This window comes from Nocardia sp. NPDC059195, from assembly GCF_042754695.1.
Classification (GTDB): Bacteria; Actinomycetota; Actinomycetes; order Mycobacteriales; family Mycobacteriaceae; genus Nocardia.
This window is the reverse complement of record NZ_JBHZBG010000003.1, coordinates 1-112556: the sequence shown is the minus strand read 5'-3', so window position 1 is coordinate 112556 and position 112556 is coordinate 1. Positions and strand designations below refer to the sequence as shown.

Below are 112556 nucleotides of genomic sequence, written 5' to 3'. Positions count from 1 at the left end.
GTGTGATCAGCGAGATCGCCACGGCTGGAAAGCAAGTGGCCGCCGACGACGTCCTGGTCCGCATCCGTACCGAGGAGGGCGAGCAGTGACCGATCCCTTCGAGACCCCGGAGCGGCGAGCACTGCGCGACTCGGCTCGCGGCTTCGCCGAACGGGAGATCGCGCCCTGCTTGGAGCAGTGGGAACGGGACGGATTCGTGCCCGGCGAGGTGGCCGAGAAGGCCGCTGCGGCGGGGCTGCTCGGCGTCGGCTACGCCGAAGAACTCGGGGGCGAAGGCGGTGATCTGGTCGATGCGATGGTGCTCGCCGAGGGCTTGGTGGCCGGTGGCGCCTCGACCGGCGCACTGGCGGCCCTGCTCACACACAACGTGTCACTGCCGCACCTGGTGAAGGTCGGTACACCCGATCAGGTGACGCGATTCGTGAAACCCGCGCTGGCCGGCGAGAAGTGCGGCTCGCTCGGGGTCACCGAGGCGGACGTGGGTTCGGACCTGGCGGCGACCCGCACGACGGCGCGTCGCGACGGTGCGGACTACCTCGTCAACGGCGCGAAGATGTTCATCACCTCGGGTGCCCGCGCCGACTTCGTCACCACGCTGGTGCGCACCGGCGGACCGGGTCCGAAGGGCCTGTCGATCCTGGTGATCGAATCCGGGACACCGGGCTTCACCGTGTCGCGCACGCTGGACAAGATGGGCTGGCTGTGTTCGGACACCGCCGAGCTCGTCTTCGCCGATTGCCGGGTGCCCGTGGCGAACTTGGTCGGCCGCGAGGGCGACGGTTTCGCTCTGCTGATGCACCAACTCGGCTCCGAGCGGCTGATGCTCGCGATCCAAGCGTGCGCGATCGCGCAGCGCAGCCTGGATCTGACTGTGACGCAGGTACGCAACAGGTCGACCTTCGGCAGGACCCTGATCAGCAGGCAGGTCGTCCAGCACCAGCTGGTCGAGATGCACCAGCGCATCGAGGTGGCCAGAACCTATGCGCGCGCGATCGCCGCCCGGTACGCCGAGGGCGAGCAACTGGTCGCGCAGACCTGTATGGCGAAGATCGCCGCGGCGGAAACGTGCTCGTTCGTCGTCGATCAGGCCGCGCAACTGCACGGAAGCACGGGGTTCATGCGGGAGACCGAGATCGAACGTCATTACCGGGATGCCCGGGTGTTCCGCATCGGTGGTGGCGCGAGCGAGCCACTGACGGATTGGGCAGCGAAGATTTTGGGGTACACCGAATGAAGACTGTGACCATCGGCGGCGCCGCGGGTATGTGGGGCGATTCGTATCTCGCGACGCCACAGCTGCTCGCGGACGGACGCTGCGAATATCTCATCTACGAGTCCCTCGCCGAGATCACGATGGCGGTGCTGACGAAGGCGCGCATGAAGGCCCCCGACCAGGGTTACGCGCGCGACGTCATCCGGATCATCGGCGAGAACGTGACCGCCTTCCTCGACGGCGGAGTCAAGGTGATCACCAACGCGGGCGGCATCAACCCGCACGCCGCCGCCGCGGCGTTGCGCAAGGCGGCCGCTGCTGCCGGACGGACCGTGTCGATCGCGACCGTCACCGGTGACGACGTGTTGCCGCTGCTCGACTCGCTGCGCGAGTCGGGATTGCGCGAGACCACGCGCGGCACCGAGTTGCCTGCGCGGCCGATCAGTATGAACGCCTACCTCGGCGCCCGGCCGATCGCCGCGGCGCTGGCCGCGGGCGCCGACATCGTCGTGACCGGCCGGTGCGCGGACAGTGCGCTGGTCCTCGGTCCGCTGATGCACGAGTTCGGCTGGGCTGCAGACGATTTCGACCAGCTGTCGCAAGGAAGTCTGGCCGGTCATCTGCTGGAATGCGGTCCGCAGTCCACCGGTGGTCTGCTCACCGACTGGCAGGCCACCGACAGTTGGGCACACAGCGGCTACCCGATCGCCGAGGTGCGCGCGGACGGGTCCTTCGTCGTCACCACCGCATCCGGCACCGACGCGCTGGTCGACCGGCGCACCGTCGGCGAGCAACTCGTCTACGAGATCGGTGACCCCGCGGCCTATCTGCTGCCCGACGTCGTCTGCGACTGGACCCAGGTTCGACTGGCCGAGCTCGGCCCGAACCGGGTGGAGGTGAGCGGCGCTCGCGGCATCGCGCCGACGCCGACGCTGAAGGCCTGCGCGCAGGTGCTCGACGGCGCCCGCGCGCAGATCATGTTCTTCCTCGGCGGGCACGACGCGGTGGCCAAAGGCAGACGAGCCGCCGCCGACATGGTGGCGCGCTTCGGAACCCTGTTGACGTACAAGGGATTCCCGGAACTACATGAGGTCCAGGTCGATATCCTCGGCGCCGAGGACACCTACGGTCCGCATGCGCGGGGTGGCGCGGCCCGCGAAGTCTGGGTGCGCATCGCGTTGCGGCACGACGACCCGGCGGCACTGTCGGCCGTGATCCGCGAATTCCCCTCGATGGGACTGTCGGGACCGCCGGGAATCGGCGGTGGTGGTGCGTTGCCGACACCGTCGCCGGTGCTGCGGCTCGACAGCTTCCTCGTGCCGCGCGAGCTCCTGCCCGCCCGGGTGGAGGTCGACGGTCGCGCCGTCGAGTTCTCGGATGTGCCACCGGAACTCTGTGAAACCGTCGACAGCCCACGCGGAGTCGACCCCGTCGTGGATTCGGTACCCGACTCCGAGACCGTAGTGGTGCCGCTGCGTGCGATCGCGCACGGCAGATCCGGTGACAAGGGTGCCGACGTGAACATCGGTGTCATCGCACGCCGTCCCGAGTTCGAGCCGATCCTGCACGCGCAGGTGACGGCGAAGGCGATCGGAGAGTACCTGGCCCACCTCGGCTCGACCTCCGTCCAGCGCTACGGCCTGCCGGGGCTGCACGCGGTGAACTTCCTGCTGCGCGATGGACTCGGCGCGGGCGGCACCGCGTCCCTACGCGTCGACCCGCAAGGCAAAGCCGTCGCCCAACAGCTACTCGAGATGCCCGTCCGGGTCCCCGCAGCACTGCGATCCCTGATTTCCGACGAGGAGTTCCCTTCATGACCGTGTTTTCACCGGAGCACGAGCAGTTCCGCGATTCGGTGCGCCGATTCGTCGACGAGCGCATCAACCCGAATATCGACAAGTGGGAAGCCGCGGGCATGATCCCGCTGCACGACATCGTCACGCAGATGGCCGAACTCGGCTTCGTCGGCCTCGACTACGACCCGGCCTACGGCGGCCAGGGTGCCGACCATCTGTTCACGCTCGTGCTGGCCGAGGAGATGGGCCGGGTCGATCACGGCTCGTTCCCGATGGCGTTCGGCGTGCACAACTCGATGGCGACACCGTCGTTGCACAAGTACGGCACACATGAACTGAAAGAACAGTTCCTCGCGCCCGCCATGCGCGGCGAGATGATCGCCGCGGTCGCGGTCGCGATCACCGAACCGGACGCCGGCTCGGACGTGGCGGGGCTGAAGACCCGGGCTCGCCGTGACGGCGACGACTGGATCATCAACGGCTCGAAGATGTTCATCACCAACGCGCTGCAGGCCGACTGGCTCTGCGTGCTCGCCCGCACCTCCGACGAGGGCGGCTTCAAGGGGATGAGCCAGATCATCGTGCCCACCGACACCCCCGGATTCTCGGTGGCGAAGAAGCTCGACAAACTCGGTATGCGCGCGTCCGACACCGGCATGCTGTCCTTCGACGACGTCCGTGTGCCTGTGTCGAACACGATCGGCACCATCGGCCGCGGTTTCCAGCAGCAGATGGAACAGTTCGTAATGGAACGCATGTGGGGCTGCTATTCGGTGCCGTCCGGGATGGAGGTCGCCCTCGGTCGCACCCGCGATTACGCCAAGCAGCGCAAGGTATTCGGACAGCCGTTGTCGTCGCAGCAGTACCTGGCCTACACCTACGCGGAACTGGCCGCCGAAGTCGACCTGCTGAAGGTCTACAACCGCGATATCGCGCAGGCGTATATGCGCGGGGAAAACGTCACCCGCAGTGCCACCATCGCGAAACTGACGGCGGGCCGGCTGGTTCGCCACGTCGCCGACTGGTGTCTGCAGGTGCACGGCGGTGTCGGATACATGGAGGAGACGTGGACCGCGCGCTTCTTCCGCGACAACCGGTTGCTGGCGATCGGTGGTGGCGCCGATGAGGTGATGATGCGGGTCCTGTCCTCGATGGACGGCTTCGTGTGATGGCCTCGGCAGAGAATTCCCGGGTGTTGGCACCCGATGTGCTGAAGGGCCGGATCTGTGTGGTCTCCGGCGCGGGGACCGGTCTGGGTCGCGCGGCCGCGGTGGAACTCGCGCGCGGCGGCGCGACCGTCATCGGGTGTGCGCGCCGCGCCGAGCCGCTGGCCGAGACCGTGGCGCTGATCGAATCCCTCGGCGGCACAGCCGAATCGCACACCCTCGACATCCGTGACGAGCACGCGGTCGACGAGTTCATCGCGCACGTCGTGGACCGGCACGGCCGGATCGACACTCTGGTCAACAACGCGGGCGGACAGTTCGCCCTGCCCGCGGAGATGATCACACCCAATGGTTTTCGCAAGGTGGTCGAGCTGAACATCCTCGGCACCTGGCTGATGACCCACGCGGCCGCGACGAAGGCGATGATCCCGCAGGGCGACGGCAAGATCCTCAACGTCACGCTCTCCCCGCACGACGGTTTCCCCGGTTTGGTGCATTCCTCGGCCGCCCGCGCCGCGGTGGAGAACATGACGAAGACCCTGTCGATCGAGTGGGCCAGGTTCGGCATCCGGCTCAACGCGTTGGCGGCAGGCCATTTCGACACCGACGCCTTGAACACGCGGTATGTCCCCGGGGTGAAGGAGGACGCGCTCACTCGCGTACCGGCGGGCCGATTCGGCACCGACGAGGAATGGGGTTGGCTCGTCGCGTTCCTCGCCTCGCCGGCGGGGGATTACTTCTCGGGTTCGGTGCTGACCTTGGACGGTGCCCGTGATGTCGTCGGCGCGGGAAGCTATCCGCCGCCGGGGTTTCTGGAAGCCATTGCCGTGGCACGAGCCGCCGCCGCTGGAAAGGACAGCAAATGACGTCTGATGCCATCGCCGCACCTGTTCTTCGGCTCATGCCGAGTGAAGAGGAGTTGGCCATTCGCGACTCCGTCCGCCGAATCTGCGCCAAGTATCCCGAAGACCACATGCGGCAGGCGGCGGAGCGCGGCGAGTCCCTGCATGATGTGTGGTCCGACCTCGCCGCGGGCGGCTTCGTGGGACTCAATATTCCCGAGGAGTGGGGCGGCGGTGGGATGGGGATGAGCGGCCTGATCGCGGTGGCTGAAGAGACCTCCCGCTGCGCCAAGGGCACTGTGATGCTGGTGGTTTCGTCGGCGATCGCGGGTTCGGTCCTGGCTCGCCACGGCACGACCGAGCAGAAGGAGCGCTGGCTGCGCGGCATCGCCGCCGGCACGACCAAGCTGGCGTTCGCCATCACCGAGCCGGACGCGGGCAGCAACGCGCACAACCTGCGCTCCGAACTGCGCCGCGACGGCGACGGCTATGTGTTGAACGGGCAGAAGACGTTCATCTCCGGCGCCGAGTCCGCGGATGCGATCCTCGTAGTCGCGCGGCTGCGCGACGCGAACGGGCAACTGGCGCAGCCGGTTCTGGCCGTCGTCGACGCGACCGCGCCCGGGGTGACCCGGCAGCGCATCGAGATGCCGTTCATCGGTGCCGACGAGCAGTCGCAGCTGTTCTTCGACAAGGTGGCGGTCGACGCCGACCGGCTGATCGGTGGCGAAACCGGCGGAATGACAGCGGTATTCGACGGGCTCAACCCGGAGCGCGTCATCATCGCGGCCCTGATGACCGGAAACGGTCTGCGGGCACTGGACAAGGCATCGGCCTACGCGCGAGAGCGCACGGTGTGGAAGACCCCGATCGGCGCGCATCAAGGTGTCGCGCACCCGCTCGCGGAGGCGAAGATCGAACTCGAACTGGCCCGGTTGATGACCCAGAAGGCGGCCGCGCTGGTCGACGCCGGTCTCGCCGAGGCGGGTGAGGCCGCGAACATGGCGAAGTTCGCCGCGGCCGAAGCCGCGATCAAGTGTGTCGACCGGTCCATCCAGGCGCACGGCGGCAACGGTTTCACCATCGAGTACGGCATCTCGGATCTGTGGTGGTTCGCCCGGCTCATGCGCACTGCCCCGGTGAGCCGGGAAATGATCCTCAACTACGTGGCACAACATTCGCTGAATCTCCCCCGGTCGTATTGAGCAGTAGGCGCGGAAGGCAATTCACCATGGCAACAAAGACATTCGGCACACTTGTCGAGGCTTTTCAGCACTCGGCGTCGATCTCGCCGGACGCGGTCGCGGTGCGAACACCCGGGCACAGCGCGGTCTTGACCTGGCGTGAATACGCCACACAGGTGCGGCAGGTGGCCGCGGGCTTGGCCGCCCTCGGCGTCGGACACGGCGACACTGTCGCGTTGATGATGTCGAACCGGATCGATTTCTACCCGCTCGAGGTAGGAGCCCAGCATCTGGGTGCCACATCGTTCTCGGTGTACAACACACTCTCTCCCGAGCAGATCGCGTACGTCCTGGGCAATGCGGGTGCCCGGGTGATCATCTGCGAATCCCAGCACGTGGAGCGCATCAGAGCCAGCGCGGTGGAACTCGACCACATCGTGTGTGTCGACGACGGCCCGGCGGGCACCCGCTCGGTGCGGGAGTTGATCACGGGCGGCGCGGCGGATTTCGACTTCGACGCGGCGTGGCGGGCGGTGCGGCCCGAAGACGTGGCGACGCTGATCTACACCTCCGGCACGACCGGAAATCCGAAAGGCGTGGAAACCACCCACGCGAACTTGATGTTTCAGGTCTACGGGGTCCGTGAAGTCCTCGGCGTGGAGTTCGGCGACCGGATCACGTCGTATCTTCCGTCAGCTCACATCGCGGACCGGCTCACCTCGCTCTACCTGCAGGAGGCGTTCGGAACCGAGATCATTGTCGTCGGAGATCCCCGGAAGATCGCCGCGGCGCTGCCCGATGCGCGTCCGACGATCTGGGGTGGAGTGCCCCGGGTGTGGGAGAAGCTCAAGGCGGGCATCGAAATGGCGGTCGAGGCCGAGGCGGACGAGGCGCGCAGTCAAGCTCTGCGGTGGGCGCTTTCGGTGGGAGCCGAGCGGGGTTCGTATCAGATCGCCGGGGAACCGGTGCCGGATCGCGTCGCGGCGGAATGGGCCCGAGCGGACGAACTCGTGCTTGCCCCGCTGCGCGCGAAGATCGGATTCGACGAGCTGAAGTGGGCGATCGCCGGTGGGTCTCCGGTGCCCCCGGAAAGACGCTGCGAAAAAGCGCATGTCGCCGCAGCGACTCGAGGAACTGATCGCCTTACTCGGACAGTGGGACCTGATCTGAGCGAGGCAGGGGAACGGTGGGGTCGCCGAGACAGCCGTGAGAGGCGGCGCCCCACCGTGACCACTACCAGCCGTACACCGACATGGTCTCCCCGGAAGCGATGCGATCCAACGCTTCTCGGCAGTAAGGGATCATCTCGGTCGGCAACGAGTCGACGGCGAACCACTCCAACGCGTCGCACTTGTCCGGCCCACGGTTGTTCGGCGCTCCCTGCCAGCGAGCCACGCGGAAGAAGAACGCCACCCGCCCGCCGGACGAGGAGTTGTGCATGACGTGCACGAACTCCACATCGCCCGGTGCGATCTCGATGCCGATCTCCTCGGCCGCTTCACGCACGAGTGCATCAACCACAGACTCATCGGCTTCGAGATGTCCCGAAGGCGGGTGGTAGGCGCCATCGGCGTACCCCGTGTTCGCGCGCCGACCGAATAGGACCCGTCCCTGGTCGTCAGTGAGTAGTAAGTGCACGTCACCGATCAGTTTGTGCCGCTCAACGCTGGCCACAGCCATCACCAACCCCGCCTCTCTCGATACGCCCGACCTGAGCGCCAGCCGACCGTAGGCCAACCGCCCCTCAATGACTATGCGTCCGACGTATATCGCATCCCGGAGGTCTCATGACGACCCAACCCAAGGTCCACCGCCGCGGCAACCAGCTGGACATTTCTCGCCGCTGTTCCCAGGAGAGTCTCCTGGCGGTGATCTCATTCGGTCACGCAGCCAGACTCGGCCGCCTCGCAGCACGTCGACCTCCGCGAACAGTGTGTTCTCCGGACAGGTCTGCGGTGTCGCGGCGCAATGCCTGCGGTCCGGTACCGACGTCGAGCGATACACCGCGAAGGCGCGTGACTATCTGCGCCGCCAGCCCGACAACCTGGCGCTGCAGAAGCTGCGTTCGGGCAAGTCGTTGACACCGGTCGATCTGAAATCACTCGAGGAACTGCTGGCCCGCAGTGGGGCAGGCGAACCCGAGGCTATGGAACGCGCCGTTGCCAATGCCCACGGACTGTTCATCCGCTCCCTCGTCGGCCTCGATCAGCAGGCCGTGCAGGAAGCGTTCGCGGAGTTCCTCGGCGAACGCACCGCCACCGCCAGCCAGATCGACTTCGTCAACCTCGTCATCGGCCACCTCACCCGGCACGGCGAGATGGACCCGAAGCTGCTGTTCGAAGCGCCGTTCACCGACGCGGCGCCGCAGGGCCCGACGCAACTGTTCGACCCCGAGCAGTCGAAACGGCTCGTCGGTGTCATCCGGTCGATCAGCGATTCGGTGGTCGCGACCGCCTGGCCCTGGCCAGTGCCTCAACGCGGTATGGGCCGGGTGGCGAGCACACCAGTTCCAGGAGGCTTGGACGGCAAAGGTCGATGTCAAAGCCGGCATCGGCTTGGCACTCGTTGGAATCGTGCGGGTCGCGATCGTTGCTGGCCAACAAGGACGGAGTGCTCACTACCCTCACCGGGTGGCGCGATGTCGCCGTCGGGCTCCCGCGGGAACGATCGCGGTGTTGGTACAGGCCGCTTGGGCTATTTCGTTTTCGGTCCTCGCCGTAGCGGTGTCCATCTACTTCTATCGGTAACCGACCGGAGCGTGGCGGCCCTCGTGACCTGCGGTGTGTCGAGTATCCCGTGGCGCGCCAGGTACCGTTGGGCGGTGAACCCAGCTGATGCGCGACTCCTGAAAGACGGCGATCTCGAGACCCGCGAAGACAATCTCCGGGTGCTCATCGCGCGGGCTGAGGACGGCGACACGGCCGCGAAGGAAACACTGCGCGCGCTGGTGCGCGACTATCCCGATTACCACCGGTCGCTCTACAGTCGGGCGTTGAACCGGGCCGCGGTCTTCGGTGATGACAGCCTGCGGGAGCCACTGCTCGCGGCACTGGCCGACACCCACTACAACTGCGAGGCGTGGGCTGCGATGGGCTGTGCGGACCTCGGCTTTCGCGATGCGGTCCCCGGCCTGGTCGAGATGCTTGATCACCCACAGGACATCGCCCGAGACCAAGCGGTGGTTGCCTTGGGCATTCTCGGTGACGAATCGGTCGTCCCGGCCCTGGCGCCCTTGCTCCAGGACTCGATCAGCGGCATGCGCGAACGCGCCGCCGAAGCACTGGGCATGATCGGCGGCGACGCGGCCCTGGCCGCACTCTGGGACGAATTCGAGAATCGCCGCTTTTACCGCATCGGCTACATCGCCAGCGCGTTGTCCCAGTTCGTCCCGGACATCATCCCGAGACTGTGCGAGGCGGCGACTGGCGACGACCCGGACCAGCGGTACTGGGCCGCAGTCGCGCTAGGCTCGACCGGCGACGACCGTGCCGTGCCGACCCTGGAACTGTTGATGGCCACCGACCGCGGTTCGACCGTCTTCGACGGCATGGTGAGTGTCGCCGCGAAGAAGGGTCTGCGCACACTACGCCGTATCCAAGCCGCGATTGCCGCCCGCGAATCCTGAAGCGCGGCAGAGACTGTCGGCACCGGCATTGATCAGCTCTGCTTGCGACGATGTCGATCATCGAAAACCTCTGCGCAGGTAGGGCTTCCGGGTAGCGTCGGAGTTCGTGATCGGTTCGACAGCGGTTGAGATCGCGGCGGCGGTCGGGGCGGGCGACGTTTCGCCGGTCGAAGTGGTGGAGGCGGCGCTGGCACGCATCGACGCCGATACGTCGGTCAACGCGTCTGTGCGGTGCGCCGAGTGGAGGTGCGCGCGGAAGCAGCGGCGTTGGCCCGACGAACCGACCTGGCGCTGCTGCCGTTGGCGGGGGTCCCGGTGGGGATCAAGGACCACGTCGATGTCGCAGGGTGCCCGACCCGACACGGGACTGCCGCAACATCCGACGCATCGGCCGGTACGGATGACGAACTCGTCCGCAGGCTGCGCGCGGCAGGTGCGCTGGTGGTCGGCAAGACCACCGTGCCGGAGCTGTGTCAGGGTCCGTTCACCGAGAGCGCGGCGTTCGGGATCACTCGCAATCCGTGGCATCCGGGGTACACGTCCGGCGGGTCGAGCGGCGGTTCCGCGGCCGCCGTTGCGGCCGGGATGGTGCCACTGGCGCTGGCGTCCGGCGGCGGGTCGATCCGTATTCCGGCCTCGTGCTGCGGCGTAGTCGGTCTGAAGCCAGGGCCCGGACTGGTACCGCACAGGGGGCAGGGCTGGCGGGGGATGTCGGAGCTGGGCCCGATCGCGACTACGGTCGCTGACGCAGCTCTGATGCTCGACGTGCTCGCCGCCACCGACTGTTACCGGAATTCTGTGCCCGATCGGGATCGGGCGCTTCGCATCGGTGTGACCGCCGTCCCGCCGATACCCGGAGTGCGAGTCGATCCGCAGGTTCGCGCGGCACTCGACGCCGCGGTGAAGGCTCTGCGGGATGCCGGTCACGTCGTGGACACCGTAGCCCCGCCCTGGCGAGTTCGGGACCACCCGCGATACATCGCTCGCTATTTCGCCGGATCCGCCGACGACGCAGACGGGTTCTCCCTTCGGGCATTGGAGCGGCGCACCGGTGCGATAGTGCGAACCGGACGACTGCTGCGGCGGTTTCCCCTCGGCCGCGACGAGATCCCGGCCGAGACCGCGACACGTTTCGCAGCGTGGTTCGCCGACTACGACGTGCTCATGACGCCGACATTGGCTGCGCTGCCACCGCGTGCGGGTGGCTGGGCGAACGCCGGAATGATTCGTACCCATCTCGCCGCGAGCAGGCTCATTCCATTCCTGCTGCCGTTCAACCTCGCCCGGCTTCCGGTGGTGACGGTGCCCGCTGGGCGGTCCATCGAAGGCCTGCCGATCGGTGTACAGATTGCGGCCGCGTCCGGCGGTGAAGGATCGCTGCTTTCCGCCGCGGCTCAACTCGAGCAGCTGCGTCCGTGGCCGTGGCGAACCTCGGACGCGGATTGGTCAGTGTGAACATGACATTCGCACGCCTTGTCGGACTCGGACCGTCCTTGGGTCGTGAACTAGCGGTAGTGTCGCGTTGTGCAGCTTCGCTACAACTTCCGGGTGTATCCCACTGTGGGGCAGCAGCGGTCGTTGGCGCAGGCGTTCGGGTGCGCGCGTGTGGTTTACAACGACGCGCTGGCAGCGAGGCGGGAAGCGTTCGAGGCCGGGCGCAAGATCAGCGACAGTGAACTATCGAAACGGCTCACCGAGGCCAAACAGTCCCCGGAACGGGCGTGGCTGGCAGAGGTGTCGGCGGTGGTGTTGCAGCAGGCACTCGCCGACCTGAGCACCGCCTACCGCAACTTCTTTGCCTCTATCACTGGCAAACGCAAGGGCGGCAAAGTCGGACCACCGCGTTTCCGGTCCCGCAAGGACAATCGGCAGTCGATCCGGTTCACGAAAAACGCCCGATTCACGGTCACGGCCGGGCGAAAGTTGCGGTTGCCGAAGATCGGTGACGTCGCGGTCCGCTGGTCGCGGGAGCTGCCGTCGGATCCGTCGAGTGTGACCCTCGTGAAGGACGCCGCGGGCCGGTATTTCGCGTCGTTCGTGGTGCAGTCCGACGACGAGTCGTTGCCTGTGTCGGATTCCGAGGTCGGTATCGACCTGGGTTTGACGACGTTCGCGGTGCTATCCAACGGTAAGACGATCGACAATCCGAGGTTTCTGCGCCGCGCGGAGCGCAAGCTCCGTAAGGCGCAACAAATGTTGTCCCGCAAGGTCAAAGGTGGCAAGAACCGGGCCAAAGCGCGTGTCAAGGTCGCCAGGGCGCACGCCACGGTGGCTGATACGCGCCGGGATTGGGCGCATAAACAGTCCACGATGATCATCCGTGACAACCAAGCGGTGTTCGTCGAGGATTTGTGCGTGAAAGGTCTCGCTCGCACTAGGTTGGCGAAGTCGGTCCATGATGCCGGGTGGGGCATGTTCACGCGCATGTTGGAGGAGAAAGCGGCCCGGTACGGGCGAGCTTTCTTGAAGGTGGACCGGTTTTTCCCGTCGTCTCAGTTGTGTTCGGTGTGTGGGTTGGTGGACGGCAAGAAGGCGTTGGGTGTGCGTGAGTGGACGTGCGTGTGTGGCACTGTCCATGACCGGGATCTCAACGCCGCGATGAATATTCACGCCGCAGGACGTGCGGAGTGGTTAAACGCTTGCGGAGGGACGGTAAGTCCTGCCGCGTAGCGGGAGGAAGTCCCTGTGAAACAGGAACCCACCGAGAGTGCCCGTCAGAGCGCTGGTAGGAATCCTCGGACTTCAGCCGGGGAGGAAGTTAAAACTGTCAGGCGTGGGCTGCGTGTGCGGCCCTCGGCTTGGTCGCGATGCTGGACCACCCGCAGGACATCGCCAGGGACCAAGCGGTGATCGCCCTGGGCATACTCGGCGATGAATCGGTCGTTGCGGCCCTGACGCCCCTGCTGGGGGACTCGAGCAGTGGAATACGCGCACGCGCCGCCGAAGCGCTTGGCATGATCGGTGGCGGCGCGGCGCTGGCCGCACTCTGGGACGAATTCGGAACCGTCGCTACTACCGGATCGGCTGTATCGCCAGCGCTCTGGCCGAATTCGCCCCGGACATCATCCCGAGGCTGTGCGAAGCGGCGGCCGGCGACGATCCGGACAAGCGGTACTGGGCCGCCGTCGCACTGGGTTCGACCGGCGAGGACCGTGCCGTCCCGACACTGGAACGGTTGATGGCCAATGACCGGGGACAGACAAGTCTTCGATGGCATGGTGAGCGTCGCCGCGAAGAAGGGCCTGCGCACTCTCCGCCGAATCCAAGCCGCGATCGCCGCCCGCGAATCCTGACGGTCCAGGCCGAGAGCAGTTGTCGGTGGGTACGGAATCGCAACGATGCGTGCGATTTCCGGCCAACAGATGCACGAAACGACGAGCTTTTACGGTCAGCCCGCGGTGGCCACGACGGTGTCGGTTACTGCTTCGGCTCGGTCGCACACATCCATCGGTAGCGCAGGCCACGCACCGATCGAGCGTATGATCGGGCGCGCCATTACTGTTGTGCTGATCAGTTCGGCGGTCGTTGACCCCGTGGGCTCAGCGGGCAGATAGACCAAGACGTGGCCGCACGAGTTCGGGCTGGACAGTGCCGCATCGGATGTCGTGGTGGCCTCGATTCCAGGCAATCCGGCGTGCCGGATGGCCCGGTCACCGGGCCCAGGTTTGGGTTCGGCGTTGTATCGGAACGATGCTTCCACTGTGATCCCGTAGCGATCGCCCGGTTTTGTCAATGGGATCGTGCATGAATGGGCCGATTTCCAGCCGATTTTTCCGGGGGTCCATCCGGAGAACAATCCACCTAGCGAGGGAGCGCTCTCGCAGGCGTTCTTGCCGAGCAAGGTCTGACGCTCCGAGGTCCCGGTGCGTGGCGGCATCTCGATCAATGTCGCCGCCAATGCGCCCAAATATGCTTTGGTGTCTTCACATCGGGTCGGCCACTCGGTGGGTTGGCCGGGAGAATGTGCGCGTCGGCCGCGCACGCTGTGGGCGAACCCTGTCACCCCGATCGGTAGATAGTAGGTGCAATCGAAGGTGCCGTAACTGTTACGCGACCGGTAGACCTGATGGTCACCGATCTGCTCGGCTTTGTCTTGGGTGGTGTCGAAGGTGAAATAGTGCTCGGCCAGCGATAATTCGAATATGTAGCTGGCACCGGGCTCGACCTCAGAATTGACCATGATGCCGCACTTGGTATAGCCGTTGATCAGCCAACCTCGTGCCGGTGTGCCATGCCGGGTCGCGAACTCTCGATTGTGGAGAGCGCACACTTGCGCTGCCCGGATCCGTGCCATCAACTCGGAGGTTCCTGGGGCGACTGCCGCCTCGTCCACATTCGCTGGGATGGTCGCTGGAGGCTGGGTGGTCGACGGGGCTGCGCCGAAATCCGTTGGCGTCGCTGATCCTGACACCACCTGCCCGCATCCGACGGCTATCAGAGCCACCAAGGCCAGGCACGCTGCTTTGGCCGCGCGCTGTCTTCCCCCAACCACAACAAACCTCCGCACAACCCGTTACGAATACTGCAGCACGGCAGCCTATCGCGTGGACATCCGGCACCTGACAGACGTACGTGCCCGAGCCATCTCGTGGCAGGCCGCCGCCGGGCCGCAATCGCTGTTTCGTAGTTCGCGCACTTCGCCCTCGGTGCCGTGGGAACGGCAGCGGTCGCGGGCGAGCCCTGTCTCGTACGGTGGTGTCATGAGCGCACGGATGGTGGTTGTCGGAGCGGATGCGACGGGGATGGCGGCGGCGTCGCAGGCGCGGAGGTTGCGGGGTGTCGGTGAGCTCGAGATCGTGGTGTTCGAGAAGGGGCAGCATTCCTCGTATTCGGCGTGCGGGATTCCGTACTGGGTGGCGGGGGATGTCGCCGATGCCGACGATCTGATCGCGCGGTCGGTGGCCGAACATCGTGCTCGTGATATCGATCTGCGGATGCGGACCGAGGTGACCGAGATCGATCCCGTGGGGCGGCGGGTGCGTTCTCGCGATCTCGATACCGGTGCGCAGGGGTGGACGGGTTACGACAAGCTCGTGTTGGCCACGGGTGCGACGCCGGTTCGGCCGCCGCTGCCCGGTATCGACGCCGAGGGCGTCTACGGCGTGCAGACCCTCGATGACGGGCAGGAGCTCATCGACGGGCTGGAGTCGGCGACCGGGCGGGAAGCCGTCGTGGTGGGCGCGGGGTATATCGGTGTCGAGATGGCTGAGGCGTTGGTACGTCGGGGATTCGAGGTCACCATGATCACCCGAGGTGCTGAACCCATGTCCACGCTGGACCCGGACATGGGTGCGCTCGTGCGGAAAGCCATGGAAGGTATGGGAATACGGCTCGTCCGCGATACCGAGGTGACCGGAATGCGGACGTCCGCGGATGGCAAGGTCTGTGCCGTGACGACCGTCGGCGCCGAGTATCCGGCAGATGTGGTCGTGCTGGGGATCGGCGTGAGCCCGGCAACCGATCTCGCTCGCGACGCCGGGCTACCACTGGGCGAGAGCGGTGGTCTGCTCACCGATCTCGCTCAACGCGTGCGCGGATATGACGACATCTGGGCCGGTGGTGATTGTGTGGAGGTGCTGGATCTGGTGTCGGGCACCTTCCGTCACATTCCGCTCGGCACCCACGCCAACAAGCACGGACAAGTGATCGGGTCGGGAGTCGGCGGCGGATACGTCACTTTCCCCGGTGTGGTCGGCACCGCGATGAGCAAGGTCTGCGATCTCGAGGTGGCGCGTACCGGCTTGGGGGAGAAGGACGCTCGCCGTGCCGGGCTGCAGTTCCACTCCGTCACCATCGAATCCACCGGCCGCGCCGGGTATTTCCCCGGCGCTGAACCGATGACGGTGAAGATGCTCGCCGAACGTCGCACCGGTCGGCTGCTCGGTGTGCAGATCGTCGGACGTGATGGTGCCGCCAAGCGAATCGATATCGCGGCGGTGGCGCTCACCGCGAGGATGACGGTGGAGCAGGTGACCGCGCTCGACCTCGGTTACGCACCACCGTTCTCGCCGGTGTGGGATCCCGTCCTGGTCGCCGCCAGGAGGGCCGTCCGTGCGGTGGCCGACGATCGCTGATCGCCGTCGGGCTCACCAGAAGCTGGGTGTGAGACCCCACGACTCGAACTCTGCCGACAACAACTCGCGCAGGGCAGCACGGGTGGGAAAGCGGTCGGGGTCGGCGCCGGTGACGGCCAAGGTGACCGTGTGGCCGTCGGTGGAGAAGGCGAGATTCACGCCCACTTCTACTCGGCGGAACATGGCGGTGTCGTTGGTGCAGACGACAGGGCGCATGAGCACGGCAGAGGCATGGTGGCCTGCGAAATCGGCTACGCCACTGGCGGTTTCGCCGAGGTTGGTGCACAGGCATTCCGGGGCTTTGGCGGTGCGGGCGAAATGGCGCAGTACGAAGCGGGGCAGGATCATCTGCAACGGCTGTAGGTGTTGCAGGGCGGGCGTGGTGGCTGGGTCACGGTAGGCGGTGGCGGCGCGTTTCACGGCTGAGCGGATGGCGGCGAGGTCGATGCGTTCGCCGGTGCGGTAGGTGACCGAGATCGGCAGGCCGGTGGTGGCGTTGGCGCGGGGGTCGCCGGGCGTGCGCATCGAATGGGGGATGTCCACGCGGATGTCGGCGGTGTCGCCGACGCGCCCGCTGCGACCGAGGATGCCGGCGCCCAGCGCGATCAGAAGGCCGTTCGTTGTCCCGGAATGCCGCGAGGCGGCGGCGTTCCACTCGGCGAGGTCGAGCTGGACCACCAGGTCGGCCGGTGACCACTGGGCAGGCAGGGGGAGCTCGGGGAGCGCGGTACGAAGGTTGCGGTCCGGCTCGGTGACACCGCGGGTGGCGATCGCCGCGCGAATACCTTTCGCGACCGCGCGTAGCTGTCGCCCCGCATCGATGACGTTCGCGCTCACCGAGTTCTGCGGTGCTTTTCCGACCAGCTGGCCCGAACCCGTTGCAGAATCCGGACTCTCATCGAGCCGGGCAAGTGCGTCGCCGACGGCGAACAACACCGCGCCGCCGTCGGATGCCACATGCGAGGTCACCAGTGATACCAGCGTCCCACCCGCCATGGTCGGGGCGGCGGACAGCCGCCACACCTGACCGGTCTCTGGATCGAAGTCGACCTTGCTCTGCGCGAAGTACCAGTCGAGGATCTCGTCATCGGCGACGGGCACCGAATCCCAGCCCAGCGGGAGCGATTCCGTCGCGGGCAGCCAGTAGGGACGGGCGAACGGAACCCGGGTCGGTCGCACGCGGCGGGCCAGGAATCCCTGGGCCAACTGGGCGTGTAAGCGGGCGAGCAGCTCAGGGTCGAGCGGCTCGTCGAAGCGCCAGGCGAGCTGATTGACCAGTGCATTGCCGTAGAGGCTGTGCAGCTTGAGGAACAGGTCGTCGTCGGCGGTGAGCCGGTTGACGGCGACCGGCGCGGTGACGATGGCCGGGGCAGTGAGCGTCATCAGAACTCCTCAGCGAGCACGCAGGGTGCGGACGGTCAGGGGCGCGAAGACGGCGGCGATCACGAGCGAGGCCACCACCGACCACAACGCGTCGGCGCCGACAACGCCGTTCTCGGCGAGCCCACGCACCGCGGACACGAGGTAGGACACCGGGTTGTAGTCGGAGACGTGCCGGAGCCAGGTCGGCATCGCCGACTCGGGCACCAGCGCGTTGGACGCGAAACTCAGGAAGGTGAGCACCAGCATCGACATACCTTGCACCGCAGCGGGTCTCGACACCGTGACGCCGATGAACGCGAACAGCCAGCTGATCGCGGTGGTGGCCAGGACGACGAGCACCGCACCGGCGACGAACCCGACCGGATGATCCGGACGGTAACCCATCGCGAACCCGACGATCACCACCGTGGTCGCGGCGATGACATACCGGGTCGCCCCGGCCAGCAGCGCCCCGGCGACAGGTGCCGACCGGGCGATGGGCATGGCGACGAACCGATCGAAGACCCCGGACCGAATATCTTCGGACAGTTGCACTCCGGTCGCGACCGACGACGTCAGCACGATCTGCACCAGCACGCCGGGAATCAGAATCGGCAGGTACGCCGCCATGCTGCCCGCGATGGCGGTGCCGAAAATGCTGCCGAACAGCAGCGGCCCGACAATGGGCAGCAGCAGCGCGTCGTAGAGCAACTGCGGGCTGTGCCGGAAGGTGAGCAGACCTCGCCACGCCATCATCAGCGACTGGAACAGCGAGGCGCGCAGGCTGACGTGGGTGATCCGGGGGCGGCGGTCGATCGTCGGCGGCGTGGTGTGCTCGGCGGCGATCTCGGTGATGGTGGCAGTCATGGTGGCCTCGGTCTTTCGGATCAGGCGGCGACGCGGTCGGTGCCGGTCAGCGCGAGGAAGACCTCATTGAGATCGGGGCGGTCGACGGCGAAACCCCGTAGCGCGATGCCCGCGGCACGGCAGGCGGCGACGATATCGGCGGCGGTGCCCGCATCGGTCAGTGCGATCGTGAGCATGCCCGCCGACGATCCTTCGGGTACCTCCCCGGTGAGGTCGACGACGATGGCCTCCGCCTGCGCGGACTGGGCGGCATCGGCGAGTTCCAGGCGCAGCACCTGGTCGCCGATGGAGGACTTCAGTTCCGCCGCGGTGCCCTCGGCGACAATCGTCCCGCGGTCGATGACGGCGATCCGGTCGGCCAAGGCGTCGGCTTCTTCGAGATATTGCGTGGTGAGCAGGACGGTCGCGCCACGGGCGACGAGCCGCCGGATCACGCCCCACATCTTGTCGCGGGTGTGCGGGTCGAGGCCGGTGGTCGGCTCGTCGAGGAAGATCAGCGGCGGATCGGTGATCAGCGTCGCCGCCAGATCGAGCCGCCGCCGCATACCGCCGGAGAACTGGTTCACCGGCCGATCGGTGACCTTCGACAGCTCGAACTCATCCAGGAGTTCGACACTGCGGCGCGCGGCAGCACGGCGGGAGAGTCCGAGCAACCGGCCGAACAATCGCAAATTCTCACCGGCGGTGAGGGTTTCGTCGACCGAGGCGTACTGGCCGGTGAGCCCGATCATCGAGCGCACGGCGGTCGCGTCGCGCGCGATGTCGTAGCCGAAGATCTCGGCGGTGCCGCGATCGGGGCGAACCAGCGTCGCGAGCATCCGGACGGTGGTGGTTTTGCCCGCGCCATTGGGACCGAGCAGGGCGAAGACGGTGCCGGCCGCGATGGTGAGGTCGACGTTGCCGACGGCGGTGAAATCTCCGTAGGACTTGCCGAGACCGGATGTGCGGATGGCGATATCGGTACTCACAGTTGCCTCCCGGCGGAATGGAGCAGTTCAGGGGCGTCCGGCGAACCCGCCAGCGCCTCGACGGCATCGGCGGCTCGCTCGACACCGTCGGTGGCGAAACCGGCGGCATAAGACGCCGTTCGCAGGATCACGTCGGGACGCGAGACCTGATCGAGTAGTGCGTCGAGGCGTTCGGCGGTCAGCTTCTTCGCGGGAATCGTGGCCGCGAGGCCGAGTCGCCGCAACGCATGACCCCAGTAGGGCTGGTCGGCTTGGACCGAGCAGATCACTTGCGGCACACCCGCTCTCAGCGCGGCTGCCGTCGTCCCGGCGCCACCGTGGTGCACGGCAGCGACACAACGAGGCAGTACCCGAGCGTGATCGACCTGACCGACGATCGCGACGGCATCCTCGAATCCCGGACCGATCGTCGCCCAGCCCGACGCGAGCAGCAGCCGACGACCTCGCCGGGCACACACCTCGCGCAGGGTCGCGACGAACGAGGTCGGATTGCCGACATCCATGGAGCCGAATCCGACGTAGATCGGTGCAGATCCCTCATCCAGCCACGAATCCAGAGTCGATGACGGCATCCGGGGATCGGAAATGGCTGTGCCATTGGATGATTCGTCCGAGAATTCATCGACGGCCTCGCCGAACGGAGGCATGCGCTGATCGTGGGTTCCGATAGTGCAGGGCTCTGAAACCTCTGCACTGGTGAAGAATCCGTTCGAATCGACCGGGAATCCGACGAACGGCCCTGGCAACTGCTCGTCTGCCCCAGGGAACAGCCGCGGGTCGTAGGCCTGAATTCGCACGCTCGCCGCACTCGGCCCAGTGGTGACGGGCAGGACCGCGGCAAGGGCCGCGGCTCGTGCGCGGGCCAGCACCGACCAACCCGCTCGGTGCACGAATCCGGGGAGGTGGCCGGCCCAGCGCACCGGTGCGACTGGGACCGCGCTGTTCGGCTGGATCGGGAAGAAGTGCACGGCCGCGAACGGCAGTCCGACCGCGCGCGCCACCGACTCGGCGGCTTCCTCACCCGCCATTCCCGCGACCACCACATCGTGTCCAGGTGCCAGGGCACGCAGGTCCTCGATCTGCTCGGGCACTCCGCGCCGCTGCAGGTCGTACAGCGCCCGCAGCCTGGCGCGTGGATCGCGGCTGATGAAGCGTCGGTCGGTGCGCTGCGCGTGTAGGAGATCGGCGGTATCGCGGCCGAACGGCACTGCGGGAACCCCGTGGTCACGGGCGAAGGCGACGAGGTTCGGCGCGAGCGCCAATGTCACGTCGTGACCGCGCTCGCGCAGCGCATGAGCCAGCAGAATGCCGGGTTGGGCGTCTCCCCGGCTGCCGGTGAAAGCCAACAGTGACCGCATCCGCTCATCCCGCCTGCACGGCGACGCGGAGCGCGTTCTCACCCAGGGCTCGGGCATCGGCAGGTCCCGGTGTCTTCCTCGGCGCCGGCGCGGCGGACAGCTGCATCTCGGAACGCCCGGCGACAGCTGGATCCGCATGCACCGCGGCAGCGATCGACGACAGTGCCTGCCCGAACGCGGTGAGGAACTCGTCCATCACCTCGGCGGGCAACCCCGCCGGGTACCGGGCCGACACATACAGACCGTCGGCTGCCCGCACGACCCATAGGAACACCTCGTCGGGCGAGTACGACTCCGCGCGCAAGGTCCGTCCGCGCAGGTCGGCGACCAACTCGTAGCCGGGCAGGACTCGGATATCGAGGAAGGAAATGCCGAACCGCGGTGTCTCGGCGACGTCGAGCAGGTCGAGCACGCGCGACCAGGAGGCGTCGTTGGCGGTGCGCGAACGACGTAACGCGGCTCGCGCCTGATCCATGGCTTCGGCGATGCCGGAGTCGGCCGTCAGGGCGATATCGACCGGGACCACGTTGACGAACCAGCCCATCGACTCCATCCAGCGCAGGTCAGGCCGGGTCGCGATCGGCATCGCGGTACGCATCCGGTCCGCGCCGAACCGCTGCTGATTGGCCACGGCCAACGCGGCGAACACCGCGACCGACATCCGGTGCCGCACCAGGTCGAGGACCGCTTCGACCTGCTCGAGTTCGGTGAGATCGAGCAGCCGCCGCGACACGCTGGGCTGTGGCCGGTCCGCGGGAGCAGGCCGCTGAGCATGCGGGGCGAAACGCGGCATCGCACCGTCGGCGAGGAATTCACGCCAGGTGGCGACCGCGGGGGAGTCCGGATCCAGTTCGGCCGCGCTCGCCCGTTCCAGTACGGCGAAATCCGCCACGCTGCCGAAGGTGACGGACTCGCGCGACTGCTCGCCCGCCGAGACCTCGCGGTAGAGGGTGCGCAGTTCGAGAATCAGAATGGCCTGCGAATAGGCGTCCATCACCGAGTGGTCGGCGGCAACGAGCACCGTGAAATCACCGGTGTCGGCGTGCTCGACCGTGGCCGCGAGGCAATGCGGCCACACCAGCGCAGACAGACGCTCTTCGAGTGTGCCGCTGAGGAATTCGTTGATCCGGGTGCCGTCGGTGAGTCCGGCTACCGGCTGTTCGGCGATGTCGACGGCGGCGGGAGCGGCGACGAGCCTGCGCGCTTCGCCACGGGACGCGGTGGTCACCGTGGTGCGCAGGCCCTCATGTCTGGCGTGCCAGCGCCGCAGCGTCTCGCGCCAGGCGGGGCCGTCGAGCGGGGCATCCATCTCGAAGACGGTGCCGATCCAGCGGCCGCGACCGGGCAGCGGATCGGCGGGATCGACGCTCGCGCAGTATCCGGCGTGCACGCTGGTCAGCGGACGATCATCGGGTCGCCACGCGTCGGCGGCGAGTTCGGGCGTCCACATCGACAAAGCGCCTGAGCGGATTTCGAATTCGGACAGGTGGGTGTATTCCATGACCGGTTCACCTCGTGACGAATGCATGCCGAAGCGGCGGAAGGGCGGGAGTGAAGGAGAACACCGCACTGTGTCACCTGATGCGTTGAACTTCGGCGGCAATACATTTCCGTCAAGCCTCGGCGCGATTGATCGTATATGTGATTCTGCTGAGAGCATCATCGTGACGGGGGTCACGGTTTAGCTGAACAAAACTCTTCCGCCTGCGGGTTTTCGCGATCGCATCATGGGTTCGCTTGTCCTGCATCGGGGTTCGAGAAGGTGAAATCGGGTACGTGATTGTCTGTCGATATTTTGTTCATTCCGGATGGGATGATCCTTGTAGGCACCATCACACTGGCGGTAGCCGGTCGTCCAAGTGCGTTTCCCTCGTGTTCACCTGAGACAATTCATCTATGCCGTTCGTTTTATGGCGACCGGTGTGTCAGGGATTGTCGGCGAACATGTCCGGCAAGCGCGATCCGGAGTCGTTACCGGAGACCAGCGCGGTCCCCGTCATCTGGCCGTTATCACAACGTTGCGCACTCGATGCCGGTTGCTATGGTGAAGGCGCGAAGTGTTCGTTCGGATGTGAAGGAAGACAATGGGAAGCACTGCCCTCGACATCATGGCGCTGGTCCTCAACCGCGTCACCGAGTTCTGGAACTGGATGGCGACCGGATCGTCGGGATTCCCGCCGCTGTGATCGGCTGACATCACGATCTGTCTGTGAAACCCCTGGAGGCTGTTGGCCTTCGGGGGTTTCGCCGTCCATCAGGGTGCGAGTCGACCGTAGGGTGGGCTGATGACGACGGTGGGGACGCGCACGACGGATCTGGTGCCACGGCGGTGGTCGATGGCGATGCGGATCACCACCGGGGCGGCGATGGTGGCCATAGTGGTGGTGCTCGTGGTCGACGCGACGCATATCGACCTTCTCGGCTGGGTTGTCGCGGTACTGACGCTGTTGGCCAGCGGACTGTCCTGGATGATTCTGGCGCCGATCGGGTGCGCACGGTATCGGGAGTATCGGGCCGTCATCGCGGCGCCGGTGGTGGTGATCATCGGGGTGGGGCTGGTGTGGTTCGGGGTGCCGGAGAAAATAGGGTGGTGGATGTCGGCCTCAGCGATGACCGAGGCGGCGCACAGTTGCCGGGAATCCGAGGGGGAATGGTTCGGCGTCATTCGCACCACTGGGGTCAGGCCCGACGATGGCGGCTGCCAGTTCACTATCGATGACATGGCGATACTCGGCGGTTTGGCCTATTTCCCGCCGGGAACTCAGCCGCCGGATCATGGCGGTCGGGGATATCAGCCCGTCTACACGCCCTACGACGGGAATTGGTACCGGTTCGCGGTGACAATGCACGACCATCCCTGATCCCGGGTCGCGCGCCCGATTCGTGTCGTACCCCGGCGTTACCGTTGTCGCACAACCCGAGTCGAGGGAGGGTGTCGATGGCCGAGAACGTGCGAGAACGTGCGCAGCGCCCGGAAGATCTGAGTCGGCTGGTGGTCGAGCGATTGAATGCCGGTGATGTGGACGGCCTCGTCGAGTTGTACGAGTCCGATGCGGTGCTCGCGCTGCCGGACGGGGTCGTCGCGACGGGGGTCGACGAGATCCGGGCGGCGTACGCGCGACTGGTCGCCGATCGACCGGTATTCCAACCCGGCCACCAGGCGCCCGCCTTACTGGCGGGCGATCTGGCGCTGACGTCGTCGCGTCTGCCCGGTGGCACCGGTGCGACCGTGGAGGTGGCGCGCAGGCAGCCGGACGGCAGCTGGCGCTGGATCCTCGATCAACCGAACGCGCCCTGGGTGGTCAGCGAACCGGCGCGCCGGTCGAACGTGCCCGGATGATCAGTTCGGGTTCAGGCCGGTCGCGAAGACGACGACGACCTTGTCGTCGGTCACCTCGCTGACCCGCACATTCGTGCCGTTGCTGGCCTGGGACTGACCGACCGGGACCGTGATCTGCTGGCCACCGATGCTCAGGGTGACCATGTCACCGTTCACGGCGACGAGTTCCGCGTCGATGCCGAGGACCGAGGCCTTCGCGCTCACCCCACGGTCGAAGGTGACGGTGCAGCCGCTCACGGTGCATTCGGAGGTGGTGCCGGGTCCGTTCATGGTGCACGCGGAAACGGCGAAGGGAAGCAGGAGGGCGAACGCGGAAAGCGTGATCAGCCGTCGAACAGGCATGGCAGTCAGTGTAGTGCGTCGAAGGCGCAACGGATCGGTCTCGCCAGGTTGCCCGCCGGATCCACCGGGAATACCGTCGCTGTGAGGTAACTGGCATCGCAAGCATCGGTGCCGATCGTGTCGGGCGGACGACCGGCCAGCCGGGAGTTCACCAGCTGGTCGGCCGAGATCGGGAGGTGGCACACCATGATCGCGAGCGAAATGACCGTTGCCAGCCGCTGGTGGTGGCGTCCGGGGTGGACACCGGGTCGTTCGTTCTACAACTGGCAGATCGTGCCGAGCCAGCCCGTGGCCGACAAACTGATCGAGATCTTCGCACCCACCCTGTCGCGCCTGCCAGGACTCGAGCAGGTCGACGCCGCACGGCTGCGGATCGGAGTGCAGGGTATCGGCTTCGTCGACGGGGTCAAAGGGGTGCACCTGGCGGCGCTGGTGGCCGGCGCGCAGGAAATGCTCGCCGAGCTCGCGCCGTTCCAGCTCGCGTTCGGGCCGCCGGAGGTCACCGCCGAGTCGATCCGGTTGCCGATCACCGTCTCGGCGGAACTGCTGCGGGTGCGCGCGGATCTGACCGACGCGCTGACCGACGTGTGGATCCGGGAACGGATCCCCGACTTCGGTGAGCCGCTGCGCCCCTACCTGGCGCTGGCCCACGCGACCCACCCGACCCCCGTGCACGATATTCGCACCGCGCTCGACGAGGACGGGTTCGCCGACTTCGCCCTCGACGACACGGTCTCCGCGGTCTCGATGGTCGAATTGCAGTGCGAGGACGGACGATACGACTGGTCCGACGTCAGCACCGCAGGCCTGCTGCGGGTCCCGGACCCGGTCGTCGAACAGAGCGTGTTCGACGACCCGCTGTTCGGTCCGTTGCGGAACCCGACACCGTCGTTGCTCAGGAGCTGAGCCGCGGCGGCGGTGCGCCGTGCGGCAGCCGCGGCCCCACCGCGACCTGTGCGCCCGCGGTGCACCCGTGCCCCCAGCCGAGTTTTTCGCGATATCGGCCGATGTGCTCGATGGGTACCGCCGTATCCGGCGGCAGCGGCGTGACCTCCGGCGCGACGTAGAGGGCATCGGTCGGGCAGCACGCCTCGCACATGGAACAGGTCTGGCAATCGGATTGCCGGGCGATAACCGGGAGTCCGCCGTCGACGCGGTCGAACACGTACAGGCCGGGAACCGTTGTCGCACAGTCATCGTCGACCACATCGATGCCGCCGTTGCCGCGCACCGTGCCCTCGGCGAGCAGATCGATCTCGAATCGATCGGTGAACGGATCGATCCCGCGCCGGTCGAACTGCAAGAAGAAGTTCGGCTGACCCACCCGCATCTGCGCCTGCACGGTCTCATCCGCGCGATCCAGCTGAGCGACCACCGTCTCCTGCAACAGGGTTCGGGCGATCACCGAGCGGCCCTTTAGTGGTCGGCGAGATGACCGCCGAGCGCCTCCCTGCGCGCAGGGTCGTGGCCACCGAGGGCCGTTGGCGCGGTGCCCGACACGAATGTGCGGGCACCGCAACGGGTCTCAGGCGCCGGTGAACTTCGCGCCGGCGATCGGGGTGGAAGACCGGCCGTCGACACCGACGGGGATATCGCCCTCGAGGGTGGTGCGGTAGAGGACTCGGGTCACGTCGAGATGGTCGAGGTCGCCGGGGGCGAGGTGCGCGGTGGCGCGGTTGTCCCAGAAGGCGATGCTGCCCTGGGCCCAGCGGAAGCGGACAGTGTAGGCGGGGTGGGAGATCTCGTCGAACAGCAACTGCAACAGGGCATCGCTCTGAGGTGGGGTCAGGCCGAGAATCCTGGTGGTGAAGCCGGGGTTGACGAACAGCACCCGTTCACCGGTGACCGGGTGGACGCGCACCACCGGGTGTTCGGTCACCAGCGGTGCGTCGGCGATCTTGCGGGCATACTCGCTGCCTGCCTCCCACGGCGGGATCCGGCCACCGAAACGGTGTTCGGCGCGCAGTCCGTCGAGGAAGGTGCGCAGCGATTCCGGCAGACCGGCGTAGGCCGCGGCGAGGTTGGTCCACCGGGTGTCGCCGCCGGTCTCCGGTGCGATCTCGGCGCGCAGGATCGAGGCCGCGGGCGGGTTGATCAGCGGCGAGACATCGGTGTGCCAGTGGTTGGTGTAGCTGAACTTCTTGCGGCCGAACTTCTTCTCGTAGAGGCGACTGTCGACAGCCAGGATCTCCGGGTGCTCGGTGGGCGCGTCGTCATCGTAGGGGTGCGACGGGGTGACGGCGCCGAAGCGGCGGGAGAACGCGATCTGATCGGTGTGCCCGATCCGCTGGTCGCGGAAGAACAGCACCTTGTGCCGGTGCAACGCCGCGGTGAGCTCGGCGACCTGGGTGTCGGTGAGTTCCTCGCGCAGGTCGATGCCGCTCACCTCGGCGCCGATGTGGCCTGCGACCGGGGCGATCTCGACAGCGGTGACGACGCTGGGGTTTTCGATGGTGGTCATGTCGGTGGTCCTTCGTGTGAAGTCTGTTGCCGGGGTGCGGGAGTCCTCATCCCGGACAGGAACTGCTCACCACCCGCATGAACTCGATATCGAGTCGCCGGGCGCGCATCAGGCGCTCACCCGTGAATCCTGCTCGGAGAACTGGTTGTCCACCGGAGCGAGGCCGTAATGACCGCGCAGCGTGGTGGATTCGTAGTCGGTGCGGAACAGGCCGCGCTCCTGCAGGATCGGCACCACGCGGTCCACGAAATCCGCCAGGCCGCCGGGCAGATAGGGCGCCATGATGTTGAATCCGTCGGCGGCACCCGCGTCGAACCAGCGCTGCAGTTCATCGGCCACCTGTTCGGGTGTGCCCGCGAAGGTGCGGTGACCGCGGCCGCCACCCAGCTTGCCGATGAGCTGGCGCACCGTGAGGTCCTCGGTCTCGGCCAGCTCCTTGACCAGCGTGAACCGGCTCTTGCCGCCCTCGATCTCGCTTTCGGCGGGCAGCGGCGGCAGCGGTGCGTCGAGCGCGTGGGTGGTGAGGTCGACGCCGAGGATCGACGAGAGCTGACGCAGTGCGTAGTCGGGCGAGATGAGGTCGGTGAACTCCTGCTCGAGCGCCCTTGCCTCCTCGACGGTATCGGCGATGAACGGCACCAGACCCGGCAGCACTTTCAAGTCGTCCTGTGCGCGACCGTATTTCGCCAATCGCGACTTGAGATCGCGGTAGAACCGCACGCCCTCTTCGAGGGTGCGCTGTGCGGTGAACACGGCTTCGGCGCGATGGGCGGCGAACTCCTTGCCCGATTCCGAGGACCCGGCCTGTACCAGTAGCGGCCTGCCCTGCGGCCCGCGCGGGGAGTTCAGCGGGCCGCGCACCCGGAAGCGTTCGCCCGCGTAGTCGAGGGTGTGCACCCGGCTCGGGTCGGCGAAGACGCCGGTCTCGGTGTCGAGCACGATCGCCTCGGCCTCCCAGCTGTCCCACAGTGCCAGGGCCACGTCGACGAACTCCTCGGCGCGTTCATAACGGCGGGCGTGCTCGGGAATCGCGTCGAGCCCGAAGTTGTAGGCCTCGTCGACATTGCCGGAGGTGACGATGTTCCACCCGGCCCGGCCCGCGCTGATGTGGTCGAGCGAGGCGAACTTGCGTGCGAGATTGAACGGTTCGTTGTAGCTGGTCGACGCGGTGGCGATCAGGCCGATCCGCTCGGTGACCGCGGCGATCGCCGACAGCAGCGTGATCGGTTCGAACACGGTGAGGGTGTTGCGTTCGATCCGCGGGCCAACGGCGAGGGTGTCGGCGAAGAAGACCGAGTCGAGCTTGCCGCGCTCGGCGATACGCGCCAGTTCCTGGAAGTGCCGCACATCGAGCACGCGCAGTTCGTCGGTGCGGGGATGACGCCACGCGGCCTCGTGGTGGCCCACGCCCATCAGGAAGGCGTTCAGATGGAAAGTCTTGCCGGACATGGTGATCTCCTGATCAGGCGTTGGTCGGTGCGGTGCGCCAGCGGGAGAGCCGGCGTTCCAGGGCGACGAGGGCGAAATTGAAACCGAGACCGATCAGCGAGATCGCCACGATCCCCGCGTACATCTGCGGAATCTGGAAGTTCTGCTGCGCGGCAGTGATGAGATAGCCCAAACCGGCTCGCGCGCCGATCATCTCGGCGGCGATGAGCACCAGGATCGAGCCCGCCGCGGCCATCCGGATGCCGGTGAAGATGGACGGGACCGCCGCGGGCAGGATCACCTTCTGGAACAACCGCAGTGGTGAGAAGCCCAGTGACACCGCTGATTTCACGAGCAGTGGGTCCACGGTGCGGACACCGGTGATGGTGTTGAGCAGGATCGGGAAGAAGGTGGCGTAGCCGATCAGCGCGATCTTCGAGGTCTCACCTATACCGAGGATGAGGACGAACACCGGCAGCAGGGCCAGCGCGGCGGTATTGCGGAACAGCTCGAGCACCGGATTCAGAAAGTCCGAGATCGGCTTGTACCAGGCGATGGCGATGCCGACCGGGACGGCGATCACCAGGGCGAACGAGAAGCCGGTGACCGACCGGGTGAGGCTGGCCGAGGTGTGTTCGGCCAGCTGGCCGTTGCCCGCCAGCTCGACGAAGGCCTGTACCACCGTGGAGAACGGTGGGAGGAACACCTCGTCGACCAGGCCGAACCGTGGCGCCAACTCCCACGCGCCGAGCAGCAGCGCGAAGGCGAGCAGTGGTTTGGCGATGCGGAGCACGGTGCTGCTCGCCGAGCCTGCCGCCCGGGTGAGCGTGGAGCGAACAGCGGGCACCGCGGTGGGTGTCCGCGGGGGTGCGTCGGCGGCGGCCTCGACGGGGCGGACGAGCAGGGGGACGGCGCTAGACATGGGCGGGACTCCTGTCGGTGGACGCGACCGCCGCGGCGGACGTGCTGTCGTCGGCGGCGAGTTCGAGGCGCTGGGCCCGGCTCACCTCGCTTTGCAGTTCCGTCCAGATCCGGTGGCGGTACTCGCGGAACTGTTCACTGGAGCGGACGTCGATATCGCCGCCGCGGTCGATGTCGATATCGATCACGGCCTTGACCCGGCCGGGACGCGAGGTGAGCACCGCGACCCGCTGGCCCAGATACACCGCTTCGTCGATGCCGTGGGTGATGAACAGGATGGTCTTGCCGGTCGTGCGCCAGATCCGCAGCAGTTCGTCTTGCAGCGATTCCCTGGTCTGCGCGTCGAGCGCCGCGAACGGTTCGTCCATCAGCAGCACCTCGGGATCGAAGGCCAGGCTGCGGGCGATCGCCACGCGCTGCTTCATCCCGCCGGACAGTTCGTGCGGGTACCGGTCGCCGAAGCCCGCGAGGCCGACCAGTTCCAGGTAGTGCTCGGCGATCGCCTTGCGTTCCTTGCGGGCGATGCCCTTGGCCTCGAGCCCGAACTGGATATTGGTGCGGGCGGTGCGCCACGGCAGCAGTGCGTACTGCTGGAACACCACGCCGCGGTCGAGGCCGGGACCGGTGATCGGGGCGCCATCCAGGAGGATCTGCCCGGAGCTGGGCTTGCTCAGGCCGCCGAGCAGATCGAGCAGGGTGGACTTGCCCGAGCCGCTCGGCCCGACGAGGACGAGGAATTCGCCCGCGCCGACCTCGATCGAGATGTCGTCGATCGCGGTGAACTTCTCGGCGGCGCCGCGCACGGCGAACTGCTTGCCCACCGATCGCAAGGCGAGTTTCGCTGGGGTGCCGGTCATTTCGCGGCCACCACCTCTCCGGTCGGGCCGCTCGCGGGCTGATAGGTGCCGTTGGCGTAGGGATTGAACTCGTTGGTGAACAGTTCCCCGGCGGCGACCTTGCCCTTGGGCACTTCACCGTTGCGTTCGAGCCAGTCGATCCAGATCTGGATTTCCTTGTCCGCGATCACGGCACCGGCCACCGGGATGCCGAGGCTGCGCCAGTAGTCGAGCAGCTTCAGGTTCTCGTTGCGGCCGCGCTTGTTGATGATCTCGGTGAACTTCGCCACGACCTCATCGCGTGGTGTGAGCTGCAGCCATCGGGTCGCCCGCGCGGTGCCCTGCACGAAATCCTTGACGGCCTCGGAATTCTGGGCGATGTAGTCCTTGCGGAAAACATAAGTGCCGTAATCGAATTCCCCGAAAATGTCCTTGTCGGTGAACAGCGGGTGCAGGCCACCGCGCGGCACCGCGGTCTCGCGGTACACGCCACCGAGCGCACCGACGTCGATCTGCCCGCTGCGCAGCGCTTCCTCGGTATTGACCGGTGGCACCACGATCAGCTGGACCTGCTTGATCTCGGCCTCGCTCAAACCTTGCTGGTGCAGCCATTCACGAGTGACGAATTCATGATGTGCGCCAAGGGTATTGACGCCGACCTTCTTACCGATCAGGTCACGTGCGCCGGTGATACCCGCCTCGTCGCGGACGAAATAGCCGGTGAACGATTTCGCGTCGGAGCCATAGGAACTCAGCACCGATCGCACGGGCGCACCGCCTGCGGCGAGCTTGACCACCGCGCCGTTGAACGCGCTGCCGAATTCGATCTGCTTGGTGGCCGCCGCCTGGATATTGGCGGGGCCGCTGGTGGTATCGCCTTCCCACTGGAGGCTGATCTTGCTGAAGTAGCCGAGGTGATCGGCGAGTTCGTAGGGGGTGACCTGTCCGGTCTGTCCCTGATAGCGCAGCACGGTCTTGCCGTCGGCGGTCGTCGCCGCATCGGAACCGCCGCACGCGGTGACGACCGCGAGGACGGCGGGTGCGACGAGCGCGGCGGCGAGCGCACGCAGCGGGCGTCGCCGGAGATTATGGGAGAACATGTTTCGCGAATTCTTTCGACGGCGCGCGGGACCGCGCGGCGGGCTGTGTGCGCACGCCGCGACGATCCGCACGCAGGGGCGGATCAGCGGGTATCAGAAAGAGGAGTTCGGCGACGGAAGGAATGTCGCCGCTACATCAGCTGCGACAGGATCCGGGGGACAGGCGCATCAAGTCCACCGTTCGACGGCGGACGAGCGCGGGGGATTCGATCATGTCGGGACTTTCGGTGCCGGGTGCGACATCTTTTCGACGTCGCATCGGATTACATAGTGCGCTTGGTGATATCGGCTCGGCAATACTGTTTCCACATCGTGAAAATCATGCTGCGCCGAATCCGTCACCAGCGGCCGCGGTGTGGAAATACGGGCCGATGCGCACCGCTATCCGGTGCATGGCGGGAATGACCGCGCGCACGAGATCGTGATCGAGGCGCACCGCGCGTGCCTGCACACCGAGCGCGCCCCACACCTGCTTGTCCGGTCCGAGCACGGGGACCGCGATCGCGCGGATCGGCTCCTCGCTGTCGATCTCCTCGACGGCGAACCCGCGCCGGCGGACCGTGTCGAACAGCGCGCCGTAGGCGGCGGTGGTGTGGGCGAGCAGTGCGTGACCGACGGCACTGGCCCGCAACGGCCGGCGCTCCTGCGGAATCTGGTTGTGGCAGAAGTGGATCGGTGGCCGCGCCTGGAAGAGCGTGAGTGCCTCGTCCGCGTCGGGAACGCTGAGACTGACGGTGATCTTGATGCCCGCCGCCAGCGCGTACAGGTGGGGCGCCGCGGCATCCAACCCGAGCCGCGACAGCGTGGGTCGCGCCAGGCAGGCCAGACCGTGCCCGATCCGGTAGCGATCCGTCGCCGGATCCTGTTCGAGCAACCGGCCACGCACCAGTGCCTGCGCCAGCCGGAACGTGGTACTCACCGGAAACCCCGCCCGCTGCGCGAGCTCGCTGAGCGACAGTTCCGGATCCCCACCCTGGAAGCAGTTCAACACGAAGACGGCTCGGTCGACGGCCTGCGCGCCGGAACGTGGTGGTTCGGTGGCGGTCATGGTGGCCTCCTGCTCGACGACGTGCCGAGAACTATCGCGACCAGAGCCCGCGGGCACAATGATTGCGCGCAGGGGTGAGCGAAAAGGGGCCCGATTCGGGTCAGTCGAGTTCGGTCGGCCCGACGGGACCGGAGACCCGGATTACACCGGCGTCGAGGTCGACGTCGAGGCGGGGTTCGTGGGATTGGCCGTCGCTGTCGCCGCTGCCCTCGTTCTGCAGCTTCTTGCCCGGAAACAGCTCGCCCATGATGCCCACGGCTCCACGATAGTCGCGGTAGCCGTCAATGCGCTGGTACCGGGGTTACCCGGCTAGCTCGAGCATGGCGACGATGCGGTCGAGAAGGGCTTCGAGGCGGGCTTCGATACCGGCGCCGTTGCGTGCCGACACGGTCAGGTCGGTGTGACCGTCGAATTCGGTCAGCCCGAACAGCAGGGGCATGGCGACGCTGTGCTGCGGGAGGACGAACAGCCCGGTCGGACGGAAGCCGGGGACCGCGAGGTCCTCGGCGGTGAAGCGACCCATGTGGGACACGGTGGCGGAGGCCAGGTTTCGGCCGAGGCGGGCACCGAGCCAGTTCGTGGTGCGCAGCACGCCGCGGTTGACCGGGTCGGGCACCAGCGTGATGCGGGTGCTGGCCAGTTGATTCAGCTCGCGCCGTTCGCGCAGTCCCGTCTTGATCTGGTCCTTGATCGCGGTCCAGTCGCGTCCGGGTTCGATATCGAGGAACAGTGGGAGCGCGAGGTTGGCGGTGGAGCGCAGCGTGGGGTCGTGGCGACGCAGGTCGACGGGCATCATGATGCGCGAGGTGCCCGGGGTTTCGGCGGCCAGCAAGGCACAGACCCGGGCCAGCGCGCCGGGACCGGCGGCCTCGATGCGGCGGTGGCGGAGTAGATGCGGTGCGAGGTCGCGGTGCTGTCGACCTCGGCCGACGGCGCTGCGGTAGCGCGGAATCATCGGGGTCGGCCTGCCGGGAGCGCCCACCTTCGCCACGAGTTCCTGGTCGGCGACCGGATCGGGCTGGGGAACGGGATCCTCGCCACGTAGTGCGCGCAGCACGTTCGTCACCCATGCCACCATGCCGATGCCGTCCATCACGCCGTGGAAGACACGGAAGATCAGCGTCGTCGGCGCGCCGGTGAGCAGGAGCACCTCGACGGTGGCATCGGGTGTCGGCCCGATCCCACTGGTGAGGACGGGATCGGCCTCGAGGGCGGGGTAGCTCAGTCGATGGCCGTCCACCACGCGCACGGCCGGGGCGATCCCGCTGTCGATCCACTCGGCGCCGTGCCGTCGCAGCCGCGCGCCGGGAGTCGCGTCCGCGGCCATGATTACCGCCTGGCGCAATGCCTCCGGGGCGATGTTGCCCGAACCGGGAACCACCAGTTGCATGAGAAAGGGCGGTGCCAGCTCCCGCATGGGGAAGTACATCCGCTCGGTTGTCGACACAGGGCGACGAAATGCCTTGCTGCCGTTCATCTTGAAGCTCCTAGGGGTGTCGGTCGCGAAGGAGGTGGCGCAGCCCTCGACGCAGGTTCGCGGTCCACCGGTATTCCTCGATGGCGAGCGCGACGGTGATCGCGAGTGCGCGAACTACCGGAGGTTCTCGGCGAGGACCTCGATGCCGCCCTGGTCGTCGAGCCACGACAGGAATCCGTTCAACCCGGCATCGCGGTCGATCACCGGCGCGTAGCCGAGATCGCGGCGGGCCGCGCTGGTGTCATAGGTGGCGGTGCGCGTCATCAAAGCGACGGCGTAGCGCGACAATGGCGGTGACCAGCGATTCGCCACAGCCGGTATGCGCCACACGGTTTCGATCGTCGCGACCACGGCGGCGAGTGCACGGGGATTCGGCCGGCGGGTGGGTGCCTGCAGTCCCAGCCGGGTGGCAACCGCACCGAGGAATCCCCAGACATCGGTCTTTTCGGCATCGGCGATGAAGTAGGCCTTGCCGCCCACCGCGTCCGAGGTCACCGCCAGCAGACAGGCGTGAACGATGTTGTCCACGTGACACAGTGAGGCCTCGACGGTGCGGCCGTAGGACAGGTCGGGCAGCGAGCCCGCGGCGGTCCGGTCGAGCAGCCGCACGATCGGCCCCGATCGGTCACCCGCGCCCCAGATCGCCCTCGGCCGCAGCGCCACCGTCGTGAATTCCGGTGTGTCAGCGGCGAGTACGGCACGTTCGGCGGCGGCCTTGGTTTCGGAGTAGTGATTGAGGTAGCGGCTCGGATACGGCAGCGACTCGTCCACGTCGACCTGATCGCCGCCGTCACGTTCCATCAGGGCGCTCGGACTCGAGATGAAGACGAAGCGGCCCGCGCCGGCTCGTCGTGCCGCGTCGAGGAGCAGTTCGGTGGCGCGGACGTTCTCGGTCCAGAAACGGTCCCTGGTGCCGCGTTCGTCGACCCGCGCGGCGCTGTGGATCACCACGTCGATGCCGCTGGCGGCTCTGCTCAGCGAGGCCGCGTCGGCGAGATCGCCGTAGACGAGCGTGACGAGCTCCGCGGCGGGGCCGAGATCGTCGAGAACGCTGGTGCGCCGCACCAGGATCGAGACGTCGTGGGTGCCCTCGGCGATCAGCGCGCGCACGATGGCGCCGCCGAGGAATCCGGACGCACCGGTGACCAGGATCTTCATCGTCGCGAGTCCAGTTTCTTCGTGGCCCAGCGGGCGAGTTGTTCGCGGCCGATCTTGGCGTTGTGCCGGATATCGACGGGGAAGCGCGGATGCACGAGGAACTCCGCGATCGGGGCGATGGTGTCGAATTCAGCTGCACGCGTGCGCAATCGGGTGAGTGCGGCCACGCCATCGGCGCCGGTCTCGAGCTCCACGCACAGAACCGGTCGCTGGGTGCCGGGGGCGCCGACGCCGACCAGTGCCGTGCGCGAGACTCCGGTCACCGCGTTGAAGACCTGTTCGACCTGCACGGTGAACATCGGGCCCTGCGCGGTGGTGATCCGTTGACTCTTGCGCCCGCAGAACCAGATTCGACCCTGCTCGTCGAGCCATCCCAGATCGCCGGTGCGATGCCAGATCTGCTCACCGTCGGTGATCTTGCCCGCGGTATTGGCGTGCGCGGGCCAGTAGTAGCGCGTACTCACATTCGGGCCCGCGACCACGATCTCGCCGACCTCCCCTGCGCCGAGTGGTTCGGTGTCGTCCCAGGTCGCGACCGGGTCATCGGTGATGGCCAGCAGTCGAACCCGCACTCGATCGGTGGGTCGTCCGATACAGGTGCCCTCGCCGCTCTTGGCTCGTTCGACCAGGCCGGCGAGCAACTCCCGCGATTCGATGGTCGACATGGGCAAGGCCTCGGTCGAGCCGTATCCGGCGTAGATCTCCACGTCGGGTCGTAAGACTTCGCGCAATCCGGCGATACACCAGAGCGGAACGGGAGCACCGCCGGAGAAGATGCTGGCCAGCGACTTCACCTCGACCGGATGCGCGCGCAACCGTGCCAGCAGTGGAATGAGGACCGCGGGCGAGGCGAACATGGTGCGCACGCCGAACCGCTGGATCGCATCGACCACGTGTGCCGGATCAGTGGAGCCGACTTTGCTCGGAATCAGCGGTGGCAACACACAGCGCGACCCGAGGAGCAGGTCGAGGACGCCGACCAGTGGCAGTGTCACGAGGGAGGTGTCGGGTGGGGTGTGCCCGCGGGCTGTGTGCACCTGTTCCACCATGGCGGCGAGATTGCCGTGGGTCAGTTCGACGGCTTTGGCGGGACCGGTACTGCCCGTGGTGAAGCCGATGATCAGCAACTCGTCCGGATCGGCGGGCACTCGCTCGGGCAGCGCCTCGGTGGGGGTGCGGCGCCACGAATCCAGCGTCGGTCCACCCCAGAACCAGCGGCGCCCCACGGTGAGCGTGGTGCGGACCCGCCGGAAGCTGCGCGGAAACAGCACCCGCAGGGCGTGCGCCTGCGGGATGCCGATGAACGCCTCCGCTTCGACGGCGCGCAGGCAGTGCACCATCCGGCGCACGCCCATGCCCGGATCGATCACCACCGGCACGGCGCCGATCTTCAACAGCGCGAACAGGATCGCGTACAGCTGTGCGCTGGGCAGCACGAGCACGATGGTGCGGGTGCCGCTACCTACCCCGGAGCCGGTGAGATGTTCGGCGATGGCGTCGGACCAGCGATCGAGATCGCGGTAGGAGATGCTGCGGTAGCCGGGTAGCCCGTCGGCAGTATTGCCGTCGGGATGGATGACCGCCTCGCGGTCGGGCTCCTCGCGCGCGAGTTCCCGGAATCGGTCGATGGTCTGCCAGTAGGTCGCCGTCGTCACGCGGTGGTCTCCGCGGGTAGTCGGTACAGCGTCGCGGCGGCGGACGGGCCCGCCCCCGCCGCGACGAACAGCACGTGGGTGTAGCCGGCGAGAGTGCCCTCAGCGTTCGCGCGGGCATAGGCCAGCGGCAGCGCGGCAGTGTGGGGGTCGCCGTCGGACAGGTCGGGCACCCGCACCGCGTCCTGGTCGATGCCGAGCGCGTCGGCGAGCCGCTTGGGGAAGTGCGGGCTCGGGGTGGAGGCGATCAACGCGACGGAGGCGCCGTCGAGGTCGGCGAGCGCGGACTGCGCGACTTCGGTGGCGACCGTGAGGATTCGGTCCTCGAAGTCGGCGTCGCGTTCGATCGTCATCAGTGTGCGGCCGACGGTGCCCATGGTGGCGGTGTCGACGTAGGCCTGCGCCGCGGGGGTGCCGGGCGCGGTCGCGGTGTGCACCGGGCCGAAGCCTTCGGGGCCGTCTACCTGCTCGAGCAGCAGCGCGGAACCTGCGGTGGCGTAAGGGAATTCGGCGTCAGCGCTGGAGCGGGTCAACGAGGGATGGGTGTCGCCCGCGACGATCAGGACGTGCTCGGTACTGCCGGTAGCCAACACCGAGCTGGCCACCTGGACGGCATTGACGACGCCGACCGCGCCGTTCATCAGGTCGAACGAGAATGTCCGCGAATCGGTCCTGGTGTAGTCGAGCCCGATGCCCGCTGCCTTCTGGATCAGTGCCGACACCGCCGGTTCGACGGTGTTCGAGTCACGGAAGACCCCGGTGTTGATCAGCACGCCGACCTGGTCGGGGCGGACGCCGGCCTGTTCTAGGCACTGCCGGGCGGCGCGCCCGCTGTGCTCGACGACGCTGTTGGTATCGGTTGACCTGCTGGTTCCGGTGGATCGGATACGGATGCCCATGGCGAACCTCAGAACTTCGGGTAGGAGATGGCGGCGGATCGGAGACGGATGCCCATAGCGAAAACCTCAGACCTTCAGGGAGGAGATGGTGGTGGACAGAAAGCCCGCTACTACGCCGGACGCGGCCGGAACCATGAGCAGTTTCGATCCCGCCGCGATGTTGTCGTCGGCGAGCTGATCGTGCAGCACGATGAAATGTGAAGTGGTCGAAGTGTTTCCGTACTTCTCGATCACATTCAGGTCCGGGGGCATCGCGGCACCGAACTCACGGGCACCCACTGCGTTCATATACGGCACAGCGGCCGCGCCGAACTGATGATGGATGATGTAGTCGAACTGCTCACCGGCGAAGTCGCGGCCCTGCTGTTCGAGGAAGTCTCGCTGGGCATCGGGCCAGAGCAGGAACCGTGCTTCGTTGTGCATCTTGCGGTTGTCGGTGTAGAGCGCGACGCCCGAGGACTTGTCGCTCGGCATGCCGAGGCACAGGTGCGAATGCTCTGCGGCGGTGAGCAATTCGATGTAGTGGATCTTGTCGGCGTCGTCGACTGCGCGGTCGAGCACGACCGCGCACCCGGAGTCGCCCACCGACAGCGAGGCGAACTGCAGGTCGTACTTCTCCGTGATCTCGTTCACCGCGGTTTCGGCGATGGGGGTGATCGCCTCACCGCTGACCACCATGCCGTTGCGCACCACACCGGAGCGGATCATCCGGTCGAGAATGTAGGCGCCGGTGAGCATTCCGGCGCACGCGTTGGAGACGTCGAAGGTGATGGCCTGCTCGGCGCCGAGCTCCTTGGCGATCGTCGACGCGAACGAGGGCTCCATGAACATGCGGGTGCCGTCGTTGCTGCGGGTGATCGAACAGGAGATGATCACCTCCAGCTCGCCCGGCGCGTAGCGCGATCGCGCGAGGCAGTCCTGCGCGGCGTTGAGGGCAAGGGTGAACGAATCCTCGAGCGATTCCGGTCGGGTATCGCGCACACGACGTTCTTTGATGCCGGTGATGGCCTCCAGATCGAATGCCGGTGGCGTTTTCAGCCGAGAGATCAATTCGGTGGTGGACAAGATGTTCGACGGAAGATATGCCCCGATGGATTCGAAACGCGAATGCGACACGTGAGCTCCCGGATGCGGTCGAAGAATGGTGGCCCGGACGATTTCTCATCGCCGGTGAAATCGAACCCTACCGGCCTCGTGCACACACGCTGTGCGCAGTGATCTAGCGCACTCGAGTCGATTTCATTTGTGTGACAAAGGGTTACGGTAACGGTGGCAATCCGGGTAGATCACGCATACTGCCAGGAAAAGCGGCCTTCGTGAGCGCGCTGGAAAGGTCAGGCTATCGGTCGCACGGCCGTCGACGCGGCGGTGCTGTGCTGCGTGATGATGCTCGCGTAGTGAGTGACCTCACGATCATTTACGCCGTCGAATGAATTGGCGGACGAGCGGGTTTGTTTTCGGAGCAGAAGTGCTCGCGCGAAATCTGTCGACGGGGCTAACTGTCCAGGCCGATGATGCGGGCCAGCCGCCGGTGCGAATCCATCCGCGCCGCACGATCGAATGTGCTGGTGTGGACGAGGATTTCGTCGGCGTCGGTGCGGCTCACCAGGTTCTCCAATGCTTCTGCCACCTGGTCCTCGGTGCCGTGGATCTGGTTGCCGAGCGCCTGTTCGAAGAGGTGGCGCTGCCGGTCGGTCATCGTCGCCGGGTCGATCTCCGAGGGTGGGATCAGCGCGGGAAACTCGCCGTGTGTGCGGGAGTAGGCACTCGCCCACGCCTCGGGGAGGAGGAGTCGATGTGCCTGCTGGGTCGAGTCCGCGATCACCACCGTCGCGGCGACGACGACATAAGGTCGTTGGGCTTGCCCTGAGGGCTGGAACAGGGCGCGGTACCGCTCGATCGCCGCCACCATGGCCTTGCTGCCCGCGATCGGGGCGATCACCAGGGGTAGCCCGAATCGTGCGGCGCGCTCGGCGCCGGAACCGGTGGCGAGCAGAAACGCGGGGACGTCGGCGCCTTCCGCGGAGCCGGCGTGCACGCCGGCTCTGCCTGTCTCGAAGTAGTCGAGGACCTCGTCGAGGCGCGCGTCGACATCGTCGGCATCGTCGAGACCGTGGCCGAGCGCGCGGCGGACGCCGTCGGTGAATCCGACCGAACGGCCGAGGCCCATGTCGACGCGTCCGGGGAACAGCGAGGCGAGCACGCCGAACTGCTCGGCGACGACGAGTGGCTGATGATTGGGCAGCATCACCCCACCGGTGCCGACGCGGATTCGTGAGGTGGCCGCCGCTACCGCCGCCGCGAGCACGGTCGGCGCGGTTCCGGCGACACCGGGAACGCTGTGATGCTCGGCGACCCAGAACCGGTGGTAGCCCCACTGTTCGGCGAGCACCGCGAAGGCTACGGTCTCGCGCAGGGCGTCGGCGTGGTCCTGCCCGCGCCGTACGCGCGAGCGGTCCAGGATCGAGAAGCGAACCGATTCGAGTGCCATATCAGTAGTCAACGCCGGGGACGCGATCCGATTCCGCGGCCGGGAGTGATCTTCGCAAGGTTGGCTCGATACCAACCCTGGACCAACCTTTCGCAACCATAGTGTGCTCCGAGCATGATCACCGTCGAGAAAACTGCGAGGAGCGCACTATGGTTCGACATCCCCACGGCCGCAAGGAAGGGCATCGTCACCGTGCGGTCGAAGCCAGCGATGATGCCCTGCGCGTGCTGCGGCTGCTGCTCGAGATGCACGGCCCCGTGGTGCTGTATCTGGCGCCCGATACCGATGGGCACACGCCGATCTGTGTGCGGCGCGGCGAGTTCCGTCCCGGCGCGGGTGACCTCCTCGCCGGGCAGACGGCATGGCACACCGAACTGTGGATGGCGGATCGGTTCCACGTCGGCTTCGACGACATCGATGTCAGGATCGAGGTGCGCAACCGTCCGCAGCGAGGTTCGGCCTCACTGGAGGCGTCGTGCGGATTCCGGTTCGCCCTGCGCATCGAAAAGGTCGAGGACGCAGCCGAATTCGTCGAGGAAGCCTCCTAGTCGCTTACCAGAACCGCGGCGTCAGCCCCCAGTCGGCGAACTCGGCGGCCAGTAGCTCGCGCAGCGCGGCCCGGGTCGGGAAACGGTCGGGGTCACCGCCGGTGACCACGAGTGTCACGGTGTCGTCGTCGCAGGAGAAGGCGAGATTGACGCCGACCTCTACCTGACGGAACAACTCGACCGGGCCGGGATTGACCACCGGGCGCATGATGACGTCGCGCGCGCGGTGCGAGCCGAGGACCGCGATGTTCTGTGCTGTGCGACCCATGTTGGTGCACAAGCATTCCGGCGCCTTGGCGGTCCGGGCGAACTTGTGCAGCACCACCTTCGGCAACAGCATCTGCACCGGTTGCAGGTGCTGGATCGGTGGGATGGTCTCGGGATTGCCGTAGGCCAGGCCCGCCGCTTTGAGCGCGGCGCGGACCGCGGGCAGATCGGCGCGTTCACCCGCGCGGTAGCCGACGCTGATCGGCAGCCCGGTGGTGGCGTTGGCGCGCGGATCGTCGGCCTCGCGCATCGAATGCGGTATGTCGACGCGCACCTCGGCACCGTCGGTGACGCGGCCACTACGACCGAGCAGCCCGACAGCGACGCCGATCAGCAGGCCGTTGGTGGTTCCACCGTGCGCGGCGGCGACGGCATCCCACTCGGCGAGATCGAGCTGGACGATGGACTCGGCGGCCTGCCAGGTGTCGGCATGCGGCAACCGCGGCGCGGCCGGGCGTGGATTGCGAGCCGGTTCGCTGACCCCGCGGGACCGGCGTGCCGCACGCACGCCACGGGCGACGGCGCCGAGCTGGCCGCGGGCATCGGCGAGGTCGGCGGCGAAGCGTCCCGTGCCGGCCACCGGGCCGACGAGCCTGCCCGCGCTGGCGAGGCGGTCGGGTGTCTCACCGCGGTTGAGCCGGTCGAGGGAATCGACGATCGCGTGCATCATGGCGCCGCCGTCGCACGCCACGTGCGAGGCGACCAGGGTGACCACGGTGCCACCGGACTCGGCAGGCGCGCCCGCGAGTTGCCACACCAGTCCGCGCTCGGGGTCGAATTCGACGGCGGCCTGCTCGAGGAACCAGTCGAGAATCCGGTCCTCGGGAATCGGCGTGTCCGACCAGCGCAGCGGCAGCGATTCGGTGGCGGGCTCCCAGTGCGCGCGGGCGATCGGGAAACGGGTGGTGCGGACCCGCCGCGCGATGAACCCGGTCGCCAGATGCGCGTGCCAGTCCGCGAGCAGTTCTCGGCTCAGCACCGTGTCGAAGCGGTAGGCCAGCTGGTTGACCAGGGCGTTCGGGTAGAGAGTGTGCAGTTTGAAGAACAGGTCGTCGTCGGCGGTGATCCGGTTGAGCTCGGTGGTTACCGCGACTGCGGGGGAGATGACAGTCATCTGAGGACTCCTAGCGGGAACGGAGAGTGCGCACCGTCAGCGGCGCGAAGACGGCGACAACGACGACCGAAGCGACCAGTGACCACCAGGCATCGGCGCCGACGGTGCCGTCCGCGGCGAGGGTGCGCACCGCGGAGACCAGGTAGGACACCGGGTTCAGGTCGGAGACGTGCTGCATCCAGGTCGGCATGGATTCCTCGGGTACCAGGGCATTGGAGGCGAAGCCGAGGAAGGTGAGCACCAGCATGGACATGCCCTGCACGGCGGCGGGGCGGGCGATGGTGGCACCGATGAACGCGAACAGCCAACTGATCGCGGTGGTCGCGAACACGACCAACACCGCACCGGCCAGGAATCCGGCGGTGTGCTCGGGCCGGTAGCCCATACAGAACCCGACGATCACGACGGTGGTCGCCGCGATCAGGTAGCGCACCGCCCCGGCCAGCAATGCTCCGGCTACCGGGGCGGATCGGGCGATCGGCATGGCGACGAAACGGTCGAAGACCCCCGAGTGGATGTCCTCGGACAGCTGCACGCCGGTGGCGACCGAGGACGTGAGCACGATCTGGACGAGCACGCCGGGGATCATGATCGGCAGGTACGCCGTCATGCTGCCCGCGATGGCGGTGCCGAAGATACTGCCGAACAGCACCGGGCCGACGATCGGCAGCAGAAGGGCGTCGTAGAGCAGTTGCGGGCTGTGCCGGAAGGTGAGCAGGCCGCGCCACGCCATCATCAGCGAATGACGCAGCGCCGCAAGCGGGCTGACCCGGGTCACGCGTGGCTTGCGCACCACTTGCTTCGGCTTCTCGGTGGTGAGAGTCATGGTGGTACTCGAACTTTCGCGAAGGGTCGTCATGCCGCGTCCACGGTGCGCGCGTGTCCGGTCAGCGACAGGAACACCTCGTTGAGATCGGGCCGGTCCACCGCGAAACCGCGCAGGGTGATGCCCTCGTCGCGGCAGGCGGCGACGATGTCGGCGCCGCGCGCGACGTCGTGCAACGTGACCGTCAACGTCCCCGTCGACGAACCTTCCGGCACTTCGCCGGTGATCTCCTGGATCAGCGCCTCGGCTCGGCGCAGGTCGGCGGTGTCGGGGATGTCCAGGCGCAGCACCTGCTCGCCGATGGAGGACTTGAGTTCGGCGGGTGTGCCGTCGGCGACGAGCGTGCCACGGTCGATGACCGCGATCCGGTCGGCGAGTGCGTCGGCTTCCTCGAGGTACTGGGTGGTGAGCAGTACGGTGGCACCGCGGGCGACCAGTCCGCGCACGATGCCCCACATGCGGTCGCGGGTATGCGGATCGAGGCCGGTGGTCGGCTCGTCGAGGAAGATCAGCGGGGGCACCGTGATCAGCGTCGCGGCCAGATCGAGGCGACGTCGCATGCCGCCGGAGAACGCGCTGACGCTGCGGCGCGCGACGGCTGAGAGCTCGAACTCCTCTAGGAGTTCGTCGGCCCGGCCGGCGGCAGCACGCCGCGACAGACCGAGCAGCCGGCCGAACAGGCGCAAATTCTCACCGGCGGTGAGGGTTTCGTCGACGGAGGCGTACTGACCGGTGAGGCCGATCATCGAGCGCACCGCGGTCGCCTCGCGCACGATGTCGTAACCGAACACCTCGGCGCTGCCCCGATCCGGTCGCATCAGCGTCGCGAGCATGCGGACGGTGGTGGTCTTGCCCGCACCGTTGGGGCCGAGCATCGCGAACACCGATCCGGCCGCGATACTGAGGTCGACGCTGCCGACGGCGGTGAAATCGCCGTAGGACTTACCGAGTCCGCTGGTGCGGACGGCGATTTCGGTGCTCACTGCGGCCTCCCGGCATGGATGGAAACAGGAGTCGGGAACGACAGGGGGACAAGGGATTCCACCTCGTCGGCGGCACGTGCCACCCCGGTTTCCGCGAACCGGCCCGCATAGTCGGCTGCCCGCGACACCACGTTCGGGTCGGCGACTCGGTCGAGCAGGGTGGTGAGCTCGGTCTCGGTGAGATCGGCGGCGCGCACGGTGCCTGCCAGGCCGAGCCGTGCCAGCGCCCTGCCCCAGTACGGCTGGTCGGCCTGGATCGCGCAGATCACCTGTGGGACACCGGCTCTCAGTGCGGCGGCGGTGGTGCCCGCGCCGCCGTGGTGTACCGCGGCCAGACAACGCGGGAAGACCGACGCATGGTCGACTTGCTCGACGACAGCCATCTCGGGGGACAGGACGGGTTCGATGCCCGCCCACCCCGCGGCCAGCAGCAGCCTGCGCCCGCGGCGTGCGCAGACCGTACGCAACATCGCCACCAGCGCGGCCGGATCGTCGACCGCCATCGAACCGAAGCCGACATAGATCGGTGCCGAACCGGCGCCGAGCCACGCGGCCAGCGCGGGATCGGGTGGAGCGCTGAGGAATCCGTCGGCATCGACGGCGAATCCGGTCACCGGGTGTCGATCCGGTAGCTCGGCGGCCAGTCCGGGAAACAGGTCGACGTCGTAGGCCTGGATCGAAACCCGGTCGGGCAGCCGATGTTCGACGATCCCGAACTCCGAGAGCGGCTGTTCCAGCGCGGCATCACGTGCCCAGCGCAGGCCCGACCAGATCCGCCGGTTGAGTGCCCCGGGAATCCGGCCGCCCCACGCGGTGGGCACGACCGGCACCGACCGGTTCGGATGGATCGGAAAGAAGTGCACTGCTGCTAGGGGCAATCCGACGCGCCGCGCGGCCTTCTCGGCCGCTTCCTCGCCTGCCATCCCCGTCACGAGCACATCGTGACCAGGTGCGAGAACCAGCAGGTCACGCACCGCCTCGACGACCCCGCGCCGCTGCAGATCCAGCACCGCACGCACCCGCTGACGCGGATTCGGACTACGGAAACGGTGATCGTCGTGCTGGGTGCGCAGCAGCTCGGCGCTGTCGCGGCCGAAACCGACGGCGGCGATGCCGTGCGCGGTGGCGAAGTCGACGAGATTGGGGGACAGCGCGAGCGTCACCGAGTGCCCGCGAGCCAGCAGCTCGCGGGCCAGGAGAATGCCGGGCTGGGCGTCGCCCCGGCTCCCGGTGAAGGCCAGCAGTGCACGCATTCTCAGCCCGCGCTCAGTGCTGCCGCGGTGTCGGTGACCGGTGTGGTCTCGCCGGGGACCAGGGTCACCGCGTACATGGCCCTGGCGAACTCGGTGAGGAAGCGTTCCATCACCTCACCGGGCAGGCCTGCGGGGTGCCGGGTGGAGACGTAGAGGCCGTCGGGGCCGCGCACCACCCAGAAGTACACCTCTTCGGTGGAGTACGACACCGCGCGCAAGGTACGTCCACGCAGGTCGGCGACCAATTCGTAGTCGGGCAGCATGCGGATGTCGAGGAAGGAGGCACCGTAGGTCGGGCCCTCCACCGCGCCGACCATCGCCAGGGACCGGCCCCAGGATGCGTCGTTGCACAGGTGAGCACGCTTGAGCGAGGCGCGGGTCTCGTGCAGCGCGACGGTCATGTCCGCGCCGGGGGGCAGGGTGACGTCGACCGGGACGACATTGACGAACCAGCCCATCGACTCGAGCCAGGTGAGGTCGGGCCGGGTCGCGATCGGCATGACCGTGCGGAACCGGTCATCGCCGAAGGTCTCCCGGGAGGCCATCGCCAGCGCGGCGAACACGGTCACCGAAAGCCGGTGCTTGAGCCGATCGAGCGCCGCCTCGATTTCCTCGAGCTGTTCGATGCCGATGAGCGTGCGCGAGACGCTGGGCTGGGCGTGCTCACCGTCGAGGACGGCGACCTGGTCGGCACCGAAGCGGGGCATGGGCGAGCCCGGTGCGCCGAGGAATTCGCGCCAGACCGCGACGGCGGGGGAGTCGAGGTCGAGTTCCTCGGCGGCCGCGCGCTCGATCACGGCGTAGTCGGCCGGGCTGCCGAAGGTGGCCGAGTCGCGGATCTCCCCGCCGGTGGTGACCGCGGTGTAGAGGGTGCGGAGCTCGAGGATGAGCACGGCTTGGGAGTAGGCATCGAGCACCGAGTGGTCGGCGCCGACCAGGACGGTGAAATCGTCGGTGTCGTGGGCTACCGTGGCCACCAGCAGGTGCGGCCACGTCAACCCCGACAGACGCAATTCCAGTGCGTCGCAGAGGTATTCGTTGATGTCGTCGCCGTCGGAGAGATCGGTGACCGCGGCGCCGGTGATACCGACGGTACCGGGGGCGGTGGTCACGCGGTGGTAGCCGCCGTCACCGGTGGGGGCGACGGTGGTGCGGAAACCCTCGTGGCGGTCGTGCCACAGCCGCAGGGTGGTGGCCCAGGCGTCGGCGTCGAGGGGGGCATCCATCTCGAAGATGGTGCCGATCCAGCGGCCGCGGCCCGGCCGGGCGTCCTCGGGATCGAGGAAGCCGAGGTACTGCTCGTGGACGCTCGCGAGGGGACGTTCGTCGTCGCGCCAGGCGCCGGCGGAGGTGAGTTCGGGGGTCCAGATCACCAGGTCGCCGCAGCGGATCCGGAATTCGGAGAGATGGGTGTATTCCATGGCGGGTCACCTCATGGGAGTGCAAGCCGAGAACGGCGCGAAGGGGATTCGGTGATCGCGGGCGCGTCACCGGGTGTTGCTCTGGATCCCGCACCGGATGTAGCTGGCGAACCCTGGGCTATCCCGAGTCTATAACTCTGAGAGTTTTCTGAAATATTACTTCTTCACAACTGGGAGGTGTGAAGAAGCTCACTTTCAAATTTGTTCCGGATCACAACCTAAACCAGGTGCCCCTGGAGTAATGGGGTTTTAGTTCAGATCAGCGAGCTGAACTCGGTCAGGACCGTGCCGTGCCGGACGACGCCCGACAGACCAGGCAGTTCGGTCCGCGGTGACCACGTGCGGAACCCGTCGTAGCTGTCGCTGAAGTAGTAGCGGCCCTCGGTATAGGCGTCGAGGTAGATGCGATGCCCGCCGTCGGGGAGGCGGACGACCGACTGGCCCTCCCGTGGGCCACCCCAGCCTGCCCAGTCGCCTGTCGCGATGACGCGGTACGGCCCGACGGGCCGGTCGGCGACGGCGAGTTCGATCAGCTTGGTGTCCTCGTTCTTCACGAAGGCGAACAGTCGGCCGTCCAGGCGGACGAGTGTGGTGTCGATATGGCCGAGCGAGCCGGGCCGGGCGGGACCGAGTCCGAGCATGGGCACCGGCGGCGCCCAGGTGGTGAGCCCGGCATCGAGCGGGATGAGGAGATGCGGGGTGAAACCGTGCCCCCAGGTCAGCGACACGATGATGGCGACCCGCCCCGCCGCGTCGGCGTACCACTCCGGCGCCCACGCGCCTTCGAGCCCGCCCGCCACCAGCATCGGCACATTGCCGAGGAACGTCCAGGTGATCCGATCGCGGCTGCGGGCCAGGCCGATCGCGGTGGCGTCACCGGCGATCGTGTAGGTGAGGTAGTAGTGACCGTCGGTGTGCAGCAGCACGCTCGGATCGCGGACCAGGCCGACCGGCGGCGAGTAGGCGTGCTCGCTGACCGGGGTGAAGTCGGTGCCGTCGGTGGATTCATAGACCGCGAGGGTGGAATCGCTGTCGGTGCGGAAGGCGGTCATCGTGTAGCGGACCGGGGTGCGGTTCGGGTCGACGCCGACTCCCGGACCGAGCGAGGGCTGCGCGCGGGCCGTGCCCGCCGCCAGCGGGAGTCCGGCCAGGAGTGTGAGTGCTGATCGGCGGCTCACCGTGATCGCCATGAGCTGGGATTATCCGGGCGTATCCGCACTGCTCGGAGTAGGCGCGCCGTCGGTCAGGGGGTGGCGGGCTCCGGCTCGGGAACCGCCGCGTCGACCGGGAGCCGAAGGTCGACGATCAGCCCGATCAGCCCGATCGACAGGCAGATGGCCGACACGGTGATCGCGATCGGGTGGCTGTCGCCTGCCAGTGAACCGGCCAACACCACTGTCGAGATCGTGCCGGGGGCCGAACCGGCCAGTGTCGCAACGAGATACGGGGCAACCCGGACCGACGACAGCCCGCAGCAGTAGTTGACGATCGAGAAGGGGGCAAAGGCGATCAACCGCAGCGCGGCCACCGCGAGCCAACCGCGCCGGGCCAGCCGATCATCGATCGCCCGCACCGCCGGGTGGGTCAGGTGTTCGGCGACCCGGTCGCGGCCCAGTGCGCGGACCCCGAGCAGAGCCACGGTCGCGCTCACCGCCGTGGCGGCCATGGCGATGATCGAACCGAGGATCGGACCGAACAGCACGCCGCTGGTCACGGTGAGCACGGTGCGCGGAACGGGTGCGACGGCGACCACCGCATAGAAGAGGAAGAACAACAACGGCAACAGCGGCCCCGCGCCACCGGCCCAGTCGCGGATCTGCTGCGGGCCCGGCAACGGAACCATCATCGCCAGCACGAACAGTGCGGCGAGCCCGGCCAGTGCGATGAGCAGGCGCGGGGAACGGATCAGTCGGGACACTCGGGTAAGCGTACCGGCCGGTAGGGGATGGCCCGAGTGAGCGGACGTGGTGTCACAGATAGCATCAGGAGGGAACCGGATACATCCTGGTTCGCTGTGTGCCCGTTTGTGGGATTTCACGGACCGGCAGCACACCGGGGTGCGGTCGTCGAACGGAAGAGAGAACAGCAGCTATGCCGATTGGTTCAGAGTCCGGGGCGGGGCTCGCACCGGATCCGGTGCCCGAGTACGCCGCGTGGCGCAAGGGCGTGGCCGGTGTGCTGGCGAAAGCGCGACGGGTCGAGGCTTCCGAGCTCCCCGCCGAACCGGAACATCTGCTCGACGAGACCACCTATGACGGGCTGACGATCGCCCCGCTCTACACCCGTCGCGACGAGCTGCCCGAGCAGCCGCTGCCCGGCGCCTTCCCGTATGTGCGCGGTGGCGACGCCGAGCGTGATCCGCAACGCGGCTGGTTCGTCGGTGCGTTCGCGGGTGCGGACGACGCCGAGGCCACCAACCAGGTGATCCTGACCGGTCTGGAGAACGGTGTCAGCGCGATCGCGCTCGGAGCGGGCACCTACGGTGTCGCCGTCGACGACATCCCTGTCGCCCTGCGTGGCGTGCTGTTCGAGCTGGCCCCGCTGACCCTGGTGGCCGGTGCGGCCACCAGCGCTGCCGCCGAGCGGGTGTTCGAGCTGCTCGACGGGTACTCGATCGCTGATCGCGCCCAGATCCGGGTCGGCCTCGGCGCCGCCCCGCTGACCAGCGCCTTCACCGGCGCCGAAGACCTCGACCAGGCCGAGGCCGTCGCGCTGGCCGTGCGCGCGATCGCCCGGCCCGAGACGGTCCGCGCGATCACGGTGGACGGCATCGCCTTCCATAACGCCGGTGCCGCCGACGCGCAGGAAGTGGGCGCCGCCGTCGCGGCTGGTCTGGCCTACCTGCGCCTGCTCACCGGCGCCGGGGTCGACATCGCCGACGCGTTCGGTCAGCTCGAGTTCCGCTTCGCGGCCACCGACGACCAGTTCGCGACCATCGTGAAGTTCCGCGCCGCCCGGCGTCTGTGGGCGCGAGTCGCCCAGGTCTCCGGTGCTCCCGCCTTCGGCGCCGCGCCGCAGCATGCTGTCACCTCGGCCGCCATGATGACCCAGCGTGACCCCTGGGTGAACCTGTTGCGCACCACGCTCGCCGCGTTCGGCGCCGGCGTCGGCGGCGCCGATTCGGTGACCGTGCTGCCCTTCGACGCGGCCCTGCCCGCGGGCGAACTCGGCGTGTCGACGACGTTCTCCCAGCGCCTGGCTCGCAATACCCAGCTGCTGCTGCTCGAGGAATCCCGCCTCGGGCACGTGCAGGACCCGGCCGCCGGTTCCTGGTATGTCGACACATTGACCGACGAACTCGCGGCCAAGGCATGGGAATTCATGCAGGAGCTCGAGTCGGCGGGCGGCTACCTCGCCGCTCTCGACGCCGGTGTGCTCGCGGCCCGGATCGCCGAGACGGCCGCCACCCGCGCCGCCGACGTGGCCCATCGCCGGACCGCTGTCACCGGCGTCAACGAGTTCCCCAACCTCGCCGAGACCCCGCTGTCGGAGCAGGCCCGTGAACCCGGCCCGAACGCGCGCTACGGTGCAGCCTTCGAGGCGCTGCGCAACCGTTCCGATGCCTACCTGGCCGCCAACGGCGCGCGCCCGAAGGCGCTGATCGTCCCGCTCGGCCCGGTCGCCGAACACAACGCGCGCACCATCTTCACCGCGAACGTGCTGGCGTCGGGTGGCATCGAGTCGGTCAACCCCGGTCCGCTCGCGGTCGACGAAATCGGCGCCGCCGCCACAGAGTCCGGTGCGCGCATCGCGGTCCTGTGCGGTTCGGACAAGCGCTACGGCGAACAGGCGGGGGCCGCGACCGACGCCCTGCGCGCCGCCGGAATCGAGACCGTGCTGCTGGCCGGACCGGAGAAGTCGGTGGCGGACTACAGCGGTACGCAGCGTCCCGACGGGTACCTGGCCCTGCGCATCGACGCGGTCGCGGTCCTGTCGCAGCTGCTGGAGAAGGTGGGAGCCTGATGACCACATCCAATGTCGAGCACCTCATCGGCAGCTTCGCCGAGGTGCCGCTGACCGACCGCGCGCCCGCGCCGGCCGCCGTCGACGCCGAGCAGGTGCGCGCCTTCGTGGCCGATGCCGCGACGGCGAACCACACCACTGCCGAGCAGCTGGTCTGGTCGACCCCGGAGGGCATCGACGTTCCGCCGGTGTTCACCAAGGCCGATCGCGATGCTGTTGTCGCGCAGGGCTATCCACTCGACACCGTGCCCGGCGTCGCACCGTTCCTCCGCGGCCCGTACCCGACCATGTACGTGAACCAGCCGTGGACGATCCGCCAGTACGCGGGCTTCTCCACCGCCGCGGACTCCAACGCCTTCTACCGCCGCAATCTGCAAGCGGGCCAGAAGGGGCTTTCGGTCGCCTTCGACCTCGCCACCCACCGTGGCTACGACTCCGACCACCCCCGCGTCCAAGGCGACGTCGGCATGGCCGGTGTCGCGATCGACTCGATCCTGGACATGCGCCAGCTCTTCGACCAGATCCCCCTCGACCAGGTGTCGGTGTCGATGACCATGAACGGTGCGGTGCTGCCGATCCTGGCGCTCTACGTCGTCGCCGCCGAAGAGCAGGGCGTGACGCCCGAGCAGCTGGCCGGAACCATTCAGAACGACATTCTGAAAGAGTTCATGGTCCGCAACACCTACATCTACCCGCCCAAGCCCTCGATGCGGATCATCTCCGACATCTTCGCCTTCGCCAGCGCGAAGATGCCGAAGTTCAACTCGATCTCCATCTCGGGGTACCACATCCAAGAGGCCGGTGCGACAGCCGATCTGGAGCTGGCCTACACCCTCGCCGACGGTGTGGAGTACATCCGCGCCGGTATCGCCGCGGGCATGGACGTCGACAAGTTCGCGCCGCGCCTGTCGTTCTTCTGGGCCATCGGCATGAACTTCTTCATGGAGGTCGCCAAGCTGCGCGCGGGGCGTCTGCTGTGGAGCGAGCTGGTGTCGAAATTCGAACCCAAGAGCGCGAAATCGCTGTCGCTGCGGACACATTCGCAGACCTCGGGGTGGTCGCTGACCGCGCAGGACGCCTACAACAATGTGGCGCGCACCTGCATCGAGGCGATGGCCGCGACCCAGGGGCACACCCAGTCGCTGCACACCAACGCGCTCGACGAAGCCCTGGCCCTGCCGACGGACTTCTCCGCCCGCATCGCCCGCAACACCCAGCTGCTCATCCAGCAGGAATCCAACACCACCCGCCCGATCGACCCGTGGGGCGGCTCGTACTACGTCGAGTGGCTCACCCACCAGCTCGCCGAGCGGGCCCGCGCCCACATCGCCGAGGTCGAGGCGCACGGCGGGATGGCACAGGCGATTTCGGAAGGCATTCCGAAGCTGCGCATCGAAGAGGCCGCCGCGCGGACCCAGGCCCGCATCGACACCGGGCAGCAGCCGGTGATCGGTGTCAACAAATACCAGGTCGAAGAGGACCACGCGGTCGAGGTCCTCAAGGTCGAGAACTCGCGGGTGCGTGCCGAGCAGATCGAGAAGCTGGAACGGCTTCGCGCCGAACGTGATTCGGTCGCCGTCGAGCAAGCGCTTGCCGCATTGACCCGTGCGGCAGCGTCTTCCGAAGGTGGTATGGCGAACAACCTGCTCGCGCTCGCCATCGACGCGGCGCGCGCCAAGGCGACCGTCGGCGAGATCTCCGATGCGCTGGAGAAGGTATACGGCCGTCATCAGGCCGAAATCCGTACCCTGTCCGGTGTGTACCGTGACGAAGCAGGCAAGGCCACCAACATCGGCGCCGCCATCGCGCTGGTGGAGGAATTCGGCGAGGCCGAGGGTCGGCGTCCCCGCATCCTGGTCGCCAAGATGGGCCAGGACGGACACGACCGCGGCCAGAAGGTGATCGCGACGGCGTTCGCCGACCTCGGCATGGACGTCGACGTGGGCCCGCTGTTCCAGACGCCCGAAGAGGTGGCGCGCCAGGCGGCCGACAACGACGTGCACATCGTCGGTGTGTCCTCACTGGCGGCCGGTCACCTCACGCTGGTGCCCGCGCTGCGGCAGGCACTGGCCGAGGTGGGTCGCCCCGACATCATGGTCATCGTCGGCGGCGTGATCCCGCCCGGTGACTTCGACGAGCTCTACGAGGCCGGTGCGGCGGCGATCTTCCCGCCCGGCACCGTGATCGCCGACGCGGCCATCGACTTGCTGAAGAAGCTGGGTGCGGCGCTCGGGCACGAGATCGGCGGCGGCGCACAGGCATGAGCGGTCAGCGCCCGGAGGCGGCAGCCGGCGTAACCACGGAGGGCGCGGCGAGCATGCCGCAGCGGAACAGTATGAGCGACGCCGCACAGGTCGCCGGGGGTGCCGACGCGCACCCTCGGCTCGGGACCACGGCGGGCGTCGGCTCGCCACGTAACGAGGGCCGCACCGCCGCGGGTGTCCGCCGCACGATCGATGTCGACGCGCTCGCCGAGGAGGTCAAGGCCGGGCAGCGGTCGGCGTTGGCTCGCGCGATCACGCTCGTCGAATCCACTCGCTCCGATCATCGCGAACTGGCGCAGCAGTTGCTGCTGCGGGTGGCGGCGGAGCCGGGCAGTGTCGTCTCGAATCGGGTCGGCATCACCGGCGTTCCCGGCGTCGGCAAGTCCACGTTCATCGACGCGCTCGGTATGTACTTGTTGGCCAAGGGTCATCGGGTCGCGGTACTCGCGGTCGATCCGTCGTCCACCCGGACCGGCGGCTCGATCCTCGGTGACAAGACGCGCATGGCGCGGTTGTCCCTCGAAGCCGACGCGTTCATCCGGCCGTCCCCGACCGCGGGCACCCTCGGCGGCGTGGCCAAGGCGACCCGCGAGACGATCGTGCTCCTGGAGGCCGCCGGATACGACGTGATCCTCGTGGAGACCGTCGGCGTCGGCCAGTCCGAGGTGACCGTCGCCAATATGGTCGACGTGTTCTGCTTCCTCACCCTGGCCCGCACCGGAGATCAGTTGCAGGGCATCAAGAAGGGCGTGCTGGAACTCGCCGAACTCGTCGCGGTGAACAAGGCCGACGGCAAACACGAGATCGAAGCCAAAGGCGCCGCCCGCGAACTGGCCGGGGCGCTGCGCCTGATCCACCCGCACGACGCGCTGTGGAAACCGCCGGTGCTCACCATGAGCGGCCTGGAAGGCGTTGGCCTGGAGAAGTTCTGGGGCACCGTCCTGGACCACCGCCGGGTGCTCACCGAGGCGGGCGAATTCGCCGAGAAGCGCCGCCGCCAGCAGGTCGACTGGACCTGGACCATGGTCCACGACCAGATCCTGCGTCGGCTCGCCGACAACCCGAACGTGAAAGATGTTCGCGCGCAGGTGGAATCGGCTGTCCGCGCTGGAACGCTCACCCCGGCCCTCGCCGCCGAACAGATCCTTACGGCCTTCGACCGGAGTTGAGGCACCGGCAACGGTGCCCACCGGTAGCTGTCGGCGGCGTTATCGAGTCGTACCTCTGATGATCGCCCGGAATTTTGGCCATCACGTGGGGGTTTGCGGATGATATTCCGATTCCGGCTACTTTGCCAGCTGTTGTCTGCGCCGATTTACGAGGATCCTCGGAAATGGACGTCGAGAGCTGACGGCCGAGGAGGTAGTGATGACGATTTTCCGGACGAATCGGACCATGAGCAGCGACAAAACGCCCGAGCGGGCGATTCTCGGGGGTGACGGTCGTTGGCGGCTCACCTGGCTGCCGGAATTCGGCCTGACGTCTGATCAGGCGATATCTGGACTGAGGCTGGACGAGATCCTCAGTGACCCAGCCCTGGTCTATGACCGGATGGCGCTGGCGGAGGCCACCACCTGCGCCGACCGCATCGGAATCATCCTCGAGCTCGCGATGGTGCGGCTCTGGAAGCGGATGACCACCGCCATCGCGCTCTGCGGGTTCGCGGCGACCCGATGGGGTCGACTCGTCTGACCGGGTCGGACTGTCACAACCAGCGGATACGGCGGAAGGCCACGGCCAGGGCGGTGCAGATCGTCAGCATGACGATCAGGGTGGCGGGGTACCCCCAGGGCTGCCGGAGTTCGGGCATATGGTCGAAGTTCATGCCGTAGATGCCGGCGATCATGGTGGGGACGGCCAGAATGGCGATGTAGGCGGAGATCTTGCGCATGTCGGTGCTCTGCTGGACGGCGATCTTGGCCACGGCGGCGCCGACGAGTGTGGTGAGAGTTTCGTCGAGGTCGTTGATGCGTTCGGCGACACCGCTGTGGTGGTCGGCGACATTGCGCAGGTAGCGGCGCACTTCCTTGGGCAGGGGAGTGCCCGGCGCGGTGAGGGATTGCAGCGGGCCGGCGAGGGGGCGCACGGCCCGACGCAGCTCGACGATCTCGCGTTTGAGCTGGTAGATCGCCTCGATCGGGATCTTGCTCCGCGGGCTGAAGAGCTCTTCCTCCATCGACTCGACATCGAACTCGACCGCCAGGGCGACCTCGACGTAGGAGTCGACGACGTGGTCGGTGATCGCGTGCAGCACAACGCTGGAGCCGAGCGCGAGGCGATCGGGGTCGGACTCGAGCCGATGCCGGACCGCGGTGAGTTCATTGTGTTCGCCGTGGCGGACCGCGACGACGAAATCGGCGCCGAGGAAGACCATGATCTCGCCGGTCTGCACGATCTCGCTGACGGTGTGCATATCGTGCTCGACATAGGCGACGGTCCGCATCACGGTGACCATGGTGTCGTCGTAGCGTTCGAACTTCGGGCGCTGCCTGCCGTTGACGGCGTCCTCGGCGGCGAGTTCGTGTAGTCCGAATGTCTCGGCGATCTCGCCCATCTGCTGCGGATCCGGTTCGAACAGGCCGATCCACACGAAACCTGTACCGCGCCTCCGGATTTCGGCCAGCGCGGTCTCGGGGGTGAATCGTCCCGGCAGGCGCTTGCCGTCGACGTAGGCGGCGCAGTCGATGATGGCGCGCGCGGTCGGGACCGAGGGTTTGGGGACGACTTCCACCCGGCGTCTGCTGCGGGACAGCAACGGGGAACCCGCCACCACGGCCTCGATGCCGCGCCGGGACGCGATCGCGGTCGGTGCGATACGAGGCCTGTCGACCATCGTTCACCTCGCTCTCTTCGATCGTGCCGCAGCATCCCACGCCGGCCGATATCGGCGCAAACCGGGCGAGGGGGTTGCGCAGACGGCGGTAGATGTGAATACTTAGGTATGTGCCTAAGTATTCGAGCGACGAACCGGACGGCGGACTCGACAGTGTCTTCCGGGCATTGGCCGATCCGACTCGTCGCGCGATCGTCGAACGGCTGGCGGGTGGGCCCGCATCGGTGTCGGATCTCGCCGCGCCGTTCGAGGTCGCGCTTCCGACGATCGTGGGGCACCTGAAAGCGCTGGAGGCCGGTCGGCTCGTCAGCTCGGCGAAGATCGGTCGCGTGCGCACCTACCAGCTGGTGCCGGATGCCTTCGGGGCCGCGATCGACTGGCTGCATCGCCAACGTCCACCGGCGCAGCGGCAGGTGGACCGGCTCACGGCATTACTCGTGGAATCAACCAAAACCCCAGAGGGAGAAGAACAATGACCGACACGGTGACCCGCTCCATCAACCATGCCCAGTTCACCATCGAACGCGAGGTGCCCGTCGCGCCCGCCGTCGTCTTCCAGGCCTTCGCCGACCCCACCACCAAGGCGAAGTGGTTCGGCGGCGAGGAAGGCTGGGAGCAGGGCGAGGTCTCGGTCGACTTCGAGGTCGGCGGCCGCGAGATCAACGAAGGCACCTTCGAGAAGAAGATGACCTCCCGCTACGTCGCGACCTACACCGACATCGTCGACAACGAACGCCTCGTCTATACCTACGACATGTGGCTGAACGGCTCCCATATCTCCACGTCGGTAGCCACCTGGGAATTCGAACCGACCACCACCGGCACCAAGCTCACTCTCGTCGAATTCGGCGCCCACCTCGACGGATTCGACACCGGTGCCGACCGTGAGGAAGGCACCCGCGGCCTCGTCGACTCCCTCGTGAACTATCTCGTCGCCCAGGCCTGAGCGGCCTGTTGCTCGTCGAGGCGCGCAGTGGCGGCGCGCTAGCTGCCGACACAGTCGATGATCGGCGGGGGATACTCCGCCGGATCGACGTTCTCGCGCCACGGACGATGAATGTTCGCGCCGGGCAGGTGTGCCAGCTCGGGTAGCCATCGCCGCACGTAGACGCCGTCGGGGTCGTAGCGGTCGGCTTGGCGCAGGGGATTGAGGATCCGATTGGGCCGGGTGTCGGTGCCGGTGCCTGCGACCCACTGCCAGTTGAGCTGGTTGTTCGCGAGATCGGCGTCGACGAGCCAGTACAGGAAATGCGCCGCGCCGACCCGCCAGTCCTGGCGTAGCGACTTGGCGAGGAAGCTGGCCGAGATCAAGCGCGCTCGCCCCGGCATCCAGCCCTCGGCGCGGAGTTGGCGCATGCCCGCATCGACGATCGGGTAGCCGGTGCGCCCGTCTCGCCACGCGGCGACGGCCTTTTCGTCGTCGGGGCCCGCGGTCATCCGTGTGCGGTAGTCCGACCAGGCGGCATCGGGGCGAGCGGCGAGCACCTGGTGGTGGAAGTCGCGCCAGGCCAGCTGCCGGACGAAGGCGAGTCCGCCTTCGGTCGCCGTATCGACCCGGCCCACCACCTCGGTGGGGGACACGCACCCGAAGTGGAGGTATGGCGACAGCCGGGAGGTGGCGTCGGCGGCGAGATCATCGTTGTCACGGGCGTAGTCGGCGATGGGGCCGTCGAGCCAGTCACGCAGCAGCGCCCGGCCGGTGGACTCCCCGCCGACCCGCAACTGTGGCGATGGCTGCCCGGAAGCGAGATCCGCGGGCCGGGGTAGCGCCTCGCCCCGGATCGGGGGCACCGACAGCGACCGGGGCGCCGGTAGCGGGGTCTCATCGGGCGCAGCTCGCGGTTCGTCCGAGCAGATGCCGCAGCGTCTCCTCCAAAACCTCGGTTCGGAAGGTGTGCCCGGCCTTCGCCAGCCGGGTCGGCGTCACTCGCTGGCCGGCCTCGGCGAGTTCGCGCGCGCCCTGCCTGCCCAGCAGCACCGCCGGACCGAAGCTCGGGACCGGCAGCAGCGCGGGGCGATGTAGCACTCGTGCCAGTACTCGGGTGTACTCGCTGTTGCGAACCGGCTGTGGTGCAACGGCATTGACCGGACCTACCAGGGTGTCGTCCCACAGTGCGCGGTGGTAGACATCGACGAGATCGTCGATTCCGATCCACGACAGCCACTGTCGGCCGTCCCCGATGCGCCCACCGAGACCGGCGGTGAACAACGGTCGCAGCAACCGCAGGGTGCCCCCGCGCGGGGACTGCACGATGCCGGTGCGCACCCGCACGACGCGGACTCCGCCCACCGCCGCGGGCTCGCACGCGTCCTCCCACTGTTCGACCACATCGGCCAGGAAGCCGTCACCGCGCTCGGACTTCTCGGTCAGCGCCTGCTCGCCGCGGTCATAGCCGTAGTAGCCGATGGCGGACGCGCTGACGAAGGTGTCGACGTCCGAGGCGGCGGCGAGTTCGGCGAGCCGCCGGGTCGGCTCGATGCGACTGTCGGCCACCGCACGCCGGTGCGCGGCGGTGAATCGGCCCGCGATGGAGGCCCCTGCCAGATGGACCACGGCATCGACGTCGGCGAGCAGGTCGGCGGCAGGCGCGGCGGGGTCCCACTGCCGTTCGTCGGGATGACGGGTGGGATGGCGGACCAGCCGCACCACGCGGTGCCCGCCGGTGCTGAGGAAGGCGCTCAGCGCGGAGCCGACCAGGCCCGACGCGCCGGTCATCGCGATCGTCGTCGGTGGTAGGCCGGACTCGGCCGCGCGGCGGTGGGCGGCCAGATCATTGGTGAGCTGGCGGTAGCGGTAGTGGAACATCGGCCGCAACACGGACTCCGGAATCGGCGTCTGCACCCGATCGATGACACGGGTGTGGGCGTCGTCGATCTCGGCGAACTCGTGTACATGCCGCCACGGCAGCAGCCGGGCGACCGGCAACGAGGCCGGTCCTTCCGCCGCGACGGCGTCGGCGAACCGCTCGGGCGGTCGATACTGCTCGGGGTCGTGCTGAGCGATCCAGCGCAGCCCGCCGGGAAGGCCGAGCACCGCTCGCCCGGTGGCCAGCGAATCGGCTTCGGCGAGCAAGGTGACCGGCTGCCATGGTGGAGCCAAGCGCGTGAACGCACCGCGACGGGCGAACCAGGCGAAGACGTCGGCCCGGGGTGTCGCAACGATGTCAGAACACTCGATGCCCATCACTCGACTGTAGTCACGATCCGCCGTGACCCATGGCGCCCATATCCATCTGCATGGGTGTGGGTTGCTGACCCGGGGCGAGGACCAGGAACTGGCCCATCATGCCCTGGTCTTCGTGGTGGAGGAGGTGGCAGTGGTACATGTACGGGTAGGTGGGGTCGGTGTGGTCGGCGAAGTGCATGGCGAGGGTGTAGGTGGTGTCGGGGGCGGTGTAGACGGTGTCCTTCCAGCCGGAAAGGGTCGCGGGAGGCGGTGTTCCGTCGATGGCGATGATCTGGAATTGGACGTCGTGGACGTGGAAGTTGTGCGGCCAGTTGTCCTTGTTGCGGACCGTCCATACTTCGGTGGTGTCGACGGGGATGGTCATGTCGATGCGGTTCATGTCCATGCGGCGGTTGTTGATCATGAACCATTGGAGGTCGAACGAGCGGGTCGGCGCGGTGGTCGCGGAGGCGAGCGCCCGCATCGGGATCAGGGTCGCGGGCAGCGCGCCGGAAGGGCGCAGAGTGTCGGCGGCACGCAGCGTCAGGATGTCGAAGGTGTCGTCGAAGCCGAACTCGGCGGCGCGGTCGATGCCCGCGCGCTCGGTGATCGGCAGGGACCGCAAGGTGACGTTCTCGCCCGCACCGAGGGTGACCACCAGCTCGGCACGTTCACCGGGGCTGAGTGGAATCCGGTTCAGGGCAACGGGTTCCGGCAGTAGACCGCCGTCGGTGGCGATGAGCTGGAACGTTCTGCCGTCGCTGAAGGCGAGGTTGTAGAGGCGACCCGACGAGCCGTTGAGGATTCGCAACCGGACCCGGTCGGTGGTGACCGGCAGGTGGGCGTTGGCGATGCCGTTGGTGACGATCGTGTCGCCGAGCAGGCCGACATCGGTGGCGTCGGATTCGTCGAGCGTGCCGTCGGCGGTGAAGCGGCGATCTTGAATCACCAACGGAATATCGTCGACACCATAGTTTTTCGGCAGATCGAGCGCGTCCGCCGGATCGTCGTCGATCAGGAAGAAGCCGGAAAGGCCACGGTGGACGTGCTTTTCGGTCGCGCCGTGCGGATGTGGGTGGTACCAGAGCGTGGCGGCCTGCTGTTGCACCGTCCAATTCGGCGCCCATACCGCGCCGGGCCCGATCATCTGGTGGGGGCCACCGTCGAACTTCGCGGGCAGGTGCATGCCGTGCCAGTGCACCGAGGTGGGCTCGGGCAGATCATTGGTGATGGTGAAGGCGAGCTTCTCGCCGCGTCGAGCGCGCACGGTCGGTCCGAGGATCGACCCGCTGTAGCCCCACGTCGGGGTCTGCTTGCCCCGGATCATCTCGGTGGTGCCCGCCTGCGCTCGCAGCGTGAACCGGCGGACGCCGTCCGCGCCGACGGCCGATGCGGCCAGCGGTGGGATGGGCAATGGGCGGGTCGAGTCGGCTGCCGAACCGGGTGTCGACGGGCGGATCGAACACCCGGCCGCGTACACCACCGGTGTGAGGGCGAGCCCGGTGAGAAATCCTCGTCGCGAGACCACGTGTGCTCCTTCTGTACGGGAACCTCCAGCCTCGTTCGGCCACGGCGGCGGCGACTCCGCCGAACAGTCGGATCCGGCCCGACGGATTCCGCCCGCGCGGCCCTTGCGGACGGGCCAGTCGCGTGGTATTTCGTGTTCGGTCCGATCCCGGACGGGTCGGCCGCGTGGCCCGCGCCTCTCTCGCGGACGCGCCGACCCGCCTGCTCGCGCGGTCCGAACCGCTCGGTCACTTACCGTGGGGACGTGATCGACATCCGTGCACACCGCGACTGGCGAAGGCTGGTGCGGTGGCTGCCGCTGCTGCTGATTCCGGTGGTACTGCTGGCCAGCACCTACCCGGACCAGTACCGTGTGCCGCCGCACTACTGGTTGCTGGCGATGACCGCGGGCGTGGTGTTCCTGGCCGGCTCGCGGTGGCCGCTCGTGGTGTCGATCGTGCTGTCGGCGCTGGCGGTGCCGATGCTGCGGACGGATGCCTGGGGTGTGTCCGGTCTGGTGCCCTACCTCGGCGCGGTGGCTCTGGTCGATGTGGTGGCGCGCACACATCGGTGGTCGACCGTCGCGGTGGCGACGGCCGGATGGGCCGCGGCGGTGGCGCTCGGGCGGGTCGGTCTGCACGACAACTCGATCGGTCGGGCGTCCACTCTCGTCGAGGCCGCGGCGTATGTGGGACTGCCGTTGCTGCTCGGGTTGTATCTGCGTGGGCAGCGTGACCTCGCGGAGAATGTGCGAATACGCGCCGAAGAGGCGCAAGCCCGTACCCGCCTCGACGAACGCGCCGCACTGGCCAGGGAACTCCACGATGTGGTCGCCCACCACATGGCGTCGATCATTCTGCGGATCTCGGTGGCCGGACATGTTGTGCGCGAAGCCGATCCGCGTATGGTCGCCGTGCTCGACGATGTGCGTGGCACCGCGGCCGATGCGCTCGCCGATATTCGCAGGCTGCTCGCCGCCCTGCGTGACCCGGCCCTCGGCACTGTCGCCCTGGTCGATACCGATGCGGTCGTGACCGAGGTCGAGGCCGCGCTCACCCGGGCCCGTGCCGCCGGGTTCGCTGTCGCGGCCGAGGTCGATGCCGACCTCGGCGGGCTCGACGCGATCAGCAGGCTCACCCTGTTGCGCCTGGTTCAGGAATCGCTGACCAATGTGATGAAACACGCGGATCGTGGTGTGCCGGTGCGGTTTCGGATCATCAGGGACGCGGACGGGATCGCGCTCGAGGTAGTCAACGGCGCTCGCGAGTTGTCGGCGCCGGCGGGACACGGAATCGTCGGAATGCGGGAGCGCGCCGAACTCGCCGGGGGCACTCTCGTCGTCGGCACGGGCGCCGACGACGAGAATTGGACGGTGCGCGCCTGGCTGCCGGACACCGCGAGCGAAGTGGAGCTGTCGTGATCACGGTCTTGTTGGTGGACGATCAGCGTCTGGTACGGGCGGGCTTGCGGATGCTCATCGAGGACACCGCCGACCTCGCCGTCGTCGGGGAGGCGGCCGACGGCGTCGAAGCGGTGCGGCTGCACGCCGAGCTCGCCCCCGACCTGGTCGTCATGGATCTGCGGATGCCCGGCCTCGATGGTGTCGCGGCGACCCGGCAGATCCTTGCCTCGTCGCCGCGCGCGAAGGTGCTCGTGCTGACCACCTTCGACGACGACGAACACCTGTTTCCCGCGCTGTCCGCCGGGGCCGCGGGCTATTTCGTCAAGGACACCGAGCCCGCCGTACTGCTCGACGCGATCCGGCGCACGGTGGACGGCGATCTGCTGTTCTCGCCCGCGCTGCTGCGCCGCCTGGTCGACCGGGCACTCGCGGCACCGTCGGCGCCGGTCCCCACGCCCGATCTGACGCCACGGGAGCTCGACGTCCTTCGTCTCGTCGCGCAGGGGTACGGCAACCAGGAGATCGCTGATCGGCTCCACCTGGGCGTCAGCACCGTCAAGTCCCACATCGCCAACCTGCTCGGGAAGACCGGCACCGACAACCGTGTTCGCCTCGCCGTCTACGCGGCCGAGGTCATCGACCGCTGACATCCCGAGGTGAGATAGGTCGTCCGGAGTCGGATTGTCGTGCCGGTCGGGTTGGCCGACCAGATCGTCGTCGGCGGCGTCATCGAGGCTACGACCCGCTGGTGCACCAAGAACCTGCAGAAGCGCCTGGACGACTCGACATCCCCGCGACCTTCGACCTGTCGAACCAGGGCACCCACTCGTGGGGCTACTGGCAGAAGGCCTTCAAGAACTCGTGGCCGCTCCTGGCCGAAGGGATGGAGATCCCGCCTGATCAGCCGAGCTCGAACAACCGTGCCGCATTGTCATGACAGACCTTGCGCAGCCATTCCGGACCGAGGTCGAGACGTTCCAGTGCGGCGACGGCCTCGGCATAGGGATAGGGGATGTTCGGGAAGTCGCTGCCGAACAGAATGCGATCGGCGAAGCGGCGCAAGCGATCTCGTTCGGCGGGTGGGAAGGGCGCACCGCCTTCGCTGAAGTCGGTCCACACCATGGTGGTATCGAGATAGAGCAGCGGGTACTGCTCGGCCAGATCGAGGAACTCGCTGTATTCGGGGGTTCCCATGTGCGCGATGATCAAGCATAGGGTCGGGAAGCGTCGCAGGAGTTCGGCGATGGGGGCGGGCCCGGTGAATTCGCCCGGGGCGGGACCGGATCCGCAGTGGATGACAACGGGTGTGCCGGTCTCGGCGAGGATTGCCCACACCGGGTCGAGCAGGGGGTCCAAGGGCGAGAACGCGCCGACCTGGATGTGCACCTTGAACACTCGCGCACCATTGTCGATGGCCTCGCGGACGTAGCGTGGCGCGTCCGGCTCGGGGTAGAAGGTGGCCGTGTGCAGGCAGTCGGGGGTGCGGGCGGCGAACTCGGCGGTCCAGCCGTTGAGCCAGGCCGCCATCTCCGGCTTGTGCGGGTACACCAGCGAGGTGAACGCTCGGATGCCGAAGTCGCGCAAGGTCTTCAGACGCACCTGCTCGTCGTCGCGATAGGTGATCGGCCACGGTCGGCCGATCAGCGGCCCGACGGCGTCGAAATACGCCCAGACCTTGTGCATCACCTGATCGGGCATGAAATGGGTGTGGACGTCGACGATCGCGGGCAGGTTGTAGCGTTCGCGGAAGTCGGCGAGATAGGCGACGGTGTCTTGGGTCATGACGGCTCCGGGTAGAGGTGGCGGGCCAGGGCACCGACGCGGGTGACGAGGCGTTCGAAGAAAACGGCGGGGTCGGTGCCGATCACGATGTCGGCGTTGGGTTCTCGGCCCCACATGCCGGACCAGTCGGCGACGGTGGTGGCGCGGGTGATGGTGCCGGTCAGCTCCACGTCGACGGTGGCCGGGCGGGTGGTCGCCAGAGTCGGATCGAGTGCGACCGCGGCGGCGAACGGGTCGTGCATGTGCGCCAGGTAGCCCAGGTCGTACTGGTGGTGGAAGTCGAAATAGAACCGCACCGCGTCGGTGAGATAGCGGATGATCGGATTGCTTGCCGCCGACCGGAATTCGGTGGGATCGCCCGCGCTGACCTGCTCGATCGGTGCGCTGTGTGCCGACTGCGCCAGTAGCTCGAGATGTTCGGGGCCCATCTCGATGGACTCGGTGATGTCGAGTGCGCAGACCAGCGGCCTGCGCTCCGGCGCCGCCGCGGAGAAGGCGTCGAACACCTCTTTGGCCGCTTCGGGGTCGACGTGGATGTTCCACTCGTTGGTCGGGGTCGTGTTGCCGGGGTGGTTGAACGCGCCACCCATGATGACCAGACGGTGCAGCAGGCGCGGCAGTTCGGGTTCGATACGCAGGGCCAGCGCGAGATTGGTCAACGGACCGGTGCACAGGCCGGTCACCTCGCCGGGGTTCGCGCGAACCAGGTCCACCCAGAGCTGGGCCGCCGACCGTGACGACAGCGCACGCGGTGAGACGGGCAGTTCGGCGTACCCGAGGCCCTGCGGACCGTGGGTGTCCTCGGTGGTGCGCAAGGGGATGGCGATCGGTTCGGCCGCGCCGAGCGCCACCTCGATCTCGGGTGCCCGGCCCAGGTCGAGCATCGCCAGGGTATTTGCCGCGACCTGTGCCCCGTCCACGTTGCCCGCGGTGGCGGCGATGCCGATGATCTCGGCGTCGTCGGAGGCCAGCAGGTAGAGGATGGCCAGGGAGTCGTCGATCCCGGTATCGACGTCGAGGATGATCTTCTGCGGCACGTCATCGAGAGTAGCCGCGGACCATGCGGGGTCCGCGGCCAGTCGGTAGGTGGGGTCAGTAGGTCGGGAGGGCGAACTCCTCGGTGTGGCCGAAGAAGATCTTCTTGGTCAGCGGACGCATCGGGCGCGACATCATGAGTCGCACGTTCGCCTTCGCGAGCCGCGTCAACAGCGGGGATTTGGGGATCATCATCGCCATACCGCCGCCGGGGATCTCCTTGGCCTTGTCGAGGAACGGCGAGATCTTGTCCTGGTAGCGCTGCTGCGCGCCTGCCAGATCGTTCGGGGTGGCGGCGATCTCGGAGGCCAGCACGTAGGCGCCGACGATGGCCATCGCGGTGCCCATGCCGCTCAGCGGGGATCCGCAGTAGCCCGCGTCACCGATCAGCGTCACCCGGCCGATGGACAACTCGGGGACGTCGACGCGGGCGACTTCATCGAAGTAGAAGTCGGCGGTGGAGTCCATCGCGTCGAGGACCGCCGGGGCGTGCCAGCCCGCGTCGCCGATCGTCTTCCTGATGAGAGCGCGCTGGGCGTCGACGTCGCGGCGCAGTGCCGGGTCGACCTCGGTGCGCATGGTGATGATCGCCTTGGCGGTGCTCGGGTCGCCGTCGGGGCGGATGCCGAGCATGGCACCGGGCACGAGCCGCATGCTGAACCAGCCCGGCTCCACATCGGCCGGCTTCGGCATGGTGAAGAAGGCGCCGTACCCGCCGAGGTTGGTGCTGAACTTCTCCTCGGGCCCGAAGACGAGTCGACGGGTCGCCGAGTGCACACCGTCGGCGCCGATCACCAGGTCGAACCGCTCGGTGACCCCGGATGCGAACGTGACGTCCACGCCGGTGTCGTCCTGGACGACGTTGTCGATCCACTCGCCGTAGCGATAGTCCAGCTGACCGTTGTCGGCGATGGCCACCGCGTCGAGTAGCACTTGATTGAGATCGCCGCGGGTGATCTCGATTTCGGCGACGGCGCCCTGACCATCGAAGTCCGCCATCGCCATCCTGGCGTAGATCTTGCCGTCGCCGTCGATATAGGACATCCCGCGCTCGTCGAGCTGGTACTCGGCGATGCCGGCCATCAAACCCATCCGCTCGGCGGCTTCCTTGCTCGGGCCACGCAGATCGACGGCCTGGCCGCCGGGACGGGGGACCGCGGCGCGCTCGACGACGGTGGTGCGAATGCCGTTGCGCAGCAACTGGAGCGCGACCGCGTTGCCCGCGATACCGCCGCCGGAGACGAGAACGTGGAGGGGGCTGGTGATGCTCATGATGGTGTTTCCCGTCTGATGTACGAATGTCTTAGACATATGTCTAACAGAGGCTGGCACGGATGTCTAGAACAAATGTCTAAGACGTCGGGTAGGCTGCTGAGCATGGGTAACAGAGAAGATCTACTGGCGGGGGCGCGCAAAGTGATTCTGGAGCGCGGCGTCGCGAAGGCGACCGCGCGCGATATCGCCGCCGCGGCGGGGGTGAGCCTGGCCGCGATCGGCTACCACTTCGGGTCGAAGGATCGCCTGGTCACCGAGGCGTTGAGCGAGGCGCTCGGCAACTCCATCGGTGACGCGATGGACGAGTTGATCACCGCGGGAGCCGGGAAGTCGCCACTGGAGGGGCTCGCGCTGTTGTGGAACGGGATGCCCGCGGTGTTCGCGGGCAATCACGAGGCGATGCTGGCCAGCCTGGAGAACATCGTGCGGATCGTGCGCTCCGACGAGGCGCGGGCACAGCTGGGCGACCAGCTGTCCGGGGCGTTCGTCGACCTCGGGGCCCATGTGCAGGCTGCGCATCCCGAACTCGATCCGGCACAGGCCGCGGCGATCGGGCGGTTGTACTTCGCGCTCGCCCAGGGACTCGGGATGCTGTGGTTGCTTGATCCCGGCGAGGTCGGCATCGATGGTGATCAGCTCAGCGTGGCGGTCCAGGCGCTCGCGGGAAAGTGATCGAGTCCGGTCACGGGCGGTGGTAGTGGTCGGGCGCTTCGACCCAGAACGGCTGTGCCGATCCGTACGGCGGCGCGGGCCAGCGGTAATCGTCGTAATCGGCGAATGCCGGTGCGGCCGTGACAAGTTCGTGGTGGGTGACCGTCGATGCCGGATCGGGTGGTGTCGCGGCAGGATGTTCGGGGGAGCGGCCGTCCGCGGCCAGGAGCCAGGATGCGGTGCGGGCCAGCGAGACTGCGATGTTTCGACCGAACCCGTCGTGGGCGCGGGCCAGGAGTGCGTCCATGACGGCGGCGGCCAAGAGGTAGCCCGACCCGTGGTCGAGTGCCTGGGCGGGCAGTGCGCCGGGACGATCCGGTGTTCCCTCGATGAACGAGATGCCGGATGCCGCCTGGACGATGCTATCGAAACCTCGTCGGTCGCCCCACGGTCCGCTCGTGCCCCATGCGGAGACCGAGGCCTCGATCGAACCGGGACGCCGGGCCGCGCCGACACCGGCCGCGGCGAGCGCGCCCGGGCGGTAGCCGGTGACGAGCACGTCCGCCTCGGCGAGGAGAGCCTCGAAGGTCGCGAGGTCGGTGCGTAGGTCGAGCAAGGTCGAGCGCTTGCCCTGGCAGTTGTCGGCGAACTGCCAGTCGATCTCGGGGAGGTGCGGTGGGTCGATGCGGAGCACATCGGCGCCGAGCAGGGCCAGCGTTCGGGTGGCGACCGGCCCGGCGAGGACGCGAGTCAGGTCGAGCACGCGAATGCCGGTCAGCGGTCGGTCGGTCGTGGGACCGGCCCCGGTGGCGCCGAGTGGAGTGCGCGGCCGGTGATCGTTCTCGCGCGGGCGAGGATCGTGCCCGCCCGCCGACAGCCTCGCATCGGTGGTGGGCATACGGTCCGCGCGCACGTCCGAGGCGACCAACGGGCCGGTCGCGGCGGCACGGCCCATCGGGCTGGTCGACCATTCGTCTTCGGTGCGGACGCGGACCGCGATCGCACCTGCCACGGTCGCGGCGTCTTCGATCTCGGCGCCCTTCATCGTGGACAATCGGTCGGTGAGCCGGTCGGCGTCACCGTCGGCGGGCAGGTCGAGTGCCCGCAGGAGCCGGTCACGGTGATGTGGGTAGTTCGCGTGGGTGCGGACCCAGCCGTCGGCGGTGGGGAAGAAGCCTGACAGCTCGGTGAAGATCGAGGGGGCGCTCGCGCCTCGACGGAACAGACGTTCACTGCTGAATGCCGCGCTCACCCGGTCGGCATCGAGGCGAACAGGGCGGGTGGGCAGTCCCCGCGCGACTCTGACCCGGTTGGCGGCCGCGCTCGCCGCCGCGACCGAACCCGCGGCGAGCGCCCACACCGGTAGGGTGGCCGCCAACCGCGCACCCGCGTCCGGCACGTCGACATCGCTCGACAGTGGGAGTCCCAGTCCTGTCTCGTAGGCGTGGACGAGCTGCTGCGCGGTGGTCACATCGACCAGCCTAGTTGCGGTGATGATGGTGAGGAGTGTGATGTGGGCGTGAATACGGCTGCGACGGAGTGGGTTCGAATACTGCGACCGGACACAGCGGCGCGCGGGCGATTGACGTGCTTTCCGCCAGGCGGGGGATCGGCGACCTTCTATCGGGAGTTGGCGCGACACATCGGTGCGGGCGTCGAGGTGGCCGCGGTGCAGTATCCGGGGCGGCAGGACCGCCTCGCAGACCCGACGATCACCGACCTGCATCTGCTCGCCGACCGGATCGCCGCGGACATCGCGCGTCAGCCGGGACCGGCCCGTTCACTGTTCGGGCACAGCATGGGCGCGACCGTTGCCTACGAGACCGCGCTGCGACTCGCCGCGGCCGGACAACCGGTTCGCGCACTCATCGTATCCGGCCGTCCCGCACCGGAATTCGTCGAAACGGCACGGCTGCACCAGGCCTCGGACAGCGCGCTCATCGACGATCTGGAGCGTCTGGCGAACGATCCGGCACCGGTGCGACTGCTGCGTACCGAACCAGGACTCGCCGATCTCGTACTGCCCGCCGTCCGCGCCGACTACCAGGCGGTCGAGACCTATCGGCAGCGACCGGGACCGTCGCTGCGCTGCCCGGTAGTCGCGCTCGTCAGCACCGAGGACCCGACGACCACCGTGGCGCAGGCCGAACAGTGGCGTGCGGTCACCGACGGGCCGTTCAGCATCCGCACGTTCGGTGGCGGGCACTTCTATCTCGACGAACAGCACGCCGCGGTGGCGCAGGAGATCACACGGCACGTGAACTGAGTCGGCGCTGGTGCAGGCGCGCGTAGCCCAGCCACGACACCAGCACGGCCACCGCCGCGAGCGCGCGCACCAAGCCGAGTGCGCTGTCGGGGTAGATCACGCCGGTCAGGTAGTGGTCGATGAATCCCGCGGCGGGCAACTCGCCCACCTCGGCCTGCCTGCGCGCCCAGTTCTCGGCGTAGGTCAGCGGGCAGTGGAAGCCGATCAGGACGGTGCCGAAACCCCACGCCACGGCCAGCACGTGCAGGCCGATCGTGCGCGGCCATCGCCACGCGAGGAAGCCACCGGCGACCACGTACGCGATGAACGCGACGTGGGTGACGGCGAAAACGTCGGCCAGCACCCGGAACAGCACCTATTCAGAATATGTAACCGTTCGCCGGTCGGAATCATGATCATCATTCCGGTTCGGCATCGCTTGGATCACCAGGGCGAAGGCCGGTAGTCCTTCAGGAAGCAGCCGTACAGGTCGACGCCGTCCTCGCCCTGCACGATCGGGTCGTAGACGCGGGCGGCGCCGTCGACGAGATCGAGGGGCGCGTGGAAGCCCTCTTCGGCGAGGCGGACCTTCGTGAAGTGCGGGCGTTCATCGGTGATCCAGCCGGTGTCGACGGCGGTCATCAGGATCGAGTCGGCCTCGAACATCTCGAGCGCGCTGGTACGGGTGAGCATGTTCAGCGCGGCCTTGGCCATATTCGTGTGCGGGTGCCCCGGGCCCTTGTAGCCGCGGCCGAACTGGCCTTCCATCGCCGAGACATTGACCACGTACTTGCGCCTGCCCGCCGCGGCGGCCAGCGCCGGACGCAACCGCGACACCAGGATGAACGGCGCGACCGAGTTGCACAGCTGCACCTCGAGCAGTTCGGTGGCCTCCACCTCGCCGACCGTCTGCACCCAGCTGTTGGTGTGCGCGAGATCGGGGACGAGGCCGCCTGCGTCGATGGCAACGCCCGCCGCGATCCGTTCCGGGGTGGCCGAGCCCGCGACCAGCGCGAGTTCGGCGACATCGGTGGCCGACAGCGACGGCGTGAGCGAGGCGGTGAGCGCGGTCGGGTGCGCCTGCATGGTCTTGCCGAAGGTGACCATTTCCGGCAGGACGCCCGCGGGGAGCGGGGCAGTCTCGGCGTCGACCAGAGCGCTGTAGGCGCCGGCCGAGCGGCGCACGGTCTGGGCGGCGTTGTTGATCAGGATGTCGAGGGGGCCCTGTGCGGCGACGTCGTCGGCCAGTGCCACGACCTGCGCGGGGTCACGCAGGTCGATGCCGACGACGCGCAGCCGGTGCAGCCAGTCGGCGCTGTCCTCCATGGCGGCGAAGCGGCGGATCGCGTCGTTGGGGAAGCGGGTGGTGATGGTGGTGTGCGCGCCGTCGCGCAGCAGGCGCAACGCGATGTACATGCCGATCTTGGCGCGGCCACCGGTGAGCAGGGCGCGCTTGCCGGTCAGGTCGGTGCGGGCGTCGCGCCTGGTATGGCTCGCGGCCGCGCAGTCGGGGCACAGCTGGTGGTAGAACGCGTCGACCTGGGTGTATTTCTGCTTGCAGATGTAGCAGGGTCGCGCCTTGAGCAGGGTGCCCGCGCTCGCACCGGAGGTGGTCGAGCTGATCGGGATGCCCGCGGTCTCGTCATCGATCCGCTGTGGGGAGCCGGTCGCGGTCGCGGCGATGACCGCGCGGTCGTTCGAGGAGATCTGCTCCCTGGCCTCGATGCGACGGCGGTGCTTGAGTTTCTTGAACATGTGCCCGACGGCGCGCTGCACGGCGATGGAATCGGGGTGTTCCTTCTCCAACTGCCCGGCGCGTTCCAGTACCCGCAAACAGGTCGCCAACTCATCCGGATCGATCATGTTCTCGGTCATCGGGGAGTGCGACATTCCTTCGTGCGGGAGCGGTGGACGACATCTATTGTCGCATTGGCCGCGCGAGCGACCCGCTGGGTATCGTGATGGGCCGTTGCCGCAACCGCGCGACGACGATTCGAACCCGACGGAGCAGCCCGATTTCCCCGCTGGAGACCGACACCGCAGACGCGCCGCGCAGGCGCAGGCTCGAACCCGACGAGCGACGCGCGCAGATCCTGGCCTGTGCCATCGACATGTTCGGTGAGCGGCCCTACGCGGCGGTGTCGACTGCGGAACTAGCCCAGCGAGCGGGGGTGGCGCGTGGCCTGATCAACCACTACTTCGGCAACAAGCGCGACCTGTATCTGGCGGTGGTGCGTCGCATGGTGACCCTGCCGCGTCAGGACAAGGTCTCCATTCCCGACGGCACGCCGGGCGAGCGGGTCGACGCGATCGTGAGTTGGCTGCTCGACACCATCGCCGAGCACGGCACCACCTGGGTGAAGGTCACCAGCCACGAGGGCGTCGGTGACGACCCCGAGGTGCAGCAGATCCTCGACCAGGCCGACGATGCCGCCGCCGAACGCATGCTGGTGATGATCGGACGCCCCGATCTGGCAGACAATGCACCCTTGCGCGCACTGGTACTGGCCTACGCGGGCCTGGTGAAAGTCGCCGGGCGCGAATGGATCACCCGCGGCACGCTCAACCGGGCACAGATCCATCAACTGCTGGCCGACACCTTGCTCACGATCATCACCCAGACGATCCCCCACGTTGTCGGCACCGAGCCGACAACGCGACATCGCTAGGAATCGAGCGCGCGCCGCGGGCGTGGCATCGCGACCGCGGCGCTGTATCGCTGTGGTCCGGCATGGCCGGGTGCGTGGCCGGTGCGGCCCAGCGCCTGTTCGATCTTCTGCTCGCGGTGATGTTCGAACATCAGCGCCGCGACGCCGCCGCCGAGGAAGAACACCGTCGCTATCCCGGCCAGCACGGCCCACCCGGTGTGCTCGGTGCCCGCTGCGACGAGAGTGCAGGCGAGCCCGACCACCCCGATCGCGCACATGATGATGCCGGGAACGTTGTAATCGTCGGCCAGCAGATCGCCGGCTTGGGCATGCCAGGTTCGGTCTGCCGAAGGCGTGCTGTCGGACATGAGTCCTCCTCGCGAGCTCAGGAGTGCGCGCAGTGGTGCACTTGATGACCAGCATGAACCTGTTCCTTCTGAGGAGGCAAAGGTGTTAGCCGGTTCGTTACCAGGCGGGTTACCGCGGAATCACACGTTATGTCACTGTGACCCTATTTTGCGTTTGAGCTGTCCTACCGGGCTCTGAGTCCTTATTCTCGTCGCGTAACCCGGCGTCGCACCGGTTTCGTTGTGCGCCCGGGGAGATCGGAGAGGGAACCCGGGGTTGATGGCACGGTACGAGGAATGGGACGACGACCCCGAGCAGGAGTCCGACGATCGGCGTTGGAACGGCCAGCGCTGGCCGCAGGTGTCATCGGACGGTTCGGGCGGTGGTGGCCGCGGTGACCAGCCGCGCGTGAATCCGTACGCGATGGTGGCGCTCGCCGCCGCGTTGGTGGTGCTGTTCCCGATCGCGATCGTGTTCGGGCTGCTGTCGTTCGGGCATCCGCGTGGGCGGGGGATCGCGATGTTGGCGTTACTGCTCGGCATCTCCGAAGCGGCGATCGCGATCGCGATCGGGCTCGCGGTGTTCGGCGGGCTGGATGTGTCCGTTCCGACGCTGGCCCAGTCGGCAGCGACGACACCCTCGCCGGTGTCGGTGACTTCCCACGGCGTGCCGACGGTGACCGAAGCCGCGCCGACGACTGAGGCCGCCCCAGTGACGAGTCCCGCGGAGAAGGGCAGCGTCGTCGAGAAGGGCACGCAGTGTGCCGCGGAGAAGGCCGGTCTGCTCGGTGTGGCCGCAGACGGTGCAACGTTGCTGTGTCTGCGCGGACCGGGTGGTCACACCTGGTCAGGGCCGTTCCGGGTGTCGGGGTCGTACTACAGCGCGGGGGCGAAATGCGATCCCTCGGTGGATAAGTCGGGGCGCACCTCCGACAACCACGCGCTCGTGTGCGAGGGCAAGGGCAGCGCCGCGGTCTGGTCGCCCTGGACCACCGAGTAGATCTGGAGTTCAGTCCTTCTTGGCCCGGCTCGGTTGCACGCGCGGTGGCTCGTTCGGCATCTTCGGATACTGCGGTGGCCACGGTGCGTCCATCAGCCCCGCCGCCATGTCGCGCTCCGACATTTCCAGCAGTGGTTCGATCGACTGCGGTGCCCGGTTCGCCCACGGATCACCCGACTCGGCGAGGCGCGCGGGCACGGTCGCGAGGGTGAGTTCGTCGGGGACGACGGTGTCGAGTTCGGCCCAGGTGATCGGTGTCGACACCTGGCCGCCGACCTTCGGCCGCACCGACCAGGCACCGAACACGGTCTTGTGCGGCGCGTTCTGATTGAAATCGATGAACACCCGCGAGCCGCGCTCCTCTTTCCACCACTGCGCGGTGATCTCCTCGGGGTGCCTGCGTTCCAGTTCCCTGGCCAGCGCCACCGCGGCCGCCCGCACCTCGTAGCCGTCCCACCGGGGCTCCAGTGCCGCGTAGATGTGCAGGCCACGCGAACCCGAGGTCTTGATGGACGAGTCGATGCCGAGTTCAGCCAGCAGCTCGCGGGTACGCACCGCAGCGCGGCGCAGATCGTCGAATCCGATGCCGGGCGAGGGATCGAGGTCGATCCGCAGTTCGTCGGCGATCCGCAGATCGGGAACGTGATTGGGCCACACGTGGAAGCCGAGGCAGCCCTGATTCACCGCCCACAGAATATGCGCGAGATCGTGGGCGACCAGCGCGTCGCTGGTGGTGCCGTTCGGGGTGGACACCTCGACGGTCTGCAACCAGTCCGGCGCCGACTTCGGTACCCGCTTCTGGAACCACGATTTGCCCGACGCACCGTCGGGATAGCGTTCCAGCAGCAGTGGACGCCCACCGATCACGCCGAGCAGCGGGTCGGCGACGGCCCGGTAGTAGTTGACCAGGTCGAGCTTCGTCTCGCCGCGTTTGGTGAAGTAGATCTTGTCGGGATTGCTGATCGTCAGCGCACGGCCGTCGACGTCGAGTTCCACCGCGGTGCTCATCGGCCGCCTCCGAAGATCGCGTCGAGCTCGGCGGGTGCCACTTCGTCGAGTTGGGCGTAGGTGCACGAATCCGGGGTGCGGTCGGCCCGGAACCGGGCCAGCCGCCCGCCGTGGCGGAACCGCCCCGACTGCACGTGCTCGTAGCGCACTTCGGCGACCAACTCGGGCCGCAACGGCTCCCACGACAGGTCCTTGCCGCCGCTCCATCGACTCACCCCGCCCGGCATCTTGCCGTCGGCGTTCGCCTGCGCGGCGGCGTCGGCCCAGTTGCGCCACGGATGGTCGTCGAGCGCGTTCTCGCGTAACGGCGCCAGCTCGCCGAGCAGTTCGCGGCGCCGGGCGGCGGTGAAACTCGACGCCACCCCGACATGATTCAGATTGCCCTCGTCGTCGAACAGCCCGAGCAGCAGCGAACCGACACCCTCGCCGTCCTTGTGCATCCGGTATCCGGCGACCACGCAGTCGGCGGTGCGTTCGTGCTTGATCTTGAGCATCACGCGCTTGTCCTGCAGGTAGGCCAGCTCGTCGGACTTGGCCATCACACCGTCGAAGCCCGCTCCTTCGAACCGGGTGAACCAGTCCTGAGCCACGTCGGGATCCTGGGTGATCGGCGTGAGGTGGATGCGGCCGGGCGCGGCGTCGAGCAACGATTCGAGCTCGCGGCGCCGCAGCGCGAACGGTTCGGTGGTGAGATCGCGATCGCCGAGGGCGAGCAGATCGAAGGCGACGAAACTGGCCGGTGTCTCCACCGCGAGCTTGTTCACCCGCGAGGCCGCCGGATGCAACCGCTGCTGCAAGGTATCGAAATCGAGGCCCTGCTCGGTGACCACCACGATCTCACCGTCGACGACACAGCGTTGCGGCAGCGCCGCTTTCAGCAGCTCGGCCAACTCGGGGAAATAGCGGGTGAGCGGGCGATCGTTGCGGGAACCGAGTTCGATCTCGTCACCGTCGCGGAACACGATGCAGCGGAAGCCGTCCCATTTCGGCTCATAGCGCAGCCCTCGTTCGCGCGGTAGCGACGGCGTCGACTTGGCCAGCATGGGGCGCACTGGCGGCATCACCGGTAGATCCATCCGATCCTCCTCGCGGGTCTGTACACCCGTGTCGACGATGCGAACACGCCCGATTCATCGGTGTGTGAGGCGATCGTAGGACGGGGCACCGACACGTGCGCGGACATCGGGTGCGCGCCTGTCGCGCTCAGCGGTCCGCGAGCGTCAGCTGTCGAGCCAGCCGTGCTCGTCGGCGAAGGTGGTGAACCGGTCGCGGATGGTGATGATCTCGGCGGCGGTGAGCGCCGGGGAGGCCTCCAGCAGCAGTTCGGTGATCTGCTGACGCAGTTCGTCGGGACCCAGCCGGTCGCCGTTCTTACGCGTCTTCGGGGCCGCGGGGGCCTGGCCGACCCCGGTCAGATTGATCGCTTTGGGGCCCCGGTCACCTTCGGTCACATCGAATTCGAACAGGCGACCCTGACGGAGCTCGTCCTCGTCGAGGCCGATGTCGTTGACGTGGACGAATACATCGGGCCCGCCGTCGTCGGGCCGAATGAACCCGAAACCCCGTGAACCGTCGAACGACACCAATTTCCCGATGGACACCAACAACTCCTCGCTCCGCTTCCCGTCGCTACTCTAACGCGGCTTTTGGGCGATTTCGCCCGGAAAGTGGATAGTGGGCGAAATCTTCGGATTCGCGATGCGGACGGTCGACCGAGCATGGTCACGATCTGGCAACTGTGTGTTCACATCGGGTCATTAGCGTTCCTCACCTGTCGGAACGGTGTGGAGGTTGTAGACGCGTGCTCGACCCCGGTGTGGGGATGAGATCGGGGGGATTCGATGTCGGTCGCGGCGTTCTGTCGGCGACGGCCCGCACCGGGAGTGCCCCAGCGTATCTGCGGCCCTCCATGCCACCGGCGCTCGGCCCGCGACCGTGTCCGGCATATGTGCCGCTCGCGCCCGCTCAGGAGCGGATATGGCATGCCGCGCGGCTCGGCCGGTCCGCGGACTGGAATGTCGCGCGGGCCATGCGCTTGCGCGGCGCGGCGGTCGATGTGGCGGCACTGCGTGGGGCGCTGAAACTCCTTGTCGCGCGGCATGATCCGCTGCGAACCCGCTATCCGGTGACCGAGCTCGGCCCGGCTCAGCAGGTGGTCGACCCCGGCGATGTCGTCCTCGATGTGGCCGAATGTGAGGTCGCGGAAGCCGAACTCGCTTCCGCGGTCGCCGCACTGGCCGGGCAGCCCTTCGACCTCACCCGGGATCTGCCGGTGCGGGCGCGGCTGTTCGTGCTCGGCCCTGGCGATGTGGTCCTGGCCCTTGTCGTGCACCACATCTCGGTCGACGGCCGCTCGATGGGACCGCTGATCCGCGACCTGGTCACCGCCTACCTGGCCTGTCGCGCCGGCACCTCCCCGCAGTGGCCGCCGCTGCCGATCAGCTACATCGACTACACCCTGTGGAAGCACGAGCAGCTCGGCGAGTTCACCGACGAGTGGAGCCGGGCGACCCATCAGCTGCGGTACTGGGCCAATGCGCTGGCGGGCCGTCCCGCCCTGCTCGACCTGCCCGGCCGCGACCAGCCCGTGGCGCCGATCGACCCGGTCGCCGGTGCGCTGCTGCCGATCTCGTTCGACGCCGCGACCCACGCCGGGCTGCTGCGGGTGGCGCAGGACGGGCGGGCGAGTCTGTTCATGGTGGTGCAGGCCGCGTTCGCCCTCACTGTGGGCGCCTTCGCGCGAAGCGCCGATGTCACTGTCGCCACGGCGGTTTCGGGTCGCGATCACCGTCTGCTCGATGATCTCGTCGGCAACTTCTCCGATGATGTACTGATGCGAATCCGCCTCGACCGTGCGGGTGACGTCGGCGAGCTCATCGATCAGGTACGCCGCGTCGCGCTCGCCGCGTACGCCCACCCTGACACCCCCAACCCCCGCGTCAAGCGCTGTCTGCTGCAGGACGCCGCGCTCCCGCTGTTCCAGGCGACGCTCATTCTGCAGCGGGCGGCTGCACCGCGCACCACCACTGAACTGATACCGGCACGTGGACTTTCGATCACCGAGGTGCCGACCGGCGTGGTCAGGGCAAAGCATGATCTCGAGTTCGGGCTCACCGATCACTACGATCAGCTCGGCACGCCCGCCGGTATCGACGGGTCGTTCATCTATCCGATCGCCCGGTTCGACGAGGCGACCGCACAGCAGTTCGTCGCGCGCTTCCGTGCGGTCGTCGGACTGCTCGCCGATGGGTATCGCGGCCCGCTCGCGGCCCTGCTGGCGACCACCGGTCGCGGTCGTTCGCTGAGCACCGTCCGCCGGGCGACCAGGGCGCTCGTCTGATCAGCCGCCGCGCTCCATGGCGTATCCGGCGTCGCGCCACGCGACAATGCCGCCCGCGAGGCTGAACGCCTCATAGCCCGCGCGGTGGGCGAGTGCGGCGAAGCGCAGCGAGGTTTCCCCGACGGGGCACACGAACACCACCGGCCGTGACCGTGGAAACGGCACGCCCTGGGTGAGCATTTCGTCGAGTTGGTCGTCGCGGATGTTGAGCGCGCCGGGGACATGCCCGACTCGGTAGGCCATCGCGCCACGGGTATCGACGACAGTGGGTCTGCCGGTGCGGTCGAGTTCGGCCAGCGCGGCGGGCGAGAGCGTCGGCGCGGTGTCGTCGGGGCTCGGCGGCGGCGGTCCGGTGGGCTTGCCGAACAGGTCCGGCCTGCGTTTGGCGAAATAGGACAGATACGGTTCGATCCGGTCGCACACGATCAATACGGCGACGAGTGGTCTGTCGTCGGGTCGCGGTGCCGCTGCCAGGGCGCGAAGGGCGGCGAAATAGCCTGCGCCGCTGGTCGGCCCCGCGAGGATGCCGTAGCCGCGAACCAGGTCGAGGGTCGCGGCGATGGCAGCGGCGGAGTCGACGGTGACGATCTCGTCGTAGAAATCCGGCTGGAACAGGCCGACCTCCCACATCTCGCGCTCGGAGCGGATACCGGGAATGAAGTCGAAACGGTCCGACACCACCCCGATGGTGCGCAGCCCGGGATGGTGGGCGAGCAGTGCGGTCGCGGTGCCGCGGGTGGAGCCGGTGGTGCCGAGGCCGCCGATCAGATAGTCGAGATGGCCGATGCCCGCGTCCGCGAGGTCGGTGGCGATCTCGGTACCGGTGCCGTCGTGGTGGGCCGCGATATTGCGCTCGTTCGTGTATTGCGAGGGGTGATACCAGCGGCCATCGGCCTGGCTGATGGTCTGTTCGATGACGGCCGAAACATCGTCGGCCGCATGGGGATCGGGGCATTCGGACAGGCCGGGAAGTTCCACGATCTCGGTGCCGAGCAGTTGCAGCAGTTGGCGGACCTCGCCCACCCTGATCCGGTTGGTGACCGCGCGCAGCGGGATGCCGTGCAGTGCGCCGAGTACCCGCAGGGCTTTGGCGGTGTTGCCGCTCGACGCCTCGATGAACGACTGTCCGCCCTCGGTGATGCGCTCGAGATCGTCGCGAATCATCGCCCAGGCGACGCGGTCCTTCACCGAACCGAAAGGGTTGTGCGACTCCAGTTTCGCGTACAGGTCGACATCGGGTAACCCGTGGACGGCGGGGTCCAGGCGCAGCAGGGGAGTGTTGCCGATCAGCTCGGTGATGTGGGTGTAGACCATCACCGGTCCCCGGGGCGATAGTCGGCATCGGGGCAGAGTGTGAACCGTCCCTCGCGATGCAGCACAGCGACTTTCGCCGGAACCGGGTGCATGCTGGCCTGCGCGGCCGACAGATCCATGTGGTAGGCGGCGGTATTGGCGAACACCACCGGATCGCCCGGCGACGGCAACCGCGCGAGGCGCACCTGCCGCTGGGTGACCAGGTCGCGCTCGAGGCACAGGTGCCCGGCGAAATACACCCCGACAGGCCGGGATTCGACTTCTTCGGTCAGCACGATCGGATCGATGAGCACCTCCTGGTCGGCGGCGGTGACGGTGTCGCGGCTGAGATCCAGATGTACCAGCGTCGCGCCGTTGCCCGCCTGTTTGACGAATTCGACTTGCGCCACGGTGATTCCGGCGTGGTCGACCAGCGCTTTGCCCGGCTCGAGCCAGAGGTCGAGGAGGTTGTCGGTGAGCACCGTCCCCAGCGCCCGTCCACCGTGTCCGGGCAGCGGAGCAGCGAGTAGTTCGGCGAGGATATCGGCGGCGGGTGCGGTATTGGCGTACTTGTGGAACACCGGTCCGCCGTGCACCATTCCGTCGGCGAGGTGGTAGCCGAAAGTGTTGTTGCCCCAGTGCATCGCGGGTCCACGCCCGAGCAGACCTGCCCGCAGTACGTGGTCGTAGGCGTCGTAACCCGCGGCGTCGGTGGTGAAGACCTGGCGCAGGCCGCCGCCGATATCGAGCACGGTCGGCGCGAGACCGTGCGCGTAGGCGCGTTCGATCAGTTCGAGACAGTCGCCGACAGCGTTGACCCGTTCGGTGGTGGCGGCGGTATCGAGGTGGAAGGCGAACCCGAGCAGCCGCAGCCGATCGCGGTGCGCCACCAGTAGGTCCAGCGCTGTCGCGACATCGGCGAGATCGATGCCGAACCGGCTCGGCGAGCTACCGGAGAATCCCGAAACACGCAGCAACACCGGCACTGTCGGCTCCGGCGGGGCCAGCTCGGCCAGGGCCGCGAGTTCCCAGAGATTGTCTACATTGACCGTCACCCCCGCCGTCAGTGCGGCTCGCAGCATCGCGGCGCCTTTGGGTCCGGTCACCTCGATCCGGTCGGCGGGGAATCCGGCAGACAACGCCGAACACAGTTCTCGCGCGGACGCGACATCGACGGCGATTCCCGCGTGCGCGGCGGTATGGGCGAACGCCGCCGAGCGATTCACCTTGTGCGCGTAGCAGATTCGATGCCGGAAAGACCCGGCGTCGAGCGCGGTCCGCAGCGCTACGAGGTTGGCGGTGAAGACCTGTGGGAACACCAGATGCAGGGGGGAGCCGTAGTGGCGCAGCGCCGCACGCACGCCGTCGCGATCGGTGAGAAACGCGGCGACGAGCGGATGCAGCGCGGCGGGAACGGCGGGCGGGATCATCCCACCGACGCGCCGGGCACCTGCGCCGGCACATCGTCGACCGGGTTGTAGCCGCCGTCGCGCAACGCCTCGAACACGCGCGACCTGTTGCGCGGGCTCCGGATCCGGGCGATCACCCGCTTGGATTCCAGATCGATGTCGACGAGGGGGATATCCATCGACTCGAGCAGCGCGGTGATCGTGCGGACGCAATGCCGGCAGCTCATATCGGGGACGTAGAAGACACCGTCGTCGCCTGCCGGGTCGGTTCCGGGTCGTTCCTCGGTCAGGTCCTCGACCACCTCCACCGAGCCCGCCAGCGCGGCGAACATCTCGACGAACCGGTCTGCCACGGTAGCGAGCACGTGCACGCCCACACCGTCGATGTCGTGCTGAGTCGCCGCGAGGCAGGTGGGCCGGGTGTCGGCCGGGAGCAGCGCGTATTGCCGGGAGATCAGGTCGAGGTCGTCGTGGTACTTCGCGACGGCCGCCTCGGTATCGAGGCCTTCCTCGGTGGTCGCGCGCAGCATCACCGCGTGCGCGTCGGCGATGGTGGCGTCCTTCATCGCGCGCAGGACGGCGATCGAATCGGCGGTGTAGCGCACGGACCCATCGGGTTGGGTGGCCAATCGCACCGGGATCATCCCGCGCCGGAAGGTCGACGCCTGCAACTCCCAGAACCAGCGGGTCGCGACGGCGGTGAAGATGCCGGAATCATGGATTCCCCTGGCGAATTCGATGACTCCGCGATACGGGGTGTCGGCGGCGATCAGTCCGTGCTGGACCAGCGCGCGTCCCGTTGCCTCGATCCCGACCCGGAAGATCTCGTGCGGATCGTGATCGGTGGTGGTCGCGGAAAGGACGCCGTGATCGCGGGCGGGCAGCGCCTCGGCCCGCGCCGGCAGACCGGATGCCGACAGCGAATGCCACAGTGCGAGCACGGTTTCCCGCGCGATCACCGCGAGTTCAGGACCTGAGCCCGCGGTGTGGAAGTAGCCGGTGTTGGGAATGCCCGCGCTGTCGGTCCAGGTGAGGCGGTGGGTCGCGCTGGTCACCTGGTCGGGGCGGCAGGGTCGCATGAACCGTTCCAGGTACATCCGCTGGGACTGCGTCAGCGCGGCGCCGGTCTCGGGTGGTAATGCGCGGGTACGGAAGGCGATTCGAACCGGAGGCGGTGGTTCGGTGGAGGCGAAGAGTCCAGGGGCGGCCAATCGGGCCAATACCCGGGACGCGGCGCGGCGATCGTAGTGCTGCACGGTGGGTGTACCCATCGTTCCTCCTCGGCGTCGGGGGCATCGGGACAGGTCGGGTCAGCGCCCGTGCCCGGCGATGCCGGACACACAGGCGACGAATCGGTCGATCTCGTCGAGGGTGTTGTAGAGGTGGGTGCTCACCCGCACCGACGCGTTCCCGGCATCGGCCGAGGGCACACAGTGCGCCCCGGTGCGCACCAGGAATCCGGCATCGGCCAATACGAACCCGAGGTCGGCCGCGCTGAGCGTGTCGAGGGTGAACGAGACGATTCCGTAGCCGACGGCGCACGCGGCGTGCGCGGGCCCGGGGAGGAAATCGAGCCCGGGGACCTCGCGCAGGCCATCGACCAGCCGCAGGGTGAGCACCCGGTTGTGCTCGGCGACAGCGAACCGATCGAGTTCGTCCAATAGGTCGAAAGCCGGTGCCAGGGACAGGATCCCGGGAATATTGTGGGTGCCGCCCTCGAGCAGTTCGGGCATTCCGGTGCCGACGAGACCGGCATCGGTGATCGTGACCCCGGAATGCCCGCCGGGCAGGAACGGCCGCAGTCTGTCGTGCACCCGGCGATGGCAGTACAGCAGGCCGGTGCCGGGCGCGCCGAACATCTTGTGCCCCGCGAAGACCGCGAAATCGGCGCGTAGCGCGGTCACGTCGACCGGCAGGTGCCCACCACTCTGCGAGCAGTCCAAGCACAGCAGGATCTCGGGGTCGATCCGGCCGTGCAATTCCTCGAGGGTGGTGAGCCCGCCGTACACGTGATGCAGGTGGCTGGTGGTGATCAGTCGGGTGCGCGGCCCGACCTGCGCGAGGATGTCATCGATGTCGGCTTCGCCGGTCGCGGTACTGCGATAGGGCCGCAACACGATTCGGCGGCCGAACCGGGCGAGGGTGTCGCGCAGGTGATGCCACGGCAGCACATTGGCGGCGTGATCGGCGGGGTTGTAGACGATCTCGTCGCCGTCGTTCAACTCGGCCAGGCCCCAGCTGTGCGCGATCGCGCCGAGCGCGGCGGTGGCTCCGCTGGTGAACACGATCTCGTCGCCGTGCTGCGCGCCGAGGAAACCGGCCGCTCGGGTACGGACGGCGGCGATCCGCGCCGACAGCGAGGTGGCCCAGCCGTAGGTGCCGCGGCCCGCGTTGGCGGTGTGCTCGCGGTGGTAGTCGGTGACGGCCGCGATGACGGTGTCGGGCTTCTGTGTCGTCGCGGCGCTGTCCAGATAGACCACCGCGGGATCGGCCAGGGCAGGGAACCGCGCGCGGATCGAGGCGGGCACCGGGGTGGGCGCGTGCCGGATCACCGAGGCGGCGGCGAGCTCGGGCCGGGCGGGGTGCACCTGCTCAACGATACGCACGTTTCTGGTACGGCTCGCGAAGAATTCTCAGGCGCAAGGCTTTTCGGCACCGCGGGGTGGCGTCGGGCTCAGTAGTTGCCCTGGAGGTACTCGACGAGGTGTTCCCGCTCGGCGGCCAGTTCGGTGATCTCGCTCTTCACCACGTCACCGATGCTGACAATGCCGATGAGCCGGTCGGAGTCCACCACCGGCATGTGCCGGATCCGGTGCTCGGTCATCACATCTCGCAGTGAGGACACGTCTTCATCGGCCCCGCAGGTGCGAACCCGGGCGGTCATGATGTCGGTGACCGGCCGATCCAGCAGTGCGGCACCGTTGGCATGCAGATGACGCACCACATCGCGTTCGGAGACGATGCCCGCGATCGCCGAGCCATCGGGGGAGACGACCACCGCGCCGATATTGTGTTCGGCCAGCGCCGCCAGTAGCTCACGCACCGTGGTCTGGGGTGGCACCGTCGTGACCGCCGTGCCCTTGTTGCGCAGGATCTCCGCTATCCGCATACGCGCACCACCTGTCCGAATCGATACCTCGCCCACCAGCATGACCTGTCGGAACCGGCCTGACCAGCACGAAGACGTTACGACCGCACTATTCGTCGTCCAGCCCCGCGGACAGGTACGCGGCGGCGGCCAACCACTGACGGCACTGCGGACCGTGGATGTCGTGTTGACGCAGCATCTCGCGCGCCTGACGGTAGGTGAGCCCGTTCGGCTCGTCGCTACACGCCGTGGGCGGTGCGATCGCGGCACCGAGGTGGCGCTGAAACGGACTACTCATCGAAGTCCCCTCCCATCCGGCGACGAAAGGTCTGTCCGGCTGATGGAGCCGACGAACCTCCCGGTGATCTTGCGCCCTGAGTCTACGGGCGGGTCGTTTTCGAATGCAAGCACATCTGCACGTTCGTTGTGGCCGTGTCGGGCCGCGATGGGGTTGTGGCGCTTACGAATTCAGGGGGCTGGACGACTCGGTCGAAGCGTCCCCCCGGTCATGACGTCGGGTAAGTACCGACCGGTGCGCGGTGGTGTTTCGCGTGTTAATGTCCCCATCGCGCAACGCAGATGCAAGAACGTTTGTGCGTGCATCTGCAATTTTCGTACCGATGGGCATCATTCGAGAAGGAGGAGTGCGGTATGTCCGGAATGCAGCATGATCAGCGTGAACGCCCGGGAGCCGGCGCGTGGCGTAAGAGCACCTACAGCAACCCCAGCGGCAACTGCGTCGAGGTCGCTGAAGCCGCCGACGGTTCGGTCGCCGTGCGCAACTCGCGCGACCCGCAGGGCTCGGTGATCTTCTACACCCGGCCCGAGATCGACGCGTTCATCCGCGGCGCGAAGGCCGGAGAGTTCGACTACCTCACTGGGTAATCGGTAGCATCTGGGTTCATGACGGCTGAACCCGACGAGATCGGTCGCGTGCAACCTGTTGTCGACCGCGGCCCTACCGTGTTGCGTATCGCGCTCGGTGGCCAGTTGCGCAAGCTACGCGAGGGCAAAGGCATCACCCGCGAGGCCGCCGGTGACGCGATTCGCGGTTCGCACGCCAAGATCAGCCGACTCGAGCTGGGCCGCACCGGCTTCAAGGAACGCGACATCCGGGATCTGCTCACGCTCTACGGTGTGCACGACCCCATGGAGCGCACCGCGTTCTTCGAATTGGCCAGGCAGGCCAGCGAACCCGGCTGGTGGCATCGCTACAGCGATCTGTTGCCGTCGTGGTTCAGCACCTACCTCGGGCTCGAGCAGGCCGCCAGCCAGATCCGCACCTATGAGGCCCAGTTGGTGCCCGGCCTGCTGCAAACGCCGGACTACACCAGGGCCATCGTCGGCCTCGGTTTCGACGACGCCGAAACCGAGCGCCGGGTCCAGGTGCGTCAGCTACGCCAGGACGTCCTGCATCGGATGGATCCGCCGGTGGTGTGGGCGGTGATCGATGAGGCCGTGCTGCACCGCCCGATCGGTGGTCGCGAGGTGCACAAGGCACAGCTGCGTTACCTGGCCGAACTGTCGGAGCTGCCGAACGTGACCGTGCAGGTGCTGCCGTACGCGGCGGGCGGGCACGCGGCGGCGGGCAGCTCGTTCAGCATTCTGCGCTTCGGTGAGCCGGAACTGCCCGACATCGTCTACCTCGAGCAACTCACCAGCGCGCTCTATCTCGAGCGTCGCCAGGACCTCGCGATGTATCTGTCGGTGATGGATCAGCTCAGCGTCCAGGCCGAGCGGCCGGATCGCTCCCGCGAGATCTTGCTGTCCTACGCCGAGCGGGATTGACGCCGGAGCGGGATCAGCAACGCCAGAACCCGATCGGGCTGCTCAGTAGGTGGCGCAGTCGATCGTCGTGGTACCGATTCGGTGTTCAGTACCGGATACAGCCGGCGGCGATGCGCCAGAAGGTATCCGGGGTCAGCGTCTGTAGATCCCAGTCGTCGGCGAGTTCGTGCGCGGTGGTCACGATCCGGTCGATATCGAAATCGTTGCGGGTCGCCGCGCCGGTGGATTCCACGGCATCGATGACGAAGGCGACCGCGCTTTCCCTTGACCATCGTGCGGTGCCGGGGTGGGTGGTCGCCGCGCGATCGGCGAGGCCGTATCGGCCCTTGGTGTTGTTCATGTGAATGCCCCTGTGCTACTCAGGCAGTGGCAAACCCAAGGCAATCCTGGCCCCGGGTGTGCCGCTCGCGGCCTCCCCTGATATCCCCTGAATTGTGTTGCGGCCCTGAGTTTAGGACGGAGACACTTTCAGATGCAAGCACATCTGCACGATCGATTCCGTCTCGATGCGGCGCATTTCCCCGCTTCTGAGCGGCGAATCCGGGGTCGCGGCACCGCCCTCGCCATGGGCGGTGCTCGAATAGTGGCGTGACCGGCGGTTCGCGGTGTTCATCGGGTGACGACACAGTGGCCGGGGTGGGCGGAAATCGTGGCAGGCGGGCGAAATTTCCTGCGATAGTTAATTTCTGGTTATCAAATGGCCGCGACGGCTGACTCGATCGGCAGCGATCCGGATACCAGCTCGAGTGTGCGTCGAAAAGTGTTGTCCGCGAACAAGATCGACGCGAGCGTCGCGGCGACATCGGCGCGCGGCACCGAATCGCGCGGAATCGGCGGCGGTCCGAGCGTGATCAGACCGTTGCCTGCGGTGTCGGTGAGCATGCCGGGACGCAGGATCGTCCAGTCCAGATCGCGTGTCCGCAGATCCGCTTCCGCGCGGGTCTTGGCGTCGATATAGGCGGCCCACACCTCGTCGGTGCCCGGTGCGGGCGGGCTGCCTGCGCCCATCGTCGAAATCTGCACGAACCGCGCGACGCCGGTCTGCGCGGCGGCGTCGGCCAGCTGCACCGAACCGTTGAGGTCGACCGTGTATTTGCGGGCCACGCCGCTGCCTGCGCCTGCACCTGCGGCGAATACCACCGCATCCGAACCGGCGACCGCGGCCGCGAGGTCGGCGGGGGTGTCGCGCTCCATGTCGTAGATGACCGGGACGCCGCCGGTCGCGGCGATATCGGCAGCCTGACCGGGCTCTCGAATGAGCGCGTGGACGTGGTCACCGCGCCGGGTCAGCAATGGGGCGAGCAGTAAGGCGATCTTGCCGTGTCCACCGGCGATGACGATGCGCATGGGGTGCTCCTATCAGCGTTCGGGGCCGCCAGGATTGCAGTTCGCCGCCACCGTGGCCTGATAGCCGACGTCGGGGCGCCACGGTTCGAGATTCCAGCTCGGTTTGTCGGGCGCCACCATCCTCGCCCACACCCAGTGGCAAAGGAACTGGTCGCGCATGCCCGGCGCGTCGGCATCGGGGTCGAGGGCGCGTACTTCCTGCCAGGCCAGCTCGTCGGTGCCGGGTGCGGCCGTCTTGCGGCCCGCCTGGGTGGGGAAGACGAGCAGGCGGGGGCCGTCGACGTTCTCGGTCCAGGTCACGTGATCGATGAGGGGCAGGCCCGCGTAGGGGTCGACTGTGGTGGTGGGCGGTGCGATGGTGGCGGGCACTCTCTTGGTGGTGGTGGTGGTCGGGGCGGTGGACGTGGCGGTGACATCCGGGGTGTCGGCCGAGCCGCAGCCGGTGAGGACGGCCGCCGCGGCAAGTGCGAGTACGAACTGCCACCGTGTCACGAACGCCCCTTCTGTCACCGCGGGCCGACGAACGCCCGCCGTGCCAGCCTAGTGCGGTCGACGAGTTGGTGCCGCGATCGTCAGTGCCACAGGGACCGGCACGGCAACCGGCGCAGGCCGGGGCCGACGTGGCCGTCGACGGTGACCAGCAGACCGGAATGCACGGCCGCCGAGGTGAACTCCCATGCCTCGGCCTGGGTCGCCGCGTATTCGAGCACCAGTGCGTCCTCGGGGGTCGGGCCGTCGAAGTAGACCGTGATCCGCCGGGTCGGTATCTCGTTCGGGTCGATGCGGGCGATGTTCTCGTCGGTGGGAATAATGGCGTGCTCCTTTCGCCCCGGCACTGGTGAGCGCCTTCCTACTCGACGGTAGGTGTTGCACCGTCGAGAGGAACACGTTCCGATTTCGCTTGGAGATCTCACAAACCACCTGTCGCCGCGGCGGTGCGCCCGCATATCGGCGTACGTGCTGCCTCCGGTCACAACACGCACCAGGTGAGGTTGTGAGCTCCGCTGATGTTCGCGGCGACCCGTCGACGAGGAGCCACGGTACCGGCGAGGATCGCTCTCGACAGCAGCGACACGGGAGGGACAGCCGCATGATCTGGGTTGCCGGGGCACGACACACTGGGGCGCGCCGAACACTACTGGTCTGCGTGGTGGCAGCGGTGCTCACCGTGGTCTCCGCGGGGGCGGGCCACACCACGCCGCTGTACCCGAGTGCGGACCCCGACCCCTTCTACAGCCAGCCGACCGGCCTCGACGATCACCAGCCCGGAGACGTGCTCGACGTGCGGCCGATGCCGCCGCTGGCCATGTTCCCCGACACCACGATCACCCTGATCCAGTTCCGCTCCACCAACTCGGCGGGCGACCCGATCGCCGCCACGACAACGGTGCTACAGCCGAACAACCACCGCGCCGATGCCCCCGTGCTGTCCTACCAGCACATCATCAACGGCCTCGGCACGCGGTGCTCGGTCTCCAAAGTCCTCTACACCGACGATCCCGACCTCATGGTGCGCGAGGCGGTGGCCTGGAACTACGCGCTCCAGCGCGGCTGGACGATGGCCGTGCCCGATCACCTCGGGCCGAATTTCGCGTATGGCGCCGCGAAATTGGGCGGTCAGGTGACCCTCGACGGCATCCGTGCGGTGCGCCGGGTCGAGCAGCTGCGGGTCGGCGGTAGCCGGGTCGCGATGGCCGGGTACTCCGGTGGTGGCATGGCGACGGCGTGGGCGGCGGCACTGCAGCCCGAGTACGCGCCCGAGCTGGCGATCGCGGGTGCGGCGATGGGTGGGGTGCCGATGAACCTGGTGTCGATGCTGGAGGGGCTCGGCTTCGGCTCGCATCCGGTGTTCGGACTCGCGCTGGCGGCGGGGATCGGGCTGGAACGTGAATACCCGCAACGGTTTCCGATCAGTGATCAGATGAATGCCAGTGGCCTGGCCGCCCGTGCGTCGATCCGCGACGCCTGCACCAACGACATCCTCGGGGCGGGCGCGGGGCGCGGCATCCTGGACTTCGCGGCCACCACCTCGCTGGTGGCGGATCCGCAAGCGCGCGCCGTGGTGGAGGAGAACAGCCTCGAGCTGTATCCCGGCGTGCCGACAATGCCTGTCTTCGAATGGCATTCGCCGATCGATGGCCTCATTCCGGTCGACGCGATCACCTCGACCACGCATCGGTGGTGTGCCGCGGGCGCCAGGGTGGTCAGCCTGCAGACACCGACCCCGGACCATCTGAGCGCGGCTGTGCTCGGACTGCCTACCGCGCTGAGTTGGCTCGATGCCCGGTTGCGGGGAGAGCCGGCGCCCAGCACCTGCTGAGTCCGGTGTCGATCGACCCGAATCCGCTCGCCCCCGATGCGGATCCGGGTCGATTCGTCGCGCGATGGGGCGATTCTTGTTGCGATACAGCGGCATTGCGCACACGAGTCGGGCACAACGCCGAGGTCGCGTAGCGGCGCCACGTAGCGTGATTGCTCTGACGACGGCGCGGTGGGGGAGTTTCGGCGGGGGCCGAAGCACCGCATGGTGGCACGTCATCGACGAATCCGTTGCCACCCGAAGGCGTGTGTGCCATGAGATCTGTTCGAGTACTTGTCTGTTCGATGCTGCTGCTCTTCTCGTTCGCGGCGGGCACTGCCGCCGCCGATCCGCCGCCGACCCAGGAATTCCCGGTGCCACAGGTGGGGACACCCGGTTTCCTGCCTGATCTGCAGCGCTGGATCGACCGGGTCCTTCCCTCGCCGATCCAGCCGAACGCCGCTGATCCGGCCGCCGAGCTCGCGGCGCTGCACGCGGCGGTACTGCCGTCGGCGGTCGGTGATCCGATCTTCGACCAGTGGCCCGCCGGGCTGGACGAGCTGTCGCCCGGCGATCTGATCGAAACCCGCGACGTCACCGCGACCGCGGCCTGGTTGACCCTGGTGCCCATCCGCTCGGCGACGCTGCTGAAATTCCGCACCGACGACGCGCACGGCAGGCCGTCCTACGCCACCGCGACCCTGATCGTGCCCGCCACCGAGTGGACCGGGCCGGGAGACCGCCCCGTGCTGGTGAACAACCTGCCGATCGACGCGCTCGGCCGCAAATGCACCCCGGGTTACTCACTGGCGCACGGCCTGACAACACAGTCGAGTGCGACGGAATTCATTCCGCCGACCACCCAGCTGGCGGTACTGCGCGGATACGCGGTCCTGGTGCCCGACCACGAAGGCCCGTGGATGGCCTATGCCGAACCGTATGTCGCCGGGCACGCGGTGCTCGACTCGATCAGGGCGCTGCGCGGTCTCGACCCGGTGTCCTACGGCGAGAGCCGCTTCGCGATGACCGGCTATTCCGGCGGCGCCATCGCTACCCACGGTGCGGCCAAGCTGATCGATTCCTACGCTCCGGAACTGGCCGGCGCGATCGTCGGCGCGGCACTCGGCGGCGTACCGGCCGACTTCGAAATCCTGTCGCGCAGCATGAATGCCAATCTCGCATCCGGAATATTTATGGCCGCGACCTTCGCGATCGGCCGGGAACGACCCGAAATCCTCGCCGCGATGAACAATCTCGGGCGCTGGGTGACGACCTCGATTATGAAAGATACGTGCGCCAGTGTGTTCGCGGTGCCCGGAATCTTGCATCTGCCGATCGATGTCGGCGCCAATATCGCCGACCCGCTGCGTTCGGAACTGGCCACCGATATCTACGAGATCACCCGGATGGAAGGCCTGCGCTCGGCTACTCCGCTCTACATCTACAACGGTGACCAGGAATTCTGGATCCCCGCCGAGGGCGCGCGCAATCTCTATGCCGAGCAGTGCGAACTCGGTGCCAGCGCGGTGTATCGCGGTGTGCTCGGTGAACACATCATCGGTGCGGCGACCGGCTATCCGGAGGCGATGTTGTGGCTCGACGAGCGACTCCTCGGGGTTCCCGCGCGCAGCGAATGCTGAATATTTTCCTGTGCCCCGTCATGGCCGTTTTCGAGAGGGCGTGGTGACCTGCCCAGACCGCACGTGACAATCGTCTCGTAAGGAATTCTGCGGCTTATGTTTTGGGCGGTTTCGACAAGCCATTCGTTCTCCCGGCAGGAAAAGGGCGGCGAATATTCGAATCGCACAGGAAGACAAGTCACCACATGAAATCTCCCAGTCGCAGGCGCACGCTGCACACGGCGGTATTCGCCGGAGTCGGCGCCCTTTCCATGGTGCTCACCGGGCCGGGGGCGAGCGCGGCTCCCGCCGCGTCGCCGACCGAGCAGGATCTCGCCGACATCGTCTCCGAAGGTCGTCAGGTCGCCGGGTCCGGTTCGGCCTGCACCTCCGGCAGCGGTGCCGGGTCCGGTAACGGGTCCGGTGACTGCTACGGCGGTTCGGGTTCCAGCTCGGGTTCCTCGGGCGGCTATTCCTCCGATCCAGGCGCATACGGACCGGAGTCGACGGCGTTCCTCGCCGCGTTCGCCTACGGCCTCGGCAACCCCGACGCTGCCGCACCAGGGACGAACGACTGGACCTGCAAGCCGACCGCAGAGCATCCTCGCCCGGTCGTGCTGCTGCACGGCACCTGGATGAACGCCTACAACGGTTACGCCTACATGGGCCAGCCGATCAAGGACGCCGGCTACTGCACGTTCACGTTCAACTTCGGTCGCTCCAACATGATGGAGGGTGGCGGTCTCGGTTCGTTCCTGCCCGGTGTGATGGGTACCGGCTACATCGAGGACTCGGCCAAGCAGACCGCGACGTTCGTCGATCGGGTGCTCGCGGCCACCGGTGCTGACGAGGTCGACATCATCGCCCACTCGCAAGGCGGGTCGATGGCGAACCACTACACCAAGTTCGAGGGCGGCGCCGCCAAGGTGAACAAGCTGATCACCTTCGGTGCCACCCACCACGGCACCAGCCTCGACGGTATCGGCGCGCTGGGTCGCATGATCAACAACCTGGGTATCGACATCCTGGGCCCGATCGAGATCTTCGTCGGGCACGCGGGTATCCAGCAGACCATCGGCTCGGATTTCGTCAACAACCTCAACGCGGGCGGTGACACTGTCGCCGGCGTCGACTACACCGTGGTCGGTACCCGGTATGACGAGGTCACCAACCCCTATGACCTGACCTTCCTGAAGGCGGGCCCGGGGGCGCGGGTCGACAACATCACCCTGCAGGACGGCTGCGAGCAGGACATCTCCGATCACCTCACGATGATGTACTCGCCGCGTGCCCTGTCGATCGCGTTGCGTGCGCTCGACCCGGTGCAGAACCCGCAACTGACCTGCGCGTTCAACCCGTGGCTCGTCGGTGGCGGCGGCTCGATCTGACCCGCTCACGCTGACGACGACGAAGGCGCTGTCCACATCGTGCGGACAGCGCCTTCGTCGTGTTCGGGGTCAGGCGGGGACGGAACGGTAGCTGCGGGCGACGAGTGCCGAACGCAAGTACCACAGCCCCGAAGGCTGGGTGGGGTCGAAACCGGTGAGCTGACCGATCCGCTTGAGCCGGTAGTCGACGGTGTTGGTGTGCACGTGCAGCACGCGAGCGGTGCGCTGGCGGTTGAGGTTGTTGGCGATATGGCGCTGCAGGGTTTCGAGCAGCTCGGGGTACTGATCCAGTGGATCCAGTAGCGAGCCGAGGAATTCGCGGCCGGGGCCGGGGCGGGTGAGCTGGTATTCCAGGGCCAGCTCGTCGAAGCGGTACAGACCCGAGGTCACGTCGAGCCGCTGCACCATGTCGAGCAGTTCGTGGGCCTGGTCGGCGGCGTCGGGGACGCCGGTGGTGCTCGTTTCGACCATCGCGGCGGTGATGCCGACCTGTGCGGCCTGGGAGAGCTGGGCGACCAGCGCGGTCAGGCCCTCGCGGTCGAAGGTATCGGCCGGGATCAATACGGTCCCGCCGTCGACACTGAGCAGCGACAGCGCCGAGTCGCCGCAGCGTTTGGCCAGTTCGGCCTGCACCCGGCGCAACTTGCGGCGGGCGACGACCTTCGCATCCAGCGCCGGGTTGGCTTCCTCGCGGTGCTGCGGGATCGCCAGGGCGAAGACCGCGTAGGTCTCGGCGATCGTGATGCCGCATTCGCGGGCCATCGTCGAGGTGCTGTGGCCGCCGAGCAGGGCGGAGGTGAGGGTGTGTACGGCGGTGTGGTGTTCGCTGACCACGCCGCGGAGCTCGCGCACATAGGCCAGCGAGATCTGCGCGGTGATGGTGTCGAGCAGTTCCATCACGACCTTGACGCCGTCGATGAGGTTGTCGAAATCCTTCCCCGACGCGCTCGATACGACCAGGTCGAGGCCGATTTTGAAGCCCTCGGAGATCGAGTGGTGAATCGTGTCGATGGGCACGCCCTCCCGTGCCCACGCGCCCGCGGCGTCCTGCAGGCGCTGCAACTTGCTGGGAATATCGCGCCCGTCGAGCATGCCGACGGCGAATTCCAGGCAGATCCGGGTGATCGTGGTGACATCCCCGGAAATGGCGTCGCCCGGCAGCGTCCCGCAGGGCGCGACGGTAGCGACGAAATGGCCGACCATTTGCCGCGACAGTGTGCGAACGTCCTTGAGTGGCAACGACATCGGCTTGCCCGAGACGGTCAGCGACGGTCGGGGTGGATTGTGGACGGACATCTGTGTTCCCTTCGCCTGTTGCGGCTGTACCCCCCGCTGTCCAGCGAACCCCACCCTAACCAACTGCCGAGGAAACCGGAATGGAACGTCAGGTTCTGGGTAGGGGGCCCACGGTAGCGGACCCCTGTAGTGACCGCTCACAAGTCTGGTTCTTCGCTATCAGTGGTTGTAGAGTTCAGCGCCATGCGACCTGCCGTCCGTTGTCTGGTCTGGGAACTGGACGAGACCCTGTGGGAGGGTGTCGTCCACGACGAGACCGGCACCACGCCGCGCCCACCGGCACTGCGCACGCTGACGAAACTGAGCGAGCGCGGTGTGCTGCATGCTGTCGCCGCGCGCGGTGACCGGGGCGCGACCCTGCGCACGCTGTACCGCCACGGTGTGTACGAGATGTTCTCGGCGGTCGAGGTCGGCTGGGGCCGCAAGTCGGCCTCGATCGTCCGGATCGCGGGCACGCTCGGCCTCGGCCTGGACGCACTCGCGTTCGTAGACGCCGAGCCGATCGAACGTGCCGAGGTCTCGCGCGCGCTGCCGATGGTGCGCTGCTACGCCGCCCGCAACGTCGAGATGCTCCCGCTGCTGCCCGATTTCCGGCATGACCTGCGTTCCGGCCCCGTCCCGACCCCGCCGTTGGGATTCGCCCGCGTCCCCGCCTTCTGACCGGGACGAATGCGGGATCCGGTCATCTCGCGGCCCTGTTCACGGCAGTTCTGGCGGCAACGACAGGGTGAACGCGGCCACACGCTCCGGCGAGGCGACGACGTCGTAAGCCGTGATCCGCCCGCCGCGCACCGTGAATGTCACCGCGAACACCGGGCCGCCCGCTCCCGCCACTACCAGACCGGGCGTGCCGTCGATGAGCACGAGCACCGCGTCCCGCGACCGGTGCCGCAGCGCGAGGGCCCCGTCTGCCACGGCGCGTGCCCCACGCACGATGACGGCCATTCCGGGCGAGAGCGCCGCCGGGTCGGCGGTGCGCACCACATCCGGTGCGAGCACCGCCAGTAACCCGCCGAGATCGCCCCCGCGGGCAGCCCGCACAAAGGCCGTCACCGCGGCCTGATGTGCGACCAGTTCCGTCGGTTCGATCCGGGCGGGCGCGTGCACACGCAATCGCGCGCGACTGGCGAGCTTCTTGGTGGTGGCGGGCGTGCGTCCGAGCATCGGCGCGATTTCGGCGAACGGCACGGCGAACAGGTCGTGCAGAACGAAGGCGACCCGTTCCTCGGGGCTGAGCGCGTCGAGAACGACGAGCAGCGCCCGTCCGACCGAATCCGCCAGCAGCGCTTCGGCTTCGGGATCGATGCCCGCGCCGGTCGCCGCCCGATCGGGAGTGTCCGGGACCACGGCGCGGCGGGTACGGCTGCGCAGCATATCGAGGCAGATCCGCGACACCACTGTGGTGAGCCAGCCGTCGAGATCGGCGATCTCGGTGTCGGTTCCGGCCAAACGCAACCATGCCTCCTGGACCGCGTCCTCGGCCTCGGCACCGGCACCCAGCATCCGAAAGGCGACGCCACGCAGGCGATCGCGCCGTTGTTCGAACGCGCCTGCCGACGCTGCCGGCCGATCCGCGCGCATCGGTCACCTTTCGCTCACGCCGTTCGTCTATCGAATGGGCGGCACACGCTGTCCCGTCACGGCGGCTGCCTCCACGATGGCAGAGGCGGCCGATCACCCCGAAACCGGAGGACCTGATCCGATGCACACCACCTATCTCGTCGTCACCGCGCTCGCCGCGGTGGCCGCCTTGGCCGCCGCGCTGATCGACATCGTTCGTGCCGACTGGGTGCGCGAGAACATGCGCCGGTACGGCCTCGCACCGTGGACGCTCACCCCGCTGGCCCTGATCAAGGCGGCGGGTGGGCTCGGTCTGCTCGCCGGCCTGGCGTATCGGCCGCTGGCGGTGGCTGCCGCGGCCGGGCTCGTGGTGTATTTCGTCGCCGCCGAACTCACGGTCGCACGGTCGCGCCGGTACGCGGATCTGGGCTATCCGCTGCCGTATCTGCTGCTCGCGGCCGCGTCGCTCGGTCTCGCGGCGGCATGAGATATGCGGTGGCGCGCCGTTGCCCGCGCGCCACCGTCACCTCTGTCAGGCCTCGGCCAGGATGAAGTCCGCGGCCTGTTCGCCGATGAAGATGGCGGGGGCGTTGGTGTGGCCGCGGATGATCAGCGGCATCACCGAGGCGTCGGCGACGCGCAGACCTTCGACGCCGCGGACCTTCAGGTCAGGCGTGACGACGCTGGCGGCGTCGGTGCCCATCCGGCAGGTGCCGATCGGGTGATAGAGGGTGTGCGAGAACTGTTCGATGGTCAGCGCGATGGTGGCTTCGAGATCTTCGGGTGCCTCGGGCGGGTAGATCAGCGCGCCGAGTGCGCTCTTGAGCGCGGGCTGCCCGGCGAGCCCGGCGCATACCCGAAGCCCGGCGGTCAGCGCGGCCCGGTCGGCGCCATCGGGATCGGACAGATACCGCGGATCGATCACCGGCTTGGCCGTCGGATCGGCCGAGGCCAGGCTGATCTTGCCGCGGCTACGCGGGCGAAGCAGGATCGCGCCGAGCACCACACCGTGTTCGGTGGCCTCGACCAGACCCTCGTGGTAGAACGGCGCCGGTGCGTAGATCAGTTCCAGATCGGGGTGCTCGAGGTCGGGCTCGCTGCGCACGAAACCGTATGCCTCACCGACATTGGAGCTGAGCATGCCGCGGTGGCGGACCAGGTAGTTGATCAGTTCGAGTGGCTTCTCCGCGGTGAACAGCGAGTCCGATTCCACGCTGTAGCCGAGCGCCGAGATGAGGTGGTCCTGCAGGTTCGCGCCGACCTCGGGGGAGTGGGCGACCAGCTCGATGCCGTGTTCCTTCAGCTCGTCCTGATCGCCGATGCCCGAAAGCTGCAGCAGCTGCGGACTGTTCACCGCGCCACCACACAGGATGACCTCACGGTTCGCGGTCACGGTGAGTGTCTGCCCGCCATTGCGGTACTCCACGCCGGTGGCCCTCGTGCCTTCGAACAGCACGCGGGTGGCCAGCGACTCGGCCAGCACGGTCAAGTTCGGCCGCTTCATCGCGGGCCGCAGGTATCCGTCGGCGGTGCTCCAGCGCCTGCCGTCGCGCTGGGTCACCATGGTCTGCGTAAAACCCTCGGGCGCTGGCCTGTTCGCCGACTCGAGTTCGTGGCCCGCCTGGCGCGCGGCCTCGAGGAACGCGTGCGTCGACGCGCGCGGGCTGCGCTGGCGCTGCACGTGTTGCGGTCCCTTGGAACCTTCGTCGGGGAACTGCGCGTCCTGGACGTTCTCGATCTTGCGGAACTGCTCCACCGCGGCGGCGAAGTTCCACTTCTCGCCTGCCAGGAGCCCCCACTCCTCGTAGTCGGCGCGGAAACCGCGTACCCACATCATCGCGTTCATCGAGGACGAGCCGCCGAAGGTCTTGCCGCGCGGCCAGTAGATCTGCCGGTCGCCGAGCTCGGTCTGCGGCTCGGTCAGATAGTCCCAATCACGCTCGCTGCGAAAGAGTTTCGAGAACGCGGCCGGAATATGGGCGAACTTGTCGTCGTCGGCCGGGCCTGCCTCCAGCAGTACGACCGTGGTGCCGGGGTCGGCACTGAGCCGATTCGCGAGCACCGCCCCCGCGGATCCGGAGCCGACGATCACGTAATCCGCGGACGTCCCACCTGCTTGCACTGTCCAACTCCGATCTGCACTGAGTCTGTTGTTCGGCGCGCCTGCTCCCGGGTGTGAAAAGACCGTGAGCCCAGCCGGACTCGTCGTCGGGCGTGACGCTGCAAGCAGAGTACTGACAGAAGGCCCGCGGTGGGCCGTCCGTGGTTCAGCCCGCTGCCGCCGCCTTGCCCGCGCGACGGCCGTAGAAGCTGCCGTCGCCGAGCGAGGCCCCGCTGACGTAGCCGTACGCGCACAGTCCCGAGGTGCAGCGGCCCGCCGCGAACAGGCCCTCGATCGGTTCACCGCTCACGTGCAGCACCCGCGAATCCAGGTCGGTGCGCAGCCCGCCGAGGGTGAACCCGGCGGTGAACCCGCGCAGGTCGAAGCAGGCCAGCGACCCCGTGATCGGTCGCACCCATTCGGGCTTCTTGCCGAGCACCGGGTCGCTGCCGTGTTCGGCGTGCTGGTTGTAGGTGGCGACGGTGGTCTGCAATGTCTGTGCGGGCAGCCCCATCTCGGCCTCGAGTTCGGCGACCGTCTCGGCGACCCACTTGGGCGCGAAGCGGAAGAACGGCGTGGCGCTCTCGGTCGCGAGCGCCTCCTCGAGCGAGGTCTCGTCGATGATCAGGAACGCCTGGTTGTCGTTCTGCAACAGCGTCGCCTGGCCGATCCGGCCGGGGTAGGTGTCCTCGGTGACGTAGCGCTGACCGCGTCCGTTGACGAGGATGCCGCGCGCCATCATCTGCGGATCGCCGAAGATGGCCACCTCGCTGGCATCCATGTGCGCGAGCTCGGCGCCGAGCGCTTGGGCCAGCCGGATGCCGATGCCGTCGTGTTCCTCGATGGCCGCGCCCGGCCTGCCGCTCAGGCGCGGGGTGTAGCGGTCGATCATCTCGGTGTCGTAGGCGAAGCTGCCGGTCGCCAGCACGACACCGCGCGCGGCCCGCACGGCGACGGGCTTGCCGTAGGTGGTGGCCAGCACGCCGACCACGCGGTCGGCGTCGTCGACGACGAGCCGGCGGATCCGGGTGTCGTACTCGACGTCGATGTCGAGCCCGGCGACGGTGTCGGCCAGCGGCTTCATCAGCATGTAGCCGCCGCTGCGCTCACCGATCTTCTTGCCCGCCAGCTCCGGAACATGGCCGCGCGGAGCGGGTTCGGCGATCTCGAGGAACGGTGCGGAGTTCTCGCCACCGGAGTACATCAGGCCCTCGTCGTGCGGGGGCTCCCAGCCGGGCTCACCCCAGAACGACTCTTTGAACGGCACACCGCAGTCGACGAGCCAGTTGTAGTGCTCGACGCTGCCGGCGCAGTAGTCATTGATCTTCGCCTCGTCGACGCCGGGCCCGAGTGCCGCGGTGAGGAAGGCCGCCATGTTCTCGGGGGTGTCGTCGAATCCGAGCGCCTTCTGCAGCGGTGTGCCGCCACCGAGGTAGACGAATCCGCCCGCCAGCGCCGCCGCGCCGCCCCAGCCGCCGGTTCGTTCCAGGATGAGTACCTTCGCACCGGCCCGCGCGGCTTCGATCGACGCGCACACGCCGGCGATGCCGAAACCGGCCACCACCACATCGGCCTCGAAATCCCACTGGGTCACCTCGCTCGCGCGCAGCGGGCGGACGGTATCGATCCGATGTGGCTGGTCGCTCACGTGTTTCCTCCGGTGCTCGGGGTGGGGCGTCACCGCCCATCAATGGAATGGTGCCGCCAACCGCGCCACAAAACAAGAACGTGTTACAGATTCTCCCGCATAGTGGGCGCAGACGCGAAGCGTTCCTTCACTGCGCGCACGGCCACCGGCGAAGGCGGCGGTACGCCCAGCGGGACACTTGCGCGCCGATCGGGCTCCGGTACGGTGGCGATCGAACCTACATAGACGAGATCTGGTGGTGATGTGATGAGCGCGAACATTCGAGACATTGCGGTGCAGACCCTGACGGGCGAGGACACCACGCTGGGCGACCTGGCGGGCGAGCGGGCGGTACTGCTGGTCAACGTGGCCTCCAAATGTGGTCTGACCCCGCAGTACGGAGCCCTGGTCGAGCTGCAGAAGGCCTACGGCGAGCGCGGTTTCACCGTGATCGGCTTCCCGAGCAACCAATTCATGGGCCAGGAGCCGGGCAGCGCCGAGGAGATCCAGGAATTCTGCTCGGTCACCTACGGCGTCGATTTCCCGCTGCTCGCCAAGGCCGATGTCAACGGTGACGACCGGCACCCGCTCTACGCCGCGCTGGTCGAGACGGCCGATGCCGAGGGTGCGGCGGGTGACGTGCAGTGGAACTTCGAGAAGTTCCTCGTCGGTCGCGACGGCACGGTCGCAGGCCGGTTCCGCCCGCGCACGACCCCCGATGCCGCCGAGGTCGTGCAGGCGATCGAAGCTCAGCTCTGACCTACTGAGCGTTCGCCAGGGGTCCTGAGCTCGTGCATGGTGTCGCGCTAGCTCAGGACCGGTGACGTCGCGATCGGCACGATCAGCGGCTGATCCTGCGCACGGCGACCGCGGCCGAGGCGGCAGCGACGAGTGTGGTCGCGGCGCAGATCAGATGCACGACCGCTACCGCATCGGCCGCCGATGACGCTGTCGTTCCGACCGATTCGAAGAACACCGACCCGATCGTCGCGATCCCGGCTACGGTTCCCAGTTGCACGCTGGTGACGAGAATGCCGCTGGCGTCGGCGGCGAGGGGCAGCGGTACCGCGGCCAGCGCGCGCGTCATCAACGGACTGAAAGCCAGCCCGTTACCGAGGCCGAACAGCCCGAACGCGATCGACGCCGCGGGTCCGATCCCCGCTCCGTCGCCGAGCAACCACGCGAGCCAGCCCAGCGAGGCCGCGCTCACCACCAGCCCGAACGGAATCATTCTCGCGTGCAGGCGAGCCGGGACGCGTTGCCAAGACAGGCCGGCCACCGCGAACGTGGCAGCCATCGGCAAGAACTGCGCGCCCGCCCGCAGTGCGCTGTAGCCGAGGTCGCTCTGCATGTGGATGGCGCTCACGAACAGCCATCCACCGAAGGTTCCCATCACCAGGAGCAGGGTCGCGGCAGCCGCGAGCAGACCGGGTGCACCGAGCACCTGTGGCGCGAACAGCGGATCTCGACCACGCCCGGCGACCGCCCGCTCGACCAGAACGAACACGGCCGACCCGAGCACGCCCGCCCCGAGACATAGCCACGACCACAGCGGAAACCCGAGCTCTCGCCCGAGCACCAGCGGCACGACCAGCAACAGCACGGTGGCGGTCAGCGTCACCAGTCCCAGTCCGTCGACGGTCCGATCCGCGCGCGCGACGGTAACCGGGAGCACGCGCGGCGCCAGCACCAGCAGGGCGAGTCCGATCGGCACATTCACCAGGAACACCCCACGCCAACCACTGCCGCCCAGATCCGCGTCGACGATCAATCCGCCGATAATCTGGCCGGCCAGCAGGCCACCGGAGACGATCGCCGCGTAGATACTCAGTGCCCTGGCCCGCGCCGCTCCGGCGAACGTGCGCTGGATCAGCGTCATCACCTGTGGCGCCAGTGCGGCCGCGCCGACGCCCTGACCGAACCGGAACACGATGAGCGACTCCGCGTTCCACGCCAACCCGCAGGCGAGCGAGGCCAGGGTGAACACCGCCAGACCCGCGATGAACGTTCGCCGCTGAGTGAGACGGTCACCCAGGCGCGCACCACCGATCAGCAACACCGCGTAGGCGATCACATAGCCGGCGACGATCAATTGCAGTGCGGCCCCGCCGGTATCGAGGTTCGACCGCATGGACGGAATGGCGACATTGACGATGGAGCCGTCGAGCACTGTCATGAACTGGCCGGTGAGGATCACGACGAGCACGGCGATCGAACGCCTACCCACCACCGAATCGGGCACCTGGGCCGGTTTGAGCATCTGGATCATGCTCTGATCGTGGGACCGCCAGGCGCTGCGCGAATAGGAGCCCACCGATACGGGTACTCCGGGTACCCGGTTGCACGTCGTATCCGCGTCGGTGCCGGAATAGCTTGTCCAGCAAGGCAACCGATGCTCTAGGCTGAAATCGTCCAGTCGGCTCCGATGCCCGAAAGGCGCTCCCTGATGTCGCATTCCTCTGCCGCCTACCCCAGCGCTGTCCCGGTCGGGGTGGACACCACCCGTGCGAGTATCGCGCGTGTCTACGACGCCGCACTCAACGGCAAAGACAACTTCGACGTCGATCGCGCGGTGCTGGACCAGGTCCGCACGGTCGCCCCACAGGTCAACGACCTGGCCTGGGCCAACCGCGATTTCCTCATCCGCGCCTGCCGGTTCCTGGCCAGGGCGGGCATCGACCAGTTCCTCGATCTCGGATCGGGTCTGCCCACCGCGGAGAACACCCACCAGGTGGTCCAGCGGGTGAACCCCCAGTCCAAGGTCGTCTACGTCGACAACGACCCGTCGGTGCTCGTGCACGCGCAGGCGCTGCTGGCCAGCAATCGCCGCACCCGCATCGCCGAGGCCGACATCTTCCGCCCCTTGGATGTGCTCGGCAACGCCACGGTGCGCCGCGAACTCGACTTCACCCGCCCGCTGGCCCTGTTCCACATCGGCACGCTGCACCACTACCTGGGCGACGACGGCCCCGCCCTGATGCAGACCTACATCGACGCACTGCCCTCGGGTTCGTTCGTGGCCATCGCCCACTTCCACGACCCGGAGACCGCCGAATACAGCGAGCTCGCCCAGAAGATGGAAGAGAAGTTCATCCACAGCCCGATGGGCAGTGGCCGTTTCCGCACCCGCGACGAAATCCAGGCGATGTTCGGCAATCTCGAGATGGTCGAACCCGGCTTGGTCCGCTGCGACGACTGGTGGTCGGACGGCCCCCACCTCACCCCACTCTCCGATGTTCGCAACTGCATCGTCGCCGGCGTGGGCCGCAAACGTTAGCCAGCCCCCCGCCGATCCTGGTTCCAGTACCGACTGGATACCGGGATCGGGAGGGGGATCGCCGAACGCCTAACCGTGGCAACGACTTCGCTGGATCGCTGATCAGGGAGCGAGTACGACCGTCTTCCCGACCAGACGTCCCGCGCCGGCCTCCGCGTGCACGTCGGCGAGCTCGGCCACCGGGCGACGGTCGGCGACGTGGATCTGGAGTTTGCCCGCGTCTACCTTGGCGACCAGCTCGCTCAGCTGGGCGCCATCGCTGCGGACCCACAGGCTCTCGCTGCGCACACCGCGGGCGGTGTCCTCGGGAATCGGGCCTGCCGAGCTCGCGGCTATCCCGCCGTCGGCGACATAGTTCGTCAGCTGTGCGAGTTCCTCGGGTGAGACACGCACATGGTTCACCACGACCTGGAACGGACCGCCCACCGCGGCGGGACCATCCGAGAGGCTGAGCGGGCCTTCGACCCGGTCGGCGCCGTAGCCACGAAGGCGGTCGGCGTGCTGCGGCGCGTCCACCGCGGTCACGTGTGCGCCCGCGTCGACGGCGAGCTGGACCACGAGGCTGCCCACTGCGCCGCCCGCCCCGTTGACCAGCACGGTCTGACCGGGCTTCAGCTCGGCGAGCTCGAACGCCAACTGCCAGGCCGCGAGGCCGGTCAGCGGCAGCGCCGCGGCGTCGACCAGCTCGGTCGACCGTGGCGCAGGGGCCAGCGACTCGGCGGGAACGAGCGCGTATTCGGCGGCGCCGCCCGCGGAGTCCAGGGGCAGCATCGCCACGACCCGGTCACCGATCGCGTGGCCCGTCACGTCCGCGCCGAGTGCTGTGACGGTGCCGGCCAGGTCGATGCCCGGGACGTAGGGGAGTGCGATCGGGATCATTTCGGCGAGGTGGCCGGCGCGGATGTGGTCGTCGACCGGGTTGAACGAGGTGGCGGCGACCTGCACGAGCACTTGTCCGGGGCCGGGGACCGGCCGGTCGATGTCTTCGTAGCGCAGGACCTCGCTGGTGCCGAACTGGTGGAAACGCATGGCCTTCATGGAACTGTCCTCCAGGATGTTTCGGTGTCGCCGCCCCAGGTCGAGGCGATCGAGTCGGAAGGTCGAAGTCGAACCGGCCCAGGTCAGTCGGACCGAGCGGATGGAGTTGCCCATGACCAGGCGGTCGATTCCTTGACTTGCCCAGGCAAATCATTTGACTTGCCTGGGCAAGTAAGAACGTAGCGCACGATGACTTTCCCAGGCAAGTGCAAGTTGCCCAGGCAAGTACGATGGGCTCATGAATTCCCCCTCGCCCTGGCTCGATGAGGACCAACAGGATCTGTGGCAGGCGCTGCTCACAGTCGTCGTCGCCCTCCCCGCGGCTCTCGACCGTCAGCTCCAACGCGACGCGGGCATTTCCAACTTCGAGTACGGGGTGCTCGCCCGGCTGTCCATGGCCGACGACGACACCATGCGCCTGGGCGACCTCGCCCGGCTCTGCGACAGCACCCAGCCCCGCCTGTCGAAAGCGATGGACCGCTTCGAAGCCCGCGACTGGGTCACCCGAAGACCCGACCCCAGCGACGGTCGATACACCTTCGCCACCCTCACCGACGGCGGCCGCCGCAAGCTCGTCGAGAGCGCACCCGAACATGTCGCGCAGGTCAGGCGGCTCGTGTTCGATCCACTGACCGCCGCCCAGCGCCGCAACCTCGAGACCGCGCTCGCCCGCATCGCCGCCACCGTGCGCGGGGAACTCGACCAGGGCTGAGCGACCGGACGAAACTCGCCGACGGCCGGATCTTGATGTCATCGGCCGAGCGCCCGGCCGCGACCGCGCGGGCTTTGATGTCGCGGTAGAAATCCGCTGCCTCGGGCAGTTTGCCCCCTTCGAAGTCGATGTAGTGCAATTTGTCGCGGTCGATGCAGCGTCGTGTGCTGCTTGGGCGTGGCGACTAGAATTCTGGTGATGGAGCGCCGCAGCGAGGCCGCACGAAGTCGTGGTGGAGGTGACCGTCGTTCGCCGTTCGACCGGTTTGTCGAGCTGGCCGAACTGCGAGTGAGTCAGGCTCCGTTCTTCTTCGTCTGTGCCGGCATCGTCGTGGTGTGGCTGTTCAGTTTGCCGTGGTGGACCGACCTCAAAACCTGGCAAGCTGCTATCCACACCGTTGCGAGCGTTTTCACGCTGCTGTTGGTGGTGTTGCTCGAAAACGCGAGCCGCCGCGCGAGCGAGGCCTCGCAAGAGAAACTCAATGTCATCGCCGAGGCACTGGCCGCGCTGCTGGCTTCATCCGCCTTCGACGATCCCGACCTTCGAACGGCCGCGGATCGGCTGCGGGATGCTGTCGGCCTCGAAGACCGGCACTGACTCGGCCGAACTCAACGACGCCTTACCGGCGGTCGTCCGGGGGTGGGTGGTGATGATCGAGCGGCGGCGTGAGGTCGTCTACCACCACCAGGTTTCCGCCGGACTGTTTGGCCCGGTACATCGCCGCATCGGCTGATTGCAGCAGCCGGTCCGGGGTCGGACGTGGACAATGCGGACAGATCATTGCGTCGAAGACGGCCACGCCGACGCTCGCGGTGACCACCACAGCGGTCTCCGGCGGTTCGGCGACCACCTGGCACAACCGCTCGGCCTCGCTGCGCGCGGCGGCTGCGCTGATCGGGGCGGCCACCACGAATTCCTCTCCGCCGGTGCGCGCCACCACCGCCGTTTCCCCTGCGGCATCGCGCAACCGGCGCGCGGTCCGGACCAGGACGATGTCGCCGATGCTGTGGCCCCAGGTGTCGTTGACGCGCTTGAACTGGTCGAGATCGAAGCAGATGACACAGATCGCGGGACTGCGGTCCATCAGCTGCGGCAGTCGGTTCTCGAGGCCGCGGCGGTTGAGCAGCTCGGTCAGCGGGTCCGACAGCGACTCTGTGCGCAGGAGCCAATAGAGGAGTTGAAAGGCCGGCATCGCACCGGCCACCGAGGCGAGCAGGAGCGCGACCGCGAGCGCCAAGCGGACATCGCCGCCGCCGGTGGTGATTCGCACCGACAACACCAGTACCGACAGCACCGACCAGGCCGAATGCACGGCCAGTGCCCGCGCGCTGTGGAAGAAGCTCAGGTAGCTGCCGGTTACCAGGAGAAGTACCGTGCCCATCGCACCGAACAGCCGATCTTGCAGCTGGAGGAATTCGACCGTGAACAGCACGTCGGCACAGGCGATCAGCAAGAGCGACTCGGTCTTGTTCGGCCACGGCAGCAGCCACCAGCGCGCCGCCCACAGCGTCCCGGACAGTACTCCGATCGTCGAAGCGATGCCGGGATCGCCGGGCGGCCCCACCGGTGTTCCCGCGATCACCGCACCCATCACCGCGATCGCCGCGCCCGCGGTGCCGATCAGTACCTTGAGCGGCCCCAGCGCTGATCGGGCAGCCAGGGTGTCCACCAGCCATCGGTAGTCGACCGGGTCCTTCCACCAGGCGCGCAACGTACTGCCGTTGTTCATCGCCCCACCCTTGGTCCCGACCGCGCTGCCCATTGTCGCCCGTGCCGTCTGTGAGAAATCCAGAAATCCCACCAGCTCATCGGCAGAGTCTAGGTCGGACCCTTTCATACCCGACGTGTGCGTGTGTGTCGCAGCCCACTGTGGACGTGTCGGATCTGTGCGGCCGACGGCCGCCGTCCCCACTTCGGTGAGCTGGGGACGGCGGCCCGGGGCACCGGTGGCGACTGCCGAAGTCGCCGCGGTGGTTCAGCTGGGGACTGGAATCGCGCCGTCGGCGCGCAGGAAGGGGTCGATCGCGGCGGCACGGGCGAGGGTCGCCCTTGCCATCTTGATGTGCGCGGCGTCGACGAGTACCCCGTCGACGCCGACAGCGCCACGGCCCGCCGCCTCGGCCGCGCGATAGGCGGCGATATTGCGTTGCGCGAGCGTGATCTCCGCTGCGGTGGGGGAGTAGACGGTATTGGCGATCGGTACCTGGTTCGGGTGGATCGCCCACTTGCCGGTGTAGCCGAGCAGCGAGGCGCGCTGGGCGTCGCGCTCGTAGCCGACGAGATTGCCGTAGTCGGGATAGGGCGCGTCGATGGCGTCGATGCCCGCGATGCGGGCCGCGACCAGCACCTTGTTGCGGGCGTAGTGCCAGAAGTCGCCGGGGTAGTCGCCGAGCGGTTCGAAATTGGTGTCCACCCGCGCACCCTGGGACAGCGAGAAGTCGCCGACGCCGAAGATCAGCGTGTCCACCCGCGGGCTGGCGACGGCGATCGCCTCGGCATTGGCGAGTCCCTCGACCTCTTCGATCAGTACCTCGAGGCGGATCTTGTGCTCGAGCCCGAGCTTGTCCTCGAGTTGGGTCAGCAGCACGTCGACCCACCACACGTCGCGTGCGGTGCGCGCCTTGGGCACCACGATCGTGTGCAGGTGCGCGCCGGCGCGGCTGACCACCTCGATGATGTCGTCGTGGCACCAGCGGGTGTCGAGGGCGTTGATCCGGATCGCGGGAACCGTACGGCCCCAATCCAGCTCGGTCAGCGCCGTGATCGCCTTCTCCCTCGCCTGCTCCTTGAGCGCTTCCGGGGTCGCGTCCTCTAGATCGAGGAACACCAGATCCGCGCCGCTGGCCAGGGCTTTGGCGAACATGTGGTCGTTGCAGGCGGGCAGCGCGAGCTCGGAGCGCCGTATCAGCAGGGTCATCGTGGAATCCTTTGTCGTGGTGGGTAACTCACAGCACGCCGCGGCTGCGCAGGTCGTCGATGGTGTCGGTGTCGAGACCGAGTAGCTCGCCGTAGACCTCGGCGTTGTGCTCGCCGAGGCGGGGGCCGAGGTGCGATACCCGGCCCTGCGCTGCGGAGAAGCGCGGCACCGGCGCTTGCACGGTCATGGTGCCGAGTTCGTCGTCGGCGACGGGGACGAATACCTCGCGGTGGCGTAGCTGCTCGTCCTCGACGAGGTCGGTGATGTCGTAGACCGGTGCCGCGGCCACCTGTTCGGCGTCGAAGACTTTCATCGCCTCGGCGAGAGTCTGTCGCGAAACCCATTCCGCGACAACGTCATCGACTTCGCGCGCGCGGGCCAGGCGGCGCTGCGGATCGCCGAAGTCCACGTCGTCGATCAGGTCCGCACGGCCGATCGCGCGGAACACCCGCAGCGCCAGCGCGGGGGAACTGCCCGACATCGCCAGCCACTTGCCGTCGGCCGTGCGATAGGTGTTGCGGGGCGCGGAGATGTCCCAGCGGTTGCCCGCGCGCTCGGCCACGATGCCGAGCTGGTCGTAGCTGAGCAGGGTCTGCTCGAGCAGGCGGGTGAGCGGGTCGACCAGGTTGATATCGATCAGTTGCCCCGGCCCGCCGTGCACGTCGCGGTGGTAGAGCGCCATGAGTACGGAATAGGCGGCATTGAGGGAGGCGACACCATCGGCCAGCATGAACGGCGGCAGCGTCGGCGGACCCTGTGCCTCGCCGGTGATGTGGGCGAAGCCGCTCATCGCCTCGCCCAGTGTGCCGAAACCGGGGCGCTCGCTCTTGGGGCCGGTCAGCCCGAAACCGGTGATGTGCAGCATCACCATGCGCTCGTTGACCGTGCGCAGGCTCGCGTAGTCCAAGCCCCACTTGCGCAGGGTCTGCGGCCGGGTGTTGGTGACCACGACATCGGCGGTCGCGACCAGCCTGCGCAGCAGTTCCTGGCCCTCGGCGACGCGCAGGTCCAAGGTGATCGAACGCTTGTTGCGCGAGACCGATTTCCACATCAGGCCGACCTCGTTGCGCTGCGCACCCCAGGTGCGGATCGGGTCACCACCGGTGGGCTGTTCGATCTTGATCACCTCGGCGCCGAATTCGCCGAGGTAGGTGGCGGCCAGTGGCGCCGCCGCGAGCGTGGCGAGGTCGAGCACTCGCACGCCGTCGAGCATGGCTCGGCTCATGTCACACCACTGTGCTCGTGGGCCGGACCGGTGCGGGCCGGGACAGGCCGAGGTGCTCGCGCAGGGTCGTGCCCTCGTAGGCGGTGCGGAACAGGCCACGCTGTTGCAGCCGGGGCACCACCATCCGGACGACGTCCTCGAACGATCCTGGCATGTGCGTGGCCGCCAGCACGAAACCGTCACAGGCATCGCCGTGGAACCACTCGGCCATCTGATCGGCGACCTGTTCGCCGGTGCCGACGAATCGCGGACCCTGCAGCAGTGTCGCGCGGTGACCCGCCAGGTCCCGCACGGTGACGGTGCCACCGATGTGGGTGCGCAGGTTCTGCACCAGACCTCGGATGCCCGAGACCGAGGCGATCAGCTCGTCGGTGACCGGGTCGTCCAGATCGTGTTGCGCGAAGTCGTAGTTCATCAGCTCCGAGAGCAACGTCAGCGACGCCATCGGATGCACCAGGTCCTCGAGCAGCATGGCCTCGCGTTCCTTGGCGTGCTGCTCGGACTCGCCGACCACCGCGTAGGCCATCGGACAGATCCGCACCGAGGCCGGATCACGGCCCGCGTCGGCGATCCGGGCCTTCTGGTCAGCGTAGTGATTGCGCGCCACCTCCAGACCGGGATCGCCGGTGAAGATCAATTCCGCCCAGCGCGAAGCGAATTCGCGGCCGCGACCGGAGGAGCCAGCCTGGATGATCACCGGCCTGCCCTGCGGTGTGCGCGGCACGGTCAGCGGTCCGCGCGCGGCGAAGAAACGGCCCGAATGCTGCAGTTCGTGCACCTTGGCGGGATCGGCGAAGTAGCCGGCCGCGCGGTCGTGCACGATCGCGTCGTCGTCCCAGGTGTCCCACAGGCCGCCGACCACCTCGAGAAATTCGTCGGCGCGGTCGTAGCGCTCCGCATGACCGAGATGGGCGTCCATGCCGAAGTTCTGGGCCTCGCTGTCGTTGACCGAAGTCACCACGTTCCACGCGGCCCGGCCCGCGGAGAGGTGATCGAGGGTGGCGAAGGTGCGGGCGACATGGAAGGGCGCGTAGTAGGTCGTGGAATACGTTGCGCCGAGGCCGATATGGGACGTGCTCTGCGCGAGAACGCCCAGGACCACCCCCAGATCCAGCTTCACCGGACGGGCGCCGGTACGCACCGCCTCCTCGACCGAGCCGCCGTAGATGCCTGGCATGGCCAGCCGGTCGTCGAAGAACATCAGATCGAAGCAGCCCTCCTCCAGTTGCCGCCCGACCTTCGCGTAGTACGACGCGTCGAGATAGCCGTGCTCGGTGGCCGGGTGCCGCCAGGAACCCGAGTAGACCGAGGTGTTGCCCGCCTGCATGAATGCGACCAACGTCATCTGGTCGCCGTGCCTCATCGCCATAATTGGAATGTAACATCTGACATATCAGATTTCAAACCTGGTACCTCTGGCCTGTTAAGCTTCGCGGATGGCAACCGACATCGCAGGGACCGTGCGCGAACGAGCGGCGCGTGAGCTGCGCGATCGCATCCTCACCGGGGCCTTGCCCGCAGGCGCGCGCATCGACCTCGACGCCATCACCGACGAATTCGCGACCAGTCGCACCCCGGTGCGCGAGGCCTTGCTTGAGCTGTCCTACGAGGGCCTGGTGCGGGTCGCGCCGCGCAGCGGTATCACGGTGATCGGGATCAGCCCGGCCGACATCATGGACAGTTTCACCATTCTCGGCGTGCTCACCGGGCAGGCCGCGGCCTGGGCCGCGCTGCGCGCGAGCACCCCGGAACTCGACCAGCTGCGCGCACTCGCCGCCGATGTCGCCTCGTGCTCGGGTGACGACTCCATCGGTGACGCCAACTGGCGATTCCACCAGGAAGTGCACCGCGCCGCGCACTCACCGCGGCTGCTGACGCAGATCAAACAGGCTGTGCGGGTGGTCCCGTCGAACTTCCTGCGGTTGTTCCCCGAGCACGAACAGCACTCGCTCGACGATCACGACCAGCTCATCGACGCGCTCGGCGAGCGTGATGCGGTGCGGGCCAGGGCAATCGGCGAACGACACGTGCTGGACGCGGGCCGCTCGCTCACCGAGTGGCTGGAACGCAACGCCGGGCCGAACTCACCCTCGGCGTGACAGCGGCGCGCCGGTGACGGCGTGCACCAGTCGTGCGGGTAGCTCGGGTTCGGTTGCCGCGCGGGTGATCACGTGCAGGATGATCACGCCGATGAGCGCGTCGGAGATCTGCTGCAGTGGCGCGTCGGCCGTCAGTTGACCGAGTGTGCGCGCCGCTTCGAGGCGGGACTGCAATGCCGAGGACGCGCCTAGTGCGTCGCGCAACTGCAGGCCGACCCGCTCGTCCTCGGCCGCGGCCCCGACCAGCGAACGGAACAGCACCGCATTGCGCGGCTCGTCGGCGAACTCGAGCACCGCGGTGAGCCAGGTCGTGAGATCGGCGCGCAGGTCGCCGGTGTCGGCCGGGACGAACGACTCGGGGATCAACAGACCCTCGAGCAGGCAGTCGGCGACGAGTCCCGCCTTGGACGACCACCACCGGTAGATGGTCTGTTTGCCGACGCCTGCCGCAGTGGCGATGCCCTCGATGGCGAGGTGATCCCAACCGCGCAGCGCGAATTGGGCGGCGGTCGCGTGCAGGATCGAGATCCGGGCAGCCTCGCTGCGCACCGCTCCGCGTCGTCCCTGCGTCATGGCCGCGATGATACCGCCGATTACCTATACGGACCGTCTCGTATAGTTGATTTGCACCCGAGGTGAGGACCACAGTCATGGCGGAATTTCTGTACCGGTTGGGCATTCGCTCCGCGCGCAGTCCATGGACGGTGATCGGTAGCTGGCTGGCGATCCTGCTGCTCGGCGGAGGAGGGTTCGCGATCGGATTCGCCGGGCTGGCAACCTCGTTCGACATTCCCGGCCTGCCGTCCTCGGAAGTCGTCGCCGAACTCGAAGGCGCCCTGCCGGAATACGCCGGAGCCTCGGGCGGTGTCGTCTTCCGGACCGTGGACGGGACCCCGCTGTCCGAACGGCAGCGCGCCGCGATCACCGAACTGGCGGCAGATCTGTCCGAATCGCCGGACGTGGCCCGGGTATTCGACCCGTTCCGGATGGAACAGGAACGTCTGGCGGGCCGGGCCCAGGTGACCGGCGGTGCCCAGTTCATCTCGGCGGGCCGGGCCCGATCCGACGCCGAACAGGCCCAACTGGACTCCGCCCTGGCCCGGGTGCGGTCCGAACGCGCCGGCCTGGAGGCCCGCCTCGCCAGGACCGGCGACCCGAGCGGATCGCTGCGGGATCGGTTGGGCGCTCTCACCGCCGAGGAGACCGACGTCGACGCGGGATTGGCGCGGCTGGCCGCGACCAGGACCGGACTGGACCGGCAGGCGGCGATGCTCGCGGACGGCACCGCGATTCTCGCACTGGCCGAACCGATTCGCGCCGTCTCGACGGACGGGTCGACCGCGGTGGTGACCGTGAGCTTCACCGAGCCGCGACTGGAACTGGCCGACAGCTCGAAACGCGCGATCATCGACTACGTCGACGCGCATCCGATCGAGGGTGTCGAGGTCGGCATCTCAGGGGAGATCGCGCAGGGCATGCCCGCGATCTTCGGGGTCGCCGAAGTGGTGGGGATCGCGTTCGCGGCGATCGTTCTCGGCGTGGTGCTGCGCACCCTGGTCGGTGCGGCGATCCCGCTGGTCAGCGCCACGGTCGGGGTCGCGGTCGCGCTGCTTGTCGCGCTGTCGTTCTCCGGGGTCGTGCAGATGATGATGACCACGCCCATCCTCGCCATCATGCTCGGGCTGGCGGTCGGCATCGACTATTCGCTGTTCGTTGTCAACCGGCATCGGCGCCAGGTCCTCGGTGGCACTGATCTCGTCGAGTCGATCGGGCTGGCCAACGGAACCTCGGGCAACGCGGTCGTTTTCGCGGGCGCGACGGTGATCATCGCGCTGCTGGCGCTCAATGTCATCGGCATTCCGTTCCTCGGATTGATGGGGACGGTCGGCGCGTTCGCGGTGGCCGTCGCGGTGCTGCTCGCCATCACCTTGACGCCCGCTCTGCTCGGTCTGGCGGGACACCGGGTCATCGGGCGCGGTGGCTCGGGCGAAGATCGGACGGCGGCGCAGATCGAGCCGATGCCGAACCGGCGGGCGGTGGGGACGGTCGTCGGCGTGGCAGTGGTGCTGCTGCTGGTCGCCGCACCGCTGCTGGATATGCGCGTCGGCCTGCCCGACGGTTCCACCGAGCCCGTCGGGTCCCATGCCCAGCGCGCTTATGTCATCACCGAGGCGGAATTCGGTGCGGGCGCGAACAGTCCGCTGCTGGTGACCGCCGAGCTGCCCGCCGACCTCGACGACGCGGGTGAGCTGGCCGCCCAGCGGCGGGTCGCCGCCGCGATCGCCGAAGTGGACGGCGTGGTCGGGGTCGCGGCCGTCGCCGTCGCGAAAACCGGTGGCCTGGCCGCGTTCCAGGTGCTGCCGGGCGGGGGGCCGAACAGTGACGTGACCGCGCAAGTCGTCCGGGAGCTCCGTGCACAGGAGGCGATCGACGGGGCGATCTCGCTCGGCGTCGCCGGGCAGGCGGCCATCGACATCGACATCTCGGAGCGGCTGGCACAGGTGCTGCCGCGCTATCTGGCGGTCATCATCGGGCTCTCGCTGCTGATCATGATCATGGTCTTCCGTTCGCTGCTGGTGCCGCTGGTGGCGACGGCGGGATTCGTGCTGTCGCTGGCCGCCACCTACGGTGCGCTGGTCGCGGTGTTCCAGTGGGGGTGGGGGTCGTCGATCATCGGGCTCGAGACGCCCGGTCCGGTGCTGAACTTCCTGCCGATCATCCTGGTGGGCTTCCTGTTCGGGCTCGCCATGGACTATCAGCTGTTCCTCGCCTCGGGAATGCGGGAAGCGCTGGTGCGCGGTGCGCCGGCGCGGGTCGCGGTGATGCAGGGGCTGCGCGCGGGTCGGGCCGTGGTCTCGGCGGCGGCGCTGATCATGGCGCTGGTGTTCGGCAGTTTCGTCTTCGCCGAGTCGGGCATCATCCGCTCGATCGGGTTCGGGCTGGCGGTCGGAATCCTGTTCGACGCCTTCGCTATCCGGATGCTGCTCATGCCCGCCCTGCTGCATCTGCTCGGCGAGTCCGCTTGGAAGCTGCCTGCGCGGCTGGACCGGTTGATCCCGAATGTGGACGTGGAGGGAGCGGCGCTCGAGCGGCGCCGGACTGCTGTGGCCGATTGAGGACGGCGGTCAGCGCACCGAGGGGACGCGCGCGGCCGCGCGTGACGCGGCGTTGCTGTGAAAACCCTCGATCATCGGCACCGTGTCGGTTCGCGTATGGGTCGCTGCCAGCGCGCGTCCCTTGAACGCCCGTGCCGCGCTGCTGAGGCGATGGCTCATCAGCTCGACTCGGCTCTCGAATTCCGCGGGCAGCGGGCCCCACAGCACGATCTCGATCAGATCGTGCTCCAGGCAGTTCAGCACGCCGTCGCGGACCCGGCTGTCGGACCGGAGCAGATCCGGTGCGACGGCGAGCGCGTCGGGCCAGGTGTGGTGCACCGGAACAGCCAGTGGCCCTTCGAGTTCGAGCACGCTCGCGCCGAGGATCTGCAGCGGCAGCAGGTCGGTGACATCGGTGAGAACCGCGTTCACGTCCCAGCCTGCCATCGACCGGTCGAACAGCCAGCCACCGGCGTGGGTGACTACCTCGCGGGCGTCGGTCGCCAGTACCGCCAGCCGGTACCGCAGCGGGTGCCGGTGCGCGTAGGCCCACCAGTCGACGATCGGTCCTGCGTCCTGGGCAACATCCACGAACAGTCCATTCCGAGAGATCGAAGCGCTTTTCAGCAGTCGTACTACAACTCCACCGGCGCTGAGAGGGAAAATCGGGAAGCTGTACGAACGGTCAAATCTGGACGGTTGACCTGGTAGGAGGTAGAGGGAACGGCGCGGGCGCTTGGAGAGAATTACATTTCCGAATATTAGAACGAAACTCTTGACCACGGTTTCGGTCCGGTGCTAAGTGGTCACGCCCGTAAGTCGTTCGGGGGTCAGTGTCCGAGGTAGAGATCGCAGGCGCAGTCAAGGGCTTCCTGGGGGCTGCCTGCGGTGAA

106 protein-coding genes and 4 pseudogenes (1 of these 110 running past the window's edge) are annotated in these 112556 nt (G+C 67.7%); 44 read left to right on the top strand and 66 right to left on the bottom strand.

Features of this window, described 5'->3' with window-relative positions; genetic code table 11:
• The 7 genes and pseudogenes from ACFXKN_RS05340 to ACFXKN_RS05310 all read left to right on the top strand — a co-directional run.
• On the top strand, positions 1-89 hold the final stretch of the coding sequence (locus tag ACFXKN_RS05340) for a biotin carboxylase N-terminal domain-containing protein (RefSeq protein ID WP_378950029.1). It extends 1855 nt beyond the left edge of the window; the window shows 89 of its 1944 coding nt (coding positions 1856-1944); the start codon falls outside the window, past its left edge; its stop codon occupies positions 87-89.
• Positions 86-1234 carry an acyl-CoA dehydrogenase family protein gene (locus tag ACFXKN_RS05335; protein ID WP_378950026.1) on the top strand — a complete coding sequence of 383 codons (1149 nt, stop codon included), beginning with the start codon at positions 86-88 and terminating at the stop codon, positions 1232-1234. The genes ACFXKN_RS05340 and ACFXKN_RS05335 overlap by 4 nt, the downstream gene beginning before the upstream one ends.
• The gene (locus tag ACFXKN_RS05330) at positions 1231-3030 is read left to right on the top strand and encodes an acyclic terpene utilization AtuA family protein (RefSeq protein ID WP_378950024.1); all 1800 of its coding nucleotides are present in this window, start codon (positions 1231-1233) and stop codon (positions 3028-3030) included. The genes ACFXKN_RS05335 and ACFXKN_RS05330 overlap by 4 nt, the downstream gene beginning before the upstream one ends.
• On the top strand, positions 3027-4178 hold the full coding sequence (locus ACFXKN_RS05325; RefSeq protein WP_378950022.1) for an acyl-CoA dehydrogenase family protein: 1152 nt from the start codon (positions 3027-3029) through the stop codon (positions 4176-4178). The genes ACFXKN_RS05330 and ACFXKN_RS05325 overlap by 4 nt, the downstream gene beginning before the upstream one ends.
• 23 nt (positions 4179-4201) lie before the next feature.
• Positions 4202-5041 carry an SDR family oxidoreductase gene (locus tag ACFXKN_RS05320; protein WP_378950020.1) on the top strand — a complete coding sequence of 280 codons (840 nt, stop codon included), beginning with the start codon at positions 4202-4204 and terminating at the stop codon, positions 5039-5041.
• Entirely contained in the window at positions 5038-6222 is a 1185-nt protein-coding gene (locus ACFXKN_RS05315) for an acyl-CoA dehydrogenase family protein (RefSeq protein WP_378950018.1), read from the top strand. Before ACFXKN_RS05320 ends, ACFXKN_RS05315 begins: the two co-directional genes overlap by 4 nt.
• 26 nt (positions 6223-6248) lie before the next feature.
• Positions 6249-7292 (top strand): annotated as a pseudogene (locus ACFXKN_RS05310) (AMP-binding protein); the annotation flags it as partial.
• A gap of 142 nt (positions 7293-7434) precedes the next feature.
• Here ACFXKN_RS05310 and ACFXKN_RS05305 read toward each other — a convergent pair.
• Complete coding sequence (locus tag ACFXKN_RS05305) at positions 7435-7881, bottom strand: NUDIX domain-containing protein (RefSeq protein WP_378950901.1); 447 nt, start codon at positions 7879-7881, stop codon at positions 7435-7437.
• Between the two features lie 253 nt (positions 7882-8134).
• Between ACFXKN_RS05305 and ACFXKN_RS05300 the strand changes: the two genes are divergently transcribed.
• The 5 genes and pseudogenes from ACFXKN_RS05300 to ACFXKN_RS05280 all read left to right on the top strand — a co-directional run.
• A complete protein-coding gene (locus ACFXKN_RS05300) occupies positions 8135-9826 on the top strand; it encodes a HEAT repeat domain-containing protein (RefSeq protein WP_378950016.1) in 1692 nt (563 codons plus the stop codon).
• Positions 9827-10066: 240 nt separating this feature from the next.
• A complete protein-coding gene (locus tag ACFXKN_RS05295) occupies positions 10067-11281 on the top strand; it encodes an amidase (protein WP_379432489.1) in 1215 nt (404 codons plus the stop codon).
• A gap of 69 nt (positions 11282-11350) precedes the next feature.
• Complete coding sequence (locus ACFXKN_RS05290) at positions 11351-12496, top strand: RNA-guided endonuclease InsQ/TnpB family protein (protein WP_379432488.1); 1146 nt, start codon at positions 11351-11353, stop codon at positions 12494-12496.
• A 137-nt stretch (positions 12497-12633) separates the two neighbouring features.
• A pseudogene (locus tag ACFXKN_RS05285) lies at positions 12634-12807 on the top strand (HEAT repeat domain-containing protein); the annotation flags it as partial.
• Between the two features lie 5 nt (positions 12808-12812).
• Positions 12813-13001, top strand: a pseudogene (locus ACFXKN_RS05280) (HEAT repeat domain-containing protein); the annotation flags it as partial.
• Positions 13002-13214: 213 nt separating this feature from the next.
• On the opposite strand, the gene ACFXKN_RS05275 reads toward ACFXKN_RS05280, so the two are convergent.
• Positions 13215-14006, bottom strand: coding sequence for a hypothetical protein (locus tag ACFXKN_RS05275; RefSeq protein WP_378950008.1), 792 nt, complete (start codon positions 14004-14006; stop codon positions 13215-13217).
• Between the two features lie 520 nt (positions 14007-14526).
• On the opposite strand from ACFXKN_RS05275, the gene ACFXKN_RS05270 reads away from it, so the two are divergent.
• Positions 14527-15900, top strand: coding sequence for an FAD-dependent oxidoreductase (locus ACFXKN_RS05270; RefSeq protein WP_379432487.1), 1374 nt, complete (start codon positions 14527-14529; stop codon positions 15898-15900).
• Positions 15901-15912: 12 nt separating this feature from the next.
• Here ACFXKN_RS05270 and ACFXKN_RS05265 read toward each other — a convergent pair whose 3' ends face one another.
• The 5 genes from ACFXKN_RS05265 to ACFXKN_RS05245 are packed head-to-tail and all read right to left on the bottom strand — an operon-like array spanning position 15913 to position 21956.
• Positions 15913-17283 (bottom strand): hypothetical protein, encoded by a 1371-nt coding sequence (locus ACFXKN_RS05265; protein ID WP_379432486.1) that lies wholly within the window; start codon positions 17281-17283, stop codon positions 15913-15915.
• Between the two features lie 9 nt (positions 17284-17292).
• A complete protein-coding gene (locus tag ACFXKN_RS05260) occupies positions 17293-18129 on the bottom strand; it encodes an ABC transporter permease (RefSeq protein WP_378950001.1) in 837 nt (278 codons plus the stop codon).
• 20 nt (positions 18130-18149) lie between these two features.
• Entirely contained in the window at positions 18150-19097 is a 948-nt protein-coding gene (locus tag ACFXKN_RS05255; protein WP_378949998.1) for an ATP-binding cassette domain-containing protein, read from the bottom strand.
• Positions 19094-20455, bottom strand: coding sequence for a glycosyltransferase (locus ACFXKN_RS05250; protein ID WP_379432485.1), 1362 nt, complete (start codon positions 20453-20455; stop codon positions 19094-19096). The genes ACFXKN_RS05255 and ACFXKN_RS05250 overlap by 4 nt, the downstream gene beginning before the upstream one ends.
• Before the next feature lie 4 nt (positions 20456-20459).
• On the bottom strand, positions 20460-21956 hold the full coding sequence (locus ACFXKN_RS05245; protein WP_379432484.1) for a condensation domain-containing protein: 1497 nt from the start codon (positions 21954-21956) through the stop codon (positions 20460-20462).
• Between the two features lie 784 nt (positions 21957-22740).
• On the opposite strand from ACFXKN_RS05245, the gene ACFXKN_RS05240 reads away from it, so the two are divergent.
• The gene (locus tag ACFXKN_RS05240; RefSeq protein WP_379432483.1) at positions 22741-23316 is read left to right on the top strand and encodes a hypothetical protein; all 576 of its coding nucleotides are present in this window, start codon (positions 22741-22743) and stop codon (positions 23314-23316) included.
• A gap of 77 nt (positions 23317-23393) precedes the next feature.
• Positions 23394-23795, top strand: a complete 402-nt coding sequence (locus tag ACFXKN_RS05235; protein WP_378949989.1) for a YybH family protein — start codon at positions 23394-23396, stop codon at positions 23793-23795.
• Here the strand turns inward: ACFXKN_RS05235 and ACFXKN_RS05230 are convergent, their stop codons facing one another.
• Together ACFXKN_RS05230 and ACFXKN_RS05225 are read right to left on the bottom strand one after the other, a co-directional pair.
• Positions 23796-24137, bottom strand: a complete 342-nt coding sequence (locus ACFXKN_RS05230) for a hypothetical protein (RefSeq protein ID WP_378949987.1) — start codon at positions 24135-24137, stop codon at positions 23796-23798.
• Between the two features lie 5 nt (positions 24138-24142).
• Positions 24143-24325 (bottom strand): hypothetical protein, encoded by a 183-nt coding sequence (locus ACFXKN_RS05225; protein WP_378949985.1) that lies wholly within the window; start codon positions 24323-24325, stop codon positions 24143-24145.
• Between ACFXKN_RS05225 and ACFXKN_RS05220 the strand changes: the two genes are divergently transcribed.
• Positions 24324-25043, top strand: coding sequence for a 2'-5' RNA ligase family protein (locus ACFXKN_RS05220; protein WP_379432482.1), 720 nt, complete (start codon positions 24324-24326; stop codon positions 25041-25043). The two genes, ACFXKN_RS05225 and ACFXKN_RS05220, sit on opposite strands and share 2 nt — an antisense overlap.
• Here the strand turns inward: ACFXKN_RS05220 and ACFXKN_RS05215 are convergent.
• From ACFXKN_RS05215 to ACFXKN_RS05150, 14 genes are all read right to left on the bottom strand, one after another.
• Positions 25033-25440 (bottom strand): 4Fe-4S ferredoxin, encoded by a 408-nt coding sequence (locus ACFXKN_RS05215; RefSeq protein ID WP_379432642.1) that lies wholly within the window; start codon positions 25438-25440, stop codon positions 25033-25035. The two genes, ACFXKN_RS05220 and ACFXKN_RS05215, sit on opposite strands and share 11 nt — an antisense overlap.
• Before the next feature lie 222 nt (positions 25441-25662).
• On the bottom strand, positions 25663-26598 hold the full coding sequence (locus ACFXKN_RS05210; RefSeq protein WP_379432481.1) for a TauD/TfdA dioxygenase family protein: 936 nt from the start codon (positions 26596-26598) through the stop codon (positions 25663-25665).
• A 108-nt stretch (positions 26599-26706) separates the two neighbouring features.
• Positions 26707-28047: an LLM class flavin-dependent oxidoreductase gene (locus ACFXKN_RS05205; protein ID WP_379432480.1), complete on the bottom strand. Its 1341-nt coding sequence runs from the start codon at positions 28045-28047 to the stop codon at positions 26707-26709.
• A gap of 13 nt (positions 28048-28060) precedes the next feature.
• Positions 28061-28948: an ABC transporter permease gene (locus ACFXKN_RS05200; protein ID WP_378949977.1), complete on the bottom strand. Its 888-nt coding sequence runs from the start codon at positions 28946-28948 to the stop codon at positions 28061-28063.
• A complete protein-coding gene (locus ACFXKN_RS05195; RefSeq protein ID WP_379432479.1) occupies positions 28941-29804 on the bottom strand; it encodes an ABC transporter ATP-binding protein in 864 nt (287 codons plus the stop codon). Before ACFXKN_RS05195 ends, ACFXKN_RS05200 begins: the two co-directional genes overlap by 8 nt.
• Positions 29801-30883, bottom strand: a complete 1083-nt coding sequence (locus tag ACFXKN_RS05190; protein ID WP_379432478.1) for an ABC transporter substrate-binding protein — start codon at positions 30881-30883, stop codon at positions 29801-29803. Before ACFXKN_RS05190 ends, ACFXKN_RS05195 begins: the two co-directional genes overlap by 4 nt.
• A gap of 319 nt (positions 30884-31202) precedes the next feature.
• A complete protein-coding gene (locus tag ACFXKN_RS05185) occupies positions 31203-31931 on the bottom strand; it encodes an IclR family transcriptional regulator (protein ID WP_379432477.1) in 729 nt (242 codons plus the stop codon).
• A 100-nt stretch (positions 31932-32031) separates the two neighbouring features.
• Positions 32032-32187, bottom strand: coding sequence for a hypothetical protein (locus ACFXKN_RS05180; RefSeq protein ID WP_378950968.1), 156 nt, complete (start codon positions 32185-32187; stop codon positions 32032-32034).
• A gap of 45 nt (positions 32188-32232) precedes the next feature.
• Positions 32233-33408, bottom strand: coding sequence for a peptide synthetase (locus ACFXKN_RS05175; protein WP_379432476.1), 1176 nt, complete (start codon positions 33406-33408; stop codon positions 32233-32235).
• Between the two features lie 114 nt (positions 33409-33522).
• The gene (locus ACFXKN_RS05170) at positions 33523-34566 is read right to left on the bottom strand and encodes an NAD-dependent epimerase/dehydratase family protein (protein WP_378949965.1); all 1044 of its coding nucleotides are present in this window, start codon (positions 34564-34566) and stop codon (positions 33523-33525) included.
• Entirely contained in the window at positions 34563-36221 is a 1659-nt protein-coding gene (locus tag ACFXKN_RS05165) for a fatty acid CoA ligase family protein (RefSeq protein ID WP_379432475.1), read from the bottom strand. The genes ACFXKN_RS05170 and ACFXKN_RS05165 overlap by 4 nt, the downstream gene beginning before the upstream one ends.
• The gene (locus ACFXKN_RS05160; RefSeq protein WP_379432474.1) at positions 36218-37117 is read right to left on the bottom strand and encodes a hypothetical protein; all 900 of its coding nucleotides are present in this window, start codon (positions 37115-37117) and stop codon (positions 36218-36220) included. The genes ACFXKN_RS05165 and ACFXKN_RS05160 overlap by 4 nt, the downstream gene beginning before the upstream one ends.
• A 66-nt stretch (positions 37118-37183) precedes the next feature.
• Entirely contained in the window at positions 37184-38233 is a 1050-nt protein-coding gene (locus ACFXKN_RS05155) for a 3-oxoacyl-ACP synthase III family protein (protein WP_378949959.1), read from the bottom strand.
• 379 nt (positions 38234-38612) lie between these two features.
• Positions 38613-39608, bottom strand: coding sequence for an MsnO8 family LLM class oxidoreductase (locus ACFXKN_RS05150; RefSeq protein WP_379432473.1), 996 nt, complete (start codon positions 39606-39608; stop codon positions 38613-38615).
• 149 nt (positions 39609-39757) lie between these two features.
• Here ACFXKN_RS05150 and ACFXKN_RS05145 point away from each other — a divergent pair, with 149 nt between their 5' ends.
• On the top strand, positions 39758-40156 hold the full coding sequence (locus ACFXKN_RS05145; protein ID WP_378949955.1) for a DUF779 domain-containing protein: 399 nt from the start codon (positions 39758-39760) through the stop codon (positions 40154-40156).
• Positions 40157-40160: 4 nt separating this feature from the next.
• On the opposite strand, the gene ACFXKN_RS05140 is transcribed toward ACFXKN_RS05145, so the two are convergent.
• The 7 genes from ACFXKN_RS05140 to ACFXKN_RS05110 form a co-directional block, all read right to left on the bottom strand.
• Positions 40161-41537 carry a hypothetical protein gene (locus ACFXKN_RS05140; protein ID WP_379432472.1) on the bottom strand — a complete coding sequence of 459 codons (1377 nt, stop codon included), beginning with the start codon at positions 41535-41537 and terminating at the stop codon, positions 40161-40163.
• A 10-nt stretch (positions 41538-41547) separates the two neighbouring features.
• A complete protein-coding gene (locus ACFXKN_RS05135) occupies positions 41548-42363 on the bottom strand; it encodes an ABC transporter permease (RefSeq protein WP_379432471.1) in 816 nt (271 codons plus the stop codon).
• Positions 42364-42392: 29 nt separating this feature from the next.
• Positions 42393-43346, bottom strand: coding sequence for an ATP-binding cassette domain-containing protein (locus ACFXKN_RS05130; RefSeq protein ID WP_378949948.1), 954 nt, complete (start codon positions 43344-43346; stop codon positions 42393-42395).
• On the bottom strand, positions 43343-44599 hold the full coding sequence (locus ACFXKN_RS05125) for a glycosyltransferase (protein ID WP_379432470.1): 1257 nt from the start codon (positions 44597-44599) through the stop codon (positions 43343-43345). The genes ACFXKN_RS05130 and ACFXKN_RS05125 overlap by 4 nt, the downstream gene beginning before the upstream one ends.
• A gap of 2 nt (positions 44600-44601) precedes the next feature.
• Positions 44602-46020, bottom strand: coding sequence for a condensation domain-containing protein (locus ACFXKN_RS05120; protein WP_379432469.1), 1419 nt, complete (start codon positions 46018-46020; stop codon positions 44602-44604).
• Between the two features lie 254 nt (positions 46021-46274).
• Positions 46275-47210, bottom strand: a complete 936-nt coding sequence (locus tag ACFXKN_RS05115) for a hypothetical protein (protein WP_379432468.1) — start codon at positions 47208-47210, stop codon at positions 46275-46277.
• 53 nt (positions 47211-47263) lie between these two features.
• Positions 47264-47938, bottom strand: coding sequence for a TVP38/TMEM64 family protein (locus tag ACFXKN_RS05110; RefSeq protein WP_379432467.1), 675 nt, complete (start codon positions 47936-47938; stop codon positions 47264-47266).
• 173 nt (positions 47939-48111) lie between these two features.
• Here ACFXKN_RS05110 and ACFXKN_RS05105 point away from each other — a divergent pair, with 173 nt between their 5' ends.
• From ACFXKN_RS05105 to ACFXKN_RS05090, 4 genes are all read left to right on the top strand, one after another.
• On the top strand, positions 48112-49983 hold the full coding sequence (locus tag ACFXKN_RS05105; RefSeq protein WP_379432466.1) for a methylmalonyl-CoA mutase family protein: 1872 nt from the start codon (positions 48112-48114) through the stop codon (positions 49981-49983).
• Complete coding sequence (gene scpA / locus ACFXKN_RS05100) at positions 49983-52247, top strand: methylmalonyl-CoA mutase (protein WP_378949936.1); 2265 nt, start codon at positions 49983-49985, stop codon at positions 52245-52247. The genes ACFXKN_RS05105 and scpA overlap by 1 nt, the downstream gene beginning before the upstream one ends.
• A gap of 71 nt (positions 52248-52318) precedes the next feature.
• Positions 52319-53416 (top strand): methylmalonyl Co-A mutase-associated GTPase MeaB, encoded by a 1098-nt coding sequence (gene meaB / locus ACFXKN_RS05095; protein ID WP_378949934.1) that lies wholly within the window; start codon positions 52319-52321, stop codon positions 53414-53416.
• A 199-nt stretch (positions 53417-53615) separates the two neighbouring features.
• The gene (locus ACFXKN_RS05090; protein WP_378949932.1) at positions 53616-53939 is read left to right on the top strand and encodes a hypothetical protein; all 324 of its coding nucleotides are present in this window, start codon (positions 53616-53618) and stop codon (positions 53937-53939) included.
• Positions 53940-53952: 13 nt separating this feature from the next.
• On the opposite strand, the gene ACFXKN_RS05085 is transcribed toward ACFXKN_RS05090, so the two are convergent.
• Positions 53953-55080, bottom strand: a complete 1128-nt coding sequence (locus tag ACFXKN_RS05085; protein ID WP_379432465.1) for a magnesium and cobalt transport protein CorA — start codon at positions 55078-55080, stop codon at positions 53953-53955.
• A 110-nt stretch (positions 55081-55190) separates the two neighbouring features.
• On the opposite strand from ACFXKN_RS05085, the gene ACFXKN_RS05080 reads away from it, so the two are divergent.
• A complete protein-coding gene (locus ACFXKN_RS05080) occupies positions 55191-55556 on the top strand; it encodes an ArsR/SmtB family transcription factor (protein ID WP_378949928.1) in 366 nt (121 codons plus the stop codon).
• Positions 55553-56026, top strand: coding sequence for an SRPBCC domain-containing protein (locus ACFXKN_RS05075; RefSeq protein ID WP_378949926.1), 474 nt, complete (start codon positions 55553-55555; stop codon positions 56024-56026). Before ACFXKN_RS05080 ends, ACFXKN_RS05075 begins: the two co-directional genes overlap by 4 nt.
• Before the next feature lie 38 nt (positions 56027-56064).
• Here the strand turns inward: ACFXKN_RS05075 and ACFXKN_RS05070 are convergent, their stop codons facing one another.
• Genes ACFXKN_RS05070 through ACFXKN_RS05060 form a run of 3 tightly spaced genes read right to left on the bottom strand, consistent with a single transcriptional unit; the run spans position 56065 to position 59774 of the window.
• Complete coding sequence (locus tag ACFXKN_RS05070; protein ID WP_379432464.1) at positions 56065-56871, bottom strand: FAD-binding domain-containing protein; 807 nt, start codon at positions 56869-56871, stop codon at positions 56065-56067.
• Positions 56872-56902: 31 nt separating this feature from the next.
• Positions 56903-58264: a TIGR01777 family oxidoreductase gene (locus ACFXKN_RS05065; protein WP_379432463.1), complete on the bottom strand. Its 1362-nt coding sequence runs from the start codon at positions 58262-58264 to the stop codon at positions 56903-56905.
• Positions 58265-58277: 13 nt separating this feature from the next.
• Positions 58278-59774: a multicopper oxidase family protein gene (locus ACFXKN_RS05060; protein WP_379432462.1), complete on the bottom strand. Its 1497-nt coding sequence runs from the start codon at positions 59772-59774 to the stop codon at positions 58278-58280.
• A 243-nt stretch (positions 59775-60017) separates the two neighbouring features.
• Between ACFXKN_RS05060 and ACFXKN_RS05055 the strand changes: the two genes are divergently transcribed.
• The 3 genes and pseudogenes from ACFXKN_RS05055 to ACFXKN_RS05045 form a co-directional block, all read left to right on the top strand.
• The gene (locus tag ACFXKN_RS05055) at positions 60018-61172 is read left to right on the top strand and encodes a sensor histidine kinase (protein WP_379432461.1); all 1155 of its coding nucleotides are present in this window, start codon (positions 60018-60020) and stop codon (positions 61170-61172) included.
• Positions 61169-61801, top strand: a complete 633-nt coding sequence (locus ACFXKN_RS05050; RefSeq protein WP_379432460.1) for a response regulator — start codon at positions 61169-61171, stop codon at positions 61799-61801. Before ACFXKN_RS05055 ends, ACFXKN_RS05050 begins: the two co-directional genes overlap by 4 nt.
• Positions 61802-61849: 48 nt before the next feature.
• Positions 61850-62091 (top strand): annotated as a pseudogene (locus tag ACFXKN_RS05045) (hypothetical protein); the annotation flags it as partial.
• Here ACFXKN_RS05045 and ACFXKN_RS05040 read toward each other — a convergent pair.
• From ACFXKN_RS05040 to ACFXKN_RS05030, 3 genes are read right to left on the bottom strand one after another with little or no spacing between them, the layout of a single operon-like run.
• Positions 62055-62936 (bottom strand): amidohydrolase family protein, encoded by an 882-nt coding sequence (locus ACFXKN_RS05040; protein ID WP_379432459.1) that lies wholly within the window; start codon positions 62934-62936, stop codon positions 62055-62057. The pseudogene ACFXKN_RS05045 and the gene ACFXKN_RS05040 overlap by 37 nt on opposite strands.
• On the bottom strand, positions 62933-63973 hold the full coding sequence (locus ACFXKN_RS05035; RefSeq protein ID WP_379432458.1) for a nucleoside hydrolase: 1041 nt from the start codon (positions 63971-63973) through the stop codon (positions 62933-62935). The genes ACFXKN_RS05040 and ACFXKN_RS05035 overlap by 4 nt, the downstream gene beginning before the upstream one ends.
• 55 nt (positions 63974-64028) lie before the next feature.
• Positions 64029-65243 (bottom strand): FAD-dependent monooxygenase, encoded by a 1215-nt coding sequence (locus ACFXKN_RS05030; RefSeq protein WP_379432457.1) that lies wholly within the window; start codon positions 65241-65243, stop codon positions 64029-64031.
• A gap of 105 nt (positions 65244-65348) precedes the next feature.
• On the opposite strand from ACFXKN_RS05030, the gene ACFXKN_RS05025 reads away from it, so the two are divergent.
• Positions 65349-65918, top strand: a complete 570-nt coding sequence (locus tag ACFXKN_RS05025; protein WP_379432456.1) for a TetR/AcrR family transcriptional regulator — start codon at positions 65349-65351, stop codon at positions 65916-65918.
• A 10-nt stretch (positions 65919-65928) separates the two neighbouring features.
• Here ACFXKN_RS05025 and ACFXKN_RS05020 read toward each other — a convergent pair whose 3' ends face one another.
• The gene (locus tag ACFXKN_RS05020) at positions 65929-67368 is read right to left on the bottom strand and encodes a CoA transferase (RefSeq protein ID WP_379432455.1); all 1440 of its coding nucleotides are present in this window, start codon (positions 67366-67368) and stop codon (positions 65929-65931) included.
• Positions 67369-67410: 42 nt separating this feature from the next.
• On the opposite strand from ACFXKN_RS05020, the gene ACFXKN_RS05015 reads away from it, so the two are divergent.
• Complete coding sequence (locus tag ACFXKN_RS05015) at positions 67411-68163, top strand: thioesterase II family protein (protein WP_379432454.1); 753 nt, start codon at positions 67411-67413, stop codon at positions 68161-68163.
• Here the strand turns inward: ACFXKN_RS05015 and ACFXKN_RS05010 are convergent.
• Entirely contained in the window at positions 68144-68518 is a 375-nt protein-coding gene (locus ACFXKN_RS05010; protein WP_378949902.1) for a DUF2784 domain-containing protein, read from the bottom strand. The genes ACFXKN_RS05015 and ACFXKN_RS05010 overlap by 20 nt on opposite strands.
• Before the next feature lie 68 nt (positions 68519-68586).
• Positions 68587-70017 (bottom strand): SDR family NAD(P)-dependent oxidoreductase, encoded by a 1431-nt coding sequence (locus tag ACFXKN_RS05005; RefSeq protein WP_378949900.1) that lies wholly within the window; start codon positions 70015-70017, stop codon positions 68587-68589.
• Between the two features lie 83 nt (positions 70018-70100).
• Between ACFXKN_RS05005 and ACFXKN_RS05000 the strand changes: the two genes are divergently transcribed.
• Positions 70101-70811, top strand: a complete 711-nt coding sequence (locus ACFXKN_RS05000; RefSeq protein ID WP_379432641.1) for a TetR/AcrR family transcriptional regulator — start codon at positions 70101-70103, stop codon at positions 70809-70811.
• Here ACFXKN_RS05000 and ACFXKN_RS04995 read toward each other — a convergent pair.
• On the bottom strand, positions 70808-71158 hold the full coding sequence (locus tag ACFXKN_RS04995) for a hypothetical protein (protein WP_378949897.1): 351 nt from the start codon (positions 71156-71158) through the stop codon (positions 70808-70810). The two genes, ACFXKN_RS05000 and ACFXKN_RS04995, sit on opposite strands and share 4 nt — an antisense overlap.
• 259 nt (positions 71159-71417) lie before the next feature.
• On the opposite strand from ACFXKN_RS04995, the gene ACFXKN_RS04990 reads away from it, so the two are divergent.
• On the top strand, positions 71418-72137 hold the full coding sequence (locus ACFXKN_RS04990; RefSeq protein WP_379432453.1) for a hypothetical protein: 720 nt from the start codon (positions 71418-71420) through the stop codon (positions 72135-72137).
• A 9-nt stretch (positions 72138-72146) separates the two neighbouring features.
• Here ACFXKN_RS04990 and ligD read toward each other — a convergent pair whose 3' ends face one another.
• The 3 genes from ligD to ACFXKN_RS04975 all read right to left on the bottom strand — a co-directional run bounded on the left by ligD (position 72147) and on the right by ACFXKN_RS04975 (position 74752).
• Positions 72147-73145, bottom strand: a complete 999-nt coding sequence (gene ligD, locus ACFXKN_RS04985; RefSeq protein WP_378949893.1) for a non-homologous end-joining DNA ligase — start codon at positions 73143-73145, stop codon at positions 72147-72149.
• On the bottom strand, positions 73142-74221 hold the full coding sequence (locus ACFXKN_RS04980; RefSeq protein ID WP_379432452.1) for an ATP-dependent DNA ligase: 1080 nt from the start codon (positions 74219-74221) through the stop codon (positions 73142-73144). Before ACFXKN_RS04980 ends, ligD begins: the two co-directional genes overlap by 4 nt.
• Positions 74222-74365: 144 nt before the next feature.
• Positions 74366-74752 (bottom strand): cold shock domain-containing protein, encoded by a 387-nt coding sequence (locus tag ACFXKN_RS04975; RefSeq protein WP_378949889.1) that lies wholly within the window; start codon positions 74750-74752, stop codon positions 74366-74368.
• A gap of 215 nt (positions 74753-74967) precedes the next feature.
• Here ACFXKN_RS04975 and ACFXKN_RS04970 point away from each other — a divergent pair, with 215 nt between their 5' ends.
• Positions 74968-76485 (top strand): condensation domain-containing protein, encoded by a 1518-nt coding sequence (locus ACFXKN_RS04970; protein WP_379432451.1) that lies wholly within the window; start codon positions 74968-74970, stop codon positions 76483-76485.
• Here the strand turns inward: ACFXKN_RS04970 and ACFXKN_RS04965 are convergent, their stop codons facing one another.
• The 6 genes from ACFXKN_RS04965 to ACFXKN_RS04940 form a co-directional block, all read right to left on the bottom strand.
• Positions 76486-77799, bottom strand: coding sequence for a pyridoxal-phosphate dependent enzyme (locus ACFXKN_RS04965; RefSeq protein ID WP_379432450.1), 1314 nt, complete (start codon positions 77797-77799; stop codon positions 76486-76488).
• Positions 77799-79208: an alanine racemase gene (locus ACFXKN_RS04960; protein ID WP_379432449.1), complete on the bottom strand. Its 1410-nt coding sequence runs from the start codon at positions 79206-79208 to the stop codon at positions 77799-77801. Before ACFXKN_RS04960 ends, ACFXKN_RS04965 begins: the two co-directional genes overlap by 1 nt.
• The gene (locus ACFXKN_RS04955; protein WP_379432448.1) at positions 79205-80458 is read right to left on the bottom strand and encodes a heavy-metal-associated domain-containing protein; all 1254 of its coding nucleotides are present in this window, start codon (positions 80456-80458) and stop codon (positions 79205-79207) included. Before ACFXKN_RS04955 ends, ACFXKN_RS04960 begins: the two co-directional genes overlap by 4 nt.
• A gap of 39 nt (positions 80459-80497) precedes the next feature.
• Complete coding sequence (locus tag ACFXKN_RS04950; RefSeq protein WP_379432447.1) at positions 80498-81793, bottom strand: aminotransferase class V-fold PLP-dependent enzyme; 1296 nt, start codon at positions 81791-81793, stop codon at positions 80498-80500.
• 68 nt (positions 81794-81861) lie between these two features.
• Positions 81862-82296: a CBS domain-containing protein gene (locus tag ACFXKN_RS04945; RefSeq protein ID WP_378949877.1), complete on the bottom strand. Its 435-nt coding sequence runs from the start codon at positions 82294-82296 to the stop codon at positions 81862-81864.
• 88 nt (positions 82297-82384) lie between these two features.
• Positions 82385-82573, bottom strand: a complete 189-nt coding sequence (locus ACFXKN_RS04940; RefSeq protein WP_378949875.1) for a hypothetical protein — start codon at positions 82571-82573, stop codon at positions 82385-82387.
• 353 nt (positions 82574-82926) lie between these two features.
• On the opposite strand from ACFXKN_RS04940, the gene ACFXKN_RS04935 reads away from it, so the two are divergent.
• Together ACFXKN_RS04935 and ACFXKN_RS04930 are read left to right on the top strand one after the other, a co-directional pair.
• Positions 82927-83160: a DUF397 domain-containing protein gene (locus tag ACFXKN_RS04935; RefSeq protein WP_378928334.1), complete on the top strand. Its 234-nt coding sequence runs from the start codon at positions 82927-82929 to the stop codon at positions 83158-83160.
• An 18-nt stretch (positions 83161-83178) separates the two neighbouring features.
• Positions 83179-84063, top strand: a complete 885-nt coding sequence (locus ACFXKN_RS04930) for a helix-turn-helix domain-containing protein (protein WP_379432446.1) — start codon at positions 83179-83181, stop codon at positions 84061-84063.
• Positions 84064-84148: 85 nt separating this feature from the next.
• Here the strand turns inward: ACFXKN_RS04930 and ACFXKN_RS04925 are convergent, their stop codons facing one another.
• The 4 genes from ACFXKN_RS04925 to ACFXKN_RS04910 form a co-directional block, all read right to left on the bottom strand.
• Positions 84149-84403, bottom strand: coding sequence for a hypothetical protein (locus tag ACFXKN_RS04925; protein WP_378949870.1), 255 nt, complete (start codon positions 84401-84403; stop codon positions 84149-84151).
• A gap of 353 nt (positions 84404-84756) precedes the next feature.
• A complete protein-coding gene (locus ACFXKN_RS04920; RefSeq protein WP_379432445.1) occupies positions 84757-85410 on the bottom strand; it encodes an NAD(P)-binding oxidoreductase in 654 nt (217 codons plus the stop codon).
• Positions 85411-85422: 12 nt separating this feature from the next.
• On the bottom strand, positions 85423-85902 hold the full coding sequence (locus ACFXKN_RS04915; RefSeq protein ID WP_379432444.1) for a DUF2599 domain-containing protein: 480 nt from the start codon (positions 85900-85902) through the stop codon (positions 85423-85425).
• 80 nt (positions 85903-85982) lie between these two features.
• Positions 85983-86246 carry a hypothetical protein gene (locus tag ACFXKN_RS04910; RefSeq protein WP_379432443.1) on the bottom strand — a complete coding sequence of 88 codons (264 nt, stop codon included), beginning with the start codon at positions 86244-86246 and terminating at the stop codon, positions 85983-85985.
• 254 nt (positions 86247-86500) lie between these two features.
• Between ACFXKN_RS04910 and ACFXKN_RS04905 the strand changes: the two genes are divergently transcribed.
• The 3 genes from ACFXKN_RS04905 to ACFXKN_RS04895 all read left to right on the top strand — a co-directional run bounded on the left by ACFXKN_RS04905 (position 86501) and on the right by ACFXKN_RS04895 (position 90716).
• On the top strand, positions 86501-87730 hold the full coding sequence (locus tag ACFXKN_RS04905; RefSeq protein WP_378949862.1) for a lipase family protein: 1230 nt from the start codon (positions 86501-86503) through the stop codon (positions 87728-87730).
• Between the two features lie 254 nt (positions 87731-87984).
• Positions 87985-89349: a lipase family protein gene (locus ACFXKN_RS04900; RefSeq protein WP_378949860.1), complete on the top strand. Its 1365-nt coding sequence runs from the start codon at positions 87985-87987 to the stop codon at positions 89347-89349.
• A 185-nt stretch (positions 89350-89534) separates the two neighbouring features.
• Positions 89535-90716, top strand: coding sequence for an esterase/lipase family protein (locus tag ACFXKN_RS04895; RefSeq protein WP_378949858.1), 1182 nt, complete (start codon positions 89535-89537; stop codon positions 90714-90716).
• Positions 90717-90785: 69 nt separating this feature from the next.
• Here ACFXKN_RS04895 and ACFXKN_RS04890 read toward each other — a convergent pair whose 3' ends face one another.
• The gene (locus ACFXKN_RS04890; RefSeq protein WP_378949856.1) at positions 90786-92012 is read right to left on the bottom strand and encodes a PucR family transcriptional regulator; all 1227 of its coding nucleotides are present in this window, start codon (positions 92010-92012) and stop codon (positions 90786-90788) included.
• 183 nt (positions 92013-92195) lie between these two features.
• Between ACFXKN_RS04890 and ACFXKN_RS04885 the strand changes: the two genes are divergently transcribed.
• On the top strand, positions 92196-92672 hold the full coding sequence (locus ACFXKN_RS04885) for an HAD-IIIC family phosphatase (RefSeq protein ID WP_378949854.1): 477 nt from the start codon (positions 92196-92198) through the stop codon (positions 92670-92672).
• Positions 92673-92711: 39 nt separating this feature from the next.
• Here ACFXKN_RS04885 and ACFXKN_RS04880 read toward each other — a convergent pair whose 3' ends face one another.
• Complete coding sequence (locus ACFXKN_RS04880; RefSeq protein ID WP_378949852.1) at positions 92712-93593, bottom strand: sigma-70 family RNA polymerase sigma factor; 882 nt, start codon at positions 93591-93593, stop codon at positions 92712-92714.
• Between the two features lie 121 nt (positions 93594-93714).
• Between ACFXKN_RS04880 and ACFXKN_RS04875 the strand changes: the two genes are divergently transcribed.
• Complete coding sequence (locus tag ACFXKN_RS04875; RefSeq protein ID WP_378949850.1) at positions 93715-94059, top strand: DoxX family protein; 345 nt, start codon at positions 93715-93717, stop codon at positions 94057-94059.
• Between the two features lie 45 nt (positions 94060-94104).
• Here the strand turns inward: ACFXKN_RS04875 and ACFXKN_RS04870 are convergent, their stop codons facing one another.
• Positions 94105-95694, bottom strand: a complete 1590-nt coding sequence (locus ACFXKN_RS04870; protein WP_378949848.1) for a GMC family oxidoreductase — start codon at positions 95692-95694, stop codon at positions 94105-94107.
• Positions 95695-95839: 145 nt separating this feature from the next.
• Positions 95840-97321 (bottom strand): FAD-dependent oxidoreductase, encoded by a 1482-nt coding sequence (locus ACFXKN_RS04865; protein ID WP_378949846.1) that lies wholly within the window; start codon positions 97319-97321, stop codon positions 95840-95842.
• Positions 97322-97567: 246 nt separating this feature from the next.
• On the opposite strand from ACFXKN_RS04865, the gene ACFXKN_RS04860 reads away from it, so the two are divergent.
• A complete protein-coding gene (locus ACFXKN_RS04860) occupies positions 97568-98059 on the top strand; it encodes a glutathione peroxidase (RefSeq protein ID WP_378949844.1) in 492 nt (163 codons plus the stop codon).
• 82 nt (positions 98060-98141) lie between these two features.
• Here the strand turns inward: ACFXKN_RS04860 and ACFXKN_RS04855 are convergent, their stop codons facing one another.
• Complete coding sequence (locus tag ACFXKN_RS04855; protein WP_379432442.1) at positions 98142-99569, bottom strand: MFS transporter; 1428 nt, start codon at positions 99567-99569, stop codon at positions 98142-98144.
• Positions 99570-99746: 177 nt separating this feature from the next.
• On the opposite strand from ACFXKN_RS04855, the gene ACFXKN_RS04850 reads away from it, so the two are divergent.
• Complete coding sequence (locus ACFXKN_RS04850; protein WP_378949840.1) at positions 99747-100577, top strand: SAM-dependent methyltransferase; 831 nt, start codon at positions 99747-99749, stop codon at positions 100575-100577.
• A gap of 102 nt (positions 100578-100679) precedes the next feature.
• Here the strand turns inward: ACFXKN_RS04850 and ACFXKN_RS04845 are convergent, their stop codons facing one another.
• A complete protein-coding gene (locus ACFXKN_RS04845) occupies positions 100680-101615 on the bottom strand; it encodes an NADP-dependent oxidoreductase (RefSeq protein WP_379432441.1) in 936 nt (311 codons plus the stop codon).
• Positions 101616-101853: 238 nt separating this feature from the next.
• Here ACFXKN_RS04845 and ACFXKN_RS04840 point away from each other — a divergent pair, with 238 nt between their 5' ends.
• Together ACFXKN_RS04840 and ACFXKN_RS04835 are read left to right on the top strand one after the other, a co-directional pair.
• The gene (locus ACFXKN_RS04840; protein WP_378949834.1) at positions 101854-102327 is read left to right on the top strand and encodes a MarR family winged helix-turn-helix transcriptional regulator; all 474 of its coding nucleotides are present in this window, start codon (positions 101854-101856) and stop codon (positions 102325-102327) included.
• Positions 102328-102525: 198 nt separating this feature from the next.
• On the top strand, positions 102526-102924 hold the full coding sequence (locus tag ACFXKN_RS04835) for a low affinity iron permease family protein (RefSeq protein ID WP_378949832.1): 399 nt from the start codon (positions 102526-102528) through the stop codon (positions 102922-102924).
• Positions 102925-102946: 22 nt separating this feature from the next.
• Here the strand turns inward: ACFXKN_RS04835 and ACFXKN_RS04830 are convergent, their stop codons facing one another.
• The 4 genes from ACFXKN_RS04830 to ACFXKN_RS04815 all read right to left on the bottom strand — a co-directional run bounded on the left by ACFXKN_RS04830 (position 102947) and on the right by ACFXKN_RS04815 (position 107838).
• Positions 102947-104056 (bottom strand): GGDEF domain-containing protein, encoded by a 1110-nt coding sequence (locus ACFXKN_RS04830; protein WP_379432440.1) that lies wholly within the window; start codon positions 104054-104056, stop codon positions 102947-102949.
• Positions 104057-104302: 246 nt separating this feature from the next.
• Positions 104303-105244, bottom strand: a complete 942-nt coding sequence (locus ACFXKN_RS04825; protein WP_378949827.1) for an HpcH/HpaI aldolase/citrate lyase family protein — start codon at positions 105242-105244, stop codon at positions 104303-104305.
• A gap of 28 nt (positions 105245-105272) precedes the next feature.
• Positions 105273-106457 carry a CaiB/BaiF CoA transferase family protein gene (locus ACFXKN_RS04820; RefSeq protein WP_379432640.1) on the bottom strand — a complete coding sequence of 395 codons (1185 nt, stop codon included), beginning with the start codon at positions 106455-106457 and terminating at the stop codon, positions 105273-105275.
• A gap of 13 nt (positions 106458-106470) precedes the next feature.
• A complete protein-coding gene (locus tag ACFXKN_RS04815; protein WP_379432439.1) occupies positions 106471-107838 on the bottom strand; it encodes an LLM class flavin-dependent oxidoreductase in 1368 nt (455 codons plus the stop codon).
• A 67-nt stretch (positions 107839-107905) separates the two neighbouring features.
• Between ACFXKN_RS04815 and ACFXKN_RS04810 the strand changes: the two genes are divergently transcribed.
• On the top strand, positions 107906-108568 hold the full coding sequence (locus ACFXKN_RS04810) for a GntR family transcriptional regulator (RefSeq protein WP_379432438.1): 663 nt from the start codon (positions 107906-107908) through the stop codon (positions 108566-108568).
• Here the strand turns inward: ACFXKN_RS04810 and ACFXKN_RS04805 are convergent.
• Positions 108554-109141, bottom strand: coding sequence for a TetR/AcrR family transcriptional regulator (locus ACFXKN_RS04805; RefSeq protein WP_379432437.1), 588 nt, complete (start codon positions 109139-109141; stop codon positions 108554-108556). The genes ACFXKN_RS04810 and ACFXKN_RS04805 overlap by 15 nt on opposite strands.
• A 77-nt stretch (positions 109142-109218) precedes the next feature.
• Between ACFXKN_RS04805 and ACFXKN_RS04800 the strand changes: the two genes are divergently transcribed.
• Entirely contained in the window at positions 109219-111684 is a 2466-nt protein-coding gene (locus ACFXKN_RS04800; protein WP_379432436.1) for an MMPL family transporter, read from the top strand.
• Between the two features lie 9 nt (positions 111685-111693).
• On the opposite strand, the gene ACFXKN_RS04795 is transcribed toward ACFXKN_RS04800, so the two are convergent.
• Positions 111694-112254: a hypothetical protein gene (locus ACFXKN_RS04795; protein WP_379432435.1), complete on the bottom strand. Its 561-nt coding sequence runs from the start codon at positions 112252-112254 to the stop codon at positions 111694-111696.
• Between the last annotated feature and the right edge of the window lie 302 nt (positions 112255-112556).

Coding starts and splice junctions, on each gene's coding strand:
- ACFXKN_RS05085 (WP_379432465.1), bottom strand. CDS start 55,080: ATGGTCGACAGGCCTCGTATCGCACCGACCGCGATCGCGTCCCGGCGC.
- ACFXKN_RS04920 (WP_379432445.1), bottom strand. CDS start 85,410: ATGCGCATCGTCATCGCCGGTGGACACGGCAAGATCGCCTTACTGCTC.
- ACFXKN_RS04895 (WP_378949858.1), top strand. CDS start 89,535: ATGAAATCTCCCAGTCGCAGGCGCACGCTGCACACGGCGGTATTCGCC.
- ACFXKN_RS04825 (WP_378949827.1), bottom strand. CDS start 105,244: ATGACCCTGCTGATACGGCGCTCCGAGCTCGCGCTGCCCGCCTGCAAC.
- ACFXKN_RS05260 (WP_378950001.1), bottom strand. CDS start 18,129: ATGACTGCCACCATCACCGAGATCGCCGCCGAGCACACCACGCCGCCG.
- ACFXKN_RS04965 (WP_379432450.1), bottom strand. CDS start 77,799: ATGGTCTACACCCACATCACCGAGCTGATCGGCAACACTCCCCTGCTG.
- ACFXKN_RS05030 (WP_379432457.1), bottom strand. CDS start 65,243: ATGAGCATCACCAGCCCCCTCCACGTTCTCGTCTCCGGCGGCGGTATC.
- ACFXKN_RS04805 (WP_379432437.1), bottom strand. CDS start 109,141: ATGACGCAGGGACGACGCGGAGCGGTGCGCAGCGAGGCTGCCCGGATC.
- ACFXKN_RS04815 (WP_379432439.1), bottom strand. CDS start 107,838: ATGGCGATGAGGCACGGCGACCAGATGACGTTGGTCGCATTCATGCAG.
- ACFXKN_RS04845 (WP_379432441.1), bottom strand. CDS start 101,615: ATGAAGGCCATGCGTTTCCACCAGTTCGGCACCAGCGAGGTCCTGCGC.
- ACFXKN_RS05090 (WP_378949932.1), top strand. CDS start 53,616: ATGACGATTTTCCGGACGAATCGGACCATGAGCAGCGACAAAACGCCC.
- ACFXKN_RS05250 (WP_379432485.1), bottom strand. CDS start 20,455: ATGCGGTCACTGTTGGCTTTCACCGGCAGCCGGGGAGACGCCCAACCC.
- ACFXKN_RS04905 (WP_378949862.1), top strand. CDS start 86,501: ATGATCTGGGTTGCCGGGGCACGACACACTGGGGCGCGCCGAACACTA.
- ACFXKN_RS05205 (WP_379432480.1), bottom strand. CDS start 28,047: ATGTCCGGCAAGACTTTCCATCTGAACGCCTTCCTGATGGGCGTGGGC.
- ACFXKN_RS05160 (WP_379432474.1), bottom strand. CDS start 37,117: ATGGGCATCCGTATCCGATCCACCGGAACCAGCAGGTCAACCGATACC.
- ACFXKN_RS04995 (WP_378949897.1), bottom strand. CDS start 71,158: ATGTCCGACAGCACGCCTTCGGCAGACCGAACCTGGCATGCCCAAGCC.
- ACFXKN_RS05145 (WP_378949955.1), top strand. CDS start 39,758: ATGGTTCGACATCCCCACGGCCGCAAGGAAGGGCATCGTCACCGTGCG.
- ACFXKN_RS04875 (WP_378949850.1), top strand. CDS start 93,715: ATGCACACCACCTATCTCGTCGTCACCGCGCTCGCCGCGGTGGCCGCC.
- ACFXKN_RS04960 (WP_379432449.1), bottom strand. CDS start 79,208: ATGATCCCGCCCGCCGTTCCCGCCGCGCTGCATCCGCTCGTCGCCGCG.
- ACFXKN_RS05210 (WP_379432481.1), bottom strand. CDS start 26,598: ATGACCACCATCGAAAACCCCAGCGTCGTCACCGCTGTCGAGATCGCC.
- ACFXKN_RS05245 (WP_379432484.1), bottom strand. CDS start 21,956: ATGGAATACACCCACCTGTCCGAATTCGAAATCCGCTCAGGCGCTTTG.
- ACFXKN_RS05135 (WP_379432471.1), bottom strand. CDS start 42,363: ATGACTCTCACCACCGAGAAGCCGAAGCAAGTGGTGCGCAAGCCACGC.
- ACFXKN_RS04940 (WP_378949875.1), bottom strand. CDS start 82,573: ATGAGTAGTCCGTTTCAGCGCCACCTCGGTGCCGCGATCGCACCGCCC.
- ACFXKN_RS05200 (WP_378949977.1), bottom strand. CDS start 28,948: ATGTCTAGCGCCGTCCCCCTGCTCGTCCGCCCCGTCGAGGCCGCCGCC.
- ACFXKN_RS04850 (WP_378949840.1), top strand. CDS start 99,747: ATGTCGCATTCCTCTGCCGCCTACCCCAGCGCTGTCCCGGTCGGGGTG.
- ACFXKN_RS04925 (WP_378949870.1), bottom strand. CDS start 84,403: ATGAACAACACCAAGGGCCGATACGGCCTCGCCGATCGCGCGGCGACC.
- ACFXKN_RS04980 (WP_379432452.1), bottom strand. CDS start 74,221: ATGGATCTACCGGTGATGCCGCCAGTGCGCCCCATGCTGGCCAAGTCG.
- meaB (WP_378949934.1), top strand. CDS start 52,319: ATGAGCGACGCCGCACAGGTCGCCGGGGGTGCCGACGCGCACCCTCGG.
- ACFXKN_RS04840 (WP_378949834.1), top strand. CDS start 101,854: ATGAATTCCCCCTCGCCCTGGCTCGATGAGGACCAACAGGATCTGTGG.
- ACFXKN_RS05190 (WP_379432478.1), bottom strand. CDS start 30,883: ATGTTCTCCCATAATCTCCGGCGACGCCCGCTGCGTGCGCTCGCCGCC.
- ACFXKN_RS05120 (WP_379432469.1), bottom strand. CDS start 46,020: ATGGAATACACCCATCTCTCCGAATTCCGGATCCGCTGCGGCGACCTG.
- ACFXKN_RS05065 (WP_379432463.1), bottom strand. CDS start 58,264: ATGGGCATCGAGTGTTCTGACATCGTTGCGACACCCCGGGCCGACGTC.
- ACFXKN_RS05075 (WP_378949926.1), top strand. CDS start 55,553: ATGACCGACACGGTGACCCGCTCCATCAACCATGCCCAGTTCACCATC.
- ACFXKN_RS05270 (WP_379432487.1), top strand. CDS start 14,527: ATGAGCGCACGGATGGTGGTTGTCGGAGCGGATGCGACGGGGATGGCG.
- ACFXKN_RS05265 (WP_379432486.1), bottom strand. CDS start 17,283: ATGACGCTCACTGCCCCGGCCATCGTCACCGCGCCGGTCGCCGTCAAC.
- ACFXKN_RS04855 (WP_379432442.1), bottom strand. CDS start 99,569: ATGATCCAGATGCTCAAACCGGCCCAGGTGCCCGATTCGGTGGTGGGT.
- ACFXKN_RS05150 (WP_379432473.1), bottom strand. CDS start 39,608: ATGGCACTCGAATCGGTTCGCTTCTCGATCCTGGACCGCTCGCGCGTA.
- ACFXKN_RS05170 (WP_378949965.1), bottom strand. CDS start 34,566: ATGAAGATCCTGGTCACCGGTGCGTCCGGATTCCTCGGCGGCGCCATC.
- ACFXKN_RS05005 (WP_378949900.1), bottom strand. CDS start 70,017: ATGACCGAGAACATGATCGATCCGGATGAGTTGGCGACCTGTTTGCGG.
- ACFXKN_RS04970 (WP_379432451.1), top strand. CDS start 74,968: ATGAGATCGGGGGGATTCGATGTCGGTCGCGGCGTTCTGTCGGCGACG.
- ACFXKN_RS04955 (WP_379432448.1), bottom strand. CDS start 80,458: ATGGGTACACCCACCGTGCAGCACTACGATCGCCGCGCCGCGTCCCGG.
- ACFXKN_RS05140 (WP_379432472.1), bottom strand. CDS start 41,537: ATGACTGTCATCTCCCCCGCAGTCGCGGTAACCACCGAGCTCAACCGG.
- ACFXKN_RS05325 (WP_378950022.1), top strand. CDS start 3,027: ATGACCGTGTTTTCACCGGAGCACGAGCAGTTCCGCGATTCGGTGCGC.
- ACFXKN_RS05240 (WP_379432483.1), top strand. CDS start 22,741: ATGACGACGGTGGGGACGCGCACGACGGATCTGGTGCCACGGCGGTGG.
- ACFXKN_RS04890 (WP_378949856.1), bottom strand. CDS start 92,012: ATGTCCGTCCACAATCCACCCCGACCGTCGCTGACCGTCTCGGGCAAG.
- ACFXKN_RS04990 (WP_379432453.1), top strand. CDS start 71,418: ATGGCACGGTACGAGGAATGGGACGACGACCCCGAGCAGGAGTCCGAC.
- ACFXKN_RS05330 (WP_378950024.1), top strand. CDS start 1,231: ATGAAGACTGTGACCATCGGCGGCGCCGCGGGTATGTGGGGCGATTCG.
- ACFXKN_RS04860 (WP_378949844.1), top strand. CDS start 97,568: ATGAGCGCGAACATTCGAGACATTGCGGTGCAGACCCTGACGGGCGAG.
- ACFXKN_RS05315 (WP_378950018.1), top strand. CDS start 5,038: ATGACGTCTGATGCCATCGCCGCACCTGTTCTTCGGCTCATGCCGAGT.
- ACFXKN_RS04935 (WP_378928334.1), top strand. CDS start 82,927: ATGTCCGGAATGCAGCATGATCAGCGTGAACGCCCGGGAGCCGGCGCG.
- ACFXKN_RS04930 (WP_379432446.1), top strand. CDS start 83,179: ATGACGGCTGAACCCGACGAGATCGGTCGCGTGCAACCTGTTGTCGAC.
- scpA (WP_378949936.1), top strand. CDS start 49,983: ATGACCACATCCAATGTCGAGCACCTCATCGGCAGCTTCGCCGAGGTG.
- ACFXKN_RS05275 (WP_378950008.1), bottom strand. CDS start 14,006: ATGGTCAATTCTGAGGTCGAGCCCGGTGCCAGCTACATATTCGAATTA.
- ACFXKN_RS05025 (WP_379432456.1), top strand. CDS start 65,349: ATGGGTAACAGAGAAGATCTACTGGCGGGGGCGCGCAAAGTGATTCTG.
- ACFXKN_RS04945 (WP_378949877.1), bottom strand. CDS start 82,296: ATGCGGATAGCGGAGATCCTGCGCAACAAGGGCACGGCGGTCACGACG.
- ACFXKN_RS05125 (WP_379432470.1), bottom strand. CDS start 44,599: ATGCGTGCACTGCTGGCCTTCACCGGGAGCCGGGGCGACGCCCAGCCC.
- ACFXKN_RS05195 (WP_379432479.1), bottom strand. CDS start 29,804: ATGACCGGCACCCCAGCGAAACTCGCCTTGCGATCGGTGGGCAAGCAG.
- ACFXKN_RS04835 (WP_378949832.1), top strand. CDS start 102,526: ATGGAGCGCCGCAGCGAGGCCGCACGAAGTCGTGGTGGAGGTGACCGT.
- ACFXKN_RS04800 (WP_379432436.1), top strand. CDS start 109,219: ATGGCGGAATTTCTGTACCGGTTGGGCATTCGCTCCGCGCGCAGTCCA.
- ACFXKN_RS04830 (WP_379432440.1), bottom strand. CDS start 104,056: ATGAACAACGGCAGTACGTTGCGCGCCTGGTGGAAGGACCCGGTCGAC.
- ACFXKN_RS05230 (WP_378949987.1), bottom strand. CDS start 24,137: ATGCCTGTTCGACGGCTGATCACGCTTTCCGCGTTCGCCCTCCTGCTT.
- ACFXKN_RS05220 (WP_379432482.1), top strand. CDS start 24,324: ATGATCGCGAGCGAAATGACCGTTGCCAGCCGCTGGTGGTGGCGTCCG.
- ligD (WP_378949893.1), bottom strand. CDS start 73,145: ATGAGCACCGCGGTGGAACTCGACGTCGACGGCCGTGCGCTGACGATC.
- ACFXKN_RS05225 (WP_378949985.1), bottom strand. CDS start 24,325: ATGGTGTGCCACCTCCCGATCTCGGCCGACCAGCTGGTGAACTCCCGG.
- ACFXKN_RS05040 (WP_379432459.1), bottom strand. CDS start 62,936: ATGACCCAAGACACCGTCGCCTATCTCGCCGACTTCCGCGAACGCTAC.
- ACFXKN_RS05305 (WP_378950901.1), bottom strand. CDS start 7,881: ATGGCTGTGGCCAGCGTTGAGCGGCACAAACTGATCGGTGACGTGCAC.
- ACFXKN_RS04885 (WP_378949854.1), top strand. CDS start 92,196: ATGCGACCTGCCGTCCGTTGTCTGGTCTGGGAACTGGACGAGACCCTG.
- ACFXKN_RS05115 (WP_379432468.1), bottom strand. CDS start 47,210: ATGGCGATCACGGTGAGCCGCCGATCAGCACTCACACTCCTGGCCGGA.
- ACFXKN_RS04900 (WP_378949860.1), top strand. CDS start 87,985: ATGAGATCTGTTCGAGTACTTGTCTGTTCGATGCTGCTGCTCTTCTCG.
- ACFXKN_RS05185 (WP_379432477.1), bottom strand. CDS start 31,931: ATGACCGCCACCGAACCACCACGTTCCGGCGCGCAGGCCGTCGACCGA.
- ACFXKN_RS05105 (WP_379432466.1), top strand. CDS start 48,112: ATGCCGATTGGTTCAGAGTCCGGGGCGGGGCTCGCACCGGATCCGGTG.
- ACFXKN_RS04880 (WP_378949852.1), bottom strand. CDS start 93,593: ATGCGCGCGGATCGGCCGGCAGCGTCGGCAGGCGCGTTCGAACAACGG.
- ACFXKN_RS05235 (WP_378949989.1), top strand. CDS start 23,394: ATGGCCGAGAACGTGCGAGAACGTGCGCAGCGCCCGGAAGATCTGAGT.
- ACFXKN_RS05175 (WP_379432476.1), bottom strand. CDS start 33,408: ATGAACGGCAGCAAGGCATTTCGTCGCCCTGTGTCGACAACCGAGCGG.
- ACFXKN_RS04820 (WP_379432640.1), bottom strand. CDS start 106,457: ATGCTCGACGGCGTGCGAGTGCTCGACCTCGCCACGCTCGCGGCGGCG.
- ACFXKN_RS04810 (WP_379432438.1), top strand. CDS start 107,906: ATGGCAACCGACATCGCAGGGACCGTGCGCGAACGAGCGGCGCGTGAG.